Annotated in this window: 90 protein-coding genes, 2 tRNA genes and 3 pseudogenes (1 of these 95 only partly in view); 40 read left to right on the top strand and 55 right to left on the bottom strand. The window is 41.4% G+C overall.

All coding sequences use genetic code 11. From position 1 onward, the window contains the following. Positions 1-263: 263 nt before the first annotated feature. From ABIE26_RS00945 to ABIE26_RS00920, 6 genes are all read left to right on the top strand, one after another. Positions 264-902, top strand: a complete 639-nt coding sequence (locus ABIE26_RS00945; protein WP_310141098.1) for a DUF6266 family protein — start codon at positions 264-266, stop codon at positions 900-902. Further along, complete coding sequence (locus tag ABIE26_RS00940; RefSeq protein WP_310141099.1) at positions 899-1,516, top strand: hypothetical protein; 618 nt, start codon at positions 899-901, stop codon at positions 1,514-1,516. The genes ABIE26_RS00945 and ABIE26_RS00940 overlap by 4 nt, the downstream gene beginning before the upstream one ends. 161 nt (positions 1,517-1,677) lie before the next feature. Continuing rightward, positions 1,678-2,325 carry a DUF6266 family protein gene (locus ABIE26_RS00935; RefSeq protein ID WP_310141101.1) on the top strand — a complete coding sequence of 216 codons (648 nt, stop codon included), beginning with the start codon at positions 1,678-1,680 and terminating at the stop codon, positions 2,323-2,325. Between the two features lie 71 nt (positions 2,326-2,396). Next, on the top strand, positions 2,397-2,801 hold the full coding sequence (locus ABIE26_RS00930) for a hypothetical protein (RefSeq protein ID WP_310141103.1): 405 nt from the start codon (positions 2,397-2,399) through the stop codon (positions 2,799-2,801). After that, positions 2,720-3,286, top strand: coding sequence for a peptidoglycan-binding protein (locus ABIE26_RS00925; protein WP_310141104.1), 567 nt, complete (start codon positions 2,720-2,722; stop codon positions 3,284-3,286). The genes ABIE26_RS00930 and ABIE26_RS00925 overlap by 82 nt, the downstream gene beginning before the upstream one ends. After that, positions 3,283-3,672: a hypothetical protein gene (locus ABIE26_RS00920; protein ID WP_310141105.1), complete on the top strand. Its 390-nt coding sequence runs from the start codon at positions 3,283-3,285 to the stop codon at positions 3,670-3,672. Before ABIE26_RS00925 ends, ABIE26_RS00920 begins: the two co-directional genes overlap by 4 nt. A gap of 279 nt (positions 3,673-3,951) precedes the next feature. On the opposite strand, the gene ABIE26_RS00915 is transcribed toward ABIE26_RS00920, so the two are convergent. The 10 genes from ABIE26_RS00915 to ABIE26_RS00870 all read right to left on the bottom strand — a co-directional run bounded on the left by ABIE26_RS00915 (position 3,952) and on the right by ABIE26_RS00870 (position 22,807). Continuing rightward, on the bottom strand, positions 3,952-6,462 hold the full coding sequence (locus tag ABIE26_RS00915; protein WP_310141107.1) for a S9 family peptidase: 2,511 nt from the start codon (positions 6,460-6,462) through the stop codon (positions 3,952-3,954). Further along, positions 6,462-7,823 (bottom strand): RagB/SusD family nutrient uptake outer membrane protein, encoded by a 1,362-nt coding sequence (locus ABIE26_RS00910; RefSeq protein ID WP_310141108.1) that lies wholly within the window; start codon positions 7,821-7,823, stop codon positions 6,462-6,464. The genes ABIE26_RS00915 and ABIE26_RS00910 overlap by 1 nt, the downstream gene beginning before the upstream one ends. Before the next feature lie 11 nt (positions 7,824-7,834). Then, positions 7,835-11,092, bottom strand: a complete 3,258-nt coding sequence (locus ABIE26_RS00905) for a SusC/RagA family TonB-linked outer membrane protein (protein ID WP_310141110.1) — start codon at positions 11,090-11,092, stop codon at positions 7,835-7,837. Positions 11,093-11,370: 278 nt separating this feature from the next. Further along, positions 11,371-12,483: a FecR family protein gene (locus ABIE26_RS00900; RefSeq protein ID WP_354374850.1), complete on the bottom strand. Its 1,113-nt coding sequence runs from the start codon at positions 12,481-12,483 to the stop codon at positions 11,371-11,373. Between the two features lie 149 nt (positions 12,484-12,632). Further along, the gene (locus tag ABIE26_RS00895) at positions 12,633-13,202 is read right to left on the bottom strand and encodes an RNA polymerase sigma factor (protein WP_310141112.1); all 570 of its coding nucleotides are present in this window, start codon (positions 13,200-13,202) and stop codon (positions 12,633-12,635) included. Positions 13,203-13,564: 362 nt separating this feature from the next. Continuing rightward, positions 13,565-16,057, bottom strand: a complete 2,493-nt coding sequence (locus ABIE26_RS00890; protein WP_310141114.1) for an alpha/beta hydrolase family protein — start codon at positions 16,055-16,057, stop codon at positions 13,565-13,567. Further along, the gene (locus tag ABIE26_RS00885) at positions 16,044-17,417 is read right to left on the bottom strand and encodes a RagB/SusD family nutrient uptake outer membrane protein (protein ID WP_310141115.1); all 1,374 of its coding nucleotides are present in this window, start codon (positions 17,415-17,417) and stop codon (positions 16,044-16,046) included. The genes ABIE26_RS00890 and ABIE26_RS00885 overlap by 14 nt, the downstream gene beginning before the upstream one ends. Positions 17,418-17,428: 11 nt before the next feature. Continuing rightward, entirely contained in the window at positions 17,429-20,668 is a 3,240-nt protein-coding gene (locus ABIE26_RS00880; RefSeq protein WP_310141118.1) for a SusC/RagA family TonB-linked outer membrane protein, read from the bottom strand. 293 nt (positions 20,669-20,961) lie between these two features. After that, on the bottom strand, positions 20,962-22,125 hold the full coding sequence (locus ABIE26_RS00875) for a FecR family protein (RefSeq protein WP_310141119.1): 1,164 nt from the start codon (positions 22,123-22,125) through the stop codon (positions 20,962-20,964). A 91-nt stretch (positions 22,126-22,216) separates the two neighbouring features. Further along, a complete protein-coding gene (locus ABIE26_RS00870; RefSeq protein ID WP_310141121.1) occupies positions 22,217-22,807 on the bottom strand; it encodes an RNA polymerase sigma factor in 591 nt (196 codons plus the stop codon). 149 nt (positions 22,808-22,956) lie between these two features. Here ABIE26_RS00870 and ABIE26_RS00865 point away from each other — a divergent pair, with 149 nt between their 5' ends. The 3 genes from ABIE26_RS00865 (at position 22,957) to ABIE26_RS00855 (ending at position 24,289) form a co-directional block, all read left to right on the top strand. After that, positions 22,957-23,154: a DUF2683 family protein gene (locus ABIE26_RS00865; protein WP_310141124.1), complete on the top strand. Its 198-nt coding sequence runs from the start codon at positions 22,957-22,959 to the stop codon at positions 23,152-23,154. A gap of 114 nt (positions 23,155-23,268) precedes the next feature. After that, positions 23,269-24,009 carry a DUF6266 family protein gene (locus ABIE26_RS00860; protein ID WP_310141126.1) on the top strand — a complete coding sequence of 247 codons (741 nt, stop codon included), beginning with the start codon at positions 23,269-23,271 and terminating at the stop codon, positions 24,007-24,009. A gap of 25 nt (positions 24,010-24,034) precedes the next feature. After that, on the top strand, positions 24,035-24,289 hold the full coding sequence (locus tag ABIE26_RS00855; RefSeq protein ID WP_310141129.1) for a hypothetical protein: 255 nt from the start codon (positions 24,035-24,037) through the stop codon (positions 24,287-24,289). Between the two features lie 20 nt (positions 24,290-24,309). Here the strand turns inward: ABIE26_RS00855 and ABIE26_RS00850 are convergent, their stop codons facing one another. Further along, positions 24,310-24,507, bottom strand: coding sequence for a hypothetical protein (locus ABIE26_RS00850; RefSeq protein WP_310141131.1), 198 nt, complete (start codon positions 24,505-24,507; stop codon positions 24,310-24,312). A gap of 173 nt (positions 24,508-24,680) precedes the next feature. Here ABIE26_RS00850 and ABIE26_RS00845 point away from each other — a divergent pair, with 173 nt between their 5' ends. The 7 genes and pseudogenes from ABIE26_RS00845 (at position 24,681) to ABIE26_RS00815 (ending at position 27,714) form a co-directional block, all read left to right on the top strand. After that, positions 24,681-25,238 carry an ADP-ribosyltransferase gene (locus ABIE26_RS00845; protein WP_310141135.1) on the top strand — a complete coding sequence of 186 codons (558 nt, stop codon included), beginning with the start codon at positions 24,681-24,683 and terminating at the stop codon, positions 25,236-25,238. A 1-nt stretch (position 25,239) separates the two neighbouring features. After that, a complete protein-coding gene (locus ABIE26_RS00840; protein WP_310141137.1) occupies positions 25,240-25,593 on the top strand; it encodes a hypothetical protein in 354 nt (117 codons plus the stop codon). A gap of 460 nt (positions 25,594-26,053) precedes the next feature. Beyond that, positions 26,054-26,245 (top strand): annotated as a pseudogene (locus ABIE26_RS00835) (DUF1016 N-terminal domain-containing protein); the annotation flags it as partial. Further along, complete coding sequence (locus ABIE26_RS00830; protein WP_310141140.1) at positions 26,215-26,508, top strand: GIY-YIG nuclease family protein; 294 nt, start codon at positions 26,215-26,217, stop codon at positions 26,506-26,508. The pseudogene ABIE26_RS00835 and the gene ABIE26_RS00830, both read left to right, overlap by 31 nt. Positions 26,509-26,715: 207 nt before the next feature. Next, positions 26,716-26,916 carry a DUF2683 family protein gene (locus tag ABIE26_RS00825; RefSeq protein WP_310141143.1) on the top strand — a complete coding sequence of 67 codons (201 nt, stop codon included), beginning with the start codon at positions 26,716-26,718 and terminating at the stop codon, positions 26,914-26,916. A 47-nt stretch (positions 26,917-26,963) separates the two neighbouring features. Then, positions 26,964-27,164, top strand: a pseudogene (locus ABIE26_RS00820) (Txe/YoeB family addiction module toxin); the annotation flags it as partial. A 181-nt stretch (positions 27,165-27,345) separates the two neighbouring features. Continuing rightward, positions 27,346-27,714, top strand: a complete 369-nt coding sequence (locus ABIE26_RS00815) for a DUF6266 family protein (RefSeq protein ID WP_310141147.1) — start codon at positions 27,346-27,348, stop codon at positions 27,712-27,714. A gap of 6 nt (positions 27,715-27,720) precedes the next feature. On the opposite strand, the gene ABIE26_RS00810 is transcribed toward ABIE26_RS00815, so the two are convergent. From ABIE26_RS00810 to ABIE26_RS00730, 17 genes are all read right to left on the bottom strand, one after another. Continuing rightward, positions 27,721-28,236 (bottom strand): hypothetical protein, encoded by a 516-nt coding sequence (locus ABIE26_RS00810; protein WP_310141150.1) that lies wholly within the window; start codon positions 28,234-28,236, stop codon positions 27,721-27,723. Between the two features lie 55 nt (positions 28,237-28,291). Continuing rightward, positions 28,292-29,176: a hypothetical protein gene (locus tag ABIE26_RS00805; protein WP_310141153.1), complete on the bottom strand. Its 885-nt coding sequence runs from the start codon at positions 29,174-29,176 to the stop codon at positions 28,292-28,294. A 196-nt stretch (positions 29,177-29,372) separates the two neighbouring features. After that, a complete protein-coding gene (locus ABIE26_RS00800) occupies positions 29,373-29,936 on the bottom strand; it encodes a sigma-70 family RNA polymerase sigma factor (RefSeq protein ID WP_310141156.1) in 564 nt (187 codons plus the stop codon). 305 nt (positions 29,937-30,241) lie between these two features. After that, positions 30,242-32,263 carry a RagB/SusD family nutrient uptake outer membrane protein gene (locus tag ABIE26_RS00795; RefSeq protein ID WP_310141158.1) on the bottom strand — a complete coding sequence of 674 codons (2,022 nt, stop codon included), beginning with the start codon at positions 32,261-32,263 and terminating at the stop codon, positions 30,242-30,244. A 15-nt stretch (positions 32,264-32,278) separates the two neighbouring features. Continuing rightward, on the bottom strand, positions 32,279-35,566 hold the full coding sequence (locus ABIE26_RS00790; protein WP_310141161.1) for a SusC/RagA family TonB-linked outer membrane protein: 3,288 nt from the start codon (positions 35,564-35,566) through the stop codon (positions 32,279-32,281). Positions 35,567-35,649: 83 nt separating this feature from the next. Beyond that, on the bottom strand, positions 35,650-36,420 hold the full coding sequence (locus ABIE26_RS00785; protein WP_310141162.1) for a GntR family transcriptional regulator: 771 nt from the start codon (positions 36,418-36,420) through the stop codon (positions 35,650-35,652). A gap of 45 nt (positions 36,421-36,465) precedes the next feature. Beyond that, on the bottom strand, positions 36,466-37,173 hold the full coding sequence (locus ABIE26_RS00780; protein ID WP_310141163.1) for an SGNH/GDSL hydrolase family protein: 708 nt from the start codon (positions 37,171-37,173) through the stop codon (positions 36,466-36,468). A gap of 19 nt (positions 37,174-37,192) precedes the next feature. Continuing rightward, positions 37,193-39,733 (bottom strand): hypothetical protein, encoded by a 2,541-nt coding sequence (locus tag ABIE26_RS00775; RefSeq protein ID WP_310141165.1) that lies wholly within the window; start codon positions 39,731-39,733, stop codon positions 37,193-37,195. Continuing rightward, positions 39,733-41,235 carry an L-fucose/L-arabinose isomerase family protein gene (locus tag ABIE26_RS00770; protein ID WP_310141167.1) on the bottom strand — a complete coding sequence of 501 codons (1,503 nt, stop codon included), beginning with the start codon at positions 41,233-41,235 and terminating at the stop codon, positions 39,733-39,735. The genes ABIE26_RS00775 and ABIE26_RS00770 overlap by 1 nt, the downstream gene beginning before the upstream one ends. A gap of 31 nt (positions 41,236-41,266) precedes the next feature. Further along, positions 41,267-42,484 (bottom strand): MFS transporter, encoded by a 1,218-nt coding sequence (locus tag ABIE26_RS00765; protein ID WP_310141169.1) that lies wholly within the window; start codon positions 42,482-42,484, stop codon positions 41,267-41,269. Next, complete coding sequence (locus tag ABIE26_RS00760) at positions 42,474-44,729, bottom strand: GH92 family glycosyl hydrolase (RefSeq protein WP_310141171.1); 2,256 nt, start codon at positions 44,727-44,729, stop codon at positions 42,474-42,476. Before ABIE26_RS00760 ends, ABIE26_RS00765 begins: the two co-directional genes overlap by 11 nt. A 60-nt stretch (positions 44,730-44,789) precedes the next feature. Further along, a complete protein-coding gene (locus ABIE26_RS00755; RefSeq protein WP_310141174.1) occupies positions 44,790-47,396 on the bottom strand; it encodes a right-handed parallel beta-helix repeat-containing protein in 2,607 nt (868 codons plus the stop codon). A 4-nt stretch (positions 47,397-47,400) separates the two neighbouring features. Next, a complete protein-coding gene (locus ABIE26_RS00750; protein ID WP_310141175.1) occupies positions 47,401-48,144 on the bottom strand; it encodes a hypothetical protein in 744 nt (247 codons plus the stop codon). Positions 48,145-48,153: 9 nt separating this feature from the next. Beyond that, complete coding sequence (locus ABIE26_RS00745; protein ID WP_354374839.1) at positions 48,154-50,139, bottom strand: sialate O-acetylesterase; 1,986 nt, start codon at positions 50,137-50,139, stop codon at positions 48,154-48,156. A gap of 20 nt (positions 50,140-50,159) precedes the next feature. Further along, complete coding sequence (locus tag ABIE26_RS00740; protein WP_310141180.1) at positions 50,160-51,704, bottom strand: glycoside hydrolase family 28 protein; 1,545 nt, start codon at positions 51,702-51,704, stop codon at positions 50,160-50,162. A 37-nt stretch (positions 51,705-51,741) separates the two neighbouring features. Then, entirely contained in the window at positions 51,742-53,595 is a 1,854-nt protein-coding gene (locus ABIE26_RS00735) for a beta-L-arabinofuranosidase domain-containing protein (protein WP_310141183.1), read from the bottom strand. A gap of 156 nt (positions 53,596-53,751) precedes the next feature. After that, complete coding sequence (locus ABIE26_RS00730; RefSeq protein ID WP_310141184.1) at positions 53,752-53,988, bottom strand: hypothetical protein; 237 nt, start codon at positions 53,986-53,988, stop codon at positions 53,752-53,754. A 19-nt stretch (positions 53,989-54,007) separates the two neighbouring features. Between ABIE26_RS00730 and ABIE26_RS00725 the strand changes: the two genes are divergently transcribed. Continuing rightward, positions 54,008-54,838: a sulfurtransferase gene (locus ABIE26_RS00725; protein ID WP_310141186.1), complete on the top strand. Its 831-nt coding sequence runs from the start codon at positions 54,008-54,010 to the stop codon at positions 54,836-54,838. A 474-nt stretch (positions 54,839-55,312) separates the two neighbouring features. On the opposite strand, the gene ABIE26_RS00720 is transcribed toward ABIE26_RS00725, so the two are convergent. Further along, positions 55,313-55,513, bottom strand: a complete 201-nt coding sequence (locus tag ABIE26_RS00720; protein ID WP_310141188.1) for a hypothetical protein — start codon at positions 55,511-55,513, stop codon at positions 55,313-55,315. A 96-nt stretch (positions 55,514-55,609) separates the two neighbouring features. On the opposite strand from ABIE26_RS00720, the gene ABIE26_RS00715 reads away from it, so the two are divergent. Continuing rightward, positions 55,610-56,224 carry a TetR/AcrR family transcriptional regulator gene (locus ABIE26_RS00715; RefSeq protein WP_310141190.1) on the top strand — a complete coding sequence of 205 codons (615 nt, stop codon included), beginning with the start codon at positions 55,610-55,612 and terminating at the stop codon, positions 56,222-56,224. A 201-nt stretch (positions 56,225-56,425) separates the two neighbouring features. Further along, positions 56,426-57,118 (top strand): hypothetical protein, encoded by a 693-nt coding sequence (locus tag ABIE26_RS00710; protein ID WP_310141192.1) that lies wholly within the window; start codon positions 56,426-56,428, stop codon positions 57,116-57,118. 59 nt (positions 57,119-57,177) lie between these two features. Here ABIE26_RS00710 and ABIE26_RS00705 read toward each other — a convergent pair whose 3' ends face one another. The 5 genes from ABIE26_RS00705 to ABIE26_RS00685 all read right to left on the bottom strand — a co-directional run bounded on the left by ABIE26_RS00705 (position 57,178) and on the right by ABIE26_RS00685 (position 61,023). After that, positions 57,178-57,900, bottom strand: a complete 723-nt coding sequence (locus ABIE26_RS00705) for a LytR/AlgR family response regulator transcription factor (RefSeq protein ID WP_310141194.1) — start codon at positions 57,898-57,900, stop codon at positions 57,178-57,180. A 337-nt stretch (positions 57,901-58,237) separates the two neighbouring features. Then, complete coding sequence (locus tag ABIE26_RS00700) at positions 58,238-58,912, bottom strand: hypothetical protein (protein WP_310141196.1); 675 nt, start codon at positions 58,910-58,912, stop codon at positions 58,238-58,240. A gap of 44 nt (positions 58,913-58,956) precedes the next feature. After that, on the bottom strand, positions 58,957-59,982 hold the full coding sequence (locus ABIE26_RS00695) for an OmpA family protein (protein WP_310141198.1): 1,026 nt from the start codon (positions 59,980-59,982) through the stop codon (positions 58,957-58,959). A gap of 12 nt (positions 59,983-59,994) precedes the next feature. After that, positions 59,995-60,456: a hypothetical protein gene (locus tag ABIE26_RS00690; protein WP_310141201.1), complete on the bottom strand. Its 462-nt coding sequence runs from the start codon at positions 60,454-60,456 to the stop codon at positions 59,995-59,997. Positions 60,457-60,468: 12 nt separating this feature from the next. Continuing rightward, complete coding sequence (locus tag ABIE26_RS00685; RefSeq protein ID WP_310141204.1) at positions 60,469-61,023, bottom strand: hypothetical protein; 555 nt, start codon at positions 61,021-61,023, stop codon at positions 60,469-60,471. A gap of 265 nt (positions 61,024-61,288) precedes the next feature. Here ABIE26_RS00685 and ABIE26_RS00680 point away from each other — a divergent pair, with 265 nt between their 5' ends. Further along, positions 61,289-63,301 carry a tetratricopeptide repeat protein gene (locus ABIE26_RS00680; protein WP_310141207.1) on the top strand — a complete coding sequence of 671 codons (2,013 nt, stop codon included), beginning with the start codon at positions 61,289-61,291 and terminating at the stop codon, positions 63,299-63,301. 65 nt (positions 63,302-63,366) lie between these two features. Here ABIE26_RS00680 and ABIE26_RS00675 read toward each other — a convergent pair. Continuing rightward, positions 63,367-63,477: pseudogene (locus ABIE26_RS00675) on the bottom strand (GAD-like domain-containing protein); the annotation flags it as partial. A 77-nt stretch (positions 63,478-63,554) separates the two neighbouring features. On the opposite strand from ABIE26_RS00675, the gene metA reads away from it, so the two are divergent. From metA to ABIE26_RS00630, 9 genes are all read left to right on the top strand, one after another. Further along, positions 63,555-64,499 carry a homoserine O-acetyltransferase MetA gene (gene metA / locus ABIE26_RS00670; RefSeq protein WP_310141208.1) on the top strand — a complete coding sequence of 315 codons (945 nt, stop codon included), beginning with the start codon at positions 63,555-63,557 and terminating at the stop codon, positions 64,497-64,499. Positions 64,500-65,118: 619 nt separating this feature from the next. Then, complete coding sequence (locus ABIE26_RS00665) at positions 65,119-65,682, top strand: RNA polymerase sigma-70 factor (RefSeq protein ID WP_310141210.1); 564 nt, start codon at positions 65,119-65,121, stop codon at positions 65,680-65,682. 67 nt (positions 65,683-65,749) lie between these two features. Next, positions 65,750-66,934 (top strand): FecR family protein, encoded by a 1,185-nt coding sequence (locus ABIE26_RS00660; RefSeq protein ID WP_310141212.1) that lies wholly within the window; start codon positions 65,750-65,752, stop codon positions 66,932-66,934. Between the two features lie 138 nt (positions 66,935-67,072). After that, positions 67,073-70,705 (top strand): SusC/RagA family TonB-linked outer membrane protein, encoded by a 3,633-nt coding sequence (locus tag ABIE26_RS00655; RefSeq protein ID WP_310141213.1) that lies wholly within the window; start codon positions 67,073-67,075, stop codon positions 70,703-70,705. 11 nt (positions 70,706-70,716) lie between these two features. Further along, complete coding sequence (locus ABIE26_RS00650) at positions 70,717-72,123, top strand: RagB/SusD family nutrient uptake outer membrane protein (protein ID WP_310141214.1); 1,407 nt, start codon at positions 70,717-70,719, stop codon at positions 72,121-72,123. Between the two features lie 73 nt (positions 72,124-72,196). Further along, positions 72,197-73,249: a TlpA family protein disulfide reductase gene (locus tag ABIE26_RS00645; RefSeq protein WP_310141216.1), complete on the top strand. Its 1,053-nt coding sequence runs from the start codon at positions 72,197-72,199 to the stop codon at positions 73,247-73,249. Between the two features lie 11 nt (positions 73,250-73,260). After that, entirely contained in the window at positions 73,261-74,367 is a 1,107-nt protein-coding gene (locus ABIE26_RS00640) for a TlpA disulfide reductase family protein (RefSeq protein WP_310141218.1), read from the top strand. A 141-nt stretch (positions 74,368-74,508) separates the two neighbouring features. Beyond that, positions 74,509-75,510 carry an aldo/keto reductase gene (locus ABIE26_RS00635; protein WP_310141220.1) on the top strand — a complete coding sequence of 334 codons (1,002 nt, stop codon included), beginning with the start codon at positions 74,509-74,511 and terminating at the stop codon, positions 75,508-75,510. Between the two features lie 67 nt (positions 75,511-75,577). After that, positions 75,578-76,504 (top strand): helix-turn-helix domain-containing protein, encoded by a 927-nt coding sequence (locus ABIE26_RS00630; RefSeq protein WP_310141222.1) that lies wholly within the window; start codon positions 75,578-75,580, stop codon positions 76,502-76,504. 156 nt (positions 76,505-76,660) lie between these two features. Here ABIE26_RS00630 and ABIE26_RS00625 read toward each other — a convergent pair whose 3' ends face one another. The 7 genes from ABIE26_RS00625 to ABIE26_RS00595 all read right to left on the bottom strand — a co-directional run bounded on the left by ABIE26_RS00625 (position 76,661) and on the right by ABIE26_RS00595 (position 86,519). Then, complete coding sequence (locus ABIE26_RS00625) at positions 76,661-78,202, bottom strand: redoxin domain-containing protein (RefSeq protein WP_310141224.1); 1,542 nt, start codon at positions 78,200-78,202, stop codon at positions 76,661-76,663. A gap of 22 nt (positions 78,203-78,224) precedes the next feature. Further along, positions 78,225-79,700, bottom strand: coding sequence for a RagB/SusD family nutrient uptake outer membrane protein (locus ABIE26_RS00620; protein WP_310141225.1), 1,476 nt, complete (start codon positions 79,698-79,700; stop codon positions 78,225-78,227). A 36-nt stretch (positions 79,701-79,736) separates the two neighbouring features. Then, a complete protein-coding gene (locus tag ABIE26_RS00615) occupies positions 79,737-83,267 on the bottom strand; it encodes a SusC/RagA family TonB-linked outer membrane protein (RefSeq protein WP_310141228.1) in 3,531 nt (1,176 codons plus the stop codon). Between the two features lie 254 nt (positions 83,268-83,521). Beyond that, positions 83,522-84,706: a FecR family protein gene (locus tag ABIE26_RS00610; protein ID WP_310141230.1), complete on the bottom strand. Its 1,185-nt coding sequence runs from the start codon at positions 84,704-84,706 to the stop codon at positions 83,522-83,524. A gap of 98 nt (positions 84,707-84,804) precedes the next feature. After that, a complete protein-coding gene (locus ABIE26_RS00605; protein ID WP_310141232.1) occupies positions 84,805-85,401 on the bottom strand; it encodes an RNA polymerase sigma factor in 597 nt (198 codons plus the stop codon). 486 nt (positions 85,402-85,887) lie between these two features. Further along, a tRNA-Arg gene (locus tag ABIE26_RS00600) sits at positions 85,888-85,959 on the bottom strand. Positions 85,960-86,003: 44 nt separating this feature from the next. After that, complete coding sequence (locus tag ABIE26_RS00595) at positions 86,004-86,519, bottom strand: DUF2911 domain-containing protein (RefSeq protein WP_310141234.1); 516 nt, start codon at positions 86,517-86,519, stop codon at positions 86,004-86,006. An 87-nt stretch (positions 86,520-86,606) separates the two neighbouring features. On the opposite strand from ABIE26_RS00595, the gene ABIE26_RS00590 reads away from it, so the two are divergent. Genes ABIE26_RS00590 through ABIE26_RS00575 form a run of 4 tightly spaced genes read left to right on the top strand, consistent with a single transcriptional unit; the run spans position 86,607 to position 91,198 of the window. Further along, a complete protein-coding gene (locus ABIE26_RS00590) occupies positions 86,607-87,578 on the top strand; it encodes a PAS domain S-box protein (RefSeq protein ID WP_310141236.1) in 972 nt (323 codons plus the stop codon). A gap of 3 nt (positions 87,579-87,581) precedes the next feature. After that, positions 87,582-88,319, top strand: coding sequence for a glycoside hydrolase domain-containing protein (locus tag ABIE26_RS00585; RefSeq protein WP_310141239.1), 738 nt, complete (start codon positions 87,582-87,584; stop codon positions 88,317-88,319). A gap of 30 nt (positions 88,320-88,349) precedes the next feature. Next, a complete protein-coding gene (locus tag ABIE26_RS00580) occupies positions 88,350-90,671 on the top strand; it encodes a patatin-like phospholipase family protein (RefSeq protein ID WP_310141242.1) in 2,322 nt (773 codons plus the stop codon). After that, entirely contained in the window at positions 90,668-91,198 is a 531-nt protein-coding gene (locus tag ABIE26_RS00575) for a hypothetical protein (protein ID WP_310141246.1), read from the top strand. Before ABIE26_RS00580 ends, ABIE26_RS00575 begins: the two co-directional genes overlap by 4 nt. On the opposite strand, the gene ABIE26_RS00570 is transcribed toward ABIE26_RS00575, so the two are convergent. Next, on the bottom strand, positions 91,195-93,591 hold the full coding sequence (locus ABIE26_RS00570) for a BamA/TamA family outer membrane protein (protein ID WP_354374826.1): 2,397 nt from the start codon (positions 93,589-93,591) through the stop codon (positions 91,195-91,197). The genes ABIE26_RS00575 and ABIE26_RS00570 overlap by 4 nt on opposite strands. Between ABIE26_RS00570 and ABIE26_RS00565 the strand changes: the two genes are divergently transcribed. The 3 genes from ABIE26_RS00565 to ABIE26_RS00555 all read left to right on the top strand — a co-directional run bounded on the left by ABIE26_RS00565 (position 93,576) and on the right by ABIE26_RS00555 (position 94,652). Then, a complete protein-coding gene (locus tag ABIE26_RS00565; protein ID WP_310141250.1) occupies positions 93,576-94,319 on the top strand; it encodes a TrmH family RNA methyltransferase in 744 nt (247 codons plus the stop codon). The genes ABIE26_RS00570 and ABIE26_RS00565 overlap by 16 nt on opposite strands. Positions 94,320-94,373: 54 nt before the next feature. Further along, a tRNA-Cys gene (locus ABIE26_RS00560) sits at positions 94,374-94,447 on the top strand. A 28-nt stretch (positions 94,448-94,475) separates the two neighbouring features. Then, positions 94,476-94,652 carry a spore protein gene (locus ABIE26_RS00555; RefSeq protein WP_084240887.1) on the top strand — a complete coding sequence of 59 codons (177 nt, stop codon included), beginning with the start codon at positions 94,476-94,478 and terminating at the stop codon, positions 94,650-94,652. Between the two features lie 71 nt (positions 94,653-94,723). Here the strand turns inward: ABIE26_RS00555 and ABIE26_RS00550 are convergent, their stop codons facing one another. The 7 genes from ABIE26_RS00550 to ABIE26_RS00520 form a co-directional block, all read right to left on the bottom strand. Then, positions 94,724-95,881: a thioredoxin fold domain-containing protein gene (locus ABIE26_RS00550; protein ID WP_310141252.1), complete on the bottom strand. Its 1,158-nt coding sequence runs from the start codon at positions 95,879-95,881 to the stop codon at positions 94,724-94,726. 12 nt (positions 95,882-95,893) lie between these two features. Further along, positions 95,894-96,661, bottom strand: a complete 768-nt coding sequence (locus tag ABIE26_RS00545; RefSeq protein ID WP_310141254.1) for a DUF4465 domain-containing protein — start codon at positions 96,659-96,661, stop codon at positions 95,894-95,896. Next, positions 96,662-98,092, bottom strand: coding sequence for a RagB/SusD family nutrient uptake outer membrane protein (locus tag ABIE26_RS00540; protein ID WP_310141257.1), 1,431 nt, complete (start codon positions 98,090-98,092; stop codon positions 96,662-96,664). Positions 98,093-98,105: 13 nt separating this feature from the next. After that, positions 98,106-101,516 carry a SusC/RagA family TonB-linked outer membrane protein gene (locus ABIE26_RS00535; protein ID WP_310141260.1) on the bottom strand — a complete coding sequence of 1,137 codons (3,411 nt, stop codon included), beginning with the start codon at positions 101,514-101,516 and terminating at the stop codon, positions 98,106-98,108. Between the two features lie 79 nt (positions 101,517-101,595). Then, entirely contained in the window at positions 101,596-102,771 is a 1,176-nt protein-coding gene (locus tag ABIE26_RS00530) for a FecR family protein (protein WP_310141262.1), read from the bottom strand. Positions 102,772-102,824: 53 nt separating this feature from the next. Continuing rightward, a complete protein-coding gene (locus ABIE26_RS00525; protein ID WP_310141263.1) occupies positions 102,825-103,379 on the bottom strand; it encodes an RNA polymerase sigma factor in 555 nt (184 codons plus the stop codon). A 76-nt stretch (positions 103,380-103,455) separates the two neighbouring features. Beyond that, entirely contained in the window at positions 103,456-104,490 is a 1,035-nt protein-coding gene (locus ABIE26_RS00520) for a quinone-dependent dihydroorotate dehydrogenase (protein ID WP_310141264.1), read from the bottom strand. Between the two features lie 68 nt (positions 104,491-104,558). On the opposite strand from ABIE26_RS00520, the gene ABIE26_RS00515 reads away from it, so the two are divergent. Then, positions 104,559-106,475 carry an ABC-F family ATP-binding cassette domain-containing protein gene (locus tag ABIE26_RS00515; RefSeq protein WP_310141265.1) on the top strand — a complete coding sequence of 639 codons (1,917 nt, stop codon included), beginning with the start codon at positions 104,559-104,561 and terminating at the stop codon, positions 106,473-106,475. Beyond that, on the top strand, positions 106,472-107,740 hold the full coding sequence (locus tag ABIE26_RS00510; RefSeq protein WP_310141266.1) for a DUF5103 domain-containing protein: 1,269 nt from the start codon (positions 106,472-106,474) through the stop codon (positions 107,738-107,740). The genes ABIE26_RS00515 and ABIE26_RS00510 overlap by 4 nt, the downstream gene beginning before the upstream one ends. Here the strand turns inward: ABIE26_RS00510 and ABIE26_RS00505 are convergent. Beyond that, on the bottom strand, positions 107,729-109,213 hold the full coding sequence (locus ABIE26_RS00505) for an alpha-amylase (RefSeq protein WP_310141269.1): 1,485 nt from the start codon (positions 109,211-109,213) through the stop codon (positions 107,729-107,731). The genes ABIE26_RS00510 and ABIE26_RS00505 overlap by 12 nt on opposite strands. Positions 109,214-109,312: 99 nt before the next feature. Between ABIE26_RS00505 and ABIE26_RS00500 the strand changes: the two genes are divergently transcribed. Further along, entirely contained in the window at positions 109,313-110,692 is a 1,380-nt protein-coding gene (locus ABIE26_RS00500) for a phosphatase PAP2 family protein (RefSeq protein ID WP_310141273.1), read from the top strand. A gap of 55 nt (positions 110,693-110,747) precedes the next feature. Next, positions 110,748-111,269, top strand: a complete 522-nt coding sequence (locus tag ABIE26_RS00495) for an acyl-CoA thioesterase (RefSeq protein ID WP_310141275.1) — start codon at positions 110,748-110,750, stop codon at positions 111,267-111,269. A gap of 1 nt (position 111,270) precedes the next feature. Here ABIE26_RS00495 and ABIE26_RS00490 read toward each other — a convergent pair whose 3' ends face one another. From ABIE26_RS00490 to ABIE26_RS00475, 4 genes are all read right to left on the bottom strand, one after another. Then, positions 111,271-111,678, bottom strand: coding sequence for an EVE domain-containing protein (locus ABIE26_RS00490; RefSeq protein ID WP_310141277.1), 408 nt, complete (start codon positions 111,676-111,678; stop codon positions 111,271-111,273). Positions 111,679-111,749: 71 nt separating this feature from the next. Next, positions 111,750-113,915: a cation:proton antiporter gene (locus ABIE26_RS00485; RefSeq protein ID WP_310141279.1), complete on the bottom strand. Its 2,166-nt coding sequence runs from the start codon at positions 113,913-113,915 to the stop codon at positions 111,750-111,752. Between the two features lie 19 nt (positions 113,916-113,934). Then, positions 113,935-114,498: a hypothetical protein gene (locus ABIE26_RS00480; protein WP_310141282.1), complete on the bottom strand. Its 564-nt coding sequence runs from the start codon at positions 114,496-114,498 to the stop codon at positions 113,935-113,937. A 364-nt stretch (positions 114,499-114,862) separates the two neighbouring features. Beyond that, positions 114,863-115,343: the 3' portion of an AraC family transcriptional regulator gene (locus ABIE26_RS00475; RefSeq protein WP_310141283.1), read on the bottom strand. 443 nt of this gene lie beyond the right edge of the window; the window shows 481 of its 924 coding nt (coding positions 444-924); its start codon lies off the right edge, out of view — the gene reads right to left on this strand; the stop codon is at positions 114,863-114,865.

Below are 115,343 nucleotides of genomic sequence, written 5' to 3'. Positions count from 1 at the left end.
CAAAAGATACATAAAGCGACAAATGCGGCATAAGGTTTATTTTGCGACCCGTTTTTTCTAAGCTGACAATAGATTTGGGTATGAATCAGTTGCTCCATAGAATGGTTTTGTTCAGGCTTGTTGCCTGTACTGCTCAGATACTACTTGGGTAGTACTCTGCTACTGCTCTGGTAGCAAGGCCGCCGGTACAAAGTACTTCCTCATAGGAACGCTAAATGTACCGCGGCAAATTAATCCTTAAACTTTCATTAAGCACAAACATCATGGCAAAATTAATCAAAGGAATATTGGGCCCGATTCGGGGAAAACTGGGCCCTGTTGTAGGATCATCCTGGAAGGGGATTGCGTATTTGCGCGAGCACAACAAAACCAAAACTGTAAAAACACACCGAACCGCTGCACAGCTGGCAAACGAACAGAAATTCAAATTTGTGCAGCAATGGCTCGTACCCTTTCACCCCTATTTAACAGTAGGATTTCTGAAGCTGGCGATAAGGAAAACCGAAATCAATGCTGCCTTTTCAGCAAACTTTCAAATATTTACTGGCGTTTACCCCAGCATTGCAATTGATTATAGCAGGTTTATCATCAGCAAAGGAGATCTTCCCGAACTAAAGCATCCGGTGATAGCGCTGGCTGCTCCCGATACCATTGAAATCTCATGGCAACAAAATACACTATACACCGCATCATTTGATGATCAGCTGATGCTTGTTTTGTATAGCCCTGAACTTAAAATAACCGATGGTTTTATAGGTGGAGTTAAAAGATCGGCTCTACATTATAGTTTTCAGTTTGATCAGCAACTCATTGGAAAGGAACTGGAAGTATATCTGAGCATAACCTCGACCGACAGGAAAAGAATAGCCGATAGTGTTTATATGGGGAGGGTACTGCCATGAAAGTAACTAAATTTGCTGCCGCTGTGGTACTTTACCTTAGTGCAGCCAAACAAATTGAGGCACAGGTAGACAAAATGCTTTCGGTTCTGGACAAAGCCGGGGTAGATAAGACCTTACAGGCCATTCTTGCCGGTAAAATGACCAGGCTTGTTGCCTTTGGAAATGGTAGCTACAAGGAGATCAACATCCTTCAGGCCATTCAGATCTGGATATTCCAGCTTAGCGAAAATGAATTTAAAGAAGGAATCACTGAAAAACTGGTTGCATTAATGGTACGGCTTAACTTCAAATCGGATGGTTTCAAGCATTACTGCAGAGCTCTTGCACCTCCATCTTCAGAGAATTATCGCATAACAGTTGCCTTTTCTGTTGATGCTTTGGCCTATTTTTTTAAGCTGCTAATTAATGCTGGTGTTGTAGTAGCAGAGCCCAAATCGCATTTGTTCTTATTTGTTGCCAGGCATTTTAAAACGCCTGGGATATCCGGTGACAGGATATCCGAGCATAGTTTTACCAACAAATACAACCAGACTGTACAAGCCACTGCTAAAACAGTACGGGCCGCACTGGTAAGGATGCTGAAACTACTCGACAAAGAGTTTGACCTGGCCTGAGTTTTTTCAACTAAAATTTTATTGCGTTTGAGGTTCGCTGATATGTTTTTTGGCTGTTTAAGGTATGGGGTGCCAGCACCCCCATACACTACCCAAAGGCTTCCAAATTGTATTCCTTTGAGCCAATTAACAGATTTTTTAACCTTTTAATCCTTAAAATTATGGGAATTATCAGACAAGGAATCCTAGGTGGATTCAGGAACAAGACAGGCAGCGTTGTAGGAGCTTACTGGCGCAACCGAGATGTGATCAGGGGTTTACCCCGAGCAAGTAACAAAGCAGCTACCCAGTTGCAGATCAACCAGCGCTTTAAATTCGGAATGGTCACTGCCTTTGTGGCTCGCCTGTCCGGCTTCATTGACATGGGCTTCGGCTCTGGCGGTGGCTCTACAAGTGCCATGAACCAGGCGGTTGCCTATCATTTGAGCAATGCCATAACTGGTGTTGCCCCAAACTTTACCATTGATTACACCAAGGTAAAGATTAACAAGGGCAAATTGCTGTTGGCCAATGGCATTCAGGTGGCTATTACTGCCGCAGCCCGGATTGACTTTACCTGGCTAAACACGGTACCGGATGGCAAATACAAGGATGCTACCGACAGGGCAAATGTTGTAGTGTACAATCCAACAAAAGACACTTTTGTGGTTTTGCCATCTGCAGCAGCACGATCTGCCCTGGGCTACAACCTGATTGTGCCGCCCGACTACAGCGGCGACCAGGTACATTGCTACATCAGTTTCAGTTCCATTATCCATAAAAAGCTGGTATCAGACAGCGAGTATATTGGTGAGTTCACTGTACTGTAAGCAGAATTAATAGAAAGCTGCCCGGTTAACGCCGGCGGCTTTCTTCCATAAACAATCAAAAACTAAACATCATGAATACTTTAAAAATATTGAAAGAAAATATTCAGGAAAGTACCCCCGTAACGGAACTTTCGCATAAAACTTCTTTAAGCCATTCACTGTACCGGATTTTGGCATTACTGCTTTTGCTCCTGTTTGTGCTGCAATACTGGATTGTAAGCACAGATCCTTCAGAAGGGTTTATTGGCCCAAATATATGGCTGATGGCTTTGATTGCTTTCAGTTGCTTTATAGCAATTGTTGCTTTAAGCTGGTGGCTATTGCAAAAATTCTGGATGTGTTTGGGTTTGCCCAAACAAGACCATATGGTTAAACGATTTAAAACACTTACATCATGGGAACAATTAAAATTATACTGGCTTTGTTTTGCTTCGCTTTTATTGGCCGGAGCATTGTGCCTGAACGCAATTTGTTAGCAGATTCGTCGAAAGATCTCTCATCGTTGCGCTTCCTTCGGGATGACGTGTTGCGAATAGCCAGGGCTGAAATTGGCGTTCGCGAAGCTAGTGGAAACAATGATGGTAAACGAATTGAAGACTATCTGGCAACGGTTGGCTTACCTAAAGGCCAGCCGTATTGTGCAGCATTTATCTCCTGGGTTTTCAAAGAGGCAGGTTATGCCCTGCCTCGAACAGGCTGGTCGCCAGCACTGTTCCCTAATAGCCGATTGGTAAGGGATATTGTGCCCGCAAACCTTTTTGGAATTTATTTTCCTTCCTTAAAAAGAATTGCCCACTGCGGTTTTATTGATAGCCGTAAAGGCGACTGGATTGCCACGGTGGAGGCCAACACCAACCCATCTGGAGATCGAGACGGCGATGGGGTCTATAAACGGCTAAGACATGTAAAAACCATTCACAGTTTTTCAGATTGGATTAGGAAGAGAGAAGGTACAAAATGAAAAAGCTATATATGTTATTTACATTCTTTTTTATCATTCTTTCTGGGTGTGCGTTGTTCAAAAAAACAAACAAAATCACAACCAAAGATGTACAGTCATCATCTAAACAAATGGAATCAAGCCAGCTGATATTGAAACGTGCCGATAAAGAAACCCGCGTTTTTACATACTGGAATGACAGTAGCTTTTACCAGTTCCAACAAATTAAAGAACAAGGGGAACAGGCTAAATCCGGCAAGTTAAGGACACAAGAAAAGCAACAAAGCAAACAGCAAGACAAGATCAAAAAGATAGAACCAAATAAGTTCTTGGTTTATACAGGAGTGTTTTTTTTATTAATTGTTATGATATGGTTTTACGGAAGACAAAGAGGAGCCAAAAAGTAAAGAAAAATCCCGATAAGCAAACAAATCGTCTGCAATCTCAAAATAAGCTGAAAGCCGGGCTATGGCTCGGCTTTCAGCTTATTCCATACATTTTCGCCCAGGATTTACTGACCCTCTGCTGTGGGATATAGAATAATGGACAACGAAGTCGTAGATGTACAATTTTTACCATTTATTCTGAATCAAAAGCCTTTCAAAGAGACATAGATAAATATATTGCTGTCATTTTATAAAGATATGCCTGATTGGAAATGTTTTTTAGAAGATTAAAAAAACAAATTAAGAAGGATTATCCTTCTTAATTTGCTGATCAATCCAGCGTACATTCTTTTTGTCTTTCAAAAAATAATCCCACCAATCCAGTACTTTATTGCTTAAATCTTTTTCTTCGAGAGTGCCGCTTGGAAATGAATGGTCTCCGTTTTGATAAAATAGGGCGATAACATCTTTTTTATAACGTCTAAGTCCTATATAAAATTCCATCGTCTGTGTATAAGGAACATTCTTATCCTTCTTGCCTGCCCATAGGAGTATTGGTGCATTTACTTTTTCAACATTAAGAATGGGATTATTTTTCAGGTATCTCTCTTTATCAGCAGCAGGGGTTGTTCCCATCTGATAAACTGTATTATATATAAAATACAAGGGTTTATTCCAGACATAACTGTATGAATAAAAATTAGTGATAATATCACTTATACCTGCACCAGATACGTAAGCTGCAAAACGATTGGAGTGAGTTGAAATAAAATTGGTTTTATAGCCACCATAAGACTGCCCACATAGACCAATTTTGGTGTGATCGATATTTGGATTTTTCAGCACAACATCCAATGCATTATTCACACATTCTAATGCCGAAAGCCCCGGACCCATTTCACCGACAGTAGTATCAGGGAGGTAGACAAAATAACCCTGTTCAAGTAAAGTTCTTATCTGGGAGCCTTCAGGCATTACCTTAAACGGCGAAAGATAGCCGTTCGAAAGATGTCTTTGCATATCATATATACGGACTATCATCGGATGCTTTTTAGTAGGGTCAAAGTTGACAGGATAATATAAAATTCCGCTAAGGTTCTTCCCAACTGCTGAATAGCTGTAAATCTTCTGTCTTATCTTTTTCACTCCATTATCTTTAATATTGCCGTCAAAAAGCAAATGTTTTTGTCCTCGGGTATTATAACTGTACAGCGTCGGCGGGAGATTAAAATTCTCTTCCAGTGTATAAAAAGATTTCATGTCAGGATCATACATCAAACTATTGTTAGTTAATCTATTTTCCGTTGGTGGAATAACCTGTTTCCACTTCCCGTGTTGAAACAGTGTGTAAGAGATTATATTATTCTCTTTATCATAAACCTCAGCCAAAAGGTCTTCTGTTGGCAGGTATGAAGCCATTGCATATCCATCTCTTTCAGAAATATAATTTCTGATTTTTGTCATTTTCCCCTTTCCGATTCCTAGAGCGGTTAATTTCTGTTGTTGGATATTAAAACTCCACAGATCATTACTGCTTTCAAAATAGATGTAATCCCCATTCTTAGAGAACACGGGTTGTTCCAGATCTGTTCTTTCTATTAGCGCTTCTTTTTTTCCATTGCAATTATACAATATCCATTTACCACCATCATTACTACCTAAAAACCATTTTCCGTCTGCTGAGCAGAAAATTTCATGATTAAGTAGCAAAGGCCATTCTTTAGCCAATCTTTTTACTAGTTTTAAATTTCCTAAATCAGTTGAGGTATTTAATTTCAGATCATAAATTTTAGCTTCATTCAATTCCGGTTCGCTGGTAATAAAATTATGACCTTTTCGAGGGAGGTAAGTCAGGAAATACCGATCGTTGTTAAGAGAATTAACTTCATTATTTTGCGGCACCTTTATCTCTTGTAATTTGCTATTTTTCGGATTCAGGATCCAGAATTTTTTATGAACAAACATCTTATAATGTTCATTAACATAAGGATCATTACCATGCCAAATTTCTACTATAGGATCTTTTTCTTCGGTAAAAACTACTCTCGCACTGATGAGGAATGATTTCCCTTCTTGTATTGGAGAAAGCTCTACCATCGACTTCTTAGGAATATCCATTTCCAACAGTTTTTTACCAGCATTTTCGACATCCAGTACAACCAATCTGTCATCGTGTGTTGTCGTTTCTATAATGACCAACTGTTTTACAGAAGCATTAAGTTCTATTTTCCGGATTGGGTTCTGCGTAGTGTAAATAACATTTTCTTTATCTCCGGAAATCTCTATAATCTCTGATCTTCCGGCATTCTCTTTTTTGTGGAATAGTTTCCTTTTAGAATCGGTTATTAACACCCCTTCTACTTCTGTAAAATCCAAAAGCTCCTTCCCTAAGGTATTATAGATCCTAAGTTGACGATCTTTGGTTAACAGCGCATATCTATTAAGTTTTTCCAGGATATAAGCTTTTTCAATATTATCGTACTTATAGGTTTTACCGGTGATGAGATTTAGAAATTCAACATTTGGTCCTGTCTGTCCCAATACTCCTTCTTCATTTAAAAAGACTAATCTAGAATGTAATATCTTGTGTACAGTTTTTGTAGGAGCCTTGGTGCTAACAACAAAAGAGCTGTTTCCATCCGTTTTATCAGTTTTATGAATACTAATCCAATTTCCATAGGGCGAAATCATTGGAACGCCGCTTAGCGTTGCAAATTTATCCCTCCATTTGGCTATCGTGTCAGATTGTGCTTTTACCGGAGCCAGTAAATTTCCGGCAAACATAAGTGTTAACAAAATATATTTCATCATCAGTACCCTGTATTTTGTGGTTGAAGGTTAGCATTGAGAAGAATTTCTTTTTGTGGTATTGGCATAAGTTTGTGAAAATCCTTCCAATTGGGCTTTGTTGTTATAAGTGTATTGAGTTTTCCCAATCTTTTTAAATCCAGAAAACGATGACCCATTTCAGCAAAAAACTCTCTTTTATCTTCAAGCAGAATTTCATCAAACAACACATTTTTAGATATGGGCATTTTTAGCAGGGAAAGCTGTGCTCTTTGCCTTGTAGCATTCACATATGGTAATGCATCGGCAATCTTATCCTGTTGTACCAGTGCTTCTGCCAGTAACAGATACACCTCCTCCAACCTGAATACAATAGAGTATTCGTTTGTATTCGTATTGCTTCGATTTTTGTATTTTTCTACCCTGTAATAGATATTTCCATTAAAGGTAACTGGAGCAATCCAATTCTGCCAGCGCAGATCATTTGACTGAAACGAATGGATCAAAGATGCTGAAATAGCCCAGGTATTAGGCACCGAGTTTGTAAAATAATAACCTGTCGCTTGTCTTAAAGAAGCATTATTATGGGGCTTTAACTGCCACAAAATGTGTTGTCCGGCTTTTTGAAATACCATGCTTACCTCAGGCTGCATAACGTACATAGGATTTTGAACGATTTCTTTTAAGGCAGCTTCGGCCTTTTCCCATTCTTGTTTGGACATATAAATCTTTGCAAGAAGTAACCTGGCAACCATTCGATTGGGATAGATACGTTCGGCATTCCTGTATTCATTCTGAAGGAGCGCTGATACTTCGGTAAGATCCCTTTCCATATACGTCAACATTTGGGCAGAAGCTGTTTTCTTAATACTGTTATTCACATTATAATCGGTGGATTCGGGATAAGGAATATCACCGTAAAGCTGGTTCAGGTAGAAGAACATAATGGTTCTGATCAGTAAGGTCTCACCTCTTAAGTACTTCTTATCCGAAGCTGTTATGCCAGTTGATCCCGCAACACCTTCCAGAATGGAATTGGCAGAATATATATGTTTATAAGCTCCAGTCCAAGCATTATATACAATGCTATTGTTATCTATCTGCTGGTTTAGGAAGATATCTCTACTATCAGATGCAACTGTTGTGAAGTCATCCAGTTCATCGGTATAGGCACTTAGGTAAGCTTCGAGATCTCCCCCGGCAATAGGTGAACTTCTCATTACATCAGCATACAATGCCGCCAATGCAGCATTGGCTGTCTGTACGTCCTTAAACACAACCGTTCTATCTATTTGATTATTAGGAATGTCGACTTCTATTAGTTTTTCACAAGAAGTAATTATAAATACTGCAATAATAAATATGGCATATTTTAATTTTTTCATTTTTATAAATTTTAAAGATTAAACTGGACTCCAAAGGAATAGGTTTTCATTGGTGGTAGAAAACCCAAAGAGGAGGATTCAGGATCTACGGCGAAGAATTTAGTCTGTGTCCAGAGGTTCTGCCCCTGAAAGTAAATTTTAACATCTTTAAATGGTACACTTTTTAATCGAAGCTTGTATCCCAACTGCAAGTTTTTTAACCGGATAAAAGAAGCATCCGAAAAAGCAACGGTGCTGGAACGGAATAAATTATGACTGCTCGTATTCCTGGTACTGTACGGCATATACAAACCTGTGGGGTTATTATCTGACCAGACATTCAGCACCTCAACAGGCTGATTGTTCATTAACCCGGGCATAGGGATAATTCCGTTATAATTCCGGCCTTTCTTTTTGACAAACTGGAAAAGTACCGACAAGTCCCAGTTTTTATAATGTAGACTATTGTTCCATCCACCAAAAAATTTGATCCCAATATCTTCAATCACCTGACGGTCATCAGAGGCAGAAATCTTGCCATCATTATTAAAGTCAGTGAACTGATATTGACCTGTTGCAGGATTAATGCCCTCCAACTGATAAAGTTTTATAATGTTCGCAGGTTGCCCTATCACATACTGACTTGCATAGGAGGAACCTGCAAGCCCTGGAAATGACAAAAGCTTATTTCTTGGAAAGCTGATATTAAAACCGGATTCCCATTGAAAATTTTTCCCTGCCAAAGGACGACCTGACAGTTCTATTTCGATACCGGTATTTTCCATTGTTGCTGGTAGGTTCGCTATTACACTGGTAAATCCTGTTACGGCTGAAAGCTGATAACCGACCAGTTGATTAGAAGAAAGATTGCGGTACCATGCTGTGGTAAGATTCAAACGGTTTCTAAAAAAACCAAGTTCCAGCGCAGTTTCAAATTTTTTAGTGACCTCCCAACTGTAATCGGGGTTGTAAAGGCGGGAAGGAGACAGACCTGTAATATTGTTATAAATTGAAGCTGAAGAAACGATGTAGTTATCCAGAAACTGAAAATCACCTATATTGTCACTGCCCGCCGAACCATAACTTCCCCGGAGCTTTCCAAAGCTGAGCCACTGCATATTTTTCAATAATTCTTCCTCAGAAAAAATCCAGGCTACACCAAGTGCACCGAAACTAGCAAAACGTTTGTTCGGACCGAAACGGCTGCTCCCATCCCGTCTTCCGGTGAGGTTTAAGATATACCTGCTCTTAAACTGATAATTAAGCCTTCCAAATAGTGCGGCATAGCGGTATTCGATATCGGAATCTTCAAAGGTCATGACCGTTTTTGCAGCCCCAATATTGGTAATGAACTGGTTACTTTCAAATCCAAATCCTAACCTATCATCCGTATTCCTCAGACTTCTCTGAAAACTTCCTCCAATAAGGGCTTCTAAATTGTGGTCCCCCCATTTCCCCTGCCAATTCAATTGAGGTTCTGCGATAAAAGAGAATATCTTCGATGACTTTTTATTCGCCTGAGAATTGGCACTTGAGGCTCCATTTGCCAAATTTGGATTGTAAACGGTGTTGGGTGTTAAAGCCATTTCATTAACAGCAGTATAATTAAGCCCAGCATTCACTTTAATTTTAAGATTTTGAAAGAAGCGGTATTCCGTATTCATATTACTCTGAAACAATTTGGTGTCATTGTTGTAAGAGGCATTATAAGCCGCCAGAGGATTTGTGAAAGTGTTGTCAGCCCAATTCAGGCTTCCATCTTCATTGTAAAGCTGAGGTGAAACAGGAGCTAATAAATACGCATCCCTGGTCATATCGGTCCTTACTATATTATTTTTCTGCTGAGTGAACATATTGGAAATACTCATGAGAAAGCGATTGTCATCGGAACGGTGTGAAATGTTGGAATTAAAAGTATTGCTGGCATATTTAAAGCCCTGTCCGAATACCGTTGTCTGTTCGTTATGGCCTAAACTCAACATGAAGTTTGTTGTTTCACTTCCCCCACTTACTGAAACTAGGGTGTTGCTTAACGTTGCTTTTTGCCCGATAAGCGTCTTGACCCAATCTGTTTCATGATTTTGATCCCAAGTGCCATTGAGATCATACGCATTGGCAGGATAGGTTGTGATCTTGTCATTCGAAAATGCATCCCGACGCATCTGGAGGTATTGATCTTTGTTCAGTAGCTTCAGATTAGATATGACCTTACTGATACCATAATTGTTAGAGAAATTCAAGCGCACCTTTCCTGTTTTTCCTTTTTTGGTGGTAATAAGAATTACCCCATTAGCACCACGGGAACCATAAATAGCGGTGGCATCAGCATCTTTTAGTACCTCAATGCTTTCGATATCATTAGGGTTAATGCTATTTAAAGGGCTAATACTTCCATTAGGAATAGCTGTAGATGAGATTTGTGAATACGAATTGGAAAATTCACTTATAGGGACGCCATCTACTACGTATAAAGGGACATTAGCAATGGGGTCTGTAAAAGACCCCTTCCGCAAGCTATTTTGCCCTCGTATCTGTATTTCATATCCTCCACCGGGAGTACCTGAGTTCTGTGTAATACTTACTCCCGCCATACGCCCCTGAACCGCCGACAGTACGTTGGTTACAGGCTGTTTTTCGATATCCTTTGCAGTAACTTTGGAAATACTTCCCGTCCGTTCCCTATCTTTAACCATGTAATAACCAGCATTAATTGTAACCTCATCGAGCTTACTATCGGCTAAAACCAGCGATAAGCTCCCCATATTACTGGTTGCATCAACCTCCCTGGTCTGATATCCTATATAACTAATCACCAGCTTATCATTCTCCCCAACATTATCCAGATAAAAGGCACCATCCTGATCTGTCTTCACCGACCTATTCTTTCCTTTTATTGCAACCGTAGCGCCCACTAGTGGCTGACCTTTTTCATCCAGAATTTTACCACGAACGTTAATTGCGCGAAATCGATTGACGAGGTTTTCCAGTAAGCTGGTTTCTCTCTTTGTGATGACAATGAGCTTGTCTTCGATGTTGTAGCTCAGGTTTGTTTCTTTCAGGAGGATGTCCATGACTTCAGTTATAGATGCTTCCTTGAAGTTGACACTGATCGTATTATTGGTTTTTAAATTCGAATTTTCTATGAGTACATCATAGCCGGTTTGTTTCCGGATTTCCAGAAAGACTTTTTCCATACTAACATTGCTTTGCTTGAGCGTGAGCTTTTGTGCGAAGCTGGCTGCGCTTACCTGCATGAGCGATAACATAAATATGAAGGTAGTGAGTTTCATAATTATCAGGAATTTATTGATGTAGCACTGAGGCGTACAAAAATATTGAGTATAAATTTTATACATTTGGTAAACTGGTTTTAGCATTGTGCTGGTTTTCCACGACTCTGACACGTTGCTTAGTTCGTAAATAGTTGATAGTTCAATTTTTTAGGTAAATCAGTTTTTAGGACTTCGAGGCAAATCGGAGTCCTTTTTTATGATTTCCAATTGTGTTTAATATTATTTTTTCATATTCTTTTTAATTGCGGTTTGTGGTTTAGTTGATTCAAGAATGATTATTTCCTTTTGATGATAACTTTGTTGTTTTCTACGATGAAGGTTACTGACTTTGTGCGTTCAAGTGCTTTTAATACTTTAGATATGTTTTCAGATTTGCTGACGGTCCCAAAGAAGGTCATATTTTTGAGTGCTGGTTCTGTAAATTCCACTTCTACGTTATACCATCTGGAGAGTTTTTCCATGATGTCTTCCAGGCGTTCGGAGTCAAACATAAAAAATCCGTTTTTCCAGGCAACTGCAAACTCTCCGTCTATGTCTTTAACTGCAATATCTCCTTTTCCCGTTGTAGCCTGTTGGTTGGGCAATAATATTTTCTGTTGGGCATTGTAAGCTAATTTTACACTTCCTTCAAGCAAGGTTGTTTTCGTATTGGTGCTTTTATAGGCATTGATATTGAATTGTGTTCCAAGAACTTCGACTTCCTGATTACCGGATTTTACCACAAATGGGTGCGCTTTGTCTTTTGCCACCTGAAAGTAAGCTTCACCTTGAAGACTGACCTTTCGTTTACCAGATTCTAGCAAATTGGCTGCATATCTAATACTAGAGGCGGCGTTTAACCACACCTCAGTTCCATCTGGAAGTTTGACTTTATAGGTTTCTCCTCTAGCGGTTGTAAGGGTATTGACCGCGCCGAGATCGGTGGACACACCGGTGCTGGGTTTGATTTCATAAACCAGCTGGCCTTCCTTCGTTTTGGTGATGGTAACACCTGCCTGTTTCGCGAGTTCACCATTTTGGGTGTCGGATAATTTGATGGTTGTTCCGCTGGCCAAAGTAAGAGTCGCTCCTTGTTTTCCAGGTGCGATATACTGCAAAACTAAGTTGTTTTTATCTTGATCCTGTACTGAGCTGTTTCGATAGTTGAAGAAAAATACACCAAGTACCATAATAGAAACTGCTGCTGCAACTGCAACAATTTTCGGCCAAAGTTTAGGAGTTTGCGTTTCCGATTGAATTCCGATTTCCTCCCTGATCCGCTGAAAAATGTGTTCACCATACTGTTCTTTATCTTGGGCTCTATCACCGGGAATTTCCAGTGGTTTTTCCTCTATGTTGTTTAGCCAGGCACCGAGTTCTTTTTTTTCAGCATCGGTTATTGTGCCCATAAGGGACTTATGGGATAGTTCTTCTAACCTGATTTTATCTTTATTAACCATTTGCAATAAGGGGCTTATATTTACATGTCCCTTTTCAAAAGCAAATGATTCAATTTATTTCAAAATATTTTTATTCAGGTAATTTTAGGATTTAAAAATTATAACAGGTAGGCATTGAGGAAAGAACGCAGGTTAGTCAATAGTGTTTTTTTTGACCGGACAAGGTGTGAATTAACCGCTTTTTCTGATAAGCCGGTTTTTTCACTGATTTCTTTATGACTCAAACCTTGTTCTTTACTCATCCGGAAAATTAGTGCACTTTGTTCAGGAAGCTTACAGATATTTTCTTCCAACCAGTTACGGAGTTCCTCCAGATCAAGGTATTGCTGGGTGGAATCATCCAGCAGGTCACAGCTCTCTAGACTCGTTTGTTCATGAATCCGCTGGGTACGCTGCTTATTTAGAATCTTAATGACCCGGTATTTCACAGAAACGGTCAGGTACCTGCTGAGGTCAGTGGTAATGTCCAACTGTTCTCTTCGGTTCCACAAAGAAACAAAAACTTCTTGTACAGCATTTTCCCCTTCCATTAGATCCCCCGTCTTGTGTGCTGCATAATGAATGAGCTTTTCCCAGTATCGGTCATACAGCATTTTAAACGCACGTTGATTCCCATCCTTTAGAAGGCAGATGAGTTCCTGATCGCTATGGCTACTGTATTCCCTCATGAACATTAGATTCAATAAACTCCCTACATAAAAACACGGAATCTTAAATAAATCTATATTTTTTGATCTTGGTTTCCCCGTACTCAGAGTGGTTTCTGAACAAAGCTGAGTATTATTTTCAACAAAAGCAATAGACAATAAGCAAAGCCAACACAGAACCTACTTCGCCAAGAGCGTTACTATTTACTAATTTTCAGCTAAATATACTGATAGAACAAAGGCCTTTAAATTCTCAGATAAAATAACCATAAAAGATTTGCTTGTGCTTACCAGCGGCATATATAGAAGGTATAGTTGCTCGAACGCCACCACAACTTACCCTCCTGCTACTGGATTTCCCGGGAGGAAAAAGTTTTCAATTTCTAATTGGCACCCCTCTTTATTTCTTTATCAATCCAGGGAATATCCCGTTTATCTTTTAAAAAATAGCCCCACCACTCCAGGATTCTCAAATGCAGGTCTATGCTCTCAGCACTGTTTTTTGCCAGATCATGATCCTGATCTCTATAATACAGTACTACCGCCTTTTTTTTATTTCGTAGTAAACCCGTATAAAATTCCTCGGTATGGTCATAAGGGACATTTCCGTCTTTCAGCCCTGCCCAGAGAAAAATCGGCTTATTCACCTTCTCTACATTGGCAATGGGGCTATTATCGTAGTAGAGCATCTTGTTCTGAGAAAATGGCACTTTCATATCAAACTGTCCGTTTTCAAAGCGTGGATAATTGGGAAGTTTCCTTTCCTGGCTGAAGGAAAAATAAAATTTCACCAGATCGGTAACTGCGGCTCCTGATATATAGGCCGCAAAACGATTGGAATGGCTCGCTATAAAACTGGTCCCGAACCCACCAAATGAATGCCCCATTAGCCCTACTCTACTGCTTTCAATATTGGTATATCCTTTCAGGGCATCCAGTCCTGAATGCACACAATCCAACGCAGAAAACCCGGGTCCCCGGCTATCCAAAACCACATCGGGAAGAAAAACGAAATAGCCATTATCAATCAATGACCGGATGTTAACCCCTATTCCGGAAAAATAAGGATAGGGATACACCGATGCACTTTTATTCTGAACTTCATAAATCGACACAACCAAAGGATACTTCTTTTGGGCATCGAAGTTAAGCGGATAATATAATACGCCTTTAATAGATACCCCCAAGCTATTCTTGTATGACAATACTTCCTGTTTCGCCGTGTAAATTTTCCTATCATGTATATTGCTTTGGAACACTTTTTTCTTAAGCGCACCATTATATTTATATATTATCTGCGGAATATTAAAATTTTCTTCAAGGCTGAAAAAAGTCTTATTACCAGAAATTATCTTAAAATCACTCACTCTATTTTTAGTGGTCGGAAGCAGCACCTTTATTTTATCTTGAAACCACTCGGCATACGATGTTTCATTGCTGTTTTGATCATACTGTTCAAAGATAATAGGCTTTTTGGCATTAATGCTGCGGATTCTAAAATCTGCGCCTAGCGTTCCATAGATCACATCTTCTTTGACATTGAGAATAGCAACTTTTATATTTTCCGTTAAAGCTATCGGTGGCTGATTTTGCGTATGCAGATCAAGCTGGTAAAGACCGCTGCTGCTTTCAAAAAAAGCATACCGGTTATCTTCGCTGAATACCGGCCTTTGGATTTCTGCGTTTTCAATAATCGTTTCTTTCGATGACAGAGTATGATACAGAATCCATCGTTTTTTCTCTTCGTTGAATCCTATGATAAACTCACCTCCCCGACTGACTACCAGATTTGAAGTCTGAGTGAGTATCTTTTTTGAAGTTTTAACAAATCGGTCATATAAATAAATGTCAAACCAGGAAACCGAACTGATGTAGGCACTCCTCTCCTCTCGATCGAAGCTTAGAAAATATCTGTCATGGTCCATAGCGGCCATAAACGCAAGATCAGGATTTACCTTTTGAGACTGCTCTGATTTCACATCGTACACCCAGTACTCATGATACTGCTCTCCCATTCTATACAACCAAAGATCAGGATCGGTACCGTATTTTATTTCTGGCTGAGCGGTGGGAGCCGGTTTTGGCCGGCTATTAAAATCCAGAAAAAAAGCAACTCCGTTATTTATCTCACGAACCTCGATATAATCAGATTTAATAAAACCATTGCCAACTCTTGAAACTTTGAGTGAGTTGGTGTCGAGTAATACAAGCTGCAATCCATCAGAAGACTTCTCCTGCTCTGTAACCGCCAGATATTTCTGTGAGGGAGCGAGCATGATTTTTTTGATACCCTGTTCCGAGGTATAGACCTTTTTAAATTCTTTGGATTGCAGAGACCAGACAGATGAGAGATTATTTTGCTTAACAATTACATATAATTTATCCCGTTTATTACTGACCAACTGTGTCACATCAGAAACTGAGGTAACAAGTTTGTCTTTGCTGTCAAATACTTCCAGAAAACGGCTTTTATACAAAACAGCATAATATCCCAGAGTGGGTAGTATTTCTATTTTGCTAACTTCCTTAAATTCTTTCTTACCTCCGTTTCGAAGATTGATAATTTGCGCTTTGCCATTTCCAAGCCAGAAAAAACGATTATCCCTCAAAAAATAGCTTTCAGAAACACCAACCAAAACAGCTTTAATAGATTGCTGTTTATCTGCATTTGCAACAATAGTGGTGTCTGTATTTTTCTTGTAAATCTTCGAAAAAGAAATCCACCGGTTGTCATCTGATACTTTAAAATGAGCAATGGTATAGAATGTAGCATATCTCTGTTTTATAGAATCAATATTATATTGTCCCAAAAGCCGTTGGCTACATACAGATATGATTACCAGGAAAAACAACTGTTTAAAACTAATAGCCCTCATTCTGCGGTTTTAAATTGACGTTCAACAAAATATCCTTTTGGGGAATAGGCCAAAATCTATGATAAGACTTCCAGTTAGGCTTATTCTGTAGCGTAGCGTCCAGCTTTCCTGTTCTTTTAAGATCGAAAAAGCGGTGTCCCATCTCTGTAAAAAACTCTCTGCGATTTTCGAAACCAATTTCCTTCAACGCATTTTCCTTGGTAAGCGGCATTTCTAAAGGTAGCAGACTTGCACGCTCTCTTGTTTTATTGACATAAGGTAATGCCCCCTCAATTTTATCCTGCTGCACTAAGGCTTCAGCCAAAAGAAGATAAACCTCTTCCAAACGTGTAATGATAGAATATTCTGTGGTATTAGCTGTCCTGTTCTTGTACTTTTCGCACCTGTGCCAGCTCGTACCATTAACAGTAACGGTTGCAATCCAGTTTTGCTTGCGAAGATCAGTTGATGAAAAAGAACTGACCAAATCTGTGCTCAGCGCGATATTGGAAGGTGCAGCATTCACAAAGTAATAGGTTCCTGATTCTTTTGTGGCATCACCAGAATTTTTAGGCTTCAATTGCCACAGGATGTGGGTTCCCGATTTGAGAAACACCTTTGTGACATCTGTTTGAAACTGGTAGAGTGGACTTTGAATAATACCTTTCAGTAACACTTCAGCTTCTGTCCATTTTCCCTCAAGCATATAGACCTTTGCCAAAAGCAATTCTGCCATTTTACGGTTTGGGAATATACGCTCTGCGTTCCTGTAGGTATCAGAAAGCAGATTGACTGACGCTTTCAAATCTGTAGTCAACTGCACTAAGACTTGAACAGCAGTGGTTTTGGAGATGTACTGATTCACTTGATAATTAGTAGTCAAAGGATATGGTATATCTCCATATACCTGTTGAAGGTATAATAACAATATAGACCTCACAAGTAAGGCTTCTCCTTTTATCCGATTACGATCTACCTCAGCTATAGACTGTGATTGGTCTATACCTTCAAGTATGGTATTGGCAACATAAATCTGCTTATAGGCCGTTGACCAATCCGTATAGATACTGGCATTTGAATCATCCTGAAGGTTCTTTGCAATTTCAGGCAGTCCATTGGTTGCTGTGGTAGAATAAAAATCAAGATCATCAGTGTAAAGCCCCAATAGTTTGCCCGACTGATCTCCAGCAAATGGTGAATTGTCACGTAATCCGGAATACAATCCGGCCAAAACAGCATCTGCTGTCTGTACGTCTACAAAGACCTGGTCAGAGGCAATCTGGTTGGCAGGCAAATCCACCTCGATTAATTTTTCACAAGAAGTCATGCTGCTTAATAACAAAAATCCTATGATGATATATAGCTGTTTATAATTTTTCATTGTTCTCTGTTTTAAAAGTTAATCTGCATTCCAAAAGAATAGGTCTTCAAAGGAGGCAGGAATCCGATGGATGTAAACTCAGGGTCCAATCCAAAATACCTGGTCCAGGTATAAAGATTCTGTCCCTGAAAATAAATTTTTGGGTCTTTGATCACTTTGCCTTTCAATGGAATTCGATAGGTCACCTGAACATTCTTCAAGCGGATAAATGATCCATCGGAAACACTGGTATCACTCATCTGAAATAAACTATGCAATGGTGAGGCAGTCGTATGATAAGGCATGTAAGTTCCCCCAGGATTTTCAGGCGACCAGACATCCAGCGCTTCGACCGGCAGATTACGCATTAAGCCAGGCGATGACATCAGGTAGTTAAAATTCCTACTCTGCTGTTTCACGAATTGCAGCAGAAATGAAAATGTCCAATTTTCATAACTGAAATTGTTATTCCATCCCCCAAAGTAATTCACACCTATATTTTTAACTATCTGACGATCGTCAGATGAACTGATCTTACCGTCACCATTAAAATCCGTAAAAACATATTGTTTGCTCTGAGGATTTATACCTTCTAAATGGTAAAGTTTAAGAATGTTGACAGATTCGCCAACCACATACGAGTTGGAATAGGTCGATCCTTCCAGCCCTGGAAATGATAAAAGCTTATTCCTGGGAATGCTTAGATTAAAGGACATTTCCCATTTTAAAGCGCCGATGAGCGGACGTCCCACCAGATCAAATTCCCAACCTGTATTTTGGATGGTAGCATCCAGGTTGGCCAGCACAGATGTAAATCCTGTTACTGAAGGGAGTTGGTAGCCGACAAGTTGATTGGATGATCGGTTGTGGTAAAATGATGTGGCAACATTCAATCTTTCTTTAAAGAACCCCAATTCTAAAGCTGATTCCATTTTGATGGTTTTTTCCCAGCTGAAATTCGGATTGAACAGTTTTGAAGGAACCAGTCCAGTTATATTGTTATAACCTAGGGTGGAGGTAATGAAAGTGTCATTATACTGGTAATTACCGATGTTATCCGTGCCTGAGGAACCGTAACTCGCTCTTAGTTTTCCGAAAGACAGCCATGAAAGTTTTTTCAAAAAACCTTCATTTGAAAATAGCCACGCTGCTCCTATAGCCCCAAAGTTGGCAAACTTACGATTAGATCCAAAGCGACTGCTACCATCCCTTCTGCCGGTGAAATTGATAATAAATCGATGGTCAAACTGGTAATTCACCCTTCCGAATATTGCCGCATATTTATATTCGGTTCTGATCTGGTCAGATATTAATTTGGTGGTTGCCGCAGAAATGTTTTGAATAAAGGCATTGTTGGTGAAACCATACCCTTGAATGGCGCCTTGGGTATTAAGATCACTTTGATAACTCCCTCCTATTAACACATCCAGTTGATGACGGTCTTTTTTGAGATCCCAGTTCACTTGAGGTTCCAAGGTATATGAAAACCTGCTTTTATTGCTTTGGAGGGCCCTGGAACTAGCAGGTCCGACACCTAAAGATGGATTGTAAATGGTACTAGGCTGTAATGACAATTCATCGAAAGTCTGATAATTGACCCCGCCATTAAGTTTTATCTGCAGATTTTGTAACAATTCGTAACCCGCCCTAAAGTTATTCATAAACTGGATATTGTTATTCGAATAGGTGCTGTTGTAAGCTGCCAAAGGATTATCGAAAGTATTGTTTTGCCAATTGATATTACCTGCATCATCATATAAAGCAGGTGCATTGGGTGACAGAGACAACGCACTACTGGTATTGTCTAGATTGATAACATCGTGTTCCAGCTTGGAAAATAAAGTCGACATATTAAAATTGAAACGGTTGTCAACAGAACGATGTCCAATATTACCTAAGATTGTATTGGTTTTATACTGGAAATCTTTTGCAAATACCGTAGTCTGCTCATTATGTCCGTAACTTACCAGGAAAGAGGTATTCTCTCCACCACCGGATAATGACAGCTGAACATTGGATGTTACTGCGGTATTTCCTAATATCGCCTTATTCCAGTCCGTATAACGATTTTGATCCCAGACTCCGTTAATATCATACGCTGTAGCGGGGTATACTGAAATTCCATCATTAGCATAGGCTTGCTTCCGCATGGCAATGTATTGATCGGTGTTCATCATCTCAAGATTCGTCAAGCTGTTGTTTAAAGCATACGATGAATTCAAGGTAAGTCCCAATATTCCTTTCTTCGCCTTTTTTGTAGTTACCAGCACCACACCGTTAGCACCCCTGGAACCATAAATTGCTGTTGCATCTGCATCTTTTAAAATCTCGATGCTTTCAATATCATTGGGACTGATATTGCTTAAAGGGTTAAGATTGGCATCCGACAGGATATTTCCGCCATAAGTAGTTGTCATTCCGCTTCCAATAGGTATCCCGTCAACCAAATACAATGGCTGACTGCCGTCGATCTCACTGTTGGCATAAGTACGGACACTATTGCGACCGCGAATCTGGATGCTGTAACCGCCGCCTGGAACTCCTGAATTCTGGGTAATACTGACACCCGACATTCTTCCCTGAACAGCAGAAAGGACATTATTTACTGGTTGGTTCTGAATTTCTTTAGAACTGATTTTTGCAATATTTCCCGTCCGCTCCCTATCTTTAACCGTGTAATAGCCAGCATTCACTTCTATTTCATTCAGTTTTGCACTGGACTGTAATAGTGTAATCGTTAAGTCTGGAGCCGCTTTTATCTCCCTAGTTTCATATCCAATATAGCGTATTTCTAAGATCGCATTTTCAGCTATCCCCTTTAACACAAATTCGCCACTACTACTGGTGAAGGTTGTCATAGAAGATCCCTTTACTGCAATAGTTGCGCCTTCTACAGGTTTTCCTTCCTCATTTACTACACGCCCCCTGACCTCTATATTAGCGAAATAAGCAGTCACTTTATCCAAAAATGAAGACCTCTCTTTGCTTTTAATAGTGACATCTTTATTATTGATTTCAAAGGTTAGTGGCAAACCTTTCAGAATAACGGTTAAGGCTTGTTCAATAGTGAGGTTTTTTACATCAACATTCAATTTCTGATGTTTAGCAATCGAATTGCTGTTGTATAAAATGTCATATCCACTTTGCTTTCTGATTTCTTTCAACACATTATCCAGCGAGACATTACGCTGGGTCAGATTAATGTGCTGGCCAAAAGTAGCAGCACTGACCTGCATTAGAGATGCTATTAATATTACGGCGGCTAGTCGCATAATTAGCAGTATTTTGTGGCATAACAGTGTTAGTACACCTGGTTTCCTGGTATTTTTTTGATACATTTGTTTAGTCGGTTAAGCAGAATGTCTTAGTTTTGAAGAGCCTGGACATCTGCGATAAACAGTTAACTTTAGTTGATTGATCGAACTATAACCAGGGATGTTAGTCGCATTCCTGGTTCTTTTTTTATTCTTAATACTTATTGTATATATTTTCTCATTCCATAGATTTTTTGGTAATACCCCTGTTAATTATTGTAGTTATAGGTTGATGATTTTCCCCTGATCAGTTATTTCATTACATATACTTTTTTTCCCTCCAGCTTAAACCGAACAATTCCTAAGGATTCTATGAACTTAAGCACATCAGACAGCTTCTTACTTCTTGAAATCCAGCCTCCTGCCTCTATATTGGCTGGTACGGTGATATCATAAATAATTTCAACATCATACCACCTGCCTATTTTACGCATGGCGGTTTTAAAGTCCACTCCATTGAAATAGAAATCACCCCCTTTCCAGTCTGTGATATTTTCAAGATTAGCTGCAGCTACTTTAATTGTGGCTCCATCATTAATAGCCTGTTGTCCGGGTTTTAGCAATTGCTCTCCACTGCTGGAATTGACCTTAACCGCACCTTCAATTAACGTAGTAGCTACTATAGGTTCATCGCTGTAGCTATTGATATTAAAATGAGTTCCCAGAACTTCTACTTCCTGTTTATCTGTTTTGACGATAAAAGGATGTTTCTTATCCTTAAAAACCTCAAAATAGCCTTCTCCTGTAAGTTTTACTGCTCTTTGCCCTTGCTCATCAATAAGATTTGCGGCATACGTTAAACTTGAAGCCGAATTCAGCCAAACAAGGGAACCGTCTGGCAAACGCAGCCGATACGTTTCCCCGTTCGCTGTAGAAAGCGTATTCATCTTTAACAATTTATCTGGAGAAGTTTTGCCTAAGCCTGTTATTTCGTAAATCAATTGCCCGTCTTCCGCCTTATTTACCCTTACTCCGGCCTCTTGAGCAATTTCCCCATTTACCACATCAGAAAGCCTGATTCTTTTACCATTTGCTAAGGTAAGTGTAGCACCTTGTTTACCAGGGGCAACATCAGTAACATATTGCGACTCTCCGCCAAACTTCTGACCAGGGGTTACAGTGAAGAAATAAACGCCCATTAAAACAATCACAATAGATGCCGCTATAGCTGTCATACGCGGCCAAATACTTTTGCGGATAGGCTCTTGTTTATGGCTCACTATAAACTCCAAAACCTGCTCCTTAACATCTAAAGGAACCTGGATGCCATTAACTCTGTTCCAATCCCCATCTATGAGTGCCTCTAACTCAGGATTTGATTCAAATACCAGCTTTCTGAACATTTCTAATTCATGGGCATCCAGTGAATCAGCCAGATATGCCCGGTATAAATATGTGATTGTATGTTTGTCCATTACTAAAGTTTAAGTTATGTTCCACCTTCCGGCAAAAACAAATACTCCTTTTAGCTATAGACACCGCCCAAAATAAATCGAGGCAAAAAAATTAAAATAATTTTAAAAGAATAATAACAGCCGCAAGATCAGGATGATCTTTAAGGTAAGCACGAAGGAACTTCAGCGCCCTTTTCATTTGCGACTGGACAGTAGCATGAGAGACATTCAGTAAATCAGCAACTTCCTGATATTTCATCCCCTGGCGGTAACACAAGCGGTAAACTTCCTGTTGTTGTTTAGGTAGGAGTGCTACAGCCGTATCCAATACCTGTCTTGTTTCTTTAAGAAAGATTCCTTCCTCGGTATCATTGTGCGACTCATCATAATCTTCAAGATATACCTCACCTACCTTCTTTTCCCTAAGCATGCGGCGTAACTCGTTCAGACAACGATTCCTGGTCATTTTTTTCAGGTAAACATCCAGATTCTGAATTTCTGTTAAATCCCTCCCCATACGCCACAACTTCAAAAACACTTCCTGCATCAGCTCCCTGGAGAGTTCTTCGCTGCGAAGCAATCTCATTGACTGCGCATAAACCCGGTCTGCATAACGTCCATAGAGCATCCCGAAAGCCTGCTGATCTCCCTTTGAGACCCGCACAAGCAATTCATCATCACTATAAAGTATTTTTATGGGCATAACAGACCTGACTTGAATAATCGGGCCAATAATAAGTAAAAATCATCAAACTATCTTGCCCTGCTATAGCTTAATTGATTTCAACAGCAAGCGTTCCACAGGATATTAGGGCATTGGCATATTGGTAGAATATTTGCTATTTTTGTAGTATGGAAACGCTAATTGTACAACCAAAAACCAAAGAGCAATTAATTGCAATTAAGGCTTTTATGAAAGCGTTGAAAATTGATTTCAAGTCTGAAAAAAGTCCTTATGATCCGGAATCTGTAAAAATGATTTTGGAAGCTGAAGAAGAAATAAGAAACGGTAAAGGCGTAAAAATAGCTACCGAAGACTTGTGGAAATAGTCTATTCTCTAAAAGAGGCCACTATTAATTCTCACTATTTAGATGTTGTTCCTATTAAACTGCTTCCCCGGTGCTCCGGCAAATGTTCGGCAATCTCCGGAAGGTAAGGCCTGATTGTTAGGTTTTTACATCTTTGCCATTAAACCCCACAAATCGTCAGTGCCGCCAACCCAGCCGATGCTGGATCAGCGCTTTAAATTTGGCTTGATGAACGGCTGGTTAAACCGCATTAGTAAGCTGGTAAAACCAGACTTTGCCGATTACGGCGTGGCAATGTCGGCAGTGAATGCCTGCGTAGGCTACAACCTGAAACGCGCCATTACCGGTGTATCGCCAAACTTTACTATTGACTACAGCAAAGTGCTGTACAGCCGGGGTAAACTGGATTTACCAAACAACCCTTTGATAGCCACTACCACAGCGGCCAAGCTGGATTACAGCTGGCTGGCGGTTACTGGCGACACCAATTCAAAACCTACGGATAAGGTGACGTTTATGGTGTATAACACGGATAAGGATAAGTTTGTTACCCTGCAAGGCATAGTGGTAAGGTCGGCCCTGGCCTACAGTTTGCAATTGCCGCCGGATTGGAGTGGTGACAACGTAGAAGCGTACCTTTCATTGGCTTTGGCTAATGGGGAGCCGGTTAGGAAAATAGAACCTTACCTGATGGCCATAGTGCTGGTGATGGTATGGTTTACTGCCCAGAAGGTGATGTTGTATAATGACAGCACAGCCGGGCAAGTAGACCAAAGTATTTGGTTGCTGGTATTGTTAGCCATTATTAGCTTTTTGCTGATACAGGGTTTATGCTTCTGGCAGAGCAAAGGCTGGTACGCCTGCAGGGCAGGCTGATTGATATATACGAACGGGATGCGCAATGACCAAAGCCATTTTACTTCGGATAGAACGTTTGCTGTTCCTCTATTTTGAGGAACAACGGGCGTATTTGGCTGAAATGAAAAAAGCAGCAGAAAAAGACCATTGGCTGGATAGCGCAACGGTTAAACAAATGCTGCGCATATCTGACCGTACCTTGTACGAATATACCCGCAAAAGCAAGCTGGTTTGCCGCAAACGCGGCAGCGTAAATTTTTACCTGGAAGCCAGTGTGTTGAAACTGATGAGGGGGTAACGGGCTACTAGCTTTTGTTGCTACTTTTTTAGTTTAGGTAAGCCAACAGTACGTAATGTTTCGTTGGCCTCATCTAATTTAGATTGAAAAATAGGAAGATCCTTGTACTTATTTAAAGCCTTATTAACCCGCACTGCTGGTACACTTTCTTTATTTAACTCCCTCGCTTTCATACCATCAAAATTACGAAATAATTCTTTTAACCAAAAATGCTTCATATTCTATTCCCTCATCAGCTTTAGGTTTCCGTTTCATATTATACCGACGACAGGGAGCCTATTGCCCCTCATGTCGCTATACTTTTCTATAAGGAAAAAACAGAAAAAAATAATTTTGGTGCTTTTTGTGGTTTTTAGATAGTTGTCAGTTAAGTTCGTATAAAAAGGATAAATTGAATAAAGCAGAACGTTACGCAAAGGAATACCTGCAACAGGAACTGCGTGAAATAGAAATAAGCGAACGTAATAACGAATTACCACAGCTAAGTTTATACGAGAAAGCTGTGATTTATAAATATTCAGAAGATGGGTATGAGGGGGTTAATGAGTTATTAAGAACATCAAAAGGTAAGAATATTACAAGCCTTGGTACGGCAGTTGATTATTGCCTGGCTAAACTTGATAATTTTAGGGGCTTGGTTTATAGATGTGTAGAACTAACACCCTTTGAACTTAAGCAATACATCCATGCTCATGATTCGGGTAAACCCATTAAGGAATTCGCATTTATATCTACCAGTAAATCAAGGCTGATAGCTATGGGTTACAACAAAAATACGTTGTTCGTCATTTTATCGAAGACCGGGAAAGAAATAGAAAAAATTGCTAAATTTGGTATACACAACCCATCTAATGAAAAAGAGGTGTTATTTAAAGCAGGCAGATCATTTAATGTTGTAGGTATAACTAAGGAAGGCAAGCAAACGTTAATAACCATGAGGGAAATTTAAGATGACAACATTACAATTAGAAAAACTGGGAGATTCAATTCAGATAGATCACAAGGAAAGCAAACATCTGATGGATATAATATTAGATTCGATGTCTTTAAAAGGCACTGAGCGGGATGCGGATTTTGTTGGGAAGGAAGAACTGATAGATACTTTTTCAAGTATAATTGAACTGATCATAAACAATAATTTCTCAAACAAAAAAGAAGAGTTATTTCTAATAAGCGTATTAGACAGGCTAAATCTTAAAAAAGAAATTTTGGAACTTGCCCTTAGTGAAACCAATATAAAGGACATCAAAATTGCCGGAAAAAGGCTTGGCAAAAAGTCTCAGTCAGGTTTTGAAACTAAATGATCCTAAAGGCATTTAATTATAAGCAATGGTATTCAAAGTGCCATTCACTTCTAAATTTAATGATTAAAACTTACAATTAATTAAGCAATTTCAACTCAGGTTCGGTAAACTGACCAACAGTAGAGGCAGTCACAAAGCCCACCGGCTTATCCAGAAATGCCCTCGTAGCCACACGCCATTCCAGCAAATTCTTCAGTCTGGCCGGAATACTAAAAAGCCCATGTCGCCATATTGAATTTCCAATTTCAAAACATGGCGAAAAATTTTATAAGGTATGCCTGATTGGAAATGTTTTTTTACAAGATAAAAAAAACAAATTAAGAAGGATGCTAATTAGCATCCTTCTTAATTTGCTGATCAATCCAGGGTACATTCTTGTTAATGGAAGGGTAAGAAGAATTCTGATAAAAACCTTGGGGCATATATTCAATCGTAACTTGCCCTAACAAATTGGGGGGATAAGACAGTGACTGAATTAGCTAACTACATTGGTAAAAACCATCCTGAATTGAAGGGATTTAATCGCAGGGGTTTGTATAGGATGAAGCAATTCTATGAAACCTACTCAGACTTGTCAATTGTGTCACCACCGAAGACACAATTAAAAATGCTGCATAGTATATGGAAAGAGGGGGTTGCATTTATATTTTAACTAATACCTATTCAACAGTTTTTTATGTAGGTGTTACTTCAGACTTGTACTTTAGGATTAAGGAGCATAAAGAAAAGTATTATCCAGATTCTTTTACCGCAAAGTATAACTGTAATAAACTTGTTTATTTTGAGCAGTTTAGTTCAATTGAAGAAGCTATTGCTAAAGAAAAGCAAGTAAAGAACTGGCGGAAATCTTGGAAGATAAACCTTATTAAAAGTTTAAATCCAAACTGGAAAGATTTATTTGACGAATTGGAATAGCAAGTGCGGAGATCCTGAAATAAATTCAGGATGACGGACTACCCTAAAAAACGCAGCTACCGGACAAAAGACTGCTGCAGCAAAAGCTTCATGAACTTACAGAAAATAGCAACATCTAATAGAAATTTGCCACAAACGCGGCAGTGTAAATTTTTACCTGGAAGCCAGTGATTGTCTTATTGGCAGAATATTTGCTATTTTTGTAGTATGGAAACGCTAATTGTACAACCAAAAACCAAAGAGCAGCTGGCTGCTATTAAGGCTTTTATGAAAGCGTTGAAGATTGATTTCAAGTCTGAAAAAAGTCCTTATGATCCGGAATTTGTGGCAAAAGTTTTACCTGGTATAAAAGCAAGGGAAGCAGGAGAAAAAGGTGTTAGAGTTGATATTGATGATCTGTGGAAATAGTTTTCTACAAAAAAGCCGTCGAGGATTTTGAGTAATGGAAAAAATCTGGTAACAAAATCATTCAAAAGAAAATTCAGCAGCTTCTGGCTGATATGATCAAACATCCATATGAAGGTATAGGTAAACCTGAAGCCTTAAAGTATGATTTTTCCGGACAATGGTCGAGAAGAATTAATTCTGAGCATCGGATTATATACGATGCCACTGAGAATGTAATTAGTGTTTACTCCTTAAAAGGCCACTATTAATTCTCACTATTTAAATGTTGTTCCTATTAAACTGCTTCCGGTGCTCCGGCAAATGTTCGGCAATCTCCGGAAGGTAAGGCTTGATTGTTAGGTTTTTATAAATGATGTAAATACGTTTGTGCTGTTGGTTTGGCCAAGTTCAACGAGTTAACAGATTTATTAATTTTTAAAACCTATTACAATGGGAAAACTATTTGCAGGTCCGTTTTGCGACCTCACCGGAAAAACCGGTAACAACGTTGGGCGTTGGGTTAAAGGAAAAAACATCTTTGCCATTAAACCCCACAAATCGTCAGTGCCGCCAACCCAGCCGATGCTGGATCAGCGCTTTAAATTTGGATTGATGAACGGCTGGTTAAACCGCATCAGTAAACTGGTAAAACCAGGCTTTGCCGATTACGACGTGGCAATGTCGGCAGTGAACGCCTGCGTAGGCTACAACCTGAAACGCGCCATTACCGGTGTATCGCCAAACTTTACTATTGACTACAGCAAAGTGCTGTACAGGGCCTGTGCAGTAACAGGCCTCTTAGTTCCCCGGTTACGCTAATCGTAGTTACACCCAGGTTTTAATATTAAGCGCCTTCTTACTGAATTTAAGATAAGTTACCAACACTTTAGAACCCACTGGATAACGTTGGTAATCTTCGAGGTCAACCTCAATCCTGATTTTGTGAGCCGGCCCCTCAAAAGTAAGGTATTCCGCATGTTCTGTCTTATCCCGGTCAACAACTACAGTCGATAATCTATTTTTCCCCGATGATTTATCCTTCCTCCAATTGTACTTGAAATACTGAATACAAAGCCAGGCCATCAGATAACAAAAGCAAAAAAACGACAATCCCACACACAAAAAAGCGAAATAATCCTCATAGTCCAGCCCATCCAGGGTCTCTTTCTTCACTGAAAAAACAGCAATCACGCCCATAAAAACCATACCAAGGGCAATAGTAAGGGCAATCATTCTCAACATAGCTTTATGCCCCCGCTCCATCTCATTTATCTCATCCGCGGTCAAAGGAATATTTTCCTCTAGCCTTACCTCCCAATTGACCGTTTGACGCTGTTCCATTTATTCCTTAAATTATTAACACATTAACCATCTTAGCCTACTCGACAATGTCATTTTATGGGGTTGTAGCCACAATGACCGTACAACTCATGCGACTTTTAAACTTATCCTTATCCGCTGGCGGTATTTCCACTTTAATCACCACCTGAATCCTTTGCTCCATTTTCACATAATTTCCGCTTTGGTTATCCGGAGCAACAAAAGGAAGTTGATTTTTTAAACTACTGATTCCCGTCACTTTACCTGAAAAGCTAAGTTCAGGAAAATCATCAACCACAATTTTAGCAGATTGCCCCGTAAGCAAATGCTGCACCTGATCTGATTTAAAATTGGCAGTAACATAAAATTCATTAACCTCATTATGCGCCTTAAAGTCAATATAAGCATCTTTGGTAAGTTCAAAATTCCCATCTTTTGAGGGAATGATCCTGCTACCTAACAAAATTTCTGACCATTGTTTCAAAAAATCAGCTGAAAATTTTACTGCTTTCATAGAGACCAGGACCATATGACGGCAAGTCTTGCCATCTATGATATAAATTAGGGTTGAAACTGGTATTTGTTCAGATTTCAGCGTCCGGTTTTCCAGGCTGATCAGTCTATAGGGATTAAGGCTATTTTTATTTTCAGACAGGAGCGTAAAACGAATCCCTTTGTCTTTTAATAAGTCATGAGACACATCAATGCTGTCCAAAGGCTTAGTATTTTTTGTGATGTCATCACTTAATATCAATACCACTTTTTGCCAGCCCTCCTTATTTTCTCCCTTAACATCCCATTTATAATGACGTCGGGAAAAATCTGTCTGGACTGACAATTTCTCATCCAATTTCCAACCCTCCGACTTCGGCCAATGAATTTCCAGATCCTCCCGGTGAGTTTGCGCTTTAGTTAGCCCAAACATGAACACCAGGACAATTAAAGCGATAATCTCTCTCATTTATATTTTTCAGTAAAGTAGATGTTTTAAAGGTAAGAATTTATCCAATGATTAGTATCAAACGCTTTTTTAGCTAAATCCCGTTTTTACAGCGCAATTGATAAACTGGAAATTGCATATGATGAGACAGCATAATCAGCATAGGGTAAGTCTGGTAAAACAGACCTTAACGCACTAAGTCAAAGAAGACAAAAAATTAGGCATACAATACGTTCATCACATAAGATTTGGATCCTTCAAGCTCCTCTCTTAAAGCTTTATTGGCCAATCTGAGGTGTGTTTTAACAGAGTTTATGGTAATTCCCATTTCTACAGCAGCATCCTTATATTTCTTTTTCTCCAGATAAACCAACTTACATACATTTAATCTTTGGACAGAAAGGTTTCTGAGCAACTGATACACTGAGCGCTCCGATTCACGGTGCTCAAGCTGATCATTATAAACCAGATCATCACAGCCTAACCTATACTGTTCAATCTGGTACTGCCTTCTCTTCTTTTTATTTAATACCACAAGGCATTTATGATATAAGCAGGTTTTAAGATAAGCACCTAAATTTGAATTGATTTTATCAGCCAATTTTTTATCCATTATTTCTATAAACAGATCTTGAACCTGGTCTTCAGCTTCCATACTATCCTTAAGGAGCATACAGGCCTGAGACCTGAGTGTATGATAATACTTTTGAAACAAATGCTCGTATGCATTTTTATTACCGTCCTTTAACAGCAATAAGATTAAGTCGTCATTTATTCTCATATCATTTGGCTTATCAAGTAAACATTTGCCGCCGGATTTTATAAACTCAAAGGTTGAATACGAGCTAACTTTAACATTTTTAAACTAACTTAACGCACTAAGTTTATTTTAACATTAAAAAAGATCGTACATTTTGGTGTATGATCCTGCTGCATACTGTGTTGAGTTTTATAAAAACTAGGCTATCGGCATCGTTTACGGGGTTTATATTTGGTTACAATTACAATACTATAATACAAATTTTATTTCTAAGTGCATAATTTTTTCAATCAAATTATGCACTTAGGGTTCTTTCTCAAAAAACATTAATACCCGTAATCCTGACTTAACCTAGGATTGGCATCAATCACTGCTCTCGGCAAAGGGAGAAGTTCACCATGGTTAGGCCGATAAAGTTCCGCTACATTCGTAACATACAATGCCGAAAGGGCTGCGATCCAGCTCACAGAAGTATAACCAGTTAATGCGGCTGCCGGGGCTGGCTCGTACATGGAGTTTTGCCAGATTAGTGTTGGTGAAGTATTTTTGTAAAACCTCACCTGTGGCAGATTTTGATATGGGGCCTGTTTATTCAGCATCTTGGTAAGATTCGTTCTCGCTTCTGTAATTTTCTGATCCAAAAGGTTCCATCTGATCAAATCATACTTACGAATTCCCTCTCCTCCGAATTCAAACCACCTTTCATTTACAATCGCATCAAAAAACGCATCCTTATCGGCGGTCTGTTGTGCCGTTAGGTTTGCTTCAGCTTTATTTGTCAAAATTGTAGCGGTAGCCGTGGCTCCGGTTCCGTTTCCTCCTGTAAAAGAAATAACCGGAGCTGCTGTATAATTGTCGCCAACACTTATGATGGTTATTTTTACCACCTTTCCACCAGAGACACTGGCCACCGCCGCCGCGCCTGTTCCAGTTCCGGTAATGGTTACCGCGGGGATGGCTGTATAGCCTGCCCCGCCATTTACTACATTTATAGTTTTGATCCCCCTAGCCCAGGCTCGCTGACGAACGCTGTTCACCGCGTTAATGGCATCGGTCCCTGGCCCTGAATTAATTTCATTATCTGCCTCAGCAAACATTAATAATACATCCGAGTAACGGATTATTGGCCAGTTTACACCGTAATATGAGGCCGTAGACTTCAAATCTACAACAGGATTCGAAATCCAGTCTCTTCTGAATTTACCAGAAGCGGCAGCCGGCAATACTGCCCCAAGTTTATTGTTACTGGGGTTAATCGTATAATCCGCGATGGTTACAGGCATTCTTGAATCCAGCACATCAAAGGAGTAATAATAAGTTGGTAAAACCCTTACCCCACCACCGCCTGCATTGGCACCGACATTAGGCCCGTCAGAATTACCTAACCTTCCATCTGTTGTGTTCAGGCCTCCCGCCAGTGCAACTTCAAAAATTACTTCTCCATTAGTTTCTATTTTGTGCGCATCTATATTGTCTTTAAAAACAGCTTCAAAACTTGGGTTAAGCGCATGTTGTTTTGAATCAATGATGTCCTTACATTCGTCTCTCGCTATTTTATAATATTCGAGGTAGTCGGCCCTCCTTTCCATTACACCTGAATTCCTTCTTAGCGAATAACCTCCACAAAACAGCGCAATCTTTGCACGGATAGCCTTTACCGCTCCTTTAGTGATCCGCTCATCTATAGCAATCCCCGGTTCCTTTCTCCATGGGACCAGCTCTTCTGCAATTTTAAGATCGTCTAGTATCCTGTTATAAATGCTGTCCCTATCCGTCTTTGTTTTAAACAGATCTGTCTGATCCGCAGAAGGTTCAAATTGTGCGGGAACATCTCCCCAAACCCTTATCAGTTCAAAATAAAACTGTGCTCTTAAAGTCAGGACCTCACCGTGTAACCGCTTTAATGATCTGATATCAGCGGCTGTACCATTGGTATACAGGTCCATTTTCGGAATATTCTTAATGCAGATATTAGCACTCTCAATACCACTAAAAAGCTGGTTAAATGGCCTTTCTAACTGAATATTTTCAGGTGCCGCATTATATCTGGCAATTGCTTTAGCCCCATTATCTCCTCCACCTGATGAAGTATTACCGAAGGCAAGGAAATCATCCGCATCAACGGGATAAATTAAGGAAAGCCGGGAGCCATAGGCAGATTCTCCGGTAAGTCTTCCATAAACGCCCATTACAGCGCTGGTAGCCGTAGTAACTGTACTAAAGGTATAACTTTCATCAAAAAATGATTGTGGTTCAATATCCAGGTAGCGCTTACATGAGGGTAGAATCAATACAGATGCAACTATTAGCATAAGCACAATTGAACGGGTGTAGTATTGTAATTTCATAATGCTATGAATTGATTAAAGTGTTAGGTTAAGTCCGAATATATAAGCTTTGCTTCTAGGATAAGCAGAATAGTCTACTCCTCTTGTAACCGGCGAATTTCTTATCGCATTGACTTCAGGATCATATCCGCTATAATTCGTAATGACCGCAATGTTATTTACCGTACCATATAGCCGCAACGATTTCACCTTTATTTTTGAAAGCAGGCTTGAAGAAAAGTTGTACCCTAAGGTAATGTTATTAATACGCAGAAACGAGCCATTTTCTACAGCCCAGGAGTGTAAGGAATAGGCTCCTGTACCTTTTAAAGGCTGCCAGATGTTTGCATTCTTATTTATCCCGTCAAGTATTTCAGGGGCTTCGCCTATGGCTACCTGTTTTCCGGCTACGGTTGCAGTAGTCTGGACTAGGTTACCCTGGCCATCAATCGTTTTCCAGCGGTTCCCCATAATCGCGAGCATGTTGTTATCTGTCACAAAGCCGTTGGTAAATTCTACCTTATTGGCATTCATAATGTCATTGCCAATTACAAAATTGGCAAATATACTCAGGTCAAATCGTTTATACCTGAATTGCTGGTTAATCCCACCAGAAAATTTCGGATTGGCATTACCAATGATTGTCCGGTCGTTCTGGTTTACTACGCCATCGTTGTTAATGTCTTTAAACTTAATGCTGCCGGGCTGGGAAACACCTGCTGCATCCAGGCCATCGGGCACACCAGTTTTAAGGCTATAAATTTTGGTTAGCGGATCATAATTGAAATCCTCAGTTTTATAATAACCATCGCTGACAAAGCCATACATGGCACCTACTGCCTGCCCAACACTAACAGCATAGTCTGGCTGGCCTGAAATACCCCAGCCGGAACCCTGGAGGTAAGATTTCTGATAAGTGGAAAGGGCCAGGATCTTGTTTTCGTTGTAAGAGATATTGAAATTGGTTTTCCAGTTGAAATCTTTTTTTGCAATGACATTGGCTTCCATTTGCAGTTCAACCCCCTTGTTCCTGGTCGAACCAACATTTTGTAATTGGGCTGCATAACCAGAACTGGACGGAATAGGAACCGGGATGAGCAGGTCCTTTACATCGTTCTGATAGGCATTGAATGTAAACTGAAGTTTGTTCTGCAGTAAGCCAACATCCAGTCCGATATTTCTGGAAATGGTCTTTTCCCATTTCAAATTTGGGTTGGCCAGCCTGGTAACCGTATAGCTTGGCTGCATTACATCATTTAAACCATAAGGAAATAAATTGGTCTGGAATGCTGAGAGGTACAGAAAGTCGTCAATCCGGTTGTTCCCGGCTTCTCCCCAGCTAAGCCTCAGTTTCATATCAGAAACAAAGGTGAGGGGTTTCATGAATTTCTCCTGCGAAATTCTCCAGGCGAGGGATGCAGCAGGAAAATAGCCCCAGCGCTTACCGGGTGCAAACTTTGTTGATCCGTCTGTTCTGACAGAAAATGCAGCCAGATATTTACTTTTATAGGCGTAAGTTGCCCTTGAAAAGAAAGACAAAATTTTGCTTTCTAAAATCAGCGAAGTCGGAAACCCGGTACGCATAGTGCCCAGGTTCAACTGCCCAAGTGCCTTATCTGCCGTGATCCCTGATGGAAAACCATTTAACTGAGCATTGTTTTGACGCACATTGGTTTCATAAATTTCCTGCCCCAGTAAAAAAGTTATTGCATTATTTTTATTGAAGCGTGTATTGATTTTTGCGTTCGAAAAATTCAATACGTTTGATACGTTCAGTACCGTTTTTTGCGTATTGATGACTCCTGCAACCGGAAGGCCAAGTCCATAAAATATCGATCCGGGTGTATTGATATCGTCAAAGGAATCGGCCTGATTGTTATTGTAATCATAGCCGGCGGTTGTTCTGAAAGACAGGTAGTTTGTAAAGCTGTAATTGGCATAGCCAGCCACATTTACCCCTTTACTGGCATTGCTTCTGTATTCGGCTTTATTTAAAGCGATTGGATTGATAATAAACACTCCATTTCCTACTGCATTGGTCTCATTGTAGTAAGCCTGGTCAAAGTCTTCAATACCGAGGTTAACATTGCTGATGAAAGGCTTGTATTTAATGGTTTGCCTTAATCTTGAAGTTTGCGTTTGTCCGGCCGCACTTGTACCTGCGCCCATTACATCCTGTGAAACAAACCTTACTGTAGCGCCGATCTTAAATTTATTGCTGGCTACATGGTCAAGTTTTAAATTGGCAATGTTCCTGTCAAAATCAGAGTTTAACATGATCCCGTCTTGTATATTTTTGGTAAGGCTCAGGTTAAATGTAGTGGATTTACTACCTCCTGATACCGAAAAATTATGTGTTTGCATGAATGCATTCCTCCCAAACATTTCCTGTTCCCAGTCAATGGCAGGTGTATTTTTATAGACTGCCAGGGTATCAAAATAAGAGCCATATTTCCGTGCAAAACTGGTCTCGGCATTCACATTCCCCCTGCTTCTTTCGTACTGGTATTCTACAAAATCATAAGGGGCCATTACCCCTAATTTATTCGACAATTTGTTAATGCCCATAAAGCTGTTCAGCGTTACAACTGTTTTACCGTCTTTTCCTCCTTTTGTGGTAATAACCACTACGCCATTTGCGCCCCTGGCACCATAAATAGCTGTTGCCGATGCATCTTTCAATACATCAACAGATTCAATATCCTGCGGTGAAATGCCGGTCAGGCCACTTTCTACCTGCATACCGTCGATCACATATAAAGGGGCATTATCTTGTGTAATGGAACCACCTCCGCGGATAATGATATTGGTTTCTGAACCTGGTGCACCTTCTGATGAGGTAACCTGTACACCTGCCAAACGGCCCGCCAGTGCATCTGCTGCCGAGGAAATGGGAATATCTTTCAGGTCATTTGCGCTTACAGAAGCCACCGCGCCGGTAAGGTCTCTGCGGGTTACAGTTCCATACCCCACTACTACAACCTCATCCAGGGATCCTGTGGCCGATTTCATTTGTATTTTCAGCTCTTTTTGATTTGTTATTGGGAGTTCCAATGTTTGGAAACCTACATACGAAAATACCAGGACAAGCAGATTGCGGTCTGTAACCGGTAAAGAAAAATTGCCATTCCCGTCTGTCTGTGTCCTTTTCTGTGTACCCTTTATGACCACACTAACCCCAGGCATAGGGCCGCCTTTATCGTCCGTTACCCTTCCTTTAATGATTTCCTGTTGTACAAAAAGATGTGCACGAGCAGGCAGGTCTGTGAGCAGAACAAGGGCAATAAGCAAGAGGGAATGCCAGCTACAAGATTTTTGATTCATACGAAATAAATATTTGGTTGTCTTTACATAATAGATGACTTAGCCGCAGAAAAAGGGTGAAGCAAAAAAAAATAAGCAGCTGCTTATTTTTTTAAATTAAAGGTAGGACTCACATCGTATTCCGGACTGGCCATAATGGCGAATTTGTATTTGTCGCCCCGGTAAAAGGAGCGCTCTATTTCGACAACCTTTTCGCCATCACACAACACAGCACTGTCCAGTATAAAAACGGGAATCTGCCTGTCTACCTCGAAATTATTTAAAGCTGATGAGGCCTCAAGAATATCTACGCTTAAAGTTTGCTTAATATCCGAGATCTTTAATTTATATTCTTCTTCGTAGGTTTTAAAATAGGAAATCTCGGTAGACAAACGGTCAATTTTTGGGCATAACTTTAAGGATACATACCTGGTCTCATCTTTCATCAAAATATCATCTGCATACCTAAGCTGGCGTATTTTTAACACCGGTCCATCTATGATATAATGTTTTCCAACAATATCAGAAGAGATGCCTTCGTTCAGCACTGTTTTTTCAATGATGATATTTTTGGGGGTAAAACCTTCTGCTTTGATCCCTTCATTAAATCCACGCCTGGTTGAATGTATAGAACCAAGTGTACGTACCAGCTGATGTTCTACGGTCCTGTTCAACACAAAGGTACCTTTTCCTTTTATTCGTCTTGCATAACCTTTTGATTCGATCTCAAGCAAACATTTCCGGGCAGTAGTATTGCTTATTTTGTAGGTATTGATGAGTTCGTTTTCAGAAGGCACCTTATCTCCGGGCATCAGTTCCCCATCTTTTATTTTCTCAATGATCTCTTCACTAATGCTGATAAACTTGGGCTTCATAAGGTTAAAATTTCTTAAAATTAATGATTTTTAATAAGTAAATAATTATCTGAACCACTTCATCAGCTCTCCGCTGATTATCTCATGCCCTTTCAGGTTAGGGTGGTTAACCTGCGACATATATTCTGCCATTTGCCCTTTCTTCTGTATTTCCTGAAATAAGTTAAAAGGATCGGCCAGGCCAATATGATATTTTGCGGCAAGTGCTCTGATCTGATCTGCATGGGCCGACAAGCTTTTGCTGTCCTTTGCAAAAATATCGGATCTTGTATCGGGAGAAGGTGTTAAAAGGATAACCTTAATTTTTGCCTCCAGTGCCTTTTGGATCATCTTTTCCCATGCTTCCTTTGTTTTTTCCAGTCCGGCAGCACGGTCGTTCAGTGCATAGTCAACAAACAATACATCCGGCTTATAGGGCAATACATCCTGCACAAAACGGGCCTCGCCCTTTATTGCGTTTTCGCCACCAATGGAAGTTGTAATCACATTGATCACAGCATAAGGGTACAGGGTTTTTAAGCTCTTCAGCAGCAGGTAAGGATAGGATTCCAGTGTATGCACCTCATGATTGGCCCAGTAGCCCGAAGGCACCGAATGCCCATGAAAAACCAGATTAATAGTTCTGTTTTTTGGCCACTGTTTACCCATTTCAGTTTTGATGTCATTGAGATAAGCGGAAGGAATAGCCACCTGCGCTGTGCAGGGGGCAGTAACTGTAAGCATCATCAATATAAATAATAGTCTTTCTTTCATCGTTTAAATAGCAAAGGTTTTACCAGGCCAGCACCAGGGTACCGGTCACATTCTTTATCAGGTAATTGTTCCCGAATTTTTCTTCTCCCTGCTGGACGTCTATTTTTTGTCCTCTCCATGGATAGCTCGTCCCAGGGAAAGCCTGCAGTTTTTCTTTGGTGGTCCCCTCATCAGGAAACACCCTTAAATCAGCGTTTTTCAGTCCCCTGATCTCTATTCTTCTGCTTACCTGGGCATCTCCGGGATAGGTCTCCTTTACGGATATGATACCATCATTTTGCAGGACAAATACACGGCACTCTTTATGCCATGCCGTAGGTAAATGGTAAGTGCTGGCCCCATTTTTAAGCATGGTTTCGTATCCCGTAAGTAAAGGCGCACCCTGAGGAAACTTAAAAAGCTGTTTAGCCGTTGTTCCGGGAACATAACCTGAAAAGTAAAAAGCATTGTTGCTTCTGGCGACCGTTAACACCGGGCTTTTGATTAGCGGACTTTGTTTGGCAACCAGGAAATAATACCCGAATTCCTGCAGTGCATAGCGGAGATATAAAGGACCTGTTGCCCAAAGAGCGGGATTGTCTGGTGTGAGCAGTTTTTCATTTTTAGCACTGCTGGAACTGGTACCACGTATGTAAATAAGTTTTCCGCCATTCCAATCCTGTTTGGCCCTGCTCCACAGGCCATCCCTGCTTTCTGCTCCCTGCTGCATACGCATCAATACATGCGTGGTACTTTCAGTTTTATTTTTTAATACCGTACGGATGCCACCTGCAGAAAACAGCGACTGATGGAGCATTTTTTTTGGATAAGCCTGTTCCAGCTGATCGGCCTGCAAATCAGTATCGATGTTGAACTCCCCTTCCAATGGTGCAATATTTTTAAGGTTAAGCAGTTCCAGAAATTTTTCACTCCCATGATCGGCCGGGCCATACACCATCACTTTACCCCCGTTCTCTATAAAACGGATCAGTTCGTTTTCAAATACCGACCCCGCAGAAGGAACAACGGTAAGCAGTACGGATTGCCTGAAATAAGCTGGTTTGTCTTGAATCAGCTTGTTAAAAGAGCCAGTGGAAATAACCGTGTTAAGCGGAAATCCATTGTTAATCGCCTGCCGGATAAACCAGTCTCCAAAATACACTTCTTTTAAACGGTCCTTTTCCTGGTAGGTCCAGTCGTGGTATTCGTCAAAAGGATAAACCCACACCAACGGGCCAGGGGCAGAAGGGGCATCATAGCGGGCTTTGAGGATGTGCGGGATAACCTCATCAGGAACCTGCGCAGGCATATTTCCGAAAGAATTGTCGATAGACAGGAAATTCAGCTGACTGGGTAAAGTTACCCTTCCCTCAGCATCAATCCGGCTCACGGCCATAGGCATATAAATGTCGTGTGGCTCAGCACCATAGCGGTCAAACCATGGGCTGTTTACCCACCAGGGATCATGTATATAATACCTGAACAGGTACCGGCTATCGGGCAATTCAGAAATTCTGGACATATAGCCCACCAGCTCCATACCGAAGTCACCATCCAAAGCTGCCCATGGCGAATTTGGTGGGGGCAACAGGTTAAAGCCGCCTTTGTAAATTCCCCTCAGGTCTACCCCGTCCCTGGCCAGGTCGGTACCTGTGGAAAGATTGGTACCCCTGGTCTGTATCTGAAATTCAGGGCATTCTGTACGAAAGAGTTTCCAAAAATCGAGATTCTTAGTCTGCACTTCTGCCAGTTTCCCTGTGTCAAATGCTTTGCCGTCAAATATGGCTCCTTTAGACGACCATGCTTCCATCCCAAAGCCAAAACCATTGCTGAGCCACAGGTAATCAAAACCCATATCTTTTAAAAAATGCCGGCTTTGCCTCCCAAAAAACTTACCAAATGGGGTGTTCGCTTCAATTCCATTCGGAAAACCGGCATAAGATTCCTTGTCTGCGTTCAATACTGAGTAGCAGTTTACAAAGGATTTGGTACCCATAGCATTGCCCAGTAAAATTTCAGGGTGTTTTTTGTATTTAAAATCCGAACGGGCAAATTCCGGCCCCGGGTCAAATGTTGAGCCTATCCTAACGGGCTTACCGGTTAACCTGGTACCTGTTTCCTTTAAAATTTTAATGATCAGTTTGAGGTCATTATAGGTAAAGTTAGGCGGGTTATCCATATAAAGATATGCCCGTTCATGCAGGGAGAGTTCCTTAGGGCCCGAACCGACAGCATGTTTGGTATTTGGGTTACCGATGTATCTGGCCCATTCCAGTGACTGGCCTGGCTTACCGCTGTAATTCAGTATTTCAGATCCATCTGAGGCCCAAAGCATAATGGCAACTGTATCGGCATGTCTTAACAGAGATGCCCATTGTGTAAACATTTCAGTAGCCACACTTTTGATATAGGCCTTATCATTCTTCTTAAATGGCTTTAATGAAGTTTCAAGAGTAATTGTCCCAAAAGGTTTACCTTTTAGTGTATTGGCAGGAACAGGTGAACTATTGTTTTTTATGCTGTAACAGCTATAAAAAATGGTACCGGTTAAAGCCAGAAAAAAATAGCTGATTAATTTCATTAAACAATTACCGCTTCTATATTTAAATATTCACCAATTTTTTTAATTGTCTCTGCATGGTGCCCTACTCCGAGCGCAAAATGATGTGTTGGCCCCTCTTTCACCCATTTTTTAAGGAAGGTACGTACATCCGGTTTAAAAAAGCCCCTGGTATTCGTATTTCCTGTAGGTGGTATAGGTCCTTCAACAGATTCCCCTTCGGCGATAACAAATTTAAACTTCCCCTCGTAAGTAGAAGTAATGGAAAGCATGGTAATTGGCCCCTCTTTAATTTTAAATTCTACACCTGCACCAAAACCTGGCTTACCATGGTATTTTTTTAAACTGCGTAGTATTGGTTTTCCCTGGGCAATGGTAATGTTATGTGGGCCATCGTGTCCTACCAGTATAAAGTTTTCACTAAAATCCACGGGATGAAATTCAGCAAAGCTGCCCCCTATTCCAAGCCGGTCCATAATAAACATGGCGATGCAACATTTCAGGTCCGATTCTCCACACATAGGGAAACCTGCCCCGGTGAGCAGGGAATTGCCTACAATTAAATTGGTCATCACCTGCCTGGTAGTACTGTTGTCTTCGCCCTCATAATAATAGGCCAGACCATCCAGATTTTTGTCCTCTACAAATTTCTCTAGTGCAACCGAAACCCTTGCGGCTACTTCAAGATCAGCTTCTTTTAATTTTTCTGAAATAGGGTCTGATACCGGATCGGGCGTATCAAAGAATTCGAGTATGCGTTTTTTCTCTGCTTCCACATCCGCAGGGGCAATCCCTTCATATTTGGCCACAATCTCGTTAGCCTCGCATTGTACAATGTGCAGGCCAAAATGTGCAGTAAGCATGGTCGCATCAGAATGCATATCCAGCATGGCTTCTATAGGATGACCAATATGACCAATCCTCGCTGTTTTTAAGTCATGCAATACCCTTGCAATGTTACAATATTCAGCAATTTCAGCTTCCGAGCCGGGATCATTATGAAGAGTACCTATAATCATATCAGGCACTTTTTTGCCCATCCTGACTGCCACACCGGCAAACTCGGGCAAAGCACAGATATCGTCGTTATACAATTGCAAATGAGTAGAGGCGTTGTTATAATCTAAAGCACTGTCTGGCTGCAGCGCTACCAGCACAACCAGGACATCCATGTTTTTAATGATTACACCAAATGTACTGGAGGTTGCATAGGTAAGCATGTCGCAAAAGATCAGGTCTAAATTGGCAGCTTTTAACCTTGGCAAAAGTTCATATGCACGGCTCACCTCGTCAACCATTCCGAAATCAATCACTTCTACTTTATTTTTACGCAGCTTTCCCAGCAGGATTTCCTGCTTTTCCATCATCTGATCGTACAGTCCTTCAAACTGGCTCCAGTATTTCACATAGCCAACCCCAAAAACCCCAATCCTTGGCACAGTTTCTACCCGGCGCTTAATTACTGGTATGGCTTGTTTCTTTTTATCTGGCTCTGCAAGCAGCTGCCCCTCTAATTCAGTCATAGGTTTAAGTTTAATATGTTGTTGTTTTAATTCATGCTTTATTTAGTGGTTCTATCCTGGGCACAAACCTCAAAAAAATTAAGAATGCAAAAGGATACATGAGCCCGCAAATGACCCATAAAGGGCTGTAGGAATAATTTTGTACAACCAGGCCAATGAGCGGGTTGATCAGCAAACCTGAAATTGCCCCTGCTGTACCAGATAAGCCCACCACGGTAGAGGTCCCATTGCTGCCAAATACATCCGATATGGCTGTAATGTAATTGGTGATCCAGAAGCCGTGTGCAAACATCAGCAAACTCATTAATGTGATGGCAAGCGCCACCGATGAAACACTTTGTACCATAATTGCTGAAAGTGTTAATGCAGCAGCTATACCCATCACTATTTTACGCGCCTTGTTTATGGAGAGGCCGTTTTTGGTAAGCCTATCGGAAATCCAGCCGCCCAACATGTTAGACAGCCCAAGGGCCAGAAACGGGATCCACAGTAATTTTCCGATCTCCTCAAAGGAAACATTTCTTTGCTCATTGAGGTATTTGGGAATCCAGAACATGATAAAGTAGAAGACAGGGTCGAGTAAAAACCTGATCAACAAAAAAACGAGCGCCGTTTTATTGCTCAGGATTTTAAGAAAAGGGATTGCTTTCTCTCTTTTTGCAGGGGAATGTTGTGCTTCGGTTGTCCGGCTGTTTTTCCAGGGAATAATGACCCAGAATATTACCCATACAATCCCAACTGCGCCGGGAATGATAAAACTCCATCGCCAGCCAAAAGAGTTAGAAATGAGAATGGTTAACGGAGGGGCCAGCACCGCACCTATTGCTGACCCGCCTATGGCTATACCGTTAGCAAACGCGCGCTCCTTTTTTTCAAACAATTCATTTACCGTTTTGGCTGCTGCGGGAAAACACCCGCCTTCGCCTACACCCAGCAGGAACCTGAAAACCAGTAACTGGTAAAAACTATCTATCACTCCATGCAATGCACTGGCTGCCGACCAGATCAGTACCGAAATGCCGAGTCCTATTTTACCGCCAAATAATTCTGTTAGCCTCCCTCCAATGGTGAACATCAATGCGTAGCTGATCAAAAAGCTGGTATTGATCATCCCGTACTGGACGTCATCGAGATTAAATTCTTTTTGAATTTTGATAATGGTAATGGACAAGACCTGCCTGTCGAGAAAGTTTAAACCCGTAGCAACAAAAACCAGTATTAAAATTAACCAACGGATGTTATTTTTCATATTGCTGTGGTGTATTGGTCATGCTGAACACTAATTTCCCCCCGCCGGCAATCTGGTCATGGCTAATGAAGGGACTTGTTAAAACTTTTCCATTAAATGTAACAGATTCTACGTATTTATTTTCTTCAGAAAGATGGTTCGCTTTAATTTCCAGTTTACGCAATTTATTGTCAATATTAAAACTAAGGCTTAAAGCAGGGAATTGCGGGGCACCAATTGCGTACATGCCGGAACCGGGAGTTACAGGATAAAAACCCATTACACTGAAAATATACCAGGCAGACATTTGTCCGCAATCGTCATTCCCGTTGATGCCTTGCGGCTGGTTTAAATAATTTTCCCTGGTATGTTTTCTAACCAGTTCCTGTGTTTTCCAAGGTTGTCCGCAATAGTTATACAGGTAAGCATAATGATGTCCGGGTTCATTATTGTGGGCATAATGTCCGCCATTAAAGTTTTGATCCAGTTTTTTGGCAAATTTTTCATTCCCACCCATCATGCCAATCATTCCGGGAATGTCCTGCATGACACAGAAAAGATAGGTCCATGGGCTCCCTTCGGTAAAGCTTAGCTTTACATCGCCGCCCCAGCTGCCATTATACTTTCGGGGTTCCATAAAGCCAGTTTTTTCGTTATACAGGTTTCTATAGTTTTCAGACCATTTGATCAATTTGTTATAGTCGGCTGTTTTGTTCAATCCTTTTGCAACCTGTGCGATACAATAATCATCCAGTGCATACTCCAGTGTTCTGGAAACAGATTCAGCAGTCTTGTCTGACGGTATATAGCCCAGTGAATGGTAGTAGCTCAACCCTGTCCGCCCTTCAAAACCACTCCATTCCTGTCGGTCATAGCCCCAGCTTTTGGTATCATGGTCGGGTGGCACCATGGCGTTTTTTCTCATGGCTTCATAAGCCAGGTCCAGGTCGTATCCTCTGAAACCTTTTACATAAGCGTCCGCAATCACCGCATCAGCGTGTGTACCGATCATGATATTTGTTTCAGCCGGATTGGGCCACATCGGCAGCCATCCTCCCTCCTTGTACATCTGCAGCATTGAGCTGATCATGTCGTTTACGCGTTCGGGCTGGGTAAAAATAAACAAAGGATGTAAAGCCCTGAACGTATCCCAGAGGGAATAGTCATTGTACGAAACCCCATTGTGTACCTGGTCATCGGCAGCGCTGTAATATTTGCCATACTCAGAAAACTCTCTTGGAAACAGCATCGTATGGTACATTGCCGTATAAAATATAGCGCGCTGATCAGCCGTTACGCCATCAATTTTAATTCTTTGCAGATTTTTCTGCCATTTACTACGTGTTGTTTTTACCACATTGTCAAAGTTCCAACCCGGAATTTCTCTACCCAGGTTTTCCCTGGCCTGTTCAATACTGATAAACGAAGTAGCAATTTTCAATGTTAATACTTCATTCTTTTTAGTAGGAAAACTAATATAGGCGCCTATTCTTTTGCCATAGACTTCGGTTTCAGCTTTAACAATGGCATCCTGTGTCCAAACACCATAATCCTTGATGGTCTTATTGAATTTCAAAACAAAGTATCCCTTGAAGTTAGGCAGCTCCGGGCCAAGGTTATAGGCTGTCCGGTCAGGGTTATATCCTACAATCTCCTGGTTTAGTGTATCAATGTAAATGTACCCTTTGAGTTTGGACCGTTTATTGGATTTATTGTGAAAGTCATCTTCTGCCGTATTTACATTGATCCCTTGTACAATTAAATGGCTTTCTCTGGCTGCAGGATAAGTGAACTTCATCATTCCGCATCTTTCTGAGGCAGCCATTTCAGCGCTGATCTGCGCACCTTGCCCATTGTGCATTTTCACCGCATAATAATAAGCTTTGGAGGTTTCATCCTGGTGTGAAAATTTCATTTTTCGCTGCTCCGGGAGTACAGCAAGCGCCCCCACCTGTGGCATTACGGAAATATAACCATAATCGCCCATCCAGACCGTTGGCTGATGCGTCCCTATAAACCCATGAATGGTCGTATCTTCATAAACATAGGGCATCGCTTTCATCTTATTCTCACGCGTTTGAGCGGTAAAGTTGGTCATCGCGAAGGGAGGTCCGACACCTGGCATCGTTCCTCCCTTTCCTTTGGCAGGTGTGCCGATCAATGGATTTACGGCATCAACCTCAGCAAAAGCCTTATTCTTTTGCTGGGCCAGGGCACAGTTAAATAGTAAAATAAAAATGAGGAAATAGTTTCTTTTTATGACCATCTTATTTATACAGAGGATATTTAAAATGTAAAAGGGTGAAGCGGCTTAAAATAATTGTGTTTACCTGATGAATTTTATTCTTGCCGCGTTTGAATTTGTGATGAGGGTGGCAATATGGATTCCTTGCCTCATGTTACGTACAGGGAGGCTAAACTTATTGGTTCCTTTTTCCAGTCTCACCTTTGTTTTCAAAAGTTCCTTCCCATTGAAATTATAGATGCCCAGTTCTCCTTCTTCTTCTTTTTCTGATTTGACAGAAACATCAACCTGCATCTGATCGGGTGCTGCATATACTGAAAGCTGAAGAAGTGGCCTGACTGGTGCTTCGGGTTTAACAGGCAGCTTGGGTACGGCGGGAGCAGGTTCGGTTAATGGCAAGGCCGATGAAGAAAACATCCCCGTTATGACGGGACTTGTGAGTACGATGTTATCCAGGTCAATGACCCCCGTTCCAGAGATAAAGGCAAACTTTAAGTCACTCAGTGTTACATCCGCAGCTCCATTGCTCAGTTTTTCATCGAATATTTTTACGTTGCCAACCCACAAGTCCCACCTGTCCGCAGCAAGTAATTCATCCGATCCATCGGGAGCAACATAACTTACCGTTTTGCCCGAATTGTTCATCACCCAGGTAAAAGATTGGGTGCCGCTAAATACTGCTGAATTCAATGCCCCACTGATGTCCCTGAAACTAAACTGGCCTACTGTGGGTGCAAAATTTATACCCAGTCGGGAATGCAGCAAGGCATTATTTTCAAGCGGCGTTCCGGTTAAGGCATTATTACCATCAACAAACCCCTTACCTACCTGGAATACTGCCACCTGATTTTGGGTAACCCCCGCAGTGTTGCCCGATACGGTCACCTCGGCTTTGTACTGGATTACCTCTGGTACAGGAGAAAAATCCGCGGTCCGGGCAAAATAACCGTAATCGGCAGTTGCCGAGCGGTTAAACCGGAGCTTATTGCTGTTAATGGAAACGATGGTTCCCGGCCCCGTTGCGCTTAGGGATGTGAACTGCCCGTTATCTGGCGTTGCGCTGATGTAAGCCGACAGGCTTGATGAGGAATTAAAATTCTGGTTAAATATTTCGGACGACAGATCGGTATATTCGAAAAAAATCAAAGGATCAGCATAATTCCCTCTCTTGAAATAACCACTGTCGGCATGATTTGCCTGGTTAATCAGTGTTCCGTTAATATAAAACTCATTAAACCGGATATTGGAGAGTTTATTTGTAGCATCATAACCGTTAAAATAGCTGGAGAAACTGGGATGTGTCAATGGGATTTTGGCATGAATGTTTTTGAATAAAAAGTTTCTGATATTGATCGGAAATTTAATACCACGGTCAACACGCAGGTCAATGAGCTTTAAAACCTCCGTATCAAAATAAATATCCTTAACAGTAAAATTTTCAATCACAGCATTTGAGGCTCCCGAGACATTTCCCATGTAATTGATAAAACCTGAATTCTGTGTTTGTGGTAAAATCCATTCGGCATGGATCACATCGCAATTTTCAATCACATTGGTCCCGCTGATGTTATGAGGCCGCCATCCCAGCTGTATGATACTGCCACCTCTTAAATGCCAGAACACACATTTGTCTATCTTAAAATTTTTACTTCCATTGGTCAGAATGCCATCATCGCCAACCCTTACAAAACAATCAGTAACGGTTGCGTCTGAACCGGCAAGCGTGATCCCATCATTGTTATACCTGAATCCATGGATTTTTAAATTTTTGGCCAGGGAACTGTCGCAGGAAAGTACTACGTTAAAAGATGTTCCATCAACCAGGGTAATACCTTCTACAGTATGCTTCTTCCCACCACTGATGACAATTGATTTGTACCAGTCGGTAGAAACCGGATCATACGGGGGTGTAACCTTTGGATAATGAAAGCCCCATACATCATTTGAAATGATGCCACGTCCATTGATTTTCAAGGACAGCGTTGTGGTTGTCCGGTTGGCCCCGATGTATCCCCTAACATAAGCTCCGCCGCTGATGTAAACCTGGCTAACAGTGGCCGGAACCCTCCAATAATGGATATTATAAAGTCCCGGGGCAAAATAAACAATGGTTTTTCCGGCAGGTACAATCAGCGTATCTACGGTACTCACCTTGTATACATTGGCCGCGGTTGAATCAGGTATATCAGCAGCAGCTTCGAGGGGATCAGCAAAAATCATCAGTGTGTGCTGGAGTCCTGCATCATCATCAAATTCAACAGAAATTTTCCGGGATTGGCTAAGGGTAAACGTTACTTGCTTGCCACCGGAAACTGAAGTGGTAGAAACGGTGCCCAGTCCCACCCTATCGGGCCGGAGCGTGGCCGATGTAGCTGTCGAACCCAGTTTTGTGACGGTAACGGTTGCCGTGCCCGAAAAGGAAAAAGTGGTAAAATGAAAGGTCCTGCCTTCCATTCCCTGCCATTCCCATAATGGGGCCCCGGTACCAGCGCGGCTCACATATACATAGCTGTCTTTTGTCTCACTCCCCGAGGTTACAGAAACCAGATACAAATCGGATTTTTTTTCAAAAGACGCCACTGGTTCCGGATAGGTAACCAGTGTTTGGCCGTAGCTGGTATTGCCTGTTATAATGAGGCAAAAGCTGGAACAAACAACCAGCTTAATTAAAGTGGATAAGGATTTCATAGCATTAATTTGAAAGATCTGTAAGTTCAATATTGTCCAGCTCTATGATCCCGGAGCCTTTGGTGAATGAGAATTTCAGGTTCTTTAACAACTGATCGGGACTAACTGCTCCCTTCTTACTCAGCGCCAGGGTATTGTTGATCCAGACATCAAAACGATCAGCAGGCAGGTTCTGGACTGCACCATTAGGAGCTGTATAGTCCATTGCCGACGAAGAGCTATTGATGACCCAGGTGATGGTTTTAGTCCCATTTACCACTACGGATTCTTGTTTTGCCCCGATATGCCTGATGGAAAAATCACCTTCATTAGCGCCAAAGCTAATTCCTATAACTGAATGGACTGCCGCCTGGTTTTCGTAAGGTGTTCCCGAAAGTGAATTGTTCTCTTTCACAAAACCACTGCCAAACTGAAAGGCTGCAGCGCTTTCCATAGCGGTGTTTTTTGAAATGGAAATATCGAATTTCAGCGCCAGTTTTTGAGGGACAGGGGCGAAATCAACAATGCGCGCAAAAGAACCAAAATCTGTGTTCTTGCTGCGGTCAAACCTAAGCTTGTTGTTTTCAATAGTTATGGCAACACCTGGCCCGGAACTGGTGATGGCGTTAAACTGGCCTTTATCAGGCTTGCTGCTCACATAATCTTTAATTTTTGCCGATGCATCAAAATTTTGGGAGAGCAACTGGGCATTAGCTGCATGGCTGAACAGCATGGCAGACATTACAAAAAGTAAATTTTTCTTCATCATAGCTTGGTTTTATTTGATCTTTAGTGTATCTGTTCTGATCGGAACTCCAGGCAGCCCTTCTTTGTTATAGAAATTAATTTTGCCCGGATTGTCTTCGAAGGCATACCTCACATATACAGGATCTTTGACCTGGTCAGCTGAGACAATAACCTTATCACCTTCAATTTTTGCATCTGCCCTGTAAAACACATGGTCTTTACCCGCCAAACAAAAAGCATTTAACTTGTCCGTTCCATCTTTGCTTATCAGGCCTCCTCCAATATTGTTATAGCTGATGATCAAACGGCCGTTATTTTTCTCCACCGCTTTGAGTTCCGGTCCGGAGGCTGTAATACCGGCCTCACCATAAGCAATCTTTCGGGCAAGCAGTGCCAGTCTTTTTCCAACATCCTGCTTATTTTTGGGATGGATATCAATCGCATCGCCAATATCATTGATCACCACTGTCCCCGCATATTTTACCTTTTGCCCTACTTTTGTTTGTGCTTCCTGAATAATAGTCCATGCTGTAGGTTCTGGTTTACTTTTTACCGGATTAAAATTCGCAAGCTGAACAATCAGGAACGGTAGTTTTGGTGCATTGAATGAAGTACGCCAGTCCACAATTAGATTACTCAGCATTTTCTCGTAATCATAGCACACAGAATTTTTAGCATTATCCTCTCCCTGATACCAAAGCACTCCCTTTACTCCGTAGTTAAAAAACGGGGCGACAACAGCATTGTAAACTAAAGTAGGATACTGGTGTTCAAAATATTCCAGCGGCATCAAGGGGCCTAAAACTCCCGGATTTTCATAAGTTTTGCCTTGTTTAAAAAGCCATGTACCTTCCAAAGAAATATGTTGCTGAGGTGCTGTGTTGATGATCAGTTTCGGTTTATAAACCGGCTGAAAACCAGTACTCCCATTTTCATTGTAAGAGCATACCAGTATTTCGTTACTCCCCTTTTTTAGCATTGCTTTTGGTATTTTATAATTTGCATTGTACCAGATCGAAAGCTGTCGGCCAACAAACTGTCCATTTATAAAAACTACACATGACATTTTAATTCGCCCCAAGTCGATATTAATATCCTGTTCAGGCAATTTATCCAGCACAAACTCCTTCTTATACCAACTAATGCCATTTTTTACTTTTAGCCCCTGCTGTTCCAGGTATCCTGGAACACGTACATTGAACCAATCAACTGTATCAAAAAATGCAGGATCTCTGGAAAGCTTCAGATCTTGTGAGATATAATCCGTAAGCGCATAAAATTTCAATGCCCACTTATGGTTCTCCAATTTATATTTCTGTTTCAAATCACTTATAAATGTTGGGGTAATCGCATCAATGCGCTCTTTATAATCAGGAAAATCCTTTAATGCTGCCGGGCTCATAAATGTTTGAATAGGCGATCCACCCCAGGAGGCATTGATTATCCCGATAGGAACCTTATTTTTTACATACAACTCTTTTGCGAAGCAAAATGCGACTGCAGAAAACGCCTGAATTGTAGCCGGACTGCATGGTACCCAAGTGCTTTTTGCGACATCCTTTTGCGGAACTTCTGCACCCACTCTATTGGCGTCGAACTGCCTGATTGAAGAATAATTGGCATCCTCCTTTTCCTTAGCAAAATTATTTATCGCACTCATCCTAAAATTCATATTACTTTGCCCACTACAAAACCATACGTCTCCAAATAACACATCTTTCAAAATAATACTGCTTTGTACCGACACGATTTTAATATCGTAAGGACCACCTGCGTTTGTTGCTGGTAAATTTACCGACCAGGTGCCATCTTCCTTTACAGGGGCAGTATAAGTCACGTTGTTAAAAGTAACACTAGTAATAGATCCTGAATTTGCCCAGCCCCAGATCTTAACTGGCTGTGCCCTTTGCAAGACCATATGATCAGAAAAATATCCCGGAATTCTGAGTTGTGCATGTACAAAAACAGAAAATAACAACAGCCCAAAAAAGAGCATTAGTTTTATAAAGAACCTCATATGTATATGGTGTATTGACATTATTTTTGGATATTTTCAGAATTGGTGATCTTATAAACAGGGGCTTTATGATCTACAGTAAGCACGTTTTCAAACTTAATGTCTCTACAATAGTTTAGTGACACTGCAGCATTTAACGGAAGCACCACATTTTTAAAAGTTACATTGCTGGTGTAATGCTTAACATTAGCAAAACCATCTACAGATATGGGGGTACCGTTCGCTTTGGCCTTTGACATATTCATATTACTGAACACCAGGTTTCTGAAATGTGGAAGAGCGGGTGCTGACTCTCCGTCGCTATTATAGGCCACAGTGGTTTCAATTTTTATCCGCAACAGATCGCAGTCGCTTACGTAGACATCCTCTACATAACCACCGCGATCCTTTCTGGACTTGATCTGTATCCCCTCTTTCAGGTTGCCCACTTCGCAATCCCTGATGATAACATTTTTAACACCGCCAGACATCTCGCTTCCTATGGCGAGGCCAAATCCCTTAACAAACTTACAATCGGAAATACGGACATTGACTGTTGGCCGCGCAACGATGTTTCCTTCCGGATTTTTACCGGATTTGATGGCGATACAATCATCGGCTGTAGAAAAAGTACTGTTAAAAATATAGCTATCTGTAGAGGAATCGGGATCGATCCCATCCCCATTAATCGCTGTGCTCCTGATATTCAGGTCGTGACAGGTTACCTTATCGGAATAGATGTAGTGCAGCGTCCAGCAATGGGAATCCTGAAGCGTAAGTCCCTGTACATTCACATTTTTGGCATTCATAATGCAGATCAGTCTGCCCCGGCTCCTTATTCCTTTTGCACCGATCATGGCGTTGCCCAATTCAGAACTCCCCCCTGTAATTTTACCTTCACCACGGATCGCAATATTTTCAATGTTATAAACCGGCTTTCTATCCAGCTTACCGGCATTGATCAGACTGGCATAAGTTTCGAGTTCCCAGCCTTCAAACCTGTTTTTAACCATTGGCAGGTAATCATTGAGTGCCGGACTGGCTTTAAGTTCTCCTCCTTTATCAATTAAAAGGGTCATATTGCTTTTTAAAAAGATTGCGCCAATTATAAACTGGCCTTTGGGCACAAGTACAGTTCCACCGGAGTTGCAGGCATCAATTGCCTTTTGTACCGCTTTTGTATCCGGGGTACTGTCGTCAGCTTTGGCACCAAAGTTCAGGATATTGTAAATCTTACTTAGGGCTGCGGTTTTGACTATCAGTTGTTTACTCATTTTGGAGCTGACGCCTTTGTCATCAACTGAACTGATGGAAAATTGATATGCTGTGCCGGGCTTTAAACCTGTGGCCGTATAATTTGTTTTAGCGGATTCCGCTATTTTTTTGCCGTTCAGGTATACATTATATTTTTGTATATGGGTATAATTTAAGGGTTTGTCCCACAACAAAGTAACCGATGTTGCGGTACTGGAATTAGGAGGAGCAATCAGGTTTCCCGGACTTTCGACAGGCTCTGCGGCGCGAAGTGTGAGATGGTATACCAAAAGGCTGAGTAATACTAAAAATGATTGTTTATTAAATTTCATAAAATGTTGTTTTAAGATTAAAAATCAATAGCTACATTTATTTCTGTCGCGGATCAAAAAGGTAGGGGAACCATACCATGTAGCCGGAACCAGGATTCCAGGTATTTCCTGAAGAAGCATAATCTGTTAAGCTGAGTTCGGTAAGCTGGCCGGAAGTACGAAAGGGAATTTTAGCCAGAAAAAAGATATCCGGGTCTTTACTTTCAACCAGTGTACATTTTATTTGCTGTAATTTATCCGTAACAGGCTCAAAATACCGGTAGGTCTGCCCCGGATTAAACCGCTGGTCCGCGGCCAGGATCAAAGGGCCGTATTGAACGGCAAAGTGTGTCTTGTTTTCATCAGTCCGTATTTTCCCTTTTAAATCCAGTTTAATCACAATCTTGTCACCTTTGTTCCATTCCCGGTTTAATTCAGCGTATGAGCCGGATTTAATATTTTTTATGGTATCACCGTTTAGGATTATACTTGTATGATCAGACCATCCGGGAATTCTGACCTTCAGGTTAAAAACTGCCTTTTTAGCAGGCTCTACATAAATTACGACTTCATCTGACTTAGGGAAAAGAGATTTTTGGGTAATAGAAACCTCCAGATTTTCAAGTTTCACCTTTGCGCTTATGTTGCCGAAAAAGTTAACTACAGGCCCGTATTTATCTGCCATAACAGCCATTTTGGGTATCACCATCATGCCCCTTGGTCCACTGGCCATACAACAGTTTAAGGGCATGCCACATTGCATTTCGCCCAAATGACGGTGCCCGTTAAGCTCGCTGTATTTACTCCATGATCCCCCATCAGGCGTCATTGACCCCAACAAAGCATTGTAAAAAGCTTTTTCAATTTCATCTGCATATCCGGGCTTTCCTGTTAATTGCAGCATGCGGTTACAAAGCTTGATCCAGGTTGCTGTAACACAAGTTTCCATCATGTTTTTTGCGGGTATACCTTGCTTGCTTTTTCCGCCATACCAGCACTCCAGGCTACTCCCCGATCCTGTGACCATAATTTCGGTATCTATGATATCCGCTACAACCTTTTCAACTGCTACTTTATATTCCTCCTTCTTTGTGACCTTATAAAGCTCGATCAGCCCTTCGTAACAAGACATCATCTCGTATGCTTTCTGGCCATTTTCCGGGCTGAACCAATTCTTCGGTTTGGGGAAACGATCAGCTACATGAATCTCTTTTAAGCTTTTAGAAATCAGCTTAGCACCATCATCCTGCTCCCAGCCCGCTACTATAGCCTCCGCAAATGCTAAATACTTATCATCCCCGGTATAGTTATATAACAATACAACAGGTTCCAGCACTGAGGAGGCAGCCATACCTCTAAAATTTCCAAACCGGCTAATGTTGCGGTTCCCGATTTCTTTTATCAGATGATCGGCCAGCCTCTTCGCACTGTTTAATGATTTTTTATCCTTCGAAATCTCATAATAGGAAAGCAAGCCCAACAGGCAATACTTTCGGCCCCAAATGTCCCATTCTTTCAAACGGGCATCTTCTTTATAATTACCTATGTATCCATCTTTTGTCTGGGTAGCCATCAATCCTTCTGCAGCCTGTTTTAACCTGGCCAGTATCAGCGGATCTTTGGTATAGCGATAGGCGTCGCAGGCGGCCGTAAACCATTTGCCCCAGAATTCCGACTGCCAATACCTGGTTTCAGTTCGTGTTTTAAAAGGGGCGACCAGCATGGGCACATCCATTTTATTGATGCTGCTGGCAATACAGGCATCTATTTTTCTACCTATATAACCATCAATCTTCGCCTCACCTGGCATCAAACGCAGAAACTGAGTTGCAGCTGAAACCCTTAAAGAATCATTGGAACGGGTATTAAAAAACAAAAGAAAGCATACACTAGTAAACAGAAATAACTTCATATAAATAAGAATAGGTATTAAGATGTCCGTACAGTTAAAATAGATCGATCCTGAAGAGAAAAAGGGTGAAGAAGCTGGCAGTTTTTTAATATCCCCCTTCAGAGCAATTACATCGCCAAAGTTGAAGACATAAGTTGCCAGTCGCCAGTAACGGAATCATCCTGTTTTATGGCGGCAACAGCCCCGCTTGCCAGATTTGGTAACGACACTGTAAATCCTATCTTTGCCGCGGTAATACACACCTGTCACGGTATTGATGCGGTTAATGGTAACTGCAGCTCCGGCAACTTTAAAAAAGTCACCATTCGCTGATAATTTGGCTTCATTAGAAGCATTCACTGTAACTACATCTGCCGCCATAGCCAGGCCATTTATAATCCTATTTTTATACATTCACAATTAAAAAAAGACTATGAAACTATCATCAATTATACAACCTGAGGAATTGGTTATACTAAGTAAAAACGATTTCACCCTTTTTGATGTAAGTGCAGGATCGAAACCAAGATATGATGAACAACACTTAAATGGCGCCTTTTATTTGGACTTAAATACTGATCTGGCTGATATTAAAGATTTTGCTATTGGTGGTAGGCATCCGCTGCCACCTTTAGGGCATTTTGCCCAGCTTTTAGGGAAATATGGAGTTACAAAAGATACGAATGTAATTGTTTATGACGATAAAAACGGATCTAATGCTGCTGCAAGATTCTGGTGGATGTTAAAGTCAGTAGGTCACGAAAAAGTTCAGGTTTTGAATGGTGGCTATACTGCTGCAATTAAAGCCGGCTTTGCAGTAAATGCAGAAGTTCCGTCAGCGAAACCAGCAGAGCCAGACCAGTTCATTGAATGGCAGTTGCCACTGGCAGAAATGGATCAAGTGGAGATTGCTGCCAACAGTGATAATCATGCAATTATTGATGTTCGTGATGCAAATCGCTTTGCAGGTTTAACCGAACCTATAGATTTAATTGCTGGCCACATACCTAATGCAATAAATATCCCTTTTACTGAGAATCTGGATGCAAATGGGGCTTTTTTAGCTCCTGAAATTCTAAAAGAAAAATATTCAAAAGTGCTAACTGATTATAAAATTGGAAATGTGATTATACATTGTGGTTCTGGTGTAACCGCTTGTCATACGCTCTTAGCGATAGACTATGCGGGTTTAGAGATACCAAAATTGTATGTGGGTAGTTGGAGCGAGTGGAGCAGGAATAACAAGAAAATGATTTTAGCTTAGATTTGCTGTTACTATAGTATATTTTCAGTATATTTCAGTTCCCACAGGGGGTATATGCCGGGGTTTAGGTGTAAAAAAAAACGCTTTTCTGAAAAGAGAAACGGCTTTTTAAACAGTATTCCCGAAGGGACTAAACTCAAAAAAAATTATTGATGATTTGAAGAAAATAGCATATTTGGACACCCTTGTTAATAGTGAGCCCCTTAGTAGAGATTTCAAACTTCGTTACAAACGATATTACACCAATCAGGAAAGTCGAGTGAAACTACAAAGTCATCCCTACTAATGATAAGTGGTTTTTAGAACGTCACTAGTAGTAGAGATAAATCATGTATATCGAATATCGGAATTCCATCACGATTTCAATCGGCCATCATACATCGTGTACAGTCTCGTAATCTGCACCTGGTTAAATCAGAAGAAGAACAAAAAAAGCACCACGGATCAACTTATCTCATTAAAATTGACATTGAATTAAACGATGTTTTCAGATGATTGCGGATTAGAGTTTTTGTCTTTTAACATCAATAATACAATCAGAGAAATAATAGGGATTAAAAACGAGATCAAAAACCAGAACCAGAATTTCCTTCCAAGTTGCTTGGCAAGTAATCCAGCAGCAATTTGCGGCAAAAGAATAATGGGAAGCAAAAAAGACAGTAATATTTCAATCATGATGCTGAATATGTGTACCACAAAGATAGTTAAACAAAAGTATTAAACAGTTGTTTAATACTGATATATTTTTTTTTTGAATTATCTTTACGGTGCATGGAGCACGAAAAAGAAACAAAGAATCAGAATACCGAAGAACGTCTTAAAGAAGCCGCCCGCATTGAATTTATGCGAAGGGGCTATGCTGCGGCTAAAATCAGGGATATAGCTAAAGCAGCAGACACGAATCTAGCCTTGCTGAACTACTACTTCAGAAGCAAAGAAAAACTATTTCAAATCGTAATGGCAGAAAATGTAGATAAGCTTTTCGCCAATATTCTTCCGGTGCTAAACGACATTAATACCACACTCGAAGAAAAACTGGTCTTGATCAGCAAGCACTATACAGAAATGCTACTGGCAGAACCATCATTACCAATTTTCGTGCTAAACGAAATCCAGACCAACCCGGAAGGATTTGGAAACCAGATCAAATTCAATGAAAGCATCATGCAATCCAACTACATAAGCCAGTTAGCTGAGACTGATCAGGAAACAAATCCCGTTCATCACCTGATCACCTACTTGGGCATGATTTTGTTTCCATTTATCATGAAACCAGTCATGCAGTCTACCGGAGCTGTACCCGCAGAAAGATTTTTAGCTACAGTTAAACAGCGCGAAAAGCTCGCACCTCAATGGATGATGACCTTATTGAATCAAAAGGTATAGCCGTCTTAGTTCTGTAAATATTTAGTATGTCAATCTGAACCTCCCTGTATTAAGCAATGCCAAAGTAAAGGATACTTCTAAACCCTTGTTCACACAATTGTAGCTATAGATTAGCTGCTTCATGAAAGCCATTGATTATACACTTATATCATGTAACTTTGTCTACAACAATTTCGTGAAGCGCTCCAAGAAGAACAAGATATGAATAAGGCAAGCAGAATTTATTTTATGGATAGCCCCTATCCGAACGGACATTGGATAAAAGAATTCAAATGGAGCGGCCGAATAGACGAAGATGATCAATTATGGTTCGATTTCCACCTCATAACAGAAAATTATGATGTTGACGATAATCATTTACCATCAGTGGATGGGGAAACGGTTTCCAACTGGCACTCAAAAGTTTTTTGGGATAATTATCAGGCTTGTACCTTATCATCTACTTACTGGGGAGATAATCAAGGTATCCTGGTTGACACGACCAATGCCCCATTCAGTTTCCAGGAGTTAATAGATAAAGGCCTTGTAGCCAACCCTCTGCCATTACAAAGTGAAGATGACCATGATAATCTTGCTTTTTCCATCTATCTGTTGGGGCACGACACATGTGCAGGGCATCGCTTGGCTTTTAGTAAAACTATAGATGGAATGGACCTGGAATGGACCGGAAAAATTGCCCTGACCTATGCAGGAGAAGAAGAATTCAACCACGATTTTAAAATCGTGGTACGCAATGTTGTCTTTGATGGCTTCCGGTATCCGAAAGAATGGAGCCAGGAAGAGGCTTTGGAGGCATTCAGTGATAAAATTTCCTCACTCGAATCTTACGAATTTGTAGACATGAACCCGAAAAGTTTTCAAAGAAATTATCAGCTTGTTCCGAAAAAACTTTAGAATCACTAATGCCATTATTAAGTTTCGGAAAACCACTTACAGGTATAAAAAAATCAACCTTAAAACATCAGCTGGATCAATTCCGCTTTTCGGGAAGGTGAGACCTCTATTTCAGCGCCATCACTCATCTCCAGAGTCCCTCCATCCCCTTTTCTGTATTTCTCCACATAGTCCAGGTTGACGATAACCGAACGGTTCACGCGCAAAAAATTTTCCTCCGGCAACATCCCTTCAAACTCTTTCAAGGTTTTGGACACCATAATCTTTTTCTGTTCCAGAAGGTAAAATGTACTGTAATTGCTCATCGCCTCAATTCTGATAATATTCGCCTTATTGATAAAATACACCCCTTCAGCAGTAGACAGCGCAATCCTTGCCTGCCCAGCACCTTGACCGCCTACAGCAACCTTTTTCAGCTCATCCGCAACCCTTTTTTTAAGCCTGAAAATGGCCGTATGCAGTTCATCTTCATCAATTGGCTTCACCAGGTAATCCACCGCGCTCAGCCGAAGCGCATCCAGGGTGTAGGTATCATAAGCGGTCGTAAAAATTACCTGAAATCTAAAAGCACCCAGCTTTTCCAAAAACTGAAAACCATTCAAACCAGGCATTTCCACGTCTAAAAAAAGCACATCAGGGTTCAGCTCTACAATTTTCGAAAGTGCTTTAAAAGGATCATTAAAAACAGCTTCCACCTGCAAATCTTCTCCGAAGGCTTCCAGCTTACGGTTTAGCAGGCTGCTTCCTCTTACTTCATCATCTAATATGACCGCTTTTAACATAACTGATGTTATTGATTTATTAAATATCTTCTTTTTATTTCCAGAGGCCAAATTCTTTGGCCCCAAGTTTTCATCATCTTTCGCTCAGATCTTTTTAAGCGTACCTTTAAACTGGCCTTTTAAATTTCTTTTTGCGGTCGTAACATCCAGATCAATGGTGTATTGCTCAGCATCTTTGGCAATCTTGACACTACCTCCATTGAACTCATCGTAAACATTATCAATGCCTACCTGACCTCCTTCAAAGTTTTTCGCCGGGTCATAAGGGTTTATGCTGGAATATAATTTTGTTTTTCAATGGTAATGAAGCTATCATGAGCAATATTATTACTGTGATTTATTGCGGGCTAAAACTGCCATAGTATTCACTGTAAGGATTTTTTTGGTAGTAGCTTACTTCTAATTTCCCGTTTACCAGTACCATAAATTCTTTATCTTCATTTCCGGGAATAGCTGCCACAGCTGCTATGTTACCTATAGAGGTGTAATTTTCGGTACGGATTACTGTACCTGTCTTAAGGCCTGCTCCAACTTTGTTCTCGTTACCAGAAAAATTGTAAAAGAAATTCGGGTGCAGCACACTTCCATCGGGCTTATAATAAATACCGGCAAAAGTTTTTCCAGCCAACTGGTTGGTTTCCTCTGCTTTTAAAAGTGCCACTTCTTTGAATCGGGCAACTTCAGTTGTTATTTTACCATCTTCAATAACAAAGCGATAATTGAGGCCTACCAAATTGATAACATTCCCGTCAATCACTTCATAAGAGTAAGTCTGGCTGGCCATAGCGGTATAATGTTTTAACGTTTTTCCAGGCATGAACTCCATTATCGTGGGTATTATCCATGTCCCATCGTCATTAGCCATCTTCAGGTATACAAAATACCCGACAGGGTTATTGATATCAAATTTGCTTTTTCCGACATCCTTTTCAGGGTTATTCTTTTTGCAGGCCGAAAAGGCTACCAGCAGGATTATAGAAGCCACTGTCATTGTTTTACTTACATGCTTCATCACTTTTAGGATTTATTTGTTCTAATGCTATGCCTATTTTAAAATTACTGGGTCGGAAACGGTGGAATCACTCCGCCACCCCCCTCACCCTGCGCAGCGTTGATCAGGTTTACGCTGTTACAATCACCGCCGGCCTGCGCATATTTGAAAATGAACCGGGAGCCGTCCAGGTTTTCTTTTTCTGTAAAATATTGAATGACATTCCTCACCCTGTTCCAGCTTAATTTTTTATCTTCAAGTACACCGTTGCAATATCCGGTAACAACGACCTTGCAGTTTGGGCTGTTTCTCAGGATTTGCGCCACGGAAGATAAAATAGCCTTCTGATCATTGGCGATATCTGTTGATCTTGATTTAAAAGTTACGCCCGGAAGTACCAGGTTACAAGCGGGCTGTGGTACTTCAGCATCGTGCTCTTTAGCCACATACAGCGCATCGTCTTTTTCAAGCAGCAAAACCGGCGAGTTTACGCCGTTCCAATTTGGAACTGTTACACCCAAAAATCTGTCGTTATTTGTTTTAAAGCCAATGTTTGTAAGTCTATAATAAGGACTGGGGTCGCCTGGCCAGTTTAATACTTCAGTTCCCCCATTACTGGTGAAACTGAAAATGGTATTGCCTGTTTTAAATGATAGGTTTGCAAACGCAAATGCCTCCGCTTTTTTAACCATTATTGCATAGGCTAGTTGATTACCGGCACCATCATATTGGAAATCATAGGACCTTAACTTCAAATTTCCTTCGGCATCCTTTTCAAGGCCAAAACTGTACATCGATTTTCCATTCCCATTGTAGTCAATACTAAGTATCGAATTTTTAATGGCGACTTCGCTTGCCCGAAAATAACCCTGCAGATGCGCATTGGCTTTGACTGCATCACCCTCTTTTGTAAAATACAACACCAGTAATTTATTGCCCCCTGTTACATGTTCAGCAACAAGGTAATAATCCAACAGTTCGCTGGCTGCAATTTGACTGGCATCAGGAATGGTAGACTTCTTTTTACAGCTTGCCAATACTATTAATAGTAGTATGGGCATCAATTTGTAAATGTGCTTTATGTTTTTCATGATAATTCCAATTTAGTTTTCAGAAAGTGTGCCGTTATAAACACCCGTTAATTCGCCATTTTCAGCTATTAGGTTTAAGGTAACCTGATAACCCTTATCTGTTTTCTTAATGGTTATAGTCCCCCCGGCAGCTACATTATCCAATCCATTTGCGCCAAAAATCACCGATGTAAAATGTTCTGCAGGCTTATAGACCCCGGTACTTTCGTTACGGGTCAGCGTACCTTCTGGTAGAATACCACCTACGTCATTAAACTGTATCCTGACATACTGGGCCGCATTGGCAGTTTTAAGATCAAGTGTCAGGTTTTCGTGATAAGTAAGAAGCGCTGCGCTTATAATTTCGTATTTCTGACCGCCATATTGATAATAGCCTTTGCCACCCATATCAGTTTTATCTTTTTTGCAGGCGATAAAGCTTACAAACAATACAAAAATGTATGTAGCTACTGCCTTTGTCTTTAGTGTTTTCATCAGTCTCTAATTTTAATTATCTGCCGGAATGAATTTCCATAAAAACTTGCCTGTGTTTTCAGCCGCCTCAAAACGGATCTCTGTTGGTGTATTGGGGCTGAACACAAAACTGCGCAGGGCATCACCATTATAAAAAGTACTTTTTATGTACCAGCATTTCGAGCTTTGTGCTGCCGTAATCTTATACGATATCCCCGCATTATTCCTCCCGCCGATAACAGGTGTATGGTCTTTCACGGCGTAGGGTTGCAGATACAGGTTATCAGCGCCATCCAGTGAAATATTATAAGTAATTCCTTTAGTGGTCTTACGCTGGGTAACCAGCCATTTCTGAACACCACTTTTTGTGAAAGGGCGTAAAAACACATTTTCAGCAATGGATGGATTTAGCGGGGTCAAAGCCTTTCCTTCAGCATTTACAATAAAATAAACTCCTGTTGGCAGCGTACTTGTATTGTCAACAGCATTAGCGGTTGCATTACTGCCCAGGCCCGCCTGCTGCAACTGCGCGCAGGCAGACAAGGTGATCATGGTTAGTACGAACGCAAAAATTTGTATTGTTTTCATAGTGATAGATTTAGTGAAATGATTATGATTTGATTTTTTATTGCAGCCAGATCACCATTTTAAGATATGTTTAGATTTCATAGGGATGATTTTGTTTTAAAAATTCCGTTGATTTCAAATTAAAATTGCAGTTAAAATCAATCAGCTTTTTCCAAAATGAGCCTGCAGGCAATCCTGATGAGTGAGCAGACATTTCTACCTAGTGTAGCCTGCTTATAATCAGCAGAATATTGTGTTATTTTGAGCTCGTCAAACTGTCCATACTATGAAGCTATCGATCATAATCCTTATTCCATTGCTGTTAATCAGCGCAATAGAAGTAAACGGCCAGAAACATGGCCTGAAAGCTATTGATTCCATGAAGGCAGTCCTTAAAACATACAAAACTTTAGATTCGGCCAGAATAAAAATCACCTATCGGATCTCCGATGCCTATAGAAATATAGATACAGACTCCGCAATGCGCTATGCTGAGCAGGGCCTGGCATCGGCAAAAAAAATAAACTGGCCCAGAGGGATTGCCGCATTTTATGATCATTTAGGCAGTCTTTACAGTAATAACGGCAGTTATGAAAAGGCCATTCAATATTACAAAGCATCTTTAAAGATCAACAAAAGCATTGCAAACAAGCGGGCTGAAGCTGGAAATATTATCAATATCGGGTCTGTATATCAACGTCAGGGAGATGATGCAAGAGCGCTTGAAAATAGTTTTAAAGCTTTAGCAATCACTCAGGCCATTGATGATAAGGGGTATACCGCATTATTGTACGGCAACATTTCCGATGTCTATTTTTCACAGGAGAACTTTAAGATAGCACTATCCTATAGCCTGAAGGCATTCCGGACTTATGAGCAACTGAATGACCTGTCCGGACTTGCAAGATCTGCCGACCGTATTGGTTCAGTGTATCTGGCTACAAAGAAACTCAAGGAAGCTGAGCCCTATTTTCAACAGAGCTTAAAACACTATAAAGAACTGGACGATAAAATGGGTCAGGCAAAAACACTTTCACATATTGCGCTGATGCATGAAGGTAATGCAAACCAAAAGCTGGAATACCTCACAATGGCTCAGCAGCTCTTCGATGAAACCAATCCCTTGCATCCCAATTCCATTACCAACCTGGGCAACATCGGTACAACGTATACCCGGCTCTTCTTTAAGACCAAAGACCCCAGGACGGCTCAAAAAGCAACGTTTTATTTAAAAAAAGCAGTAGCAGCCAGCAAGCAGGTTGGCGACAGGGATAACCTTGGCTATTTTTCCGGAGAGCTGGCACTACTGCAGGAAAATAACGGTCAATATCAGGATGCACTCCTGAATTACAAGAAATCCCGGCAGATTAGCGATTCATTGTACTCGCAGGAAAGCAAAAACAAGATTGCATCCCTGGCGGCTCAATATACTTTTCGTAAAAAAGAAGAAACTTACAAACAACAACAGCAGGTCTCAAAACTACAAATGAGGCAAGTCTACCTGTATGGCGCATTGGTCATTATATTAGTCAGTTCCATTTTGATTTTCCTCCTCAACCGTTCCCGCATCAGGCACCTGCGCTTAAAAAATGAGGTGCAAAAGAAGCAGGCGGAAGAGCAGAACAAAGAACTAATCAACAGGAATAAATTGTCAGAAAGTGAACTCAAGGCCATCAGGGCTCAGATGAATCCACATTTCATATTCAACGTACTGAATTCGATTGAGTCCTATATCGTAGAAAACGATTCAAAAACTGCCAGCAGGCTGGTACAGAAGTTCGCCTCACTGAGCAGGCTCATCCTAGAGAACTCTACCCAAAGCATGGTCTCGGCCGACAGGGAATGGAAGGCACTCCAACTGTATGCAGAGCTGGAGGTGATGCGTTTCAATAAACAGTTTAGCTGTTCCTTTCATGCCGATCCGTCTATAGACCTTTCCAGAATACTTTTGCCCCCCATGCTGGTACAGCCGCTCATTGAAAATGCAATACATCATGGCATGCGGAATTCAACGGCCGAAAATAATGCGATTACAATAAGCCTGGAGCAGACCGAAAGCATCCTGCTTTTTACTGTGGAAGACAATGGGATCGGTATAGATGAAGCAGAAAAATTCAAAACCTTTTCAGCCATCAAAAGTAAATCCATAGGGCTCTCTTCTATAAAGGAAAGAATAGAGATTTTCAATGTAATGAACCCCGAGCATCGCGCCCAATTCGAACTACGCAATAAAAGAACCAGCGAAGGAAGAGGAACTATAGCAAAACTGACATTGCCAAAAGTATTCAGAGAGAACTGAAGACCGTCTCCACTTTCAATAATTGAATCATAACCGTTTGTGAAATACTTATTATCATAGGCTTCGTCGAAGACTGATTGCAATTCTGATGGATCTACCACCTTTAGGTAGCCATTCATAAATGTTCCAAATCCATAAACATTCCAGAAGTCAAGGAGCTGAGATGGAAGTTTGCCGGTAAACTTATCTTAGCTTATAGTTCAATGTATTATTCTTATTTTTGGCTTTTAAATAAGAACAAGGGAGGTGATAAATGCCAGTTAAGATTCCAAATAATTTGCCAGCGATTGAGCTTTTAAAGAAGGAGAATATATTTGTTATGAGTGATCTGAGAGCGAATACTCAGGATATTCGCCCAATGCTTATGCTTATTCTTAACCTGATGCCGCTTAAAATATCTGCTGAAACTGATTTTGTTCGTTTATTGTCCAACAATCCCCTACAGGTTGAAGTAGAATTTTTAAGACTCGATTCTCACACTTCTAAAAATACATCTGAAGAACATCTGGAAATGTTCTATAAAGGTTTTGGCGAAATAAAAGAAAACTTCTATGACGGTTTGATCATTACCGGCGCTCCCGTAGAAATGCTGGAGTTCGAGGAAGTAAGCTATTGGAATGAGATCACTCAAATCTTCGACTGGGCCAGAAAACACGTTACCTCAACTCTATATATTTGCTGGGCGTCTCAGGCTGCGCTTTATCATTTTTATGGAGTAGAAAAAAAGCCATTAAACGAGAAATTATCCGGGGTTTTCAAGCATACTGCCATTGAAAAAGGTCACTCGTTGTTAAGAGGCTTTGATGACGAATTCTTTATTCCTCATAGCAGGCATACTACAATATTAAAATCAGATCTGGCTGATAAGAAAGATCTTCATATTCTGTCAGAATCTTTGGATGCAGGAGTAGCCATTTTATATTCCCGGGGCGGGCGTGAATTTTATCTTACTGGTCACTCAGAATACGCTCCGCTAACCCTTCACGAGGAATATGTAAGAGACCGGAACAAAGGTCTTGATGTGCCTGTACCGAAAAACTATTACCGGGACAATAATCCAGAGAATGCGCCATTGGTATGTTGGACAAGTCATGCGAATTTACTCTTCAATAATTGGCTCAACTACTTTGTGTATCAGGAAACACCTTATCATCTGGAAGATGTGGGTAAATTGGGAGAGATTGTTCAAAATGGTTAGATAGTTAAAAAGATACGAAAAATAAAAAACCGCCCTTAATTAAATAAAGGCGGTTTTATCATTTTATCTGTGTTCCCCTTCGAACTGAACTCAAAAAAATTTATAGATGATTTAAGGAAAATTGCAAGGATTAGTGAGTTGGTTAACCAAGAACCCCTTAGTAGAGATTTCGCATTAAAATATAAGCGGACCTGGAAAAAGAAAAAGGGATAAAACAGCTTCTATGGTTAAATTATCGTAGATAATGGTTTTATACAACCACCAAACATTTTAATTCAAATGGTGCACTTGCAGTCTCTAGTGGGCTGTTTTTATGTGTACAAAAAATCACATTTATCTCTACTAGGGATATGCTAAAATAGTGTTTATCTCTAGTAGAGCTTTAACCGCTTCATGATACAAATGCGGAATGGGCGATCGTTTTAGATGAAATATTCACTCTGCCTTTGCAGTGATAATTCCATATAATCGCAAAAAACTATATATTTATGCATATTTGCTCTTCATCAGTCCCTATTTGACTAGACACCAATATTTGATGCAAAAATCATCAGTTAAATTATCTTGAGAAATTGTAGGCGTGACAAATATAAACTGGAAAGATGAAGAACTAAAACGAATGCTCGCCAATGGTGACCAGGCCGTTTATAAGGTAATATTTGATGCCAAATATGCAGAACTCTGTTATTTTGCTAACAAAATTATCAACAACATGCCTGAAGCTGAAGACATAGTAATGGATGCCTTTACCCGCTTTTGGCAACAGAAAAATCATATTCCATCAATTAAAGATCTGGCCGCTTTTCTTTATACCAGCGTAAAAAATGCCAGTCTTGATCATATTCGGAAACAACAGCGCAAACCGAAAATATTTGAGGATCTGGATAACAGCCTTTATAGTTTAGATGAGATCCTTGAGGGCGAAGAAATATATGCCATGGTACTCAACCAAGTATATCAAGGCATAGAATCTCTTCCTGATCAATGTAAAAAAATATTTAAGATGCTATATTTCGAAGGTAAATCCACACAAGAAATAGCAAAAATCTTGAATCTCTCTGTACAGTCAGTACGCAATCAAAAAACAAGAGCTATCCAGCTACTTAAAATTAAGGTAGATGCAACAAATCTTTTGTCTGTGGCTTTGCTACAGGTCTTATTAGATTACTTTCAATCTAAATAATAAAAAAACAACTTTTCTTTGGTTGTTTTTCAAACTTCAACGTCTTACAGGTAAACATTCTGATTTTATGGAAAATGCATCTGATCTGATCCTGCGTGCAAAGCAGAATATCCTATCTCCCGAAGAGAAAAAAGAACTCGATCAATGGCTGGCTGAAAAGTCATACAGGAGGATTATTTTCAACAGAATAATGGATGATCAGAACCTTAGGATTGAAGCAAAAAAACTTCAAGAAATCGATGTTTTGGGTCGATGGAAACAATTTCAGGATACAATTAAAACTGAAAAAGAGACTGGTCCAAATCCTATTATCCAACAATTTTATAAATGGAAAATGGGTTGGGTGGCCACGATTGCATTGGTGGGTTTATTGGTATTTTACCAACTGCGGATACGAACGAAAAATCCTGAAAGGATAGCTACAATCACAAACGAAAAAATAAATCCGGGACAGGTTGGGGCAACCCTAACCCTGTCTAACGGTAAAAAAATCAGGCTGAAAGATACCGGGAATGGTGAGCTTGCTAAAGAAATTGGAGTCACCATATCTAAAACTGCAAGTGGCCAAGTTGTTTATACTATCTTGCCACCTGGTAAAGGTGATATATCATCCAAAATAAATCCAAACAGCCTGAATACGCTGTCAACGGCCAAAGGTGAGACCTATCAAATACGTTTACCAGACGGATCCCTTGTTTACCTGAATGCTGCTTCCAGTTTAACTTATTCAACAGTCCTCAACAAACAAAAAAAACGCAGCGTTCAACTAACAGGAGAAGGATATTTCGAAGTTGCAAAAGATAAGTCCAGACCCTTCATTGTAAAAAGTTTAGGACAGGAAGTGGAAGTGCTGGGAACCCATTTTAACATAAATGCCTACGCCGATGAACCCAGTACAAAAACCACGTTACTGGAAGGTAGTGTAAGAATCAACAACCAAGTAACCCTAAAGCCAAACCAACAGGCCATCAAAATCAATAACAAAATAGAAACTACGACGGCAAATGCAGCAGAAACGATTGCATGGCAAAAGGGCTACTTCAGCTTTTACGACGAAGATATTACCAGTATCATGAGAAAAATATCAAGATGGTACAATGTAGAAATAAACTATGATGGCGAATTACCAACAGAGGGATTTAATGCACGAATAAATAAAGGTCGAAGCATCAGGGATGTTCTGGAAATCTTAAGGAAAACAAATGCCGTAAACTTTAAAATAGAAGGGAGGAAAATTATAGTAAGCAAGTAATACCAAAGCCATCAAAAGCCAAAATCCCGACACTAATCGGGATCTGACTATTTGGCATCAGCAATCAATCAAATATCAACTGAATCTGCAGAACTTGAAGTTTACGACGCGACAGCTTCTGCACCAAACTAAACACTAATGTATAAAAAATATACCAGCAAACTGGCCGGACCTAATGGTTGCGTCCAAAAAATACTATTGATTATGCGGCTCACCACCTTGATTTTAATCACCACTATTATGCAGGTTAGCGCAAGTACATTTGCACAGCAAATTACTCTGTCGAACAAAAATGCATCGCTCAGAAACGTCCTAGACCAGATTAGTGACCAGAGTGGTTATGAATTTGTCTTTACAAGCAGCAATTTAAAAAATGCAAAGCCCGTAACAATTGATGTAAAAAATAAAGACTTATCAAGTGTATTACAGGAGATATTTAAAACTCAGCCGTTAAAATATGAGATAAACAACAAAGTAGTCGTCATCACTTTTGCAGACAAGCCCACATTTTTAGATCGGATGATTGCTACTTTTATAGACATCACAATTACCGGCCGTGTGTTGAGTAGTGACAACCAGCCGCTGCCAGGGGCCAGTGTTAAGATTAAAGGCAGCAATATCGCAACAAGAACCAATGAGAATGGAACCTTTAGTTTAAGTAACGTAAATGAAAACTCGATATTGGAAATCGCTTACCTCGGCTACAAGACGAAGGAGATCAAAGCTGCAAAGGATTTAGGAAACATAATTCTGGAAATCTCAACCGGAGAGTTGAACGAGGTGAATGTAGTGAGCACTGGTTATCAAACAATTGCAAAGGCACGTAGTGCAGGATCTGTTTCAAAGCCAGATATGAATATTTACAATGATCGTGTGGGAACACTAAATGTTATCCAACGTCTTGATGGCTTAATCCCTGGATTAACAGTAAACAATGCACCAGGTGCAGATCAATTTCAGATACGTGGATTATCGACTGTTGGCAGCATAGTTAATATCGGTGGCTATGGGGTTTCTACTACAAACCGTTCGCCCTTGTTCGTAGTGGATGGGGTACCTTATGACGACATCAACTTGATCAATCCTAACGATGTAGTCGACATCAACGTTTTAAAAGATGCAACAGCTGCATCGATTTGGGGAGCCCGTGCTGCAAACGGCGTCATCGTAATCAGTACCAAAAGCGGACAAAAAGGAGCAAGTAAACTTAAAGTAGACTACAATTCTTTTGTGCGTATACAACCCAGGCCTGACCTCAATTACTTTCCTGTGCTAAATAGCAAAAGCTTTATCAAAGAAGCCCGCGAAATATTTGATGCCACATTAGTACCCTGGGCCACCATTAACGGAAGTACTTCCCCAATTGTTGCGCCTCATGAGCGGGCACTATATGATCTGAGCAGGGGCCTAATTACAGCCGATCAGGCGAATGCGAAGCTGGATAGTATGGCTAACATCAGCAATATCGGACAGATGTCAGAACTCCTCTACCGTACCGCAATCACAAGCAATCACTCGCTGTCAGTAGGTGGAGGCACAGAAAAATACTCCTTCTATGGATCATTTAATTATACCGGAAATAAGAACAGTGGCAACAGGCCATCGGCATCAAATGATGTATACAAGCTGAATATACGACAAGATTTTAGGTTCAATAAAAATATCAGCCTTTATCTGGTAACAGATATTACCAATACAATCGGAAATAGTACTCCTTATCCCAGCTTTGATTCAAAATTTACACCTTATCAACTCTTCCAGGATGCTAATGGCAATAACCTTGACCTGACGTGGAGGTACATGACGGATGAACGTCGGAAAGCTGTAGAAAATGCTGGGAAGATAAATATAGGGTACACCCCATTGGATGAACCAAATTTTGGTTATAATAAGAGTAGTGGTCTTGCTATGCGCCTTAATGGAGGAATGCAAGTAAACTTATACAAAGGATTACGGTATGAAGGAACATACAATTACACACGCGCAAAAAACGATTCCAGACAATTTGAGGATCAAAGGGCATTTAACACCAGACGAGAAGTACTGAGCTATACAACGGTCAACGCAACTACCGGACAACCCACCTATTATATGCCTGAAACAGGCGGGAGATTACAAACTACCAATTCTTCCCGTCAGGACTGGACCATCAGGAACCAACTCGTATATAACAAGAACTGGAATAACCTTAAGCATCAACTCACCGCATTGGGAGGAAATGAAGTCCAATCAATGATGACGAATAATGTTACAGAGCTGATCAGAGGATTTGATGACAACCTCTATACAGTAAGACCGGTAGATTATAAAACTTTATCTGCCGGCCCTTTGTCAGGGGTCCTCTATCCATCGACAGGCGGTGTTAGCTATTATTATCCCGACACCTATACTTCGCAGCAGATCGACACCCGTTTAATTTCCTTCTATTCTAATCTAGCCTACAGTTTTTTAGAGAAATACGGTATAAACGCGAGCTGGAGAATAGATCAATCTAATCTATTTGGTGTCAACAAATCGGCGCAGAATAAACCTGTTTATAGCGTAGGAGGTCTTTGGAATATACATAGAGAAAACTGGATGCAGGAACTCAACTGGATAAATGAACTGAAGGTACGCGCCACATATGGCCTTACGGGAATTTCTCCGGCACCTGGAACAGCATCATCAGACGATATCTTACTTGCCACTGCGCCTAGCGGGTTTACTGTACCAGGAGGAACAGTTTATAGAATCACCAGCCCCGCCAACAGGGCACTTACCTGGGAACTGACCAAGACCAAAAACCTGGGCGTGGATTTTAGATTATTCAACAATAGAATCTCCGGAAATTTTGATATGTACTGGAAAAAAACAGAAGGCCTACTGGACCAGATGCTTATCAACCCATTTGCCGTAGCAATCTCTCCGACAATACTCGGAAACGCGGGCGAGCTGACCAACAGAGGTATAGAGCTTTCACTAACAACAATAAACATCAGAACAACGGATTTTTTGTGGCGGACATTGCTAAATGGCGCATATAACCGTAACAAGATTACAAAATCGTACAACCAAAGAAGTGTTACAACTGGAAACGCAAAAGTGACTGAGCAAAATCTCCAGGGATATCCAGCATATGCTATGTTTGCTTATGATTTTATAGGTCTTGACGCCCTGGGAGATCCGCAGATACGACTTAATGATGGTTCAACAAGCAAGGTACCTTTTGTTACGAAAGCTGAAGATGTCATATTTATGGGAACAAGACAGCCAAAATGGTCGGGAGGTTTTAGCAACTTTTTCAAATACAAAGCTATCGATCTTCAGATAAACATGGTATTTAACCTCGGCCATGTAACCAGAAAGGATGTTAACTTACGCTATACCGGTACAAATACTTCCTTCAACAATCTGCATGCAGATTTTGAAAAGAGATGGAAACAGACCGGTGATGAAACAAAAACAGACGTACCGTCATTTGTGCCTACTTCCAGTGTAAATAGCAGTAGAAGAAGTGAATACTACTATATTCTGGGCGACAATAATGTCATTGACGCGTCCTTTATAAAGGTCAGGGATCTAACACTGAGTTACAGTTTACCAAAATCTCTGCTGAGCAAAATTAAATGTAACGAACTCCGTGTGTTCGGACAGCTTGGCAACCTTATGTTGTGGAAAGCGAATAAAGAAGGAATAGATCCGGAATTTCAAAGTGCCAATAACCTTGGGGGAATCAGGGCGCTCCGTATAGGGCAAAACACTATTGCATTTGGACTCAGAGTATCACTTTAATAAAAACAATCATGATCAAAATAAATAAATACAGTATCCTTTTTTGCGCAGGCATCCTACTGACCTCATGCAAAAAAGACTTTTTGGAGGTGGCTCCTAAAGGAAGTTTAATCGCCAGCAAGATATCTGAATATGAAAATCTGTTCTATAATTCTCAATCTATAGGATTCGATGCGCCTACCTTGGTAATGGGTGATGAGGTCGCCACTTTGAACACCTATTTCCTGGCCTCCCCGCTTAGGTTTCAGCGATTATTCCGTTGGGAAGCAGATATCTACGAACCCGAAGAAACGGCATCAGAACTGCAAGACCCCATGCGTGCTATCTATATTTATAACAAGGTGATTAATGAAGTGATGGATAGTGAGGGTGGCACTGAAGAAGCTAAACGAAGTCTTCAGGCAGAAGCCAAAGCTTCACGCGCATACTTTAATATGATGCTTATTAATCACTATGGAAAGCCATATAATGCTGCCACTGCCACAAGCGACCTTGGTATTCCGCTGGTCAAGATCGCGGACGTGGCGCAAACCAGTTTCACCAGGGCTTCCGTTCAGCAGGTTTACGACGACATGATAACGGACCTGAAGGATGCCATACCTTTAATGCCTGTCAATGTCCCAATGCGATTACGAATGTGTAAATCTGCAGCAGAGCTTACCCTCGCTAAAATTTACTGGTTTATGGGCAATTATGAAGAAGCACTGAAATGGATAATAGAGGCAAAAAAACACTTTCCTACCAGTTTTGAAACCAGGATTTACGACTATAATGTGACCTATGCAGTACCAACCTGGTCAGTGAGCGGCGGTAACAACAACCTGCAAAGTCTTATGAATAGAATAACCAGTTCTTTCTGGACGAACACATCCAACGATCTGTTGCTCGCTCCTTGGGCGAACCAGCTTTACAGCACGAACGATCAACGTTTAAAGTCATTTAGCAATACCCCCTACCTTGGTACTGGCTCCTTTCCGGTCACAGGACTAAAAAGGCGGATAGGTCCCTTTACATCTCAGGTACCTCAGGGGGTATATCTGCCTGATGTCGAACTTATGCAAGCAGAATGTGAAGCAAGAATTGGTAGCCAGGATGCTGCAAAAGCGATATTGCTATCTTTTAGACAGAAAAGGATGCCACAGGCCGAGGCAGTGTTGCCTACTATGGATAAAAATGCCTTAATCAAGTTCATTATAGAGGAACGCATCAGAGAATTTGCCTTATATGGCTGGCGTTGGCTTGATATGCGGAGGTTATCAAACGACCCCCTTTTTAAAGACAAAATCTATGAGCATTACCTGTATAATGCTCAAACCGGACAAGCTCTGGAAACCATTACACTCCCGCAACAAAGGTTAACACTGCGTTTACCGAGAGGGGTCATATCTGCAAATCCAGGTATGGAAAACAATCCATAATATATTAATTAATACTCTACCGTTTATCCAAGGATGACGGTAGTGCTTTAGCTAACATTTTGCTTTAACAACTATGAAAATCATATTTAACTGTTTGTTTTTTTTGACCTTCTCTACCTTCAGTTTTGCACAAGAAGGGAGCATCCAGAAGCAACTACAATCGCTCTCAAATGAAAAAGATCCCATTGTACTGAAACAAAAACTGGAATCGTATGTCAATAGCAAGCAAGAAAATGGAATCATTGTAGCCGTCAACTACTATAACCGCACTGGAATGCGAACGAAAGCAGATTCTCTTAAACTGGTTGCTATTAAAAAATTTCCAAAAGGAGATTTTTCGTACAGCAACGCGATTGAAAAATTGAATGCTACATCCGACTATAACGAACAACTTAAGTTTGCCAGAACAGTCAGCACACGGTTTAGTGATCGGGACCTCTCTATACTGTATGGAAAGGTCGCAAATGAGGCCGCAAAAAACAAGGATTGTCGGACCATCAAAGACGCCATTGACAAAATCAAAGATCAATCGTATCGCTACTATGTCATTCCAAGTATTGCAGAAACACTGCTGACTGCGGGGGAAAGAAATACGCCTTGCATACAAGAATTGTTGCAGCAACTTCTTAAAGAGTATAAATCACATTTATCCGATAAGATGATAAAAGAGCAATCTCCTAACTTTTTGTTGCCTGATCTAAAAGGGAACCAAGTGTCACTGGCAAGCTTAAAAGGTAAAACTGTGATAATTGATTTTTGGGCAACATGGTGCAAACCTTGCCTTGAATCCTTTCCAGGTATGCAACGTGCCGTCGAAAGGCACAAAAATGATGAAAAAGTTGTCTTTGTATTTTTAAATACTGCAGAAAGAGGGAGTGATGATCCAAAACCAAGAATAGAAAAACTGTTGACGGATCATGGCTACACCTTTACCGTACTAATGGATAGAAGAAATGCTGAAGACAAAAAATATGAAGTAAGCAATGGCTTTGGTGTTACAGCTTTACCATCAAAGTATATCATTGATAAAGAAGGCTTTATACGCTTTAAAATTGCAGGAAGCTCGGGTGGACCAGCTTTCATAAATGAAGAAATAAAAATGATAGTTGAACTATTAAATAATTAAGGAGAGAGACAATGAAAAAGTTAATAAACAAAACAACTGCGGTATTAATATTATTACTTACTCACACAATGCTATTCGGACAACAGCGACCGGAATTAAGCATAGGTGATCCTATTCCAGCCTTATCTTATTCGCATTGGGTTAAAGGAACTCCACAAGATAAATTGTCAGGAGATAAGATTTATGTGCTAGAGTTTTGGGCCACTTGGTGCATACCATGTATAGCAGCCATGCCTCATATATCAGATCTCGCTGACCAATATAAAGGCAAAGTGAAGGTTATTGGAGTAAACATTCTGGAACGTATAGGAGATCAAGCATATTCTGGAATTACACCAAAAGTAAAAGAGTTTGTCCAGAAGAATCAGGATCGAATGCGTTTCGATGTAATTGTCGATGATGACCAGCGGACTATGCACAACAAATGGCTTACTAAGGCCGGCATTTCTGGTATTCCGGCCACTTTTGTAGTTAAGAACGAACAAATACTTTGGATTGGTCATCCTAATTTTGTCAGTAGCGTATTAAAGGAAATTCTTGAAGGTAAGTATGACATTCAATCAAGAAAAAAAGAATATGAAAAACAACAAATTGCGAGTGCAAAAGGAAGCTCAATTTTCTCGAAAAATATGGGAAGAGTAGATAGCGCAATTACAGCTAAAAGACCTGAAGAAGCGATAAACTTACTAGACAGCATTCTTAAGGTTAGTCCCAGTGGGTCCTATGCTTACCGGCAGCGTAAAATGCAAATCCTAGTTGCATTTAATCAGGAAGCATCCATAAATTACCTAAAAGAGATGGCTGAAAGAGAACCTAAGGTGGCCGCCGCTTTAGCTTGCTATATTGCGAGTCAAGAGAATGTTAATCATAAAATTAATATTCTTGCTGTTGATATTATTGAAAAGCATGGACAGAAAAACACCTTCACATTGGATGCCCTGGCATTGTTGCAGAGCAAAATTGGTAGATACGTAGATGCCGTGAAGAATCAACAAGAAGTCCTAGGCCTACTAATTGAAGCACAGAAAAAAACACCGGATCTTATCTCCAAAGAAGCGATCGATGATAGCAGAAAAAAAGTCGACAAATACCGTTTGCTAAGTGAGAAAATGAATTAGAGAACTAATTATTGAGATTGAAATGCTAAATATAATATCGCCCGACAATATAGGGTGTATGGACACAATAATCCGCCAAATGGATACATCAGTAGTCAAGTAGTACCCGACCTTTGTATTGTTAATAAAAATATCTGTGATATGAAAATAATCAATTTAGGTAGGCAAGGGCTGAAAGTACCAGAGGTGGGACTGGGCTGTATGGGCATGACATCCATGGCCGGTTTTGATATGTATGGAAAAGCTGAAGAAAATGAAGCGATAGCTACTCTACATCGTTCACTCGAATTGGGCGGCAATTTTTTAGACACTGCTGATATGTATGGTCCGGGGCTCAATGAAAGGTTAATTGCTAAAGCGATCAAAGGCAACCGCGACAAGTATATCATCTCTACGAAGTTTGGCTATGAAGTTGATGATACCGAACAACTGACTTGGAACTATAATGGCTCGAAAACATATGTTAAAAAAGCCGCCGAGCGTTCGTTGAAAAACTTGGGCACTGATTACATTGATTTGTATTATCTGCATCGTTTAGACCCCAACACACCCATTGAGGAAACCGTTGAGGCGATGGCAGAATTGGTCAAGGAAGGAAAGGTAAAATACATCGGGTTATCAGAAGTATCATCTGCAACCATTCGTAAAGCACATGCTGTACATCCACTTACAGCTGTACAAACAGAATATTCACTGTTTGAAAGGGATGTGGAAGAAGCAAAGATAACAGTCACACTGGCAGAACTGGGAATCAGTTTGATTGCTTACTCACCTCTAGGTAGGGGCTTTTTGACAGGGCAATTGAAAAGCCCAGATGACTTTCCTGCCGATGATTTTAGAAGGAGTATGCCAAGATTCCAAGGCGAACAGTTTTACAAAAACCTAGAGCTGACAAGTGCTGTAAATGAGATAGCCGCAGAAAAAGGTATTACGCCTGCGCAACTGGCCATCGCATGGGTACTGGCCAAAGGGCATACACCGATACCAGGTACCAAGCGCGTAAAATATGTAGAGCAGAATATGGCAGCCAGCGACGTAGCCCTTACAATAGAGGAAATGCATCGTTTAGAAACGATTATCCCTTTAGGCACATCAACAGGTGACCGATATGATGCCAATGCAATGACAAGCATCGACCGATAAAACTTTTATCATGCAGTGTTATTCCATTTGGCTTAACATTGCATGGCTTTTCACTATATTACAGTTAATGAGCAGAACGCCGCCATACCCTATCAATTCTATCACCGAACATCGCCGTATATTGTCTTTACCAGGCCCTGATCATCCGCTGATTGATGTATTCCGAATGGAAGACGTAAAATATAATTCAGATGAGCGTTTCAGGACATTGGCGCTTAATTTCTACTGCATCTCCCTGAAGAAAAAAGTAAGCGGTAAAGTGATCTACGGGCAGGGCTATTATGATTTTGATGAAGGGCTGATGTCGTTTTTTGCACCCGGACAAATTGTGGCTAATGTTCCTGAAAACCACAAATTAGAAGGATGGTGCGTGGCTTTTCACCCCGATTTTCTGCGAGGTTGCCCCTTAGCGCGAAAAATCGGGACCTACAACTTCTTCTCATATGCCATCAACGAAGCGCTGTTCCTTTCTGAAAAGGAAGAAGCATTGATGAATGGAATCGTAGATAATATCCGTCAGGAACTACAAACCGCCATAGATGGTTTGACACAAGAGGTTATGATCTCCCACCTGGAGTTACTGCTGCACTATAGCCATCGCTTTTATCTGCGGCAATTCATCACGCGTAAACCAGCACACCACCAATTGATTACCGAGGTTGAAAACTTACTAAACGCTTACTTCAACAATGACAAGCAACTGCTTTCGAGTGGTCTTCCCACTGTTGCTTACCTTGCGGATCAATTGAACAAGTCACCTAAGTATCTGAGTGATTTACTGCGGAACCTTTCAGGACGAAGCGCGCAACAACATATTCAAGATCACCTGTTAGAGAAAGCAAAATGGCTGCTAACCAGCAGTGATTTTACGGTGGCAGAGATTGCTTACCGACTGGGGTTCGATTATCCACAGTCCTTTAATAAACTTTTTCGACGCAAAACCAACCAAACACCGCTGGAATACCGGCAACAAAATAACCAACTAAAAAACTGATAAAAACAAATATTTCAATCTTATAATAACTGTAGATTAAAACTCAAGTCCAAAAAAATGAGCCCGATAAAAAATGCCGGGCTCATTTTTTGGTCACTTAATAATTGGTCCACCTTTGTTAAGGATCAATCCATCTCAAGCAGCCTTTTCAGTACATTAAGTTCCTCCATCAAGCAAGAGCAACTCTATCATCGTCTTCAGCTCATCTTCATTAGTATCATCGGTACGGAATCGTGAGAAGAGAATTTTGCCATCCTTATCGATAAGAAAATTGACCGGTGCTATTCTACCATTATCCAGGTTGCCTTTTACCCGTCCATCCTGCTCCTCCAGCGCAGTAAAACTGTATTTACTCTTATCCAAAAATGGTACTACATATTCGTTTTGCCGTTTGTCTATATTAATCCCTATATAGGCAACTGGCTTATTCACAAATTGCTTGAGCACATTTTCAAAATGCGGGAATTCGGCTCTGCATGGTCCACAGCCCGGAAACCAATAAGTCAGCAAGACGACTTTACCTCTCAAATCGGCAAGCGAGACATCCTTATTAGTTTTGTAATTTCTCAATTTAAAATCCGTGACAGGAATCGCACCGGCATACATTTTCTTAAATATCTCCTTTCTAACAATAAGGGAATCCTTTCCTAATTTGACACCATAGCTTAACAACGCATTATTGATCTTAAAGGAAGGGGCCTTCAAAAAGATTCCCATTAAGTAATTATATGCAGAGTCCGCTTTCCCTATTTTTTCTATGGCAGATGCTTTCAGCAGTGGCAATCTTTTATTAAATAAGGCATAACGGCCAACGCTTGATACAGCATCAAAACAGGTCAACGCCTGTGCCGGTTGGTTGGCCTCAATCAGCTTCATCCCTTTAGCAACTTGTTCAACGCTCTTTACAATTGGTCTCCAAGTTTCAGAGAGTTTAGGCTTAAGAGCCATCTCCCTTGCAAAGTTCAGCGCACTGTCCGGATCCTGAAACAATAGCATATCAAGATAACTTTCCATACCCAACCTATACCAGCTACTCTCCGCATCGAAACGGTCATAGAGCATTTTTAGATATTTCTTCTTTTCATTCCGATCTGTCAATCTTTCTGCGAGAAAGTATAAGGCCTGCGCCGCACGTTGATGCTTTGGGAATTTATCAACGACGTGTAAACTCTGCCTCCGCCAATTTTTCAAATCAAAATTTCGCAGACTACTCGCGTAATAGTAATTATAATTAGGATTACCAGGCTCGTAGAACACTGCTTTTGCCAAATAATCCCTACTACCTGCGAAATCCCCCCAACGTTCCGCATCGAAGGCTAAACGAAAATAAGCCTTAGCAATATTTGGATTTAACTTGATAGCTTCCAGCAGATATCGTTTTGCTGATGGCTGCTCGATCGACGCTAATGTGTCGCCGATCGCAAATCTGGTAACAGCAGATTTCGGATACTGCTTTAACCAGACATCATATTGCTTCACTAAATCTGGATTAAGGATTCCCATGCCATCAATGTATAACTTATGGACCGGGAGGCTGTCAGGATATTTTTCAACGGCTACCTTTCTCCTGTTCAATTCCTTCTGATCCTTTATTGGTTCAAATATTCTCTGTTGAGCGACAACTTTGAATCCAGATAAAAACACTAAGAGTGAAACCAAATATAGGCGAGCGCTCATTAGTTTTTTAAGGTTCTTCATGTTAATAATTTTAAACACCATACTAATAATTATTTTGCTGAATCTGTCCCTGGCTTGCGGCGATGTCAATCCCATTTATAGGAACACTGTATCGTAGACTATTTACAGGCAACGAGTAAGTCTGAGGACTTGTCAGCTCAACACCGGCCGGCGTTATTTTAAAAAAATTGCGTGTAACTATCACATCGTCCGACGGATCCTGGTTTACACTGAAGCGACGGATGTCCATCCAGCGAAAAGCGAACGGCAATTCCCGTCTTCGCTCCTGCAAGATTTTGCTAATCGCCTCTTCACTATTTGCCGCTGTTAGTGCGGTATATGAACGTAGCCGTTTCTGACGCAGTAGATTTACGGAACTAAGCGCTTCAGCCAGTTCACCCTTTCTTGCCTGTGCTTCAGCTTTGTTGAGCAAAACCTCGGCTACAGTAGGTCCGGCGGGGATGTACTTCCCATCATTAAAATAAGAGTACCGAAACTGAGCAGGGCTGATCACGCTAAATCGGCGTCCGCCATTCGGGATGATAAATAATCGATACCGCATGTCATTGGATGGATCATATAAATCCCTAAGTGATTGGCTGGGGATGTACCACTGGTTAATATTGTAAGATAACCTTGTGTAATAAAATTCTCCCCAATATAGAAAACGGTTAGGAGCCCAATCATTTAATACTGAATAGTTCAGAGTCGCAGCTGGGTTTGTGTAGCTGGCCGGTGTTCCACTAGCGATGGTATTTAAATCGACCAGTTGTGCCGTTGTAGAACTGAGTGCATTCGTAGCCGATTGAATACATTTATCATAATCGCCGGTAAATAAATAAAATCGAGACAGAAAAGCATCAATCGCGCGCCTGCTCACCCTCCAACGCTGATTGGCAACCACATCCTCACTTGGCAGCAGTGTCTGTGCCGCAATGACATCGGACAAAATTGCATCGTAAGTCGCTTTCAGCGTAGCCCTGCTCAGGTTTTCTGTGTAATCCGTGGTCTTCTTCAAAGGCAGTCCCGGACTTTCCATATTAGATGGAGCATATGGTTTACAATAGTGATTAACCAAAATCCAGTTGCTCAATGCACGTATAAAATAGGCATCTGCTTTTATTCTATCTTTCTGAATCTGAGTCCCTGATACGTTATCCAAATTACTAAGAATTACATTTGCAGTGAAAACTTTCTTAAACTCGCCCGTCCAGAGGTCGTCGAAACCTGCATTAATAACATTTTCAACGTCCCATACGTAATAAAACAAGTTGCTTAGGGAAACCGCAGTTGGGTATGCGCGAATGAGATCCTGACTAATTTCGGTATCATCTGTTGAATAAATAGCCGTAAGATTGCTCCCTTCTGTAGAAAACAAGGTTGCATTATTGATCAAAGCTTCCAATTGGTCCGCAGTCTGGATATCGGCCTGTAACTTATTGGGTTTTTCCAGGTATTCCTTACAAGATGCCAACGCAATCAACGTCAGTATCAATGTCAATTTTGTAATTTTTTTCATCGTGATTATATTGATGTATTGATGTCAATTAAGAATTTAAAGTGACAGGTTAATGCCAAGAGTATATGAAGTTAGCGGGCGGTCACTTCCAGGTAACCAGTCCGGATTATAATTCCTTTCGTTGTTAGACCAAACCAGCCCCAAATCTCTTACCTGAGCGAAAACCTTAAGATTGCCAAATCCAAGCTTCTGGATTTTTTTTGCTGGAATTGAATAATCCAATGTGAGCTCCTTGCACTCTATATATGAAGAGCTTTCGACCAAGCCTGCTAAGTTGGTAACGTATCTATCCCATCGAAACTGATTGGTTTCATTCGCTTTCGGAAAACCCGGAATTGTGGTACTGCCAGCCAGGACGTCTGCTGCGAAACGGTTTAATACGGTTTTACTTGAGCCAACAAAAGCACTTTCGTAGTTAAATGTCGGATTTCGATAAACCCCACCAAACTTCCCTATAAATAGTGCTGAAAACTGAAATCCTTTATATCTAAAATCATTATACCAGCCTAAAGTATGGGGAGGGATGTTCGTACCTTCATAGTTCAAAAATGGGATTCCAGGTAAACCGGCCAGGGTGGTTGTATTCATGGGATAAGATATACCTCCAGGGCCTGCGAGTTGTGGCACCCCGTCAACCATGCCTAAATAATTATAACTATAAATTGGGTTAATGGGCTTTCCTTCCACAAATGCAGTCGCGCTATTTAACATATTGAAAGCTAGCACTGAAGGAAAGTATAAACTATTTACCCTGTTATTGTTGTACGCATAATTCACAGAAGTGGTATATCTTATAGGGAGAAGTGGAAGATTTAACTGAGTACCAAGTTCGATTTCTATTCCTTTGTTCAGGATACCTGCGTTGTTGAAACGCTGACTAATAGTTCCGGTGACCGAAGATAGGGCTACAAGTCCTGTAATGTCAGAACCAACCTTGCGGTACAAGTCTAGCTTTCCTGAAAGTTTGCCATTGAACAATATAAAATCTGTACCAATGTTGGTCGTTGTCGTCTTTTCCCAGCGTAGCGTAGGGTTACCATTATCTGCAATAGTAGCAGTTATGGTTCCAGTATTTGCATTCAGCGAATTGCCAACATTCAGCAAGGTATTGGTAGATGAAGACTTTTCCACATTTCCGTTACGACCATAAGTCGCTCTAAATGTCAATCGGTCGATCCAGTTGATTTCTTGCACAAATCCTTCGTTTTTTATGTTCCAAAGCCCCCCAAGTGACCATAGCGGTTCCCAACGAAGAGAAGAAATCTTTGTAATGAAATTGGATGCATCGGTACGGATACTTGCAGAAAGTGTATACTTTCTATCGTAAGTATAAGATGCATTGCCATAATATGAAATATACCGGTCTAAGTTATATCCCAGGGTTGTATTTCCCGCGCTGCCAGAATTAGGTGTTAAAGGATTTACAAGTGTTACCGCGGGACCTGTAATGTGTGTCAACAGGGCAACGCTACTTCCGTATCCATAAGGCGGCACCGATGATTGCAGTTTGTCTGGGAAATAGCCATAAAGCCATGGGTTAGTCCTTGTATCCGTACGATATTGTGAAATTTCCATACCAGCAATTGCATTGATATTGTGTTTCGTACCCAAGTCTTTAATGAAATTCAACTGGTTTCTGAATACATAACTAGCAGAATTGGTATTGTTACTCTGTCCGATTCCACCTTTTGGTATATATACCTTACCCACTGTCTTAGTCGTGTTATTGTATTCCAAATATGTGTTAACCATGTTTCGGACTAAATAGGTATCATCACTATAGTAGTTGTCTACATCAATTTTGCCACGCTCATATTGAAGCTTTGTATCAAAGGTCAAGCCTTTAATCACTTTCAGGTTAAATCCTGTTTGAATTCGGGCACTATACTCTTGAGTCTTGAGTTTCCGTCCTCTTACTTCACGCAATAAATTATAACTCCAGTCAGGATAAGGGAAAAGGTTCAAAGGCAACATGGATAAGATCTCCCTGTTCTGTCCTGCAAGATTTGGTGAATAGCCCCCGTCAGGATTTAATAATGTTTCATAGGGAGACAATGCCTGCAATTCCGCTGTTGTTGCACCGCTATTTTGTAATTCCCGGTATTGTAAATAAAGTCCAAAATTAAAGGTTATGAAACTGGCTGGTCTATATTCATTGTTAAAATTTATTCCAAACCGGTTATATCCGGAACCTTTGAACTTTGTATCGTTGTCTTCAAATAGCAATGAAGCATAGGTCTTTGTTTTTTCGGTCGCATCATTCAAGCTCACATTGTATTGAGATAAAGCCGCCGGCCTCATCAATTCATTACTAATCTGGCTTTTGTTATTGATAAGACCTAAACTATCCAACTTAGAATTCATCACAGTCGTACTTATTTTTCCATTTTTATTGGCATACAATAGCTCTTGTGCCAAAGTCATTGAATACGAAAGATTTGAGGGGAAACTCCCTCCATAATTACTAGAGCCAAAAAACCAGTTATTTGCGAAACCCATTTTTTCCACTGCAATGTGATCAGCAGAATTTGCCGCCAGCATAATCTGGTTTAGATCAGGGGATTTGGATATACGCCTGAAGACATTTGCTTCCACCTTTAACCCCTGTTTCGAAGTACCCCTCTTTGTGGTGACAACAATTACACCATTCGCCGAACGAGCTCCCCAAATAGAGGCAGCGGCAGCATCTTTCAGTACAGTAACACTTTCTACATCATTCGGGTTGATCGAGGAGAAGTCGCTATTACTAACCGGAAAACCATCAATAACTACTAATGGTGATCTGTCGGCATACATCGATGTACTTCCTCTGATGATAAAGTTTACTGAGCCATCTGCATTTTCTTTCGCCTGCATCCCTGCCACAAGGCCTTGTAAAGCAGTTGACAGGTTCGAAGCAGGACGACGGCTCAGCGCTTCTTTTCCAATCTGCCCGAAGGCTCCTGTGGCGCGCTCCTTCGGTAATGTCTGATAACCTGTGCTCACCACATTTACTTCCAGGAGATTTGCCGATGTCGGAACCAGGGCAATTGTGCCCAGATTACTTGTAGCTTTAAGTTCTTTGGTTATATATCCAATGTAAGAAACTTCTATAACAGCATTTTCATTAACGTTCTTTAATAAAAACGATCCGTTTGCATCAGTGATTGTTCTATTTTGCGTTCCCTTGACCCTAACTGTAGCTCCGGAAAGTTTGTTCCCTTGCTCGTCAACCAGCATACCACGCACCTCAATCTCGGCCAGCCACTCAAGTACTTTATTAAGTGCGTTCCCCTCTTCAGCTTTAATAGCGACCTTCTTACCCTCAATCTGGTATTTTACCGGAAGACCTTTAAAGAGCAGCTTTAACGCTTCTTCAACAGTCACCTCATTTACTGAAATACTCACCTGCTGGTTTTTCGAAAAGATTTTCCCATGGTAGAAAAAGTCATATCCGCTTTGTTTCCGGATTTCCTTCAAAACAGATTCAAGTGCCACGTTGCGCTTATCAATAGTAATGCGCTGTCCAAATGTTGCGGCACTAACCTGTAGTAGCGATGCTATTAATATCACGGTGGTTAATCGCATAATTAGCAATATTTTATGGTATAACGGTGTTGCTATACCCCATTTCTTGGTGTAATTTTTATACATTTGTTATAGTTTGGTTTAAGCAGGCTACCTTACATATTCACACGAGAGGTGTCTGCGGTTAGTTGAATTATTAATTGATCCAAACCGCAACCAGGAGTGTTAGTCGCACTTCTGGTTCGTTTATATATCCTTTTGCTTTATTCTAGTAAAAATTCTATCATTGTGCTGATTTTATGGTAAACAAATATTTAATTGAAGTTTGTGACGTAAATTTTCCTGCCATCTATTCTGAAATGTACTAGACCAGAAGATTCTATCAATTTCAATACAGATGATAAATTGTTATTTCTTGATATCCAGCCACCAGTTTGCATTTCTGCTGGAAGAGACGGATCATAAATAAACTCTACGTTATACCATCTTTCTATTTTTCTCATAGCTGTCTTAAAATCCACATAATTGAACGAGAATTCACCATCCTTCCAATCTGTGATGCTCTCTATGTTTACTTTTTCGACTTTAATTTTTTGGCTATTATTGAGGGCTTGCTCACCTGGTTTTAAAATCTGTTTATTTGCTCCGTCTATTACTTTAACTGAACCTTCTAACAGTGTAGTTGCAATTATTGGTTCATCATTATAGGCATTCACATTGAAATGGGTACCGAGCACTTCTACCTGCTGTCCTCTGCTTTCTACTACAAAAGGATGTATTTTATCTTTAGCAATCTCAAAATAAGCCTCACCTTCAAGTTTTACCCTACGCACTCCACGCACTTTTAAAGTAGTAGAATAAGTTAAACGTGAAGCGGCATTAAGCCAAACTTTACTTTTATCAGGTAATGTTAAAATATAGGTTTCACCTTTGGCAGTATTTAATGTATTAATCTTTTCAGGGAAACCATTTGCGTCTTTGATCTCATAAACAAGCTGACCATCTGCTGTTTTAGTTAAAATCATACCACCTTCATTTGCAATTTCACCATTTCCAGCATCATTTAACCTGATTCTTCTTCCATTTGCAAGAGTCAAAGTTGCACCATGTTTCCCGGGAGCAATATCGCTACTGTAGGAAACCTGATTGATGCTATTTTGCATTCCGTTATTTAAGTAAAGGATCAATCCAACACTTACAGTAATTAAAATAGTAACAGCTACAGCTATGCGAGGCCATAATTTTCGTATTGACGAATTCATCTTAATATCCCGGTCTAGCTCATTTTGAACTTTGCCCCAGACCGAATTCTTATTTGCCCCTGAAAAATAGATGAGTTCTTGATTCAAGTGGGACTCTAGACTCAATTCTTCCAGAAGTTGTTGGTGATCCAGTGAAACTGAAAGCCATGCGTCCAGTTCTTTCTGCTCCTGATCAGTTAATGTCTCCTTCATATAAGAAGCGATCAACTTGGAGATATGAAATTCATTTTCAAGCATCCACGTATATTTTTTATTAATTTTAAGATTTGTTTATTCTTATTTAATATAGATACGTAGCGAGAAGACTTTTGCCTAAAAAAAATAAAAATATTTTACTACTGATCTAAGAATAGTAATAGAGCGAGATATAAGCCTTCTTTTAGTCCCTTTTTTAACAGTGAGATCTTGAGCATCTCTATAGCCTTGGCTTTCTGGTAACGTACTGCTTTTTCGTTTAACATCAACGAAGCCATAATCTCCGTTGTTTTTTTGTGCTCGAAATAAAACAACCGAAAAACCTCCCTGCATTTTTCCGGCAACAGTTCGATTTCTTTCTCCAGTAAGTCCAATACTTCCGTTTTTATTATTTTCACCAACACAGTTTGGTCAGATGTTTCCAATTGCTCGTAGTATTCCTGCTGTAAGACTGTTCTAACCTTTAATTTACGCAGATGGTCAAAACAAGCATTTCTGCAAGCTATATAAAGAAATGCTTTAATAGATTCGACCGTTTTAACTTCACGATCGGATTTCCAGAGTTTAACAAAACAACCCGACACAATATCTTCAGCTTCAGCATCATTCTGGACAAGTCGCCCCGCAAAATAACAAAGTGATTTATAGTGAAGATCAAAAAAATGAGCCAAAGCCCTGTCTTCCCTTTTCTGGAACGCTTCAATCCAATAATTTTCGTCCTCAACTATTTCTTTCATTTCCTGTTGTCGTATAAATCTAAAATGCAATATCCATATTTATAATGAAAAGCGTGAACTAGGCCCTATATTAAACACCTAAAACTTATTTCCCGGGAATGCACAGGATATCGTGCCTTTCCTAGAGAGTTTGGCAGAACTGATCATCTCGAGCTAAATAAAAAAATCACTCCACTAGGGATAAATTACTGAAATCAAGAAAACCTGTCTAAAAAGCTCATTCAATTAGGTTTATTAATAACAAAGTCCGAATTATATCACAAGATTCTAGTAGGTTTGAATGTCTTCGAACTTTTAAGTTGATTAGATTTAATCCCCATTTATTAGCTATTTTCATTAAATCGAAAGTTTTACTATACTAGAGATATATTATTTGGTTCGAATACCTTTTAGATCTCAAAACCTAGCAAAAATACAAGAAACTGAAAATCAATTATATACAAAAAAAAGAGGGAATCTCATTGCTGAAATCCCCTCTTTCTGAAGTGTTCCCGAAGGGATTCGAACCCCCATCTTTAGAACCGGAATCTAAAATTCTATCCATTGAACTACGGAAACAGGAGCGCAAATATATGGATTCATTTGATTAAATCCACATCATTTTATTTTACTGTGAAAGGAACCAGTACATCACCCCAGATCAGCGCAACTTTCCCGGATTTATCAACCGTAAAAGTCATTTTTTCTGTAAAGGATGCAGACTTACCTGGCTTAACCACTACCTTCAAAGCATCTTCAGCTTCGTTGTAATCGGTACCCGATTTCTGCCATTTTTTATTAAAAATAAGCGTCCATTCCTTTTCTCCAGGAATAGAATGCAATGCATATTTACCGGCAGCAAGGGCTTTGCCGTTTATTTTCACATCCTTACTTACTTCAAAAATAGTGGCCTCGTTAGCCCCTGTGCGCCAAACTTTTCCATAAGGGGCAATCTCTTTTCCAATTGTTCTTCCTTTCACTGAAGGCTGGCTGTAATCAATAGTAATGGTCGCTCCTGAACCCAGTGTTTCTTTTACAACGGCTGGCGGACTAGGTCTTTTACTCTTGTCCTGCTGAGCCGAAGCACCAAAGGTTGTAAACAATAACGCAACCCAGGTTAATACAATTAATTTCTTCATATCTGTTATTTTTTAATACCTAAGATAGGTATATTTGAATAAATTGAATACTATTGCGGCAAATTGATGCTCATATAATTTAAGATTATGTTTGATCAAAATGTATTCCTCATTAAAGGGACCGACTCATCCCCTGCTGACCACATCTGTGCGCAGCTTTTAAAAATTGGATACAACCAGGATCAGCTTTTTAGCATCATTGCATCTGACTACAAAAAAAAAGACACACCCAGATTTGAAGTCATCCTTCTGGTCTATAAAGACATGGAATGTCCGCCAGGCATTATCCAGAAACTCAATACCGACTTTCCGGACATACCCCTGATCCTGGTAGCCGATGTTGTGCCTGGAGATGAAGTACTGCCTGCCGGGATAGACGATTGGCTGCTGCAATCCTGGCTGGAACCCCTCCTGCTGAAAAAGACGTTGCTGCTGGCTATGGAAAGAAAGAAGAACAGCTACAATTATGCACGCATTTTCAGGGAAAACCCAAGCCCTATGTACATTTACCAGAAAGATACTTTTAGCTTCCTGGAAGTAAACATTGCAGCATTACGCCAATACGGCTACAGCAAAGCCGATTTCCTGCAAATGAATGCCAAAGATATCAGGCCTTCAAGCGAACTTGACGCTTTTCTTAAAATTAATGAAGAACTGCCTGCAAACTATGCAGATGCAGGCATCTGGCAGCACACCCGCAAAAATGCTGAAGTTTTCTATGTGCATGTATTTACACACGACATCCTGTTTGCCGGCAAAAGCTGTAAGCTGGTAATGGCCATAGACATTGACAACGAAGTTAAAGCGGAAAATGCCATTAAGAAAAAAGCGCTGGAAATAGAGATGCAGAACAAAAAACTTAAAGAGATTGCCTGGGTACAGGCACACCAGATCCGAGGGCCTGTATCTAATTTAATCGGACTGGTAGACCTCTTCAACGTCGATGAGCCAGATGATCCCGACAATCTGGAACTCCTGGCGAGGATAAAACATACCGCCATACAAATGGATGAGTCTATAAAGGAAATTGTTTACCTTACCCAAAAAATTGAATCTTAAAAAATGAAACAGATCATTGCCCTTTTTATGGTTTTGCTGCTGGGTAAAACCGTAGCTGCACAAAAACTTACAATTAATGATAAAACCATTTCCATCCCCGGAAAACAGGTAGTCCTGAATTCAGATGGTTTTCCGGCAATGATCCAGACCTCTCTGAAGCTGATCACCGAGCCTATCCATTTCCATTTGCCTGTAAGCTCAAATCACAAAGACCTTAAGCTAAAAAGCGAGCCCCTGAAATTTTCTGACCAGAAACCCGGGGAGATAAAATGGTCTGTAAAAAATGTTTCAGATAGCCTCACTATGCAGGTAAATGCAAGTTTAACTGCCAAAGGCCTGCTGTCTTATGCGGTTGAAGTTACTGCAGTCAATGATATCGACCTGGATAACATCCGGCTGCACCTGCCCATTACCCCCGAAGCTGCCGGCGCTATCAAAGGCCTGGGTTTAAAGGAACAAAAACGCCCGGATGTGGTCGATTGGAAATGGGCCTCTGCCCATAAAGGAGAGGACAAGGTATGGATTGGTGATGCGGCAGGCGGATTGCAATACCAGCTAAGCAGTAATGAAAGTAAAACCCTGCCTTCATCATGGTCAAATTCAGGTAAAGGCGGTATTCATATAGAACAAAAGGGCAAAGCCATACTGGCCGACAATTACAGCGGTGAGCATCACCTGAAAAAAGGGGACAAACTATCCTACAATTTTACCATGCTCATCACCAGTGCCGATGCAGAATAAATTCTGAACTAATTTCCCTATTTTTAGGGTGTGATCATTCGTAAGCAATTGTTTATCATCATCCTTGCTGTTCTGGCATTTCCGGGTTATGGCCAGAAGGTTGGGCTGGTATTGAGTGGCGGAGGGGCCAAAGGTATTGCACACATTGGCACATTAAAGGCGCTCGAAGAAAACAACATTCCGATAGATTACATTACCGGCACTTCTATGGGTGGCATTGTAGGTGCCTTGTACGCCGCAGGCTATTCGCCCACACAAATTGAAAAACTGGCATTAAGCCCCGAGTTTCAGGATTGGGTAAGCGGAAGGTTTAAAAGTGATTATTCCTTTTTCTTCCAGAAAAAGCCACTGAACCCTTCAATTATTACAGCAAAGCTCTCACTAGACACCAGTTTGCGCATGAGCTTCAGGTCCAACCTGGTGAATGACATCCCTTTGAATTTCGCTTTGCTCGAACTTTTTTCGCAGGCATCTGCTGCATCCAAAGACAATTTTGACAACCTGTTTGTACCCTACCGGTGTATGGTGTCCGACGTGTTGTCGCAAACCAGCATCACGGTAAAAAAAGGCAGCCTTGCCGAAGCAGTAAGGGCCACCATGACCGTTCCCCTGGTGTACCGGCCCATAAAACTGGACGAGAAGTATGTTTTTGATGGCGGGCTGTACAATAACTTCCCGGCCGATGTGATGAAAAAGGAATTTAACCCCGACCTGATGATCGGTGCCAATGTATCGTCAAAAACCTATAATGAATATCCTAAAAACCGTGATGAGCGGCTAATGAACCGGTTAATGGTTTTTATGTTCCTCTCAAAATCAGATTCTACCCTGATTGGTGAAAACGGCGTTTACATCCAGCCCGACCTGAAAGACTATAGCGTAACCAATTTTAACCCTGTGGAAGCCCTGATCAAACAAGGCTATGACGCTACAATGGCCAATATGGAGCAGATCAAAAAGAAAGTCAAAAGGCGCGTCAACATCAACGAACTCATGACCAGGCGAAAAGACTTTAACAGTAAAAAACCTGATCTTGTGTTCAGCAACGTAACAGTTACTGGTGTAAACAAACAGCAGAAAAAGTATATAGAACGTCTTTTTAAAAGCGATAAACCTACATTTAACCTGAACGACATTAAACAGGGCTACTATAAACTGGTTGCCGATGAAACCTTTGAAACCATTTACCCCAAAATAACCTACAATCCCATAGCAGACAGTTACAACTTTGACATACTGGCCCAGCCCCGCAAAAGCCTCAAGATTGATTTTGGAGGTAACATCTCTACCCGGCCCATCAGCAATGTTTTCCTGGGCATACAATACAATTACCTTAACAAAAAAGCCTATACTTTTGGCGTAAACCTCTATTCAGGCCGTTTTTACGAATCCCTGCAAATGAATGGCCGCATAGACTATCCTTCTGGCCTCCCCCTTTTTCTGGCTGCAGACGTAACCTATAATCACTTTAACTATTACAATACCAGCTCCATTTTTATTGAAAACCCGCATCCGACTTACATAGAGCAGTCCGACCGAAAAATAGAGCTCAAAATGGGTATGCCCCTAAACAGAAATGCTAAAATTACGCTGAGCAGCGCCTTTATCAACAACAACGACAGGTATAGCCCTAACAATACCTTTGCCATTGGCGATGTACTTGAAAAAACAATCCTCACCGGATCCTTATCTGCACTTTCCTTTGAGCAATATGCCTTTAACCGCAAGCAATATGCCAGCAGGGGCCGTAACTTCCTGCTCAGCTTCGGGTATTTTGCAGGCAGGGAAAGCTATACACCGGGTAATATCAATGGGTCAGGAAGTATGCTTGCTTCGAAAGTAAGTGTAAGCAAGCAGTTCAGGCAATGGGTAAAGATCAAGGCCAGCGATGAAAATTATTTCTTCCACCTGGGCAGGTATACACTGGGCTATCAGGCCGAAGCCGTATTCTCAAACATCCCGCTGTTTTCAAATTATTATTCAAGCCTGCTTGCCGCACCTGCATTTTATCCTTTGCAAGACAGCAGGTCGGTATTTCTGGAAAATTTCAGGGCCACATCTTACCTTGCCGGAGGCATTAAAAATGTTTACAACATCAAAAGAAATCTGGACCTAAGACTGGAAGGCTACGTATTTCTGCCATACCGGGAATTTGAGAAAGTAAACTTCCAGGAAGTGGCGCATAAAAAAGCTTTTACCAAATGGCATTATGCCGGTACTGCCGGATTGGTATACCATACCCCTTTAGGCCCGATTGGCCTGAGTTATAATTTATACGACAACCCGATAAAAAGAAACGGTGTTTTGTTACATTTGGGGTACTTAATTTACAATAAACGATCTACAGAATGAGACAACTTGGTTTAATGCTCCTGTTTTTGGCCATCAGCGCTATGGCTTTTGCGCAGAAATCAGACATCAATAATTTTATCGTCAAAGAAAACCTGTTAAAAAACAGTAAACTGGCCATTATTGCAGCCGATTCGTCAGACAACCCCATAGAAAATATTAACGGATTGTACACTTTTACAGTTAGTGGTTTTACACAGCCCTTAACATTTCACAGTGGCGTGGCTGTATTGCCGCTTCAACTGGAGCGCTCTGCATTTGTTTACATCAAACACCAAAACGATAAAGGCACGCACAGTAAGCTGCTGTATGTGTATAAAAATGAGCGGGGCCTGGATCCCTATGCCATTAACAGCATGTGGCTGGTCCTTTTTCCTGCACTGATCATTTTCCTGGCTTTCGCCTTCAGAAAATTTATCATAGTTGCTGTTATCATTATGATCGTCTTCATTTATTTCAACCACAGCAACGGTTTAAATCTGTCTACTTTTTTTGAAACGATATTTGACGGCTTAAAAAGCCTGTTCTAGAAAGGCATACCTATACCAAAATTGTATTGTACAAAGCGGTACCTATCGGGCGTATTGGCTGCATCGTAGGCACTTCTGAAGGCTTTTCCCCCGCCCAGAAACTTGCTGATGACCCATTGGTCTGATCCGGTAAACTGCGGGTCTTTCAGTTTTAGGCCTATATCAAACCTGAATACAAAGTACTGCACATCGTACCTGAAGCCTGTGCCTGTACCAAGAGCAATCTGGCTGCCCAGTTTTTTAAAGTCAAATCTGGTTTCTGAGGTACCGCTTGAGACGTTCCAGATGTTCCCGGCATCCAGAAATACAGCCCCTTTTAACTTGGCTCCGAAAAATTTGTTCAGCAATTTATACCGGTACTCAAAATTGGTCTCAATATGTAATTCTCCGGTTTGATCAAATCCAAAAAGCGCCTTCCTGATTTCCTCTGAAACCAGGCTTTCTCCTCTATTGTAATTTCCAGGGCCAAGCGTCCTTGCCTGCCAGGCCCGTACCCCACTCGATCCTCCGGCGTAAAACATCTTTTCAAATGGAATACCGGTTTCTTTGGAATTTCCATAAGCATAACCTATTCCTGTGTTTATCCTGGCTACAAATTGCCGGTCTCCGCCAAGCGATTTATACCAGCGCACATCAAACTCAGGCCGGACATATTGGTTAAACTGTACCCCAAATATCGTTCTGAAACCAGCTGTGTCTACCCTGGTTTTAAACAATCTTGAAAGACCCTGCATTAAATTACCGGCAAGGTCTAGATCGCCTCTGAAATATAGAAAACTTGAATTTGTAAGCAGTTTTTCGGCATTCAATGAAAAGGTATATTTAACGCCAAAGGTTACATTTTTTCTATCGAGCAAAAGCAGGTTTACGATATTATTGTTATTTGCAAATGCTCCATTTGAACTCAGAGAATCCAGCAGTACATTACCAAACCTATACTCAAAATTCAGAGGGGTTACGGTATGAATCTTTGATTTTGACTCCCTGAATTCATACGCCACAGATGTAAGGATTACCTTACGCGTAAAAGCATTTTTCTGCAAACCATAAACGTAGCTTGATGAAAATATCGTACGTGGCATCCCTCCCCTTCTGCTGGGCCGGGCACTGATAAAAGGCAGCATCAAACGCGGAACGGTTAAATTGGCGCTTACAGAAAAATCACGCTGATAAATGTCCTTAAAAACAGATGTACCCTGTCCCAGTCTGGATTGCAATCCGCCTTTTATCTGGAATTCAAATTTCTCGGTCCCCCTGAAAAGGTTATTGTTGGTATAGGTATTACTTAAGGTAAAACCTACCGTACCTGCATTAAAAGGAATTTCCCCCTCTATCCTGTTGCTCATGATCTTCTGAGGAATCAGTTGAATCACAGGGTTTACCACCAGAGAACTGTCTTTCGGCCGGTTATATTCTATTTTAACATTTTTAAATACGCTCAGCTCATACATGCGGTCGTAGGTCAGACTTTCGTTCCTGATGTCATACCGCTCACCTTCCTGTAAAAAATTATACCGGGAAATCGGGTTCCTCCTGAACTTTTTAGACAGGTCTGTATACCTCACCCCTTTGTAGATCCTCTTATTGAGTTCCATTGAATCCGGGAAACCATCTGCATTTGGCGCAATCAAAATATTGGTTTCTCCAATATCGTACTGTGCATGCCGGGGTTTGTCTACAGGGTTGTCTATAATCAGCTTTACGTTCGCCTTGCTGTTGTTCAGGTTAGAATCTACCGTAAACTTGATGTATGGCCTCGAAAAATCAAAATAACCATTCTGCTTCATCACCTGGTAAATCTGGTCCCTTTCGTAAGCCAATGAATCATCATCATAACGTTTGCCCGCTTTCAAATGGCTGAACGCATCTTTATTGCCCAGATACAATTCTTTGATTTTCTGGTCAGGGATATCATACTCTACTTTATTTACCGAAAAAGGTGTTCCCGGGTTCGCTTTAAAAGAAACCGCAGCCCGCTTGTCCTTCACCGTAATACCAGATTTAACCTTTGCATTAAAATATCCCTTGCTCATCAGGTACTTCTCTATCTGATTGCGTGAAATTTCTACCAGCGCACTGTCTAAAATTGGCGGCGGGGTACCCAAAGGCTTAATATTGCTGGTTTTATACTTCCCGTCTTTGGTATTGAACATATTATAGATCAATACGTTGATCCCGATTTTTGAGGAAGGCCTGATGTCTTTCTGTATATAATTCAGCGCCTCCTCTTCAAATTCCTTCGGAACGCTGTCTATCTCTACCTTTTTTACGATAGACTGGTAGTCGGCAATGTACTTTGTTGATGAACATGCTGTAACAAAAACAATAATAAATAGTAATATTGCAGGAAACAGAACATTCTTTTTATAATCGTGGTATGCTTTCAAAATCACAGATAAATTTTATAAAATCGTTACATCAAAAAAAGTACCGCAAAGAAAACGGAATATTTATTATTGAAGGTATAAAATCTATCGTAGAATTTATACAATCCAACTACCAGGTACACAGCATTTACTACCTGAAACAATACCAGTCTTTACTTCCAGCTTTACCGGCAAATATAAAGTTATTTGAAGTAAACAACGCTGAACTGGATAAGATTAGTACACTGCAAACCCCACAGGGTGTACTGGCCCTGGTTAATATTCCTGAAAACCCCTTACTGGATACAGCGGCGCTTAAAAATGTGTTTTCTCTGGCACTCGATGGTGTGCAGGATCCCGGCAATATGGGCACCATTATCCGCACGGCAGACTGGTTTGGCTTTAAGCACATCATCTGTTCCAGCAATTGTGTCGAAGTTTACAACCCCAAGACCGTACAGGCCACCATGGGCTCCCTAAGCCGCGTAAATATTTATTATGAAGATTTGCCGGCTTTTTTAAAACATGTTGAACTCCCTGTATTTGGCGCAGTATTAAACGGTACCAGTATGTATAAAACCAAATGGGGCAAAGAAGGCCTGGTGATTTTGGGCAACGAAGGGCAGGGAATTACACCGGAAGTGATGAAATTAATCAGCCATCCGGTAACGATCCCGCGTATTGGGCAGGCTGAGTCTCTGAATGTTGCTATCTCGGCCGCAATATTATGTGCTGATATCGTCAGAAATTTTTAGAAATTAATTGCATAGTAACTTATTATTGCTATTTTTGCAGCCTGAATTTTAACAGGTCGAGTGGCCGAGTGGCTAGGCAGAGGTCTGCAAAACCTTGTACAGCGGTTCGAATCCGCTCTCGACCTCCAGATTTATTAATAAATAAAAAAAATTGACATGGCAGTTACCAGATTAAAAAGAAAAGACAGAAGAAATAAAACTTTCGCAAAATTAGATGTGAAATTCCTGAAACGCGCCACAAACGTTGAGTTGGGCAGCAGATCTAAACAATCTACCAAAGATCAATTGGCTAAAAACAATGCTGTTTTAGCTCAATTATCTGCAAAAGGATAACCTTCTTTTTAAGAAACAAAAAAAGCACCTTTATTTGATAAAGGTGCTTTTTTTATGCTTCCCGGACTGGTCTAATTCATATCGGTCCAGTTCAGCTTTTCCTTGTCAAAGTTCTTTTCCTTTTCCAGCAGACTGGCCCTTGAAGCCGCATAACGTTTTTTCTCTGCATCAGTACCCGCCGTATTCAGCAGCTCCTCACTCCACCTGATGGGATACTTCATCGCTTTTAAATCATCACAATACATCATGTACTGGGTAAGCATCATGTCCTTAAAGCTGGCACCCACTTTTCCTTTCAGGACATTAAAGGAATAAATATTGTCAACTTCCTGCCCAAGCTTGTTCCAGTCTTTATATTTATACTGTGCCGGTACAAAATAGCACAGCCATTCACTTGCCCTTGGGTAATCTGTTTTCCTCAGGTAATCCAGCAACACCCTGAACTTAGGGTCATCAATAGGTGGCTTATGTCCGTAAAGGTAAAAGATCGACTTTTCTGAATAAAGCTTGTTGATCTTACCATCTACTTTTTCCTTACCAAATAACTTATAGAACTCTTCCCGGTTGTCGAACATGTACATCATCTCCCGGCTGGCAATATCCTGATCGTACTTATAAAACACACTCCATACGCCCGGCTCCTTAATGCGTTCTACCGGGCCCTGCAGGTATTCTTTTACCACCCTGTTCATGGTCTCTGTTTCACTGGCGTTGAATAGTGTTTCCAGGTACTTCAATACAAACCCTGCATCGCGTGTTCCCTTATTGTAGCTGGCAGTAAGGGCTACAAAGTTATTGTTTACATCCAGCCCCTGCTTAAACCGCTGCATCAGTTGATTCCCTTCCATTTTTCCCGCCATCCGGTGCATTAAAACACCATTCTGATCCAGGATCAGCAATACAGGTTCACCAACTACACTGTAGAGTTTTCTCAGCCTGTCTTTCTCGGCCCCAACATTATAATCTACACTCACAAAACGTTCGTTAATAAAATCAGCCACGCTATCCAGTGTAAGTACTTCCTTTTTGATGTACATACAAGGCTTACAGGTAATCGATCCAAAATCAAGAAAGATCAGTTTTTTCTTTTCCTTGGCCATTTTTAACACCTCATTAAATGGCAGGTTCTCTTTCAGGTCTACCTTCCTGTTCTGGGCTTTCAAATGCTGAAACCCACCGGTAATCAGTACCAGTAAAGCACTGCTTAACAAAAATAATTTACGTAACATATGGTTCTTATTTTAATTTATATTCTCTTTAAACCTGATGCCATCCAGGCAGAAATAATTTGGCGTATTCATTACCCCAGCAGTTTTATCTGTTGATTCCAGGTTGAAAACAATCTTATCTACCTTACCCAGCGCGGCCAGCGAAACCGGCATCCAGTCGGTAATGGTTATTGTCCTTTTCAGGGCATCAGAACTCCTATCGGCCAGCAGAAAATCTACCACCCCCGTTTGGTTTCCATTTAAAAAACCCTTTATACTTACTTTCAGGTTGTCCTTTCTTGCGGCGGTCATCACCACAGTTCCCGGCGAAAAGGTATTCCCAACCGTGGCATTACCAGGTCCGTACATAATGGTCTGGTAAACCTGCGTAGTATTGGCCAGCAGTATTTTATCAATTTCTATAGGTCTGGATAGCGAAATAAAGGCTTTATCGCCTTTTGCGCGTACCACCAAAAAATTACCGCCTGCATTGGGCTGTGGTGTATATACGCTAAACCGCGTAGAATCTGCCTCTGCAGCAGTTTTAACAAAGCCCCTGTAATTTCTGCCGGAAATGGCAAAACCACTCCAGTCAGCGCCTTCGTGTTCCACATTAAAGGTTGCTATGGAACTGCTAAAACTTTCCGTCGGAATTTTATGCCCGAAACGGCTCACCTTCAAATCTTCAAACAATAGGTCTGTAGGAAGAAAGATGGTTTCATCGCTCAGTTTGGTTTCCTTCTTACAGGATGTGCCTGCAAGAAGTACCAGGATCATTATACCAAATAGTGTCTTCATCATTTAATAGTTTAGATTTTCATAGCCCGGATTCTGATCAATTAACTTGTTGAACTTCATTTCTGAAGTCGGGATGGGCCAGATAAATTTGTTCTGGTCCAACACCGTAGCTGCGCCCCTGAAATCCTGCAGCATGTAAGTGTCTCCTCCATTTTTTAACCTTAAAGACGACATCCAATCGGCCTCATTCTCCAGGTTCAGTTCGTTCAGTATCTCACTGAAAAGTATTTTTTCAAAGTCGGTTTTATTGCCCACAGATAAATTACCCAGCTCAGAGCGGTTCCTGACGTAATTGATAGGATCCATAGCCTGTGCAAAACTGGCTCCTGTTTTTTGCAGCAGTTCGGCCTTCATCAGGTAAAGCTCGGTAAGCCTCAGGTAATAAACCGTATACTTATCGTTATCGCCGCCAACCTGCCGGCCCAGTCGGCACAACTTTTTAGGGGCCCATTTGGTGGTATTGTTACCTGTTATGGGCGACTTTACATTGCCCCAGCCCTCCACATGGCGCGGATCGGCACCAATAATAGTATTTCCTTGTGTAGTCACAGTTACCGTAGCATAATTATACCCATAGGTATAATTATAGGCAGCAATAACGTCATCTGTTTTTTCCCTGTAGCGGCAAAACAGCAGTTCTTTTGAGTCCCAGCTGTTCTGGTACAACTGGCTCAGCGAAGGCTCTAAAATTACTCCAAGACCAGTGCTTTCCGTTATGACCTCATTTACCAGGATCAGTGCATCTGCATAATCATTGCCCCAGCCCCGGTTTAACAAGAGTTTTGCTTTTAAAGCCTTGGCCAGTTGCCTGGAAAACCTTTTGTTGTTGTAAAAATTTGGTGCATTGGCAATCGCGTAATCCAGGTCTGCTATAATCCTGGCGTAGCTGTCTTTTACACTTAAACGTGGCTGGTAAACATTCTCAAGGGTCGATAGTTTATCGCGGTATATAATTCCATATTTGGAATCCGGCTGATCAAACCACCTGGCAAAATACCATAGGGTATACAGATGGGCAAAAGCCCTTAAACCATGTGCTTCACCAATCAGTTCTGCCTTGGTTTGAGGCAATTTAAACTTATCGTCGGTCAACGGCTGTATTCCTTCAATAGCGGCATTGGCATTATTGATGGCCACATAAAAGGCTTTCCATAGGGCCTCATTATCACCCGTTGCGGTCATATTAAAATTATAGGCAGCAGTATTCATATTGATGATGCCCAGCATCGAACTAAAGCCACCCGTAAAACGGACAGTCCAGTCATTTGTGTTTACCCCGGCATAGGCACCATTCAGCAGGCTTTTTGCAGAGGCCTCATCTGTAACGGCCACTTCGGGTGTCAACAGGAACTCCGGATCCTGGGTAATGAACTTTTCACAGCTGCTCAAAGACAGTATTAAAACCCCCAGATATAAATATAATTTCGTTTTCATTTCCTTATCATTTTTATCGTAAAGAATACCTGATGCTCAGGTTGAATGTCCGGATAGACGGATAGGTACCAAAATCGGTCCCTGTACCGGTAGCCCCGCCCGAGAGTTTAAAATTACCTTCCGGGTCAATGCCGTTGTAATTGGTCAGGGTAAACAGGTTAGATGCCGATACCGCCAGGTCCAGTCCGCCTTTTATCTTACTTTGGATCCATTTGTCAGGGAACCTGTAACTGATCCTTACCTGTGAAAGCCTCAGGTAATCGGCTTTCGACAGCCAGAAGTCGGAAAAGTTATTGGAAGAACCTTCCCCGTATGCCATTCTTGGCCATTGCGAAAGCCTGTTGTTGGTAGACCAGCTATCCAGCACATATTCGGGGTAGTTGCGTAAAAATAAGCCGGTAACATACCAGTTGGCCGAGTTGGTGTACCAGTACCTTAAGGCCCCGGTACTGTAGGTAAAATTCATGTTCAGGCTCAACCCACCCTTTCTGAAATTCGCTGCAAAGCCGCCAAAATATTTAGGCTGAAAAGTCCCCAAGGGCACTTTATCGTCGTTGTTCACAATTCCATCGCCATTTGTATCGTCGAACTTCAGGTCGCCCGGCCTGATGTTGCTCTGCCCGTTCTGGTACCAGATTTTGGCCCCCGTAGTTGGGTTCTGACTGGACAGCAGGTTGTATTCTTCCATCGACTGGTAATACCTTCCGCTCCATTTATATCCGTACCACTGCCCCATTGGCTGCCCCTCCTGCATCCTTATTGCCAGGGCATTTCCACCGTACAGGTCTATAAACTTATCGACACCGTTTATTTGTGTCACTGTAGAGGTATTATGAGCGATGTTAAAATTAAAGCTCAGGTTCATATCCCGCTTCCTGAACACATTGTAGTCAATAAAGAACTCAATTCCTTTATTTCTGATGGTGGCTATATTTTGTTTCACGCTGATAAAGGCACTGCTGGATGGGATGTTCTTATTATAAATGATATCCCGCGTTTCTTTATCATATACACCAAATGAACCAGAGATCTTGTTTTTAAAGAACCCATAGTCCAGGGCTACTTCTTTGGTGAGCGTTTGCTCCCACCTCAGGTTGGCATTCCCCAGCTGGTTTGGTGCAAAACCGGGCTGCTCTTCAAACTGCGCACCGGCATAAGTGGTCCTCCAGTCATTATTTCCCAGCACCTGCGAACCGGAAATACCGTAAGAACCCCTCAGCTTTAACAGGTTAAAAACATCGGTATTGATGTGCTGCATAAAGCTTTCCCGGGTAATGATCCAGGCGAGTGCACCTGAAGGGAACAGCCCCCATCTTCTGTCCGGACCAAATCTGGACGAGCCATCGGCACGGAAAGTGAAAGTAGCCAGATAACGGTCCTTAAACTTATAATTGGCCCTGGTAAATGCAGAGACCAGGGCCGTTGAGGTACTGGAAGATGCAGGTTTCAAAGGTGTGGTTCCGCTGCTCAGGTTGGTCATGATATCCTGATCCGGAAAATTCTGTACGCCAACCGAAAAAGCTTTATAAGTACCTCTTTCCATAGAAAATCCTGCCAGAAAATCTATGTCGTGCACCTGGTTAAATAATTTGGCAAACCGGGCCGTATTTTCAAACACCCAGTTGTTAGATTCATTCTGGGAAATATTGGCCTGTCCCTTATGTGTCGAATTTGCCGTCCCCTCCCGCATAAACCTGTCGGTTACCGTTTGGTTATAATTGATGGATATGGCCGACCTCAGCGTCCATACTTTTGCCGGCGTAAACTGAAGAAAAGCAGATCCATTTACACCTTTCCGAACAGAAAGATCTCTATTCTTTAAAGCAGTAATTGGGTTTTCCTCATTATATCCCGGATCAAAGATTTTTCCATCTGCAGTATACATTGGAAAATCCGGCCTGAAATCCCAGATCTTGGCGATCATCCCGTCCTTATTGTCAATGTTTGAATTTGAACCGTTGAGCATCAAGCCCATGGTAAAGTTATCAGACACCTTGGAATCCAGATTAACCCTGCCGGAAAAGCCTCTTCTGCGACTCCCCTTGATGATACCTTCCTGTTGTGGTACGCCTACCGAAACGTAATAACTGGAAGCTTCCGAACCTCCCCTGAGCGAAACATCCAGCTTACGTTCTATTGCATCCCTGCTCAGCTCTTTCCACCAATTGGTTTGTCCGTCAAAAAAGGCGGTCGATAAAAAGGGTGCCGAATAATAGTCGACTTCTGCGCCGGCAACAATTTTACTTTCGTCCAGCAGGGTTAGGAGGGCTCCTGAAGTACCTTTTGTTCCGGTGGTAGCAAAGTAGTTTCTTGTTGCATCAGTTACTACCTGCTTAAATTCTTCAGTAGTCAATGTACGGAAACCATCCCGCTGTTTCTGGATACCATGGTTATAGGCTACATCTATCTGTGGCTTTTTAAATTTCTTTCCTGATTTGGTGGTAATAATGATTACGCCATTAGCAGCCCTTGAACCATAAATTGCTGTAGCAGAAGCATCTTTCAGGATATCTACAGATTCAATATCATTGATGTTGTAATCGTACAGTACCTGCCCAATATCAGTGCCGTTTACGTTGTATTGCGGCACCCCATCCACTACCCATAGGGGCTGGCTGTTGCCGGTAAGCGAGGTAGTTCCCCGGATCATGACAGAAACCCCTGCCCCAGGCGCACCATTGGCTACCATTACGTTCACTCCGGCGGCCTTACCTTGTATCATGGATGCAATATCTGCATGCGGCGGGGCTCCTTCCAGTTCCGCTTCGGTAACCCTGGTTACCGATCCGGTTAAATCTATGGCCTTACGCCTGCCGTAGCCTACATTAATTTCTACCTGCTGCAGGTCGGCGCTTGCGTTTTTTAAGGTTACATCCCCCATATTTGCTGCTACAGGCAGCTCCATGCTTTCATAACCAATATAGCTGATCAGCAATTTGCCCGTAAGGGGTACATTTACCAAACGGAATGCACCTGTACGGTCGGTCGTGGTTTTAGATTTGCTGTTCAGGTGCAAAACAGTGGCACCCGCCAGGGGTGTTTTATTTTCGTCAAGCACGCGGCCCTGAATGGAATTCTGCTGGTAGGCAGGTCCGGGTTTAATTACCACAATATTCTTATTGATGGTATAGGTTAATAAATTAACGGTTAAGGTTTTCTTTAAAACATCGTCAATTGTAGCATTGGTAACTGCAATATCAAAACGTTTGGAATTGTCGAGCACACCTTCTGCATAAAAGAAATCATAATTGTATTTATGATGAAGTTCTTTAAACAATTCACTAAGGTTAATGCCCCTTTTGTTCATGGTAATACCCTGGCTATGCGCATTTGCGGTGTTAAAAGCGATGGCCAGTCCGGTAATCATTAAAAAAACGATTACATTACGAACAGTCGTGCGGATAAAACGCTTACATAAAGTCATTGAATAATTTAGTTAGGTTTGTAATGGTTTAATTGGTTTCACGGCTGTGTAAATCTGATTTACACTCAATAAATAAGTATCATTCCCTGCTCAATATCACCTCCTTTCTGTCTTTATTAATGCTGTACCTTATTTTACCTGTACTGGCCAGCATATCCAGCACTGCTGATAAAGGTTGCGATCTGGAAACAATACCAGAGAAATAGAAACCTTTAAAATTGTGCTGATAAGTCACCTTAATGTCGTACCACCTTTCCAGCTGTTTTACAATGGCACTGATGTCCTCATTGTCAAACATAAAATCACCATTCTTCCAGCTGATTGCATTTTTTGCATCTATATCAGCAACGTGAAGCTGCTTTAACTGCTTATCGTATACCGCTTGTTGTCCGGGTAAAAGAATCGTCCGTTCATTCCCTCCTTTTGTTTTCGGAATGTCTATCCCTACTTTACCCGACAGCAGCGTAGTCTTGTTAAAATCATCGGCTGCATAATTAGAAAGGTTAAATGAAGTCCCTAAAACTTCTACCGTTTCTTCCTGCATTTTTACCCTGAATGGCCTTGCAGCATCATGGGCAACTTCAAAATAGGCCTCTCCGGAAAGCTCCACCTCCCTGTATTTCGATCCTTTGAAGCGCTCTGGAAATTTGAGCTCGGTAAAAGCATTCACCCATATGTGCGTACCATCATCCAACTTTATTTCATATTTCCCACCCTTTGGTACACTTAAGGTCACCTGCCGGGTTACCGCTCCCTGCTGCGGATCAATCAGCTCGCCATTCTGATAGGCTACTCCTTTATCATTGATCTGGATTCCGTTTTGTGCATCGTTTAGTGCAATCGTTTTATCGCCTGAAAATTTCAGGACGGCCTTGTTCCGGCCAGGTTGAATGTCATTAACCTGTGCCATTTTTTGTCCGCCCCACCAGTCATTCCTTTCGGCAATAAAAAGCAGTCCGGTGGCAATAACCAACAACAGGGAGGCAGCAATTGCAGTATACCGCACAACAGACCTTCTTCTGAACTTGCGGTTCAGCCGCTCAAAAGCAGCGTCAGAATCAAATGCATTCCACTGCGCTACATCTGCCCTGCTTTTCTCTTCATCAAAAAAATCGTTCAGGATCCGGGCATTTGCCGGAGAAGACCGCGCCCATGATTTTAATTCCTGGTACTCCTCACGCGTGATCGACAATTGATGTAATTGCTCAAATAAGTAAATGATCCGGCTTAAACCGGCCTCCGAATTTTGCTCCATTGGTGGTGTCTGTTTCTCTTAAGACACCGCGGCAAAAAATAAGTACTTAGATTTTAGACAAAATTGATAAGAAAAGTTATAAAAGTATAAAATGCGGAGTCCCTGGAGAAGCGCTTGCGTATACTTTTCAATCCCATATGCTTATAATTCTTTACGGTTTGCAAAGAAAGGTCGAGCCTTGCAGCAATCTCATCGTTAGACAGTTCTTCAAAATAACTCAGCTTTATAATGTCAGCCTGTATTTTGGGCAAAAAGGTAAGCTCTCTGCTTAAAATGGCGGTCAGCTCCGCTCTCAGCATGTTGTTCAGGTAGGGCTGTTCATCGGGGTCAATTTGCGACTGGTAGAAGTCTTCTCTATTGATCTGCCGGGTTTTTGAGCGAATGGAATTCAGGCAGGTATGGTAAACCGAGCGGTACAGGTATGCCCTTAAAACTTCCTGGCTCTCAAAATTCACTTTTACTTCCAGCATCTTTAAAAAAACGGACTGTACCGCTTCCTCAGCATCTTCTTTTGATTTCAAATACTTCAGGGCAAAAAGGCATAATGATTTATGGTACTTGAGAAATATTACTTTGAAAGTTTCCTGATTTGAAATAATAATCTGCATTTCATGCTCAAATTAAGTAATATTTCCCCTGCGCCAGGGTATTCACATCAAGCCATACCCGGCTGTAATTAATGCATCAATGTTTTACCAGCTCTTTACAAATTCGCTTTACAATGGCCGGACCCTCATAAATAAAACCGGTATACAACTGCACCAGAGAAGCACCAGCTTCCAGCTTTTCTTTTGCATCCTGCGGGGAGTGGATCCCACCTACCCCAATGATAGGGAATGCCTTTCCCGATTTCTCCGACAAGTACCTGATGACTTCCGTAGATCGTACCGTTAAGGGTTTACCGCTTAAACCACCGGTTTCACTGGCTATTTTTTCGGGAGTGTACAGACCGTTCCTGTCTATCGTCGTATTCGTTGCAATCACACCAGCTATTCCTGTCTGCATTACAATCTCCACAATATCGTCCAGCTGTTCATTGGTCAGATCGGGTGCAATCTTCAATAAGATAGGTCTGGAAATTCCGTTTTTGCTGTTCCGCTGCTGAAGTGTGTTCAGCAAATTCATCAGTGGTTCCTTTTCCTGCAGTTCTCTCAGTCCTGGGGTATTGGGCGAACTTACGTTGACCACAAAATAATCTACCACATCAAAAAGGCGGTCGAAACACTTGATGTAATCGTTTACTGCATCTTCATTTGGGGTACTTTTATTCTTGCCAATGTTCCCGCCAACTACAATATCTTTATGTTTATCCCGCAGTAACCTCAGCCTTTCAGCCAGTGTATCTACCCCCTTATTGTTAAAACCCATTCTGTTGATCAGCGCACTGTCCTCTTCCAGCCGGAACATCCTCGGCTTCTCATTACCTGGCTGAGGTAAAGGAGTTACTGTCCCAACCTCTATAAAACCAAAGCCCAGATCGCTCAGTGCCTCAATATATTCGCCATTTTTATCAAAGCCTGCTGCCAGTCCCACCGGATTTTTAAACCGGATACCAAAGACCTCCCGTTCCAGTCCTTTAATATTCACATCAAAACTGCTGCGCAAAATTGTCTTACCCAACGGAAAATGGTCATGAAACCATTTTAATCGTTTTACAACAAAATAGTGAACCTTCTCGGGGTCGAACTGGAAAAATATAGGTTTGATGAGCTGATACATGCAGCGAAGATAAGGAACGTTTTTAAATTCCGTCAAATTTCAGGGCAAAGTTGTATTTTTGCAGCCAAATGATTTCAATAAACGACTTAACATTCCTGCTGGGCTCTAGGGCATTATACGACGAGGCAAACTGGCACATTAAACCGGGAGAGAGAATTGGGCTGATAGGTGCCAATGGAACAGGAAAATCTACACTACTAAAAATAATCGTTGGAGAATATGCACCTTCTTCGGGTTCGATCTCTATGTCGAAAGACTTAAAAATCGGATACCTGAACCAGGATTTACTTTCCTACGATTCCCACCATAGTATCCTGCATGTAGCAATGGAAGCTTTTGAGCGGCAGAACCAATTGCACGATGAAATAGAAGAGCTATTAAAGAAAATTGAAACCGATTATTCTGAAGAAGTTTTAAATAAACTGAGCGATAAACAACAGGAGTTTGAAGCGCTGGACGGATACAATATTGAATACAGGGCCAATGAGATCCTGGCCGGTCTGGGTTTCAGTACGCAGGATCAACACCGACCCCTGAATACCTTTTCAGGAGGATGGCGCATGCGTGTGATGCTGGCAAAAATCCTTTTACAGACACCAGACATCCTGCTGCTGGATGAGCCGACCAACCACATGGACTTACCCTCCATCAAATGGCTGGAAACCTACCTTTTAGGGTTTGAAGGCGCAATCGTCATCGTATCGCACGACAGGTACTTTTTAGATAAAGTGGTCAACAAAATCGTAGAATCGCGCAAAGGAAAACTGACTCCCTATGCAGGTAATTATACTTTCTACCTGGAAGAAAAAGCACTAAGAGGCGAAATTCAAAAGGGAGAATTCAAAAACCAGCAGGCCAAAATCAAACAGGAAGAACGTCTGATAGAACGCTTCAGAGCCAAGGCCTCTAAGGCTAAAATGGCGCAATCGCGGATGAAGGCCCTGGATAAACTTGAGCGCGTGGAAGATGTAGACGATGATAACCCAACTGTTAATTTTCAATTCAAATTTTCCAAACCTTCGGGCCGCCATGTGATCCGTATTGAAGGCGCCACAAAAAGCTATCCCAATGTCGAAATCCTGGAAAATGCAGAAGGTGTAATTGAAAAGGGGGATAAAATAGCCCTGATCGGTGCAAATGGTAAAGGTAAATCAACCTTACTCCGGATCATTGCCGGTACAGAGAAATTTACAGGCAAATGCGAAACCGGCCACAATGTAACCACCACCTTTTTTGCGCAGCACCAGCTGGAATCCCTGCACCTCGATAATACCATTTTAGAGGAGCTGCAGGCCTTTGCCCCTAAACATACCGACACTGAGCTGCGCGGTATCCTGGGCTGCTTCCTGTTTACGGGCGACGATGTTTTCAAAAAGATCAGAGTGCTTTCAGGAGGAGAAAAATCCAGGGTTGCGCTGGCCAAATCACTTACCACAGACTCTAACTTCCTCATTCTGGATGAGCCTACCAACCACCTGGACATCCAGTCGGTAAATATCCTTATCCAGGCACTACAGCAGTACGAGGGAACTTTCATTGCAGTATCTCACGACAGGTATTTCCTTGACAATGTGGCCAACAAAATCTGGTTTATTGAAGAAAAGGACATTAAAGAATACCCTGGCACCTATGCAGAGTACGAAGAATGGAATGCCAAAAGGCCGCAGCCCGCAGCTACTCCTATCCCTGTAAAACAGGAAAAAGAGGTTAAACCAAAGGCAGAAGAAAAACCGGCCGGTACAAATCCGCAGCAGCAACTAAAAAAGCTGAATGAGCAGCTGCGAAAAACCGAGGAAGAAATTGCAGCTTTTGAACAAAGTGTAAAAAACATCGAGGCAAAACTGGCCGATGAAGAAGTCTATTCCAGTTCCGGCAAATTGGCCGAAGCCAATAAGGAGTATACCACAGCTAAATTCCTGCTAGACACTGCTCAAAATACCTGGGAAGAATTGGCTTCACAGATCATGGAACTGGAAAGCAAATGATAAAACAGATCGGATTGTTCTTTTTGCTCTTGTGCAGCACCCAGATTGTCCCGGCCCAAAACCGGCAATTTGTATATGAAAATAGGGTTTATCTGCCGCAGATTAAAACCGTGCAGTGTTACAACACTAAAAAAGAACAATCCATCCCTGTAATTACCTTAAAATCAAACGAACAGCTCCTGTTTTCATTTGATGACCTTAACGGTGGCAGCAAAATTTACTGGTATACCATAGAACATTGTACGTCTGACTGGAAATCTTCGCGGTTATCGCCTATAGATTACCTGGAAGGGATCAATGACGACAGGATCAACGATTATAAATATTCGTTCAATACCATTCAAAAGTATACCCACTACGAACTCAGCCTGCCCAACAGCCAGATCAGGCCCAAAATATCGGGCAATTACCTGCTTAAAGTTTATGAAGATGGAAATCAGCAAAAACCCGTCATATCGCAAAGGTTTTATGTGGTAGAAAATCTGGTTGATATAGGTGTAGAAATTACGGCCAGCACCCAGGTGCCCCTGCGGTTCAGCAACCAGAAAGTTAATTTTACCATTTTTCATAAAACACCGATCCAGAATCCTTATACCGACCTGAAAGCGGTTGTGATGCAAAACTTTATTCCCCAAACGGCCATACTGAATACCAAACCTACTTTTATCAGGCCGGGATCGCTGGTATATAACGAACTTACGGCAAACGACTTCCCCGCCGGAAATGAGTTCAGGAAATTCGACATCCGCAGTCTGCGCTATAAGGCCGAAAATGTTCAGGACATTGTTAGGGACTCTGTTATTGATGTCGTACTTTTTCAGGATGTGAATGGCAATAAACCTAAATACACCAACCTGGTTGATGAGAATGGCAATTTCTTTATCCGCAACCAGGAAGGACGGGACAACAATACAGATGGCGATTACGCCCATGTCTTTTTTACCCTGAATGCTAGCCCAGCCACTTCAAATGGCGAAGCCTATGTGGTAGGACGTTTCAACAATTATACCCTTGATGCAAATAGCAAAATGACTTATGAACCCGCAAAGCGCAGATTTTACGGCAACATTTTACTTAAACAGGGTTTATACGATTATAAATACATTTGGGTAGATAAAGCAACAGGCAAAACAGACCAGGCCATTTTTGAAGGGTCTTATTTTGAAACAGCCAATACTTACCAGGTATTTGCTTATTACCGCAAACCCGGTGCCCGCTGGGAAGAACTGATCGGTTACAGCAACGTTAATACACTACGCAGATAATACCCAAACAGAAACACTTCCTGGCTTACAATAAAATTCAGCCCAGCCTGTTTCGTCTATCAACACCCTATCTGCGCATAGCTCCAAGGCATCTGTCATCATCTTTCCGGCATGTACCAGGCCCATCTCCATACGTTTAACACCAGCCACTCCGTTGCTCATCAGCACCGCTACACCCGAATGCTCTTTTTCTGCCACCCCTTCTCTTGTCCAGCCTATACAATTCGGATGGTCAATGTAGTCGCGCTGTAGCCCATAAGCCAGATCCCCGCGTATCCGCAGCAATTTAGGAAGTAACTGCAATGCCACCAGCTCTACCCCTGTTTCATAACCTTCATCGGTCTTATCCACATACTTTGCCCCGTACAGATCCGTGTAAAACACACAGGGTATTCCCTGCTCCCTCAAAAGGATCAGCGCATAAGCCAGCGGGCGAAACCAAAATTCTACGTAAGACTCCAGTGCCTGCAAAGGCTGCGAATCATGATTATCTACAAAAGTTACCGCAAATAAAGGATGGGACTGAACCAGGGTTTGCTCAAAAACCGTACGCAGGTCATAATTCTGCGTAATTGAGGCCAGGTACAAATTCTGGTGCAATCTGGTATCAAACAACTGCATTTTCCCTTTTGTAATGTCAAGGTATTGTGTAAGTGCCTCAACTTCGGTTATGTTCCAGTTTTCGGCTACCACAAAAAAGTCCTTTCCGAAGGTGTGGTTCATATGGTCAAGCCATTCCATTAAAAATGCGGTAGAAATATGTTTCACGGCATCTAGCCGGAAGCCGTTCATCCCAAAATTATTAAAATACCATTCTCCCCAGTACTTCAGTTCGGCCCTTACAGCGGGGTTCCTGAATTCAATGTCATTGAACATCAGGTAATCGTAATTGCCAAGTTCGGTTGAAGGGACCTCTTCCCAGCCTTCCCCGTACTGGTTCTGGATAGAATATATCCCTGTTTTTTTCAGATCAGCAGCCCAGTCAACCCCGCTAAAACAGTTTTTGTCCCATATAAAATCCGAATATTTACCTTCGCGCGCTTTAAAGGTAAACCTGGTCCAGGCCTCTATTTCAAATGCCTCTGAAGTGAATTTTAACCTGTTCTGCGGGTCTACGGTCCTAACGCTTACCTTTTCCAGTTCATCACCTCCGGCCTTATGGTTAAATACAACATCCGCAATTACCGCAATGCCCCTGGCCTGAAAACTTTTAATGGCTTCCCTGTACTGCACATGGTTACCATATTTTGTGGCCACTGTACCTTTCTGATCAAATTCCCCCAGGTCAAAAAGATCATAGGGATCGTATCCAACCGACTCTGCTCCCGATTCGGCTTTATAAGCCGGTGGCAGCCAAACCGCTGTAATGCCCATTTCTGCTAAAGATTCCGCTTCCCTGATGGCTTTATCCCATAATTTTTCATCCCCATTATAATACCAGTGAAAATACTGTAACAGTGTTTCATTATTCATGTCTAAAAGTAACACAAGAAACCATGATTTGTTTAATTGCAGAATTGAATATTCTCTCCACATATGTGGAAACAAAAGGGCAAATCAATAAATTAGGACATGCATTTAAATTACAGAACCTGCTATGCTCTTCTGCTGGCCCTTTCCTTAACTATTACTGCTCATGCGCAACATGCCGACACTACACTACAAAAACCCATAAGTCGCTTTTTAAAATGTGATGCAGTACAAAAAACTGCCGTTCCTGCCATTTTACTCGGGGCCACCGCACTTACCTGGCCGCATAAGGAAGAGATCAGGGAACTCCGCAACCGTTACATCCCCACCTTCCGGTACCGTTATGATGATTACCTGCAATATGCCCCCGCAGCTACGGTTTTGCTGCTCAATGCAGCCCATGTAAAGGGCAGGCACAGCCCAAAACGGGCAGTAGTATCTTACGCTTTTTCAATGGGCATTATGGGGGTCCTGGTCAATAGTATCAAAAGAACTGCGGGCGTACAAAGACCAGATGCAACTTCAAGAAATTCCTTTCCATCCGGCCATACCGCCATGGCATTCACCAACGCAACTTTTCTTCATAAAGAGTATGGCGAATACCGGCACCCCCTATACAGCGTTATGGGGTATACCTCGGCTACAGCAACCGCATTGGGCCGTGGCTTAAACAACCGGCACTGGTTTCCCGACGTATTGGCAGGCGCAGCCATCGGCATCGCCTCCACAGAACTGGGTTATTACATCACCGACCAGATTTTTAAGAACCGGGGCATGAATGCGCCGCTTCGGAACAACCCGGTTCCCATTAACAACAAGCCCAGCTTCCTGGAAATGCACCTGGGCTATGCCATCAGCACCAGTAACGACCTTTCCCTGGCAAATTCAGAAGATCTGTACGTAAAAAGAGGTTTTAACCTGGGGATTGAGGGTGCCTGGTTCATCAACCGGAATTTTGGTATCGGGGGCGAGTTTGCATTCAGCAGTTTTCCGGTAAGTTCCGAAAAGGTAATACTGGACGATGACCTTAAAACCATCAGCGAGGACCTCTACACACAGCCAATAGGCATCAGGTATTTCAATATAGGGCCTTATTTTAGTTATCCTTTACCCAACAACTGGTTCATCACGGCCAAGTTAAACACCGGTGTTTCCTATGGCAGTTCCGGCAACGTGATCCTGAAACTGAACCCTGCCGCAGAAAAAGAATACGGCAGGCCTGAATTACCTATCATGCAGTATAAACCCAAAAGGGCGCCTAGCTGGACTGCTGGTATTGGCATACAAAAAAGGATAGCCAGAAATGTAGCCATCAAGGCCTATACCACCTATCTTAACTCCAGACACGGCTTTGAGATCCTGGGATTGAATGAAACAGATGAGAACGGCAATCCGATTTACGACCCCATCCCCGGCGGCCTGTCCAGGTTAAAGTTCAACCACCTCAGCTTCGGCCTTGGCCTTACCGCCTTCATCTGGTAAAGCCTGTAATCGTTTTAACAAGGTATGTTCATTTTTACGTACTTTTGCAGAAATTATGAGTATAAAAGTTAAAAGCCCGAAAGATTCGTTCACCGTGATGAACGAACTGGTATTGCCCAATGACACCAATACCCTTAACAATTTAATGGGAGGCCGTTTGCTGCATTGGATGGACATCGCAGCAGCCATCTCTGCTCAAAAACACTGCAACCGCATTGTAGTTACCGCATCGGTAGATAATGTATCTTTTCAGCAGCCCATTAAACTGGGTGATGTCATTACCATAGAAGCCAAAGTAACGCGGGCCTTTAATACCTCTGTTGAAGTACGTCTGGATGTGTGGGCCGAAAATATCCCTTCGGGAAGCCGGGCAAAATCCAATGAAGCCTATTATACCTTTGTAGCGGTTGACCAAAGCGGCAGGACCATACCTGTCCCTGAACTGAAACCGGAAACCCAGGAAGAAATAGAATTGTTTGCCGGAGCATTAAGAAGAAGACAGCTGCGCTTAATCTTAGGCGGAAAAATGCAGCCTAACGATGCCAAAGAACTGAAAGCACTCTTCTTCCCGGAATAGCCTATTTTTCTGACATTTCCAGGATCTTATCAAATTCAGCAGCCCTTAAAGGCATTACAGACAAGCGTCCCTGCCTTACCAGCGAAATGTCTTTCAGGCTTTCTTCTGCTTTAATCTGCTCCAGTGATACCGGATTTTTAAGCGTTTCAACCGGTGCCAGATCTACTACTACCCAGTTGGTGTCATCAGTAGTCGGGTCCTGATAAAACTCCTTTACTACTTTAGCTACGCCTACCACATTTTTGCCTTCGTTGCTATGGTAAAACAGAACCAGGTCGCCCTCTTTCATTTCTTTCAGGTTGTTACGCGCCTGGTAGTTGCGTACACCGTCCCAAAAGGTACGGCCATCTTTATTAAATTTTTCCCAGCTGTATTTAAAAGGCTCACTTTTTACTAACCAATGATTCATTATGCAATTTTTGATTTGAGTACCAAAGCTAATAAAACCTGAATGATCTGCACAATTGCAAGTCAATCATTTTACTTTTTAAAGAGCCCCCTTACATATCTGCCCGCTTTACCAATTACCCCCAGCTGCTCAGAAAGGGTTTCAATGAAGTGGCTGTCTGCCTGTTCTATATTGCCCATGTTAATACCCAATTCCAGTTGCTTCGGATACAGCACAATTAGGCTTTGCTTTACAAAATAGTTCGACAGGTAGTAAGGCAGTTTGTTTAACTGGGGGATATAAGAGTTATGCCCTTTACGGGAAGAAATGATGATAAAAAGATCATTCACCTTTAACTCCCTGCTAAATATCAGGAAATCGTCCCAGTTGTTAAATTCAGTAAACTGTATTTTCACTGTGGCCGAAGTCCGTTCTGTAATTTTGCCGATAGCCTCGTTGGTTTCCGCTGTACCATAAAAGTTTACCGGTATGGTGGCTTCTTTGGCAATGGCCATCAGCTTTTTCAGCCAATGTAAAAACCCTGGCTCTGTCTCCGCTTTTGGCGGTATGGCCACAACAACCCTTTTAAAGGTATTGAGCGGTTGAGTAGGTTTGTAAATATAAATCGTTTCGTGTATCCTTTTGATGATATTTTCTGCCTTGGTACCCAGAAATGTATGCTGGTCGGCCTGCTTGTGCATGCCAATCACAATGTCGCTTACCCCATGCTCCTTAATGGTATACACAATTCCGTTACTGATACTGGAATCGTATCTGGTTACCGGAATAAGACTGTTTTCAGAGGCTGCCGCATGAGAAATGGCCTTCTCCAGTATCTTTTTAGATGTCCCGGCATTGGTATCTACCACCTGTTCATCGGCAATTACATTCAGGCCATACACCGATGTATGTGTTTTTTTTGATTTCAGCATCATGCCAAAATCAACCAGTTGGGTCACCATGTCGGGATAAGCCAGGGTAACGAGGATCTTTTCGTTGGTCTGTTCTTCCAGGGGTGTGGCATCCTGTGCGTCCTGCTCAAGTGCCAGTTTTTTGGACGCCCCTTCTACAACAAATGAACTTACCCCGCAGCTTACCAGGATCAACAGAATGGTACCGTTCAGTACATCTTCATTCAGCAATCTGATGGGTTCGCCCGCAGCGGTCTCTCCGGTAATGATGTTATACCCTACCAAAATGATGGCCAGCGTTGCAGCGGCATGAGATGAACTTAGGCCAAAGATCATTGTCCCTTCGGTAGCACTAAGCTTAAATATTTTCTGCGTTAGCCAGGCTGCAAGGTACTTGGTGGCAACTGCTACCGCAATAATAACACCGGCTACCTTTAGCGCACCCCAGCCCTTTACCAAAACCGTAACATCCACCAGCATGCCCACGCTGATCAGGAAAAAAGGAATAAAGAGTGCATTCCCCACAAAGTCTATCCTGTTCATAAGCGGCGAGGTATGTGGCACGAACTTGTTCAGCACCAGGCCCGAAAAAAAAGCACCGATAATGGCCTCAATACCTGCCGCTTCGGCCAAGAAAGAGGCTAGAAAAACCATGGCCAGCACAAAAATATATTGCGATACACTATCTTCAAAGTGTTTAAAAAACCACCTGATGATGATCGGGAATACAGCAAAAACGATGGTTACAAATACAATGGTAGCCCCACCAAGCTGCAGCCAGAAGGCCGGAGAAACACTCTCCTTGGTCATACCCGCAATCCCCGCAAGGATCAGCAAGGCCAGAATATCTGTAATCATTGTCCCTCCCACGGTCATGCTCACCGCCCGGTTCCTGATCACACCATACTTGCTGGCAATAGGATAAGACACCAGGGTATGCGTAGAAAACATACTGGCCAGTAACAAGGAAGACAGGAAACCATAGCCCAGCAGGTAATAGCTGGCCAGCGAGCCAAACACCAGCGGAAACACAAAGGTGAAAAGGCCAAATACCAGGATGCGTTTCCTGTTCTTTTTAAACTCGGCCAGGTCGATCTCCAGACCTGCCAGGAACATGATATACAGCAATCCCACGGTACCAAACAGCACAATACTGCTGTCCCGTTTCAGCAGGTTTAAACCATAAGGCCCAACAATAACGCCTGCTACAATTAAACCGATAATATGGGGTACTTTTATTTTGTTCAGCAGTATAGGGGCAAACAGAATGATAAACAGCACCAGCGAAAAAATGATAACCGGGTTCTGCAGCGGCAGCGAAAAATCTAACGAAGATAATAAAATCATAAGCGGCTCTTTTGAACGGTTATTTCAATTTCCTGGCGTTCAATGCATAAACTATTTTGCAGTCTTTCTGCTGAATCTCCCTTGATCCTTCCATTTTCTCAGCGCCTGTAAAATTGAGCGTTGCACTGATCAATGCGCCCGAATTCGGCTTTTCATCTACAATTTTCAGCACATCATTCTTATAACTGCCAATATACACCCTGATCAGTACCGGCCCGGCATAGGCTTTAACAATTACATTATTATCCTTATAGCTCATCTCCCACTGTTCTGTTTTTGTATCTCCTAACGCAGAACCCTCGCAGGTTGTTTCGGTACAGGTCATTTTAACTGTCCATTTCCCTATCAGGGCTGGATTGTGAACACCAACCGAATCGATTTGTTTTTTTGCACTGTCTAGCGATAATTTAATATGATCCAGTTCCTGTTCCTTTAGTTTCAAACGCTGCTCCCAGGCCAGCAATTCCTGCTCCTTTTGTGCAGTTTCCTGCTGCTGCTTTTTCAGGTTTTTCTCACGTTCGTTCAGTCCGCAGCTTTGAAAAAAAATAAGCAAAAGCAATATAGGGATGTAAATCGGCTTCATAATCGTCGTTCTCCTGTTTTCGGATAAACATACAAAAATCTGTCCGAAATCTATTGTTGATAGTTAAAACCAGCTAAATCCTAAGCGTAATAACATATTAAAGCTATGTAAATTCAAAATAAAAATTGCTTGTATTTCCATTACAGAAATATGCGATCCCTTATTTTGGAACGACACCTTTGCAATTTGCAAAATTTGAATCGGTGTTGCGCATGTGCCTGGTTATAAATTGTCATTTGAAATACCTTCAAAGCTGGGGGTAACCCATTACGGATGTTATGTAGCAGACGGACGTATTTATTATAAATGATTCCCAAATGCCGGGTAGCGGTCCAGGATTTTAGGGATCGTAAATACCTATAGGTTATAAAATGGGTATGTAAAAATCCACCAGGCATCTTTTTTCCGGGTGTACCCTGTAGTCACTATGGTAAATTTCAAAGGGGTTCCTTTCGGCTTTTTTATATCCATTTTCATTCATCCAGATAAACAGGCCATTCCATGATTTTTCAAAATCCGACAAGGGTATAAAAAAGCTGCCAACAATGAACTTTCCCTTTTCAATGGTACAGGAGCCAATTTGTTTAGTTGTTATTAGCGGATCATTTAAGGAAATACAGGCACTTATTCTAACTTTTTCAGGTGCAGTGATCTTAAAGCTATCGTGATAAATAGTAACCATTTTTGTGCCCGGAATATCAAGCAGGCCCTGCAGCTTCGCCCATTTGATCAATACATTATACGCATTCGCAATTCCCTCGTGTCCAATACTGGTCACATAAGCCAGGTTCATATCTCCCATTTCTTTGATTTCGATTTTTGCATTCATTTGCAGCCAATTTTTA

The sequence above is a fragment of the Pedobacter africanus genome, assembly GCF_040548825.1.
In the GTDB taxonomy this organism is placed as follows: domain Bacteria; phylum Bacteroidota; class Bacteroidia; order Sphingobacteriales; family Sphingobacteriaceae; genus Pedobacter; species Pedobacter africanus_A.
This window is presented reverse-complemented; position numbering and strand designations above follow the sequence as displayed.

Excerpts from the sequence above, each read along its gene's own strand:
- ABIE26_RS00945 (WP_310141098.1), top strand. The coding sequence starts at position 264 with ATGGCAAAATTAATCAAAGGAATATTGGGCCCGATTCGGGGAAAACTG.
- ABIE26_RS00940 (WP_310141099.1), top strand. The coding sequence starts at position 899 with ATGAAAGTAACTAAATTTGCTGCCGCTGTGGTACTTTACCTTAGTGCA.
- ABIE26_RS00935 (WP_310141101.1), top strand. The coding sequence starts at position 1,678 with ATGGGAATTATCAGACAAGGAATCCTAGGTGGATTCAGGAACAAGACA.
- ABIE26_RS00930 (WP_310141103.1), top strand. The coding sequence starts at position 2,397 with ATGAATACTTTAAAAATATTGAAAGAAAATATTCAGGAAAGTACCCCC.
- ABIE26_RS00925 (WP_310141104.1), top strand. The coding sequence starts at position 2,720 with ATGGGAACAATTAAAATTATACTGGCTTTGTTTTGCTTCGCTTTTATT.
- ABIE26_RS00920 (WP_310141105.1), top strand. The coding sequence starts at position 3,283 with ATGAAAAAGCTATATATGTTATTTACATTCTTTTTTATCATTCTTTCT.
- ABIE26_RS00915 (WP_310141107.1), bottom strand. The coding sequence starts at position 6,462 with ATGATGAAATATATTTTGTTAACACTTATGTTTGCCGGAAATTTACTG.
- ABIE26_RS00910 (WP_310141108.1), bottom strand. The coding sequence starts at position 7,823 with ATGAAAAAATTAAAATATGCCATATTTATTATTGCAGTATTTATAATT.
- ABIE26_RS00905 (WP_310141110.1), bottom strand. The coding sequence starts at position 11,092 with ATGAAACTCACTACCTTCATATTTATGTTATCGCTCATGCAGGTAAGC.
- ABIE26_RS00900 (WP_354374850.1), bottom strand. The coding sequence starts at position 12,483 with ATGGGCACAATAACCGATGCTGAAAAAAAAGAACTCGGTGCCTGGCTA.
- ABIE26_RS00895 (WP_310141112.1), bottom strand. The coding sequence starts at position 13,202 with ATGAGGGAATACAGTAGCCATAGCGATCAGGAACTCATCTGCCTTCTA.
- ABIE26_RS00890 (WP_310141114.1), bottom strand. The coding sequence starts at position 16,057 with ATGAGGGCTATTAGTTTTAAACAGTTGTTTTTCCTGGTAATCATATCT.
- ABIE26_RS00885 (WP_310141115.1), bottom strand. The coding sequence starts at position 17,417 with ATGAAAAATTATAAACAGCTATATATCATCATAGGATTTTTGTTATTA.
- ABIE26_RS00880 (WP_310141118.1), bottom strand. The coding sequence starts at position 20,668 with ATGCGACTAGCCGCCGTAATATTAATAGCATCTCTAATGCAGGTCAGT.
- ABIE26_RS00875 (WP_310141119.1), bottom strand. The coding sequence starts at position 22,125 with ATGGACAAACATACAATCACATATTTATACCGGGCATATCTGGCTGAT.
- ABIE26_RS00870 (WP_310141121.1), bottom strand. The coding sequence starts at position 22,807 with ATGCCCATAAAAATACTTTATAGTGATGATGAATTGCTTGTGCGGGTC.
- ABIE26_RS00865 (WP_310141124.1), top strand. The coding sequence starts at position 22,957 with ATGGAAACGCTAATTGTACAACCAAAAACCAAAGAGCAATTAATTGCA.
- ABIE26_RS00855 (WP_310141129.1), top strand. The coding sequence starts at position 24,035 with ATGACCAAAGCCATTTTACTTCGGATAGAACGTTTGCTGTTCCTCTAT.
- ABIE26_RS00850 (WP_310141131.1), bottom strand. The coding sequence starts at position 24,507 with ATGAAGCATTTTTGGTTAAAAGAATTATTTCGTAATTTTGATGGTATG.
- ABIE26_RS00840 (WP_310141137.1), top strand. The coding sequence starts at position 25,240 with ATGACAACATTACAATTAGAAAAACTGGGAGATTCAATTCAGATAGAT.
- ABIE26_RS00830 (WP_310141140.1), top strand. The coding sequence starts at position 26,215 with ATGGAAAGAGGGGGTTGCATTTATATTTTAACTAATACCTATTCAACA.
- ABIE26_RS00825 (WP_310141143.1), top strand. The coding sequence starts at position 26,716 with ATGGAAACGCTAATTGTACAACCAAAAACCAAAGAGCAGCTGGCTGCT.
- ABIE26_RS00815 (WP_310141147.1), top strand. The coding sequence starts at position 27,346 with ATGGGAAAACTATTTGCAGGTCCGTTTTGCGACCTCACCGGAAAAACC.
- ABIE26_RS00810 (WP_310141150.1), bottom strand. The coding sequence starts at position 28,236 with ATGGAACAGCGTCAAACGGTCAATTGGGAGGTAAGGCTAGAGGAAAAT.
- ABIE26_RS00805 (WP_310141153.1), bottom strand. The coding sequence starts at position 29,176 with ATGAGAGAGATTATCGCTTTAATTGTCCTGGTGTTCATGTTTGGGCTA.
- ABIE26_RS00800 (WP_310141156.1), bottom strand. The coding sequence starts at position 29,936 with ATGAGAATAAATGACGACTTAATCTTATTGCTGTTAAAGGACGGTAAT.
- ABIE26_RS00795 (WP_310141158.1), bottom strand. The coding sequence starts at position 32,263 with ATGAAATTACAATACTACACCCGTTCAATTGTGCTTATGCTAATAGTT.
- ABIE26_RS00790 (WP_310141161.1), bottom strand. The coding sequence starts at position 35,566 with ATGAATCAAAAATCTTGTAGCTGGCATTCCCTCTTGCTTATTGCCCTT.
- ABIE26_RS00785 (WP_310141162.1), bottom strand. The coding sequence starts at position 36,420 with ATGAAGCCCAAGTTTATCAGCATTAGTGAAGAGATCATTGAGAAAATA.
- ABIE26_RS00780 (WP_310141163.1), bottom strand. The coding sequence starts at position 37,173 with ATGAAAGAAAGACTATTATTTATATTGATGATGCTTACAGTTACTGCC.
- ABIE26_RS00775 (WP_310141165.1), bottom strand. The coding sequence starts at position 39,733 with ATGAAATTAATCAGCTATTTTTTTCTGGCTTTAACCGGTACCATTTTT.
- ABIE26_RS00770 (WP_310141167.1), bottom strand. The coding sequence starts at position 41,235 with ATGACTGAATTAGAGGGGCAGCTGCTTGCAGAGCCAGATAAAAAGAAA.
- ABIE26_RS00765 (WP_310141169.1), bottom strand. The coding sequence starts at position 42,484 with ATGAAAAATAACATCCGTTGGTTAATTTTAATACTGGTTTTTGTTGCT.
- ABIE26_RS00760 (WP_310141171.1), bottom strand. The coding sequence starts at position 44,729 with ATGGTCATAAAAAGAAACTATTTCCTCATTTTTATTTTACTATTTAAC.
- ABIE26_RS00755 (WP_310141174.1), bottom strand. The coding sequence starts at position 47,396 with ATGAAATCCTTATCCACTTTAATTAAGCTGGTTGTTTGTTCCAGCTTT.
- ABIE26_RS00750 (WP_310141175.1), bottom strand. The coding sequence starts at position 48,144 with ATGATGAAGAAAAATTTACTTTTTGTAATGTCTGCCATGCTGTTCAGC.
- ABIE26_RS00745 (WP_354374839.1), bottom strand. The coding sequence starts at position 50,139 with ATGAGGTTCTTTATAAAACTAATGCTCTTTTTTGGGCTGTTGTTATTT.
- ABIE26_RS00740 (WP_310141180.1), bottom strand. The coding sequence starts at position 51,704 with ATGAAATTTAATAAACAATCATTTTTAGTATTACTCAGCCTTTTGGTA.
- ABIE26_RS00735 (WP_310141183.1), bottom strand. The coding sequence starts at position 53,595 with ATGAAGTTATTTCTGTTTACTAGTGTATGCTTTCTTTTGTTTTTTAAT.
- ABIE26_RS00730 (WP_310141184.1), bottom strand. The coding sequence starts at position 53,988 with ATGTATAAAAATAGGATTATAAATGGCCTGGCTATGGCGGCAGATGTA.
- ABIE26_RS00725 (WP_310141186.1), top strand. The coding sequence starts at position 54,008 with ATGAAACTATCATCAATTATACAACCTGAGGAATTGGTTATACTAAGT.
- ABIE26_RS00720 (WP_310141188.1), bottom strand. The coding sequence starts at position 55,513 with ATGATTGAAATATTACTGTCTTTTTTGCTTCCCATTATTCTTTTGCCG.
- ABIE26_RS00715 (WP_310141190.1), top strand. The coding sequence starts at position 55,610 with ATGGAGCACGAAAAAGAAACAAAGAATCAGAATACCGAAGAACGTCTT.
- ABIE26_RS00710 (WP_310141192.1), top strand. The coding sequence starts at position 56,426 with ATGAATAAGGCAAGCAGAATTTATTTTATGGATAGCCCCTATCCGAAC.
- ABIE26_RS00705 (WP_310141194.1), bottom strand. The coding sequence starts at position 57,900 with ATGTTAAAAGCGGTCATATTAGATGATGAAGTAAGAGGAAGCAGCCTG.
- ABIE26_RS00700 (WP_310141196.1), bottom strand. The coding sequence starts at position 58,912 with ATGAAGCATGTAAGTAAAACAATGACAGTGGCTTCTATAATCCTGCTG.
- ABIE26_RS00695 (WP_310141198.1), bottom strand. The coding sequence starts at position 59,982 with ATGAAAAACATAAAGCACATTTACAAATTGATGCCCATACTACTATTA.
- ABIE26_RS00690 (WP_310141201.1), bottom strand. The coding sequence starts at position 60,456 with ATGAAAACACTAAAGACAAAGGCAGTAGCTACATACATTTTTGTATTG.
- ABIE26_RS00685 (WP_310141204.1), bottom strand. The coding sequence starts at position 61,023 with ATGAAAACAATACAAATTTTTGCGTTCGTACTAACCATGATCACCTTG.
- ABIE26_RS00680 (WP_310141207.1), top strand. The coding sequence starts at position 61,289 with ATGAAGCTATCGATCATAATCCTTATTCCATTGCTGTTAATCAGCGCA.
- metA (WP_310141208.1), top strand. The coding sequence starts at position 63,555 with ATGCCAGTTAAGATTCCAAATAATTTGCCAGCGATTGAGCTTTTAAAG.
- ABIE26_RS00665 (WP_310141210.1), top strand. The coding sequence starts at position 65,119 with ATGCTCGCCAATGGTGACCAGGCCGTTTATAAGGTAATATTTGATGCC.
- ABIE26_RS00660 (WP_310141212.1), top strand. The coding sequence starts at position 65,750 with ATGGAAAATGCATCTGATCTGATCCTGCGTGCAAAGCAGAATATCCTA.
- ABIE26_RS00655 (WP_310141213.1), top strand. The coding sequence starts at position 67,073 with ATGTATAAAAAATATACCAGCAAACTGGCCGGACCTAATGGTTGCGTC.
- ABIE26_RS00650 (WP_310141214.1), top strand. The coding sequence starts at position 70,717 with ATGATCAAAATAAATAAATACAGTATCCTTTTTTGCGCAGGCATCCTA.
- ABIE26_RS00645 (WP_310141216.1), top strand. The coding sequence starts at position 72,197 with ATGAAAATCATATTTAACTGTTTGTTTTTTTTGACCTTCTCTACCTTC.
- ABIE26_RS00640 (WP_310141218.1), top strand. The coding sequence starts at position 73,261 with ATGAAAAAGTTAATAAACAAAACAACTGCGGTATTAATATTATTACTT.
- ABIE26_RS00635 (WP_310141220.1), top strand. The coding sequence starts at position 74,509 with ATGAAAATAATCAATTTAGGTAGGCAAGGGCTGAAAGTACCAGAGGTG.
- ABIE26_RS00630 (WP_310141222.1), top strand. The coding sequence starts at position 75,578 with ATGAGCAGAACGCCGCCATACCCTATCAATTCTATCACCGAACATCGC.
- ABIE26_RS00625 (WP_310141224.1), bottom strand. The coding sequence starts at position 78,202 with ATGAAGAACCTTAAAAAACTAATGAGCGCTCGCCTATATTTGGTTTCA.
- ABIE26_RS00620 (WP_310141225.1), bottom strand. The coding sequence starts at position 79,700 with ATGAAAAAAATTACAAAATTGACATTGATACTGACGTTGATTGCGTTG.
- ABIE26_RS00615 (WP_310141228.1), bottom strand. The coding sequence starts at position 83,267 with ATGCGATTAACCACCGTGATATTAATAGCATCGCTACTACAGGTTAGT.
- ABIE26_RS00610 (WP_310141230.1), bottom strand. The coding sequence starts at position 84,706 with ATGCTTGAAAATGAATTTCATATCTCCAAGTTGATCGCTTCTTATATG.
- ABIE26_RS00605 (WP_310141232.1), bottom strand. The coding sequence starts at position 85,401 with ATGAAAGAAATAGTTGAGGACGAAAATTATTGGATTGAAGCGTTCCAG.
- ABIE26_RS00595 (WP_310141234.1), bottom strand. The coding sequence starts at position 86,519 with ATGAAGAAATTAATTGTATTAACCTGGGTTGCGTTATTGTTTACAACC.
- ABIE26_RS00590 (WP_310141236.1), top strand. The coding sequence starts at position 86,607 with ATGTTTGATCAAAATGTATTCCTCATTAAAGGGACCGACTCATCCCCT.
- ABIE26_RS00585 (WP_310141239.1), top strand. The coding sequence starts at position 87,582 with ATGAAACAGATCATTGCCCTTTTTATGGTTTTGCTGCTGGGTAAAACC.
- ABIE26_RS00575 (WP_310141246.1), top strand. The coding sequence starts at position 90,668 with ATGAGACAACTTGGTTTAATGCTCCTGTTTTTGGCCATCAGCGCTATG.
- ABIE26_RS00565 (WP_310141250.1), top strand. The coding sequence starts at position 93,576 with ATGCTTTCAAAATCACAGATAAATTTTATAAAATCGTTACATCAAAAA.
- ABIE26_RS00555 (WP_084240887.1), top strand. The coding sequence starts at position 94,476 with ATGGCAGTTACCAGATTAAAAAGAAAAGACAGAAGAAATAAAACTTTC.
- ABIE26_RS00550 (WP_310141252.1), bottom strand. The coding sequence starts at position 95,881 with ATGTTACGTAAATTATTTTTGTTAAGCAGTGCTTTACTGGTACTGATT.
- ABIE26_RS00545 (WP_310141254.1), bottom strand. The coding sequence starts at position 96,661 with ATGATGAAGACACTATTTGGTATAATGATCCTGGTACTTCTTGCAGGC.
- ABIE26_RS00540 (WP_310141257.1), bottom strand. The coding sequence starts at position 98,092 with ATGAAAACGAAATTATATTTATATCTGGGGGTTTTAATACTGTCTTTG.
- ABIE26_RS00535 (WP_310141260.1), bottom strand. The coding sequence starts at position 101,516 with ATGACTTTATGTAAGCGTTTTATCCGCACGACTGTTCGTAATGTAATC.
- ABIE26_RS00530 (WP_310141262.1), bottom strand. The coding sequence starts at position 102,771 with ATGGAGCAAAATTCGGAGGCCGGTTTAAGCCGGATCATTTACTTATTT.
- ABIE26_RS00525 (WP_310141263.1), bottom strand. The coding sequence starts at position 103,379 with ATGCAGATTATTATTTCAAATCAGGAAACTTTCAAAGTAATATTTCTC.
- ABIE26_RS00520 (WP_310141264.1), bottom strand. The coding sequence starts at position 104,490 with ATGTATCAGCTCATCAAACCTATATTTTTCCAGTTCGACCCCGAGAAG.
- ABIE26_RS00515 (WP_310141265.1), top strand. The coding sequence starts at position 104,559 with ATGATTTCAATAAACGACTTAACATTCCTGCTGGGCTCTAGGGCATTA.
- ABIE26_RS00510 (WP_310141266.1), top strand. The coding sequence starts at position 106,472 with ATGATAAAACAGATCGGATTGTTCTTTTTGCTCTTGTGCAGCACCCAG.
- ABIE26_RS00505 (WP_310141269.1), bottom strand. The coding sequence starts at position 109,213 with ATGAATAATGAAACACTGTTACAGTATTTTCACTGGTATTATAATGGG.
- ABIE26_RS00500 (WP_310141273.1), top strand. The coding sequence starts at position 109,313 with ATGCATTTAAATTACAGAACCTGCTATGCTCTTCTGCTGGCCCTTTCC.
- ABIE26_RS00495 (WP_310141275.1), top strand. The coding sequence starts at position 110,748 with ATGAGTATAAAAGTTAAAAGCCCGAAAGATTCGTTCACCGTGATGAAC.
- ABIE26_RS00490 (WP_310141277.1), bottom strand. The coding sequence starts at position 111,678 with ATGAATCATTGGTTAGTAAAAAGTGAGCCTTTTAAATACAGCTGGGAA.
- ABIE26_RS00485 (WP_310141279.1), bottom strand. The coding sequence starts at position 113,915 with ATGATTTTATTATCTTCGTTAGATTTTTCGCTGCCGCTGCAGAACCCG.
- ABIE26_RS00480 (WP_310141282.1), bottom strand. The coding sequence starts at position 114,498 with ATGAAGCCGATTTACATCCCTATATTGCTTTTGCTTATTTTTTTTCAA.